The organism is Streptomyces sp. NPDC015139 (assembly GCF_043079785.1).
GTDB classification, from domain to species: Bacteria; Actinomycetota; Actinomycetes; order Streptomycetales; family Streptomycetaceae; genus Streptomyces; species Streptomyces albidocamelliae.
In genome coordinates, this window is the sequence record NZ_JBIBUW010000007.1 from 230177 (window position 1) to 341726 (window position 111550).

The 111550-nt window shown below is 72.1% G+C and carries 102 protein-coding genes, 5 tRNA genes, 1 pseudogene and 1 riboswitch (1 of these 109 only partly in view); of the genes and pseudogenes, 61 read left to right on the plus strand and 47 right to left on the minus strand.

What is annotated here, in order from left to right:
* The 9 genes from ACF08B_RS20955 to ACF08B_RS20995 form a co-directional block, all read left to right on the plus strand.
* Positions 1 to 201, plus strand: the 3' end of a protein-coding gene (locus ACF08B_RS20955; protein WP_392318726.1) for an acetyl/propionyl/methylcrotonyl-CoA carboxylase subunit alpha. It extends 1815 nt beyond the left edge of the window; only the last 201 of its 2016 coding nucleotides appear in the window; the start codon falls outside the window, past its left edge; the stop codon is at positions 199 to 201.
* A complete protein-coding gene (locus ACF08B_RS20960) occupies positions 198 to 1142 on the plus strand; it encodes a hydroxymethylglutaryl-CoA lyase (RefSeq protein ID WP_392318727.1) in 945 nt (314 codons plus the stop codon). The genes ACF08B_RS20955 and ACF08B_RS20960 overlap by 4 nt, the downstream gene beginning before the upstream one ends.
* Positions 1143 to 1147: 5 nt before the next feature.
* A complete protein-coding gene (locus ACF08B_RS20965) occupies positions 1148 to 2308 on the plus strand; it encodes an acyl-CoA dehydrogenase family protein (protein WP_392318728.1) in 1161 nt (386 codons plus the stop codon).
* 115 nt (positions 2309 to 2423) lie between these two features.
* The gene (locus tag ACF08B_RS20970) at positions 2424 to 3473 is read left to right on the plus strand and encodes an ABC transporter substrate-binding protein (RefSeq protein ID WP_392318729.1); all 1050 of its coding nucleotides are present in this window, start codon (positions 2424 to 2426) and stop codon (positions 3471 to 3473) included.
* Between the two features lie 55 nt (positions 3474 to 3528).
* Positions 3529 to 4383, plus strand: a complete 855-nt coding sequence (locus tag ACF08B_RS20975) for a siderophore-interacting protein (RefSeq protein ID WP_392318730.1) — start codon at positions 3529 to 3531, stop codon at positions 4381 to 4383.
* Positions 4384 to 4521: 138 nt separating this feature from the next.
* On the plus strand, positions 4522 to 5964 hold the full coding sequence (desA, locus tag ACF08B_RS20980; RefSeq protein WP_392318731.1) for a lysine decarboxylase DesA: 1443 nt from the start codon (positions 4522 to 4524) through the stop codon (positions 5962 to 5964).
* Positions 5948 to 7234: a lysine N(6)-hydroxylase/L-ornithine N(5)-oxygenase family protein gene (locus ACF08B_RS20985; protein ID WP_392318732.1), complete on the plus strand. Its 1287-nt coding sequence runs from the start codon at positions 5948 to 5950 to the stop codon at positions 7232 to 7234. The genes desA and ACF08B_RS20985 overlap by 17 nt, the downstream gene beginning before the upstream one ends.
* Entirely contained in the window at positions 7231 to 7770 is a 540-nt protein-coding gene (locus ACF08B_RS20990) for a GNAT family N-acetyltransferase (protein WP_392318733.1), read from the plus strand. Before ACF08B_RS20985 ends, ACF08B_RS20990 begins: the two co-directional genes overlap by 4 nt.
* Positions 7767 to 9536 carry an IucA/IucC family protein gene (locus ACF08B_RS20995; RefSeq protein ID WP_392318734.1) on the plus strand — a complete coding sequence of 590 codons (1770 nt, stop codon included), beginning with the start codon at positions 7767 to 7769 and terminating at the stop codon, positions 9534 to 9536. Before ACF08B_RS20990 ends, ACF08B_RS20995 begins: the two co-directional genes overlap by 4 nt.
* Before the next feature lie 67 nt (positions 9537 to 9603).
* Here the strand turns inward: ACF08B_RS20995 and ACF08B_RS21000 are convergent, their stop codons facing one another.
* The gene (locus ACF08B_RS21000; protein ID WP_392318735.1) at positions 9604 to 11205 is read right to left on the minus strand and encodes a beta-N-acetylhexosaminidase; all 1602 of its coding nucleotides are present in this window, start codon (positions 11203 to 11205) and stop codon (positions 9604 to 9606) included.
* 94 nt (positions 11206 to 11299) lie between these two features.
* Here ACF08B_RS21000 and ACF08B_RS21005 point away from each other — a divergent pair, with 94 nt between their 5' ends.
* On the plus strand, positions 11300 to 12181 hold the full coding sequence (locus ACF08B_RS21005) for a DUF4429 domain-containing protein (protein ID WP_392318736.1): 882 nt from the start codon (positions 11300 to 11302) through the stop codon (positions 12179 to 12181).
* Positions 12182 to 12205: 24 nt separating this feature from the next.
* On the opposite strand, the gene ACF08B_RS21010 is transcribed toward ACF08B_RS21005, so the two are convergent.
* Positions 12206 to 13771: a fibronectin type III domain-containing protein gene (locus tag ACF08B_RS21010; protein ID WP_392318916.1), complete on the minus strand. Its 1566-nt coding sequence runs from the start codon at positions 13769 to 13771 to the stop codon at positions 12206 to 12208.
* A 165-nt stretch (positions 13772 to 13936) separates the two neighbouring features.
* On the opposite strand from ACF08B_RS21010, the gene ACF08B_RS21015 reads away from it, so the two are divergent.
* Positions 13937 to 14194, plus strand: a complete 258-nt coding sequence (locus tag ACF08B_RS21015) for a hypothetical protein (protein WP_392318737.1) — start codon at positions 13937 to 13939, stop codon at positions 14192 to 14194.
* A gap of 46 nt (positions 14195 to 14240) precedes the next feature.
* On the plus strand, positions 14241 to 16058 hold the full coding sequence (gene glmS, locus ACF08B_RS21020; RefSeq protein ID WP_073900472.1) for a glutamine--fructose-6-phosphate transaminase (isomerizing): 1818 nt from the start codon (positions 14241 to 14243) through the stop codon (positions 16056 to 16058).
* Positions 16059 to 16127: 69 nt separating this feature from the next.
* Here the strand turns inward: glmS and ACF08B_RS21025 are convergent, their stop codons facing one another.
* Entirely contained in the window at positions 16128 to 16685 is a 558-nt protein-coding gene (locus ACF08B_RS21025; RefSeq protein WP_093696447.1) for a GPR1/FUN34/YaaH family transporter, read from the minus strand.
* 154 nt (positions 16686 to 16839) lie between these two features.
* Positions 16840 to 17367 (minus strand): universal stress protein, encoded by a 528-nt coding sequence (locus tag ACF08B_RS21030; protein WP_073900468.1) that lies wholly within the window; start codon positions 17365 to 17367, stop codon positions 16840 to 16842.
* A 323-nt stretch (positions 17368 to 17690) separates the two neighbouring features.
* Here ACF08B_RS21030 and ACF08B_RS21035 point away from each other — a divergent pair, with 323 nt between their 5' ends.
* The 4 genes from ACF08B_RS21035 to ACF08B_RS21050 all read left to right on the plus strand — a co-directional run bounded on the left by ACF08B_RS21035 (position 17691) and on the right by ACF08B_RS21050 (position 20477).
* Positions 17691 to 17981: a hypothetical protein gene (locus ACF08B_RS21035; protein ID WP_392318738.1), complete on the plus strand. Its 291-nt coding sequence runs from the start codon at positions 17691 to 17693 to the stop codon at positions 17979 to 17981.
* Positions 17982 to 18360: 379 nt separating this feature from the next.
* The gene (locus ACF08B_RS21040) at positions 18361 to 19572 is read left to right on the plus strand and encodes a helix-turn-helix domain-containing protein (RefSeq protein WP_392318739.1); all 1212 of its coding nucleotides are present in this window, start codon (positions 18361 to 18363) and stop codon (positions 19570 to 19572) included.
* Between the two features lie 112 nt (positions 19573 to 19684).
* The gene (gene orn / locus ACF08B_RS21045) at positions 19685 to 20287 is read left to right on the plus strand and encodes an oligoribonuclease (protein ID WP_392318740.1); all 603 of its coding nucleotides are present in this window, start codon (positions 19685 to 19687) and stop codon (positions 20285 to 20287) included.
* A gap of 117 nt (positions 20288 to 20404) precedes the next feature.
* Positions 20405 to 20477: transfer RNA gene (locus ACF08B_RS21050), tRNA-His, on the plus strand.
* Positions 20478 to 20597: 120 nt separating this feature from the next.
* Here ACF08B_RS21050 and ACF08B_RS21055 read toward each other — a convergent pair.
* Positions 20598 to 21653, minus strand: coding sequence for a LacI family DNA-binding transcriptional regulator (locus ACF08B_RS21055; RefSeq protein WP_392318741.1), 1056 nt, complete (start codon positions 21651 to 21653; stop codon positions 20598 to 20600).
* A gap of 334 nt (positions 21654 to 21987) precedes the next feature.
* Here ACF08B_RS21055 and ACF08B_RS21060 point away from each other — a divergent pair, with 334 nt between their 5' ends.
* The 4 genes from ACF08B_RS21060 to ACF08B_RS21075 all read left to right on the plus strand — a co-directional run bounded on the left by ACF08B_RS21060 (position 21988) and on the right by ACF08B_RS21075 (position 26775).
* Positions 21988 to 23319, plus strand: a complete 1332-nt coding sequence (locus tag ACF08B_RS21060) for an ABC transporter substrate-binding protein (RefSeq protein WP_392318742.1) — start codon at positions 21988 to 21990, stop codon at positions 23317 to 23319.
* Entirely contained in the window at positions 23316 to 24341 is a 1026-nt protein-coding gene (locus ACF08B_RS21065) for a carbohydrate ABC transporter permease (protein WP_073900459.1), read from the plus strand. The genes ACF08B_RS21060 and ACF08B_RS21065 overlap by 4 nt, the downstream gene beginning before the upstream one ends.
* Positions 24338 to 25228, plus strand: coding sequence for a carbohydrate ABC transporter permease (locus tag ACF08B_RS21070; RefSeq protein WP_392318743.1), 891 nt, complete (start codon positions 24338 to 24340; stop codon positions 25226 to 25228). The genes ACF08B_RS21065 and ACF08B_RS21070 overlap by 4 nt, the downstream gene beginning before the upstream one ends.
* Positions 25229 to 25344: 116 nt before the next feature.
* Positions 25345 to 26775: a GH1 family beta-glucosidase gene (locus ACF08B_RS21075; RefSeq protein WP_392318744.1), complete on the plus strand. Its 1431-nt coding sequence runs from the start codon at positions 25345 to 25347 to the stop codon at positions 26773 to 26775.
* Positions 26776 to 26837: 62 nt separating this feature from the next.
* Here the strand turns inward: ACF08B_RS21075 and ACF08B_RS21080 are convergent, their stop codons facing one another.
* The 3 genes from ACF08B_RS21080 to ACF08B_RS21090 form a co-directional block, all read right to left on the minus strand.
* Entirely contained in the window at positions 26838 to 28310 is a 1473-nt protein-coding gene (locus tag ACF08B_RS21080) for a cellulose binding domain-containing protein (protein WP_392318745.1), read from the minus strand.
* 111 nt (positions 28311 to 28421) lie between these two features.
* The gene (locus ACF08B_RS21085) at positions 28422 to 29822 is read right to left on the minus strand and encodes a sensor histidine kinase (RefSeq protein WP_392318746.1); all 1401 of its coding nucleotides are present in this window, start codon (positions 29820 to 29822) and stop codon (positions 28422 to 28424) included.
* On the minus strand, positions 29819 to 30538 hold the full coding sequence (locus ACF08B_RS21090; protein ID WP_392318747.1) for a response regulator transcription factor: 720 nt from the start codon (positions 30536 to 30538) through the stop codon (positions 29819 to 29821). The genes ACF08B_RS21085 and ACF08B_RS21090 overlap by 4 nt, the downstream gene beginning before the upstream one ends.
* A 98-nt stretch (positions 30539 to 30636) precedes the next feature.
* On the opposite strand from ACF08B_RS21090, the gene ACF08B_RS21095 reads away from it, so the two are divergent.
* Complete coding sequence (locus ACF08B_RS21095; RefSeq protein ID WP_392318748.1) at positions 30637 to 31158, plus strand: hypothetical protein; 522 nt, start codon at positions 30637 to 30639, stop codon at positions 31156 to 31158.
* A 13-nt stretch (positions 31159 to 31171) separates the two neighbouring features.
* Here the strand turns inward: ACF08B_RS21095 and ACF08B_RS21100 are convergent, their stop codons facing one another.
* Entirely contained in the window at positions 31172 to 32041 is an 870-nt protein-coding gene (locus ACF08B_RS21100) for a spermidine synthase (protein ID WP_392318749.1), read from the minus strand.
* A 34-nt stretch (positions 32042 to 32075) separates the two neighbouring features.
* Positions 32076 to 32489 (minus strand): hypothetical protein, encoded by a 414-nt coding sequence (locus ACF08B_RS21105; RefSeq protein ID WP_392318750.1) that lies wholly within the window; start codon positions 32487 to 32489, stop codon positions 32076 to 32078.
* 266 nt (positions 32490 to 32755) lie between these two features.
* Here ACF08B_RS21105 and ACF08B_RS21110 point away from each other — a divergent pair, with 266 nt between their 5' ends.
* Positions 32756 to 34288 carry a hypothetical protein gene (locus ACF08B_RS21110; RefSeq protein ID WP_392318751.1) on the plus strand — a complete coding sequence of 511 codons (1533 nt, stop codon included), beginning with the start codon at positions 32756 to 32758 and terminating at the stop codon, positions 34286 to 34288.
* Between the two features lie 38 nt (positions 34289 to 34326).
* Here the strand turns inward: ACF08B_RS21110 and ACF08B_RS21115 are convergent, their stop codons facing one another.
* The gene (locus ACF08B_RS21115) at positions 34327 to 34923 is read right to left on the minus strand and encodes a histidine phosphatase family protein (protein WP_392318752.1); all 597 of its coding nucleotides are present in this window, start codon (positions 34921 to 34923) and stop codon (positions 34327 to 34329) included.
* A gap of 239 nt (positions 34924 to 35162) precedes the next feature.
* Between ACF08B_RS21115 and ACF08B_RS21120 the strand changes: the two genes are divergently transcribed.
* The 7 genes from ACF08B_RS21120 to ACF08B_RS21150 all read left to right on the plus strand — a co-directional run bounded on the left by ACF08B_RS21120 (position 35163) and on the right by ACF08B_RS21150 (position 41516).
* Positions 35163 to 36107, plus strand: coding sequence for a phosphatase PAP2 family protein (locus tag ACF08B_RS21120; protein ID WP_392318753.1), 945 nt, complete (start codon positions 35163 to 35165; stop codon positions 36105 to 36107).
* A complete protein-coding gene (locus ACF08B_RS21125) occupies positions 36004 to 37227 on the plus strand; it encodes a hypothetical protein (RefSeq protein ID WP_392318754.1) in 1224 nt (407 codons plus the stop codon). The genes ACF08B_RS21120 and ACF08B_RS21125 overlap by 104 nt, the downstream gene beginning before the upstream one ends.
* Positions 37218 to 38807 (plus strand): hypothetical protein, encoded by a 1590-nt coding sequence (locus ACF08B_RS21130; RefSeq protein WP_392318755.1) that lies wholly within the window; start codon positions 37218 to 37220, stop codon positions 38805 to 38807. Before ACF08B_RS21125 ends, ACF08B_RS21130 begins: the two co-directional genes overlap by 10 nt.
* Positions 38804 to 40141 (plus strand): AAA domain-containing protein, encoded by a 1338-nt coding sequence (locus ACF08B_RS21135; RefSeq protein WP_392318756.1) that lies wholly within the window; start codon positions 38804 to 38806, stop codon positions 40139 to 40141. The genes ACF08B_RS21130 and ACF08B_RS21135 overlap by 4 nt, the downstream gene beginning before the upstream one ends.
* A gap of 238 nt (positions 40142 to 40379) precedes the next feature.
* A complete protein-coding gene (locus tag ACF08B_RS21140; RefSeq protein ID WP_392318757.1) occupies positions 40380 to 40748 on the plus strand; it encodes a hypothetical protein in 369 nt (122 codons plus the stop codon).
* Between the two features lie 134 nt (positions 40749 to 40882).
* Positions 40883 to 41452 (plus strand): bifunctional DNA primase/polymerase, encoded by a 570-nt coding sequence (locus tag ACF08B_RS21145; protein WP_392318758.1) that lies wholly within the window; start codon positions 40883 to 40885, stop codon positions 41450 to 41452.
* Positions 41443 to 41516, plus strand: a tRNA-Lys gene (locus ACF08B_RS21150). Before ACF08B_RS21145 ends, ACF08B_RS21150 begins: the two co-directional genes overlap by 10 nt.
* Positions 41517 to 41576: 60 nt before the next feature.
* On the opposite strand, the gene ACF08B_RS21155 is transcribed toward ACF08B_RS21150, so the two are convergent.
* Positions 41577 to 42836 (minus strand): M6 family metalloprotease domain-containing protein, encoded by a 1260-nt coding sequence (locus ACF08B_RS21155; RefSeq protein ID WP_392318759.1) that lies wholly within the window; start codon positions 42834 to 42836, stop codon positions 41577 to 41579.
* 322 nt (positions 42837 to 43158) lie between these two features.
* Here ACF08B_RS21155 and ACF08B_RS21160 point away from each other — a divergent pair, with 322 nt between their 5' ends.
* On the plus strand, positions 43159 to 44964 hold the full coding sequence (locus tag ACF08B_RS21160; protein ID WP_392318760.1) for a putative bifunctional diguanylate cyclase/phosphodiesterase: 1806 nt from the start codon (positions 43159 to 43161) through the stop codon (positions 44962 to 44964).
* Here the strand turns inward: ACF08B_RS21160 and ACF08B_RS21165 are convergent.
* The 3 genes from ACF08B_RS21165 to ACF08B_RS21175 form a co-directional block, all read right to left on the minus strand.
* Positions 44943 to 46031, minus strand: coding sequence for an LLM class flavin-dependent oxidoreductase (locus tag ACF08B_RS21165; RefSeq protein ID WP_392318761.1), 1089 nt, complete (start codon positions 46029 to 46031; stop codon positions 44943 to 44945). The two genes, ACF08B_RS21160 and ACF08B_RS21165, sit on opposite strands and share 22 nt — an antisense overlap.
* Positions 46032 to 46242: 211 nt before the next feature.
* Entirely contained in the window at positions 46243 to 46974 is a 732-nt protein-coding gene (locus ACF08B_RS21170) for a decarboxylase (RefSeq protein WP_392318762.1), read from the minus strand.
* Positions 46971 to 47756 (minus strand): decarboxylase, encoded by a 786-nt coding sequence (locus ACF08B_RS21175; RefSeq protein WP_392162621.1) that lies wholly within the window; start codon positions 47754 to 47756, stop codon positions 46971 to 46973. The genes ACF08B_RS21170 and ACF08B_RS21175 overlap by 4 nt, the downstream gene beginning before the upstream one ends.
* A 123-nt stretch (positions 47757 to 47879) precedes the next feature.
* On the opposite strand from ACF08B_RS21175, the gene ACF08B_RS21180 reads away from it, so the two are divergent.
* Complete coding sequence (locus ACF08B_RS21180) at positions 47880 to 48833, plus strand: D-2-hydroxyacid dehydrogenase (protein ID WP_392318763.1); 954 nt, start codon at positions 47880 to 47882, stop codon at positions 48831 to 48833.
* A 17-nt stretch (positions 48834 to 48850) separates the two neighbouring features.
* Positions 48851 to 50257, plus strand: coding sequence for an amidase (locus ACF08B_RS21185; RefSeq protein ID WP_392318764.1), 1407 nt, complete (start codon positions 48851 to 48853; stop codon positions 50255 to 50257).
* Here ACF08B_RS21185 and ACF08B_RS21190 read toward each other — a convergent pair.
* Positions 50238 to 50732, minus strand: a complete 495-nt coding sequence (locus ACF08B_RS21190) for a DUF3830 family protein (RefSeq protein WP_093477420.1) — start codon at positions 50730 to 50732, stop codon at positions 50238 to 50240. The genes ACF08B_RS21185 and ACF08B_RS21190 overlap by 20 nt on opposite strands.
* A gap of 47 nt (positions 50733 to 50779) precedes the next feature.
* On the opposite strand from ACF08B_RS21190, the gene ehuB reads away from it, so the two are divergent.
* From ehuB to ACF08B_RS21220, 6 genes are all read left to right on the plus strand, one after another.
* Positions 50780 to 51706: an ectoine/hydroxyectoine ABC transporter substrate-binding protein EhuB gene (ehuB, locus tag ACF08B_RS21195; protein WP_392318765.1), complete on the plus strand. Its 927-nt coding sequence runs from the start codon at positions 50780 to 50782 to the stop codon at positions 51704 to 51706.
* Entirely contained in the window at positions 51703 to 52422 is a 720-nt protein-coding gene (ehuC, locus tag ACF08B_RS21200) for an ectoine/hydroxyectoine ABC transporter permease subunit EhuC (protein ID WP_392318766.1), read from the plus strand. Before ehuB ends, ehuC begins: the two co-directional genes overlap by 4 nt.
* The gene (ehuD, locus tag ACF08B_RS21205) at positions 52419 to 53069 is read left to right on the plus strand and encodes an ectoine/hydroxyectoine ABC transporter permease subunit EhuD (RefSeq protein WP_392318767.1); all 651 of its coding nucleotides are present in this window, start codon (positions 52419 to 52421) and stop codon (positions 53067 to 53069) included. Before ehuC ends, ehuD begins: the two co-directional genes overlap by 4 nt.
* Positions 53059 to 53856, plus strand: coding sequence for an ectoine/hydroxyectoine ABC transporter ATP-binding protein EhuA (ehuA, locus tag ACF08B_RS21210; RefSeq protein ID WP_392318768.1), 798 nt, complete (start codon positions 53059 to 53061; stop codon positions 53854 to 53856). Before ehuD ends, ehuA begins: the two co-directional genes overlap by 11 nt.
* Positions 53857 to 54164: 308 nt before the next feature.
* The gene (locus ACF08B_RS21215; RefSeq protein ID WP_093477416.1) at positions 54165 to 54917 is read left to right on the plus strand and encodes an IclR family transcriptional regulator; all 753 of its coding nucleotides are present in this window, start codon (positions 54165 to 54167) and stop codon (positions 54915 to 54917) included.
* 96 nt (positions 54918 to 55013) lie between these two features.
* A tRNA-Lys gene (locus ACF08B_RS21220) sits at positions 55014 to 55087 on the plus strand.
* Here ACF08B_RS21220 and ACF08B_RS21225 read toward each other — a convergent pair.
* The 5 genes from ACF08B_RS21225 to ACF08B_RS21245 form a co-directional block, all read right to left on the minus strand.
* Entirely contained in the window at positions 55053 to 56708 is a 1656-nt protein-coding gene (locus ACF08B_RS21225) for an AMP-binding protein (RefSeq protein WP_392318769.1), read from the minus strand. The genes ACF08B_RS21220 and ACF08B_RS21225 overlap by 35 nt on opposite strands.
* A gap of 40 nt (positions 56709 to 56748) precedes the next feature.
* Positions 56749 to 57216, minus strand: coding sequence for a DUF3592 domain-containing protein (locus tag ACF08B_RS21230; RefSeq protein ID WP_392318770.1), 468 nt, complete (start codon positions 57214 to 57216; stop codon positions 56749 to 56751).
* Positions 57217 to 57334: 118 nt separating this feature from the next.
* Positions 57335 to 57940, minus strand: a complete 606-nt coding sequence (locus tag ACF08B_RS21235; protein WP_392318771.1) for a lytic polysaccharide monooxygenase — start codon at positions 57938 to 57940, stop codon at positions 57335 to 57337.
* Positions 57941 to 58054: 114 nt separating this feature from the next.
* Complete coding sequence (locus tag ACF08B_RS21240; protein ID WP_392318772.1) at positions 58055 to 59188, minus strand: SPFH domain-containing protein; 1134 nt, start codon at positions 59186 to 59188, stop codon at positions 58055 to 58057.
* A gap of 81 nt (positions 59189 to 59269) precedes the next feature.
* Complete coding sequence (locus ACF08B_RS21245) at positions 59270 to 60568, minus strand: peptidoglycan-binding protein (RefSeq protein ID WP_392318773.1); 1299 nt, start codon at positions 60566 to 60568, stop codon at positions 59270 to 59272.
* Positions 60569 to 60743: 175 nt separating this feature from the next.
* On the opposite strand from ACF08B_RS21245, the gene ACF08B_RS21250 reads away from it, so the two are divergent.
* From ACF08B_RS21250 to ACF08B_RS21265, 4 genes are all read left to right on the plus strand, one after another.
* Positions 60744 to 60817: transfer RNA gene (locus tag ACF08B_RS21250), tRNA-Lys, on the plus strand.
* Between the two features lie 104 nt (positions 60818 to 60921).
* Complete coding sequence (locus ACF08B_RS21255) at positions 60922 to 61644, plus strand: FadR/GntR family transcriptional regulator (RefSeq protein ID WP_392318774.1); 723 nt, start codon at positions 60922 to 60924, stop codon at positions 61642 to 61644.
* Between the two features lie 312 nt (positions 61645 to 61956).
* Positions 61957 to 63960 (plus strand): glycosyltransferase family 2 protein, encoded by a 2004-nt coding sequence (locus tag ACF08B_RS21260; protein ID WP_392318775.1) that lies wholly within the window; start codon positions 61957 to 61959, stop codon positions 63958 to 63960.
* A complete protein-coding gene (locus ACF08B_RS21265; protein ID WP_392318776.1) occupies positions 63957 to 65894 on the plus strand; it encodes a galactose oxidase-like domain-containing protein in 1938 nt (645 codons plus the stop codon). The genes ACF08B_RS21260 and ACF08B_RS21265 overlap by 4 nt, the downstream gene beginning before the upstream one ends.
* A 52-nt stretch (positions 65895 to 65946) precedes the next feature.
* On the opposite strand, the gene ACF08B_RS21270 is transcribed toward ACF08B_RS21265, so the two are convergent.
* The 14 genes from ACF08B_RS21270 to ACF08B_RS21335 all read right to left on the minus strand — a co-directional run bounded on the left by ACF08B_RS21270 (position 65947) and on the right by ACF08B_RS21335 (position 78978).
* On the minus strand, positions 65947 to 66978 hold the full coding sequence (locus tag ACF08B_RS21270; RefSeq protein WP_392318777.1) for a glycoside hydrolase family 6 protein: 1032 nt from the start codon (positions 66976 to 66978) through the stop codon (positions 65947 to 65949).
* 82 nt (positions 66979 to 67060) lie between these two features.
* Entirely contained in the window at positions 67061 to 67729 is a 669-nt protein-coding gene (locus ACF08B_RS21275) for a class F sortase (RefSeq protein WP_392318778.1), read from the minus strand.
* 7 nt (positions 67730 to 67736) lie between these two features.
* Positions 67737 to 68261, minus strand: coding sequence for a hypothetical protein (locus ACF08B_RS21280; protein WP_392318779.1), 525 nt, complete (start codon positions 68259 to 68261; stop codon positions 67737 to 67739).
* 160 nt (positions 68262 to 68421) lie between these two features.
* Positions 68422 to 69201, minus strand: coding sequence for an HAD-IIA family hydrolase (locus tag ACF08B_RS21285; RefSeq protein WP_392318780.1), 780 nt, complete (start codon positions 69199 to 69201; stop codon positions 68422 to 68424).
* Positions 69202 to 69396: 195 nt separating this feature from the next.
* Complete coding sequence (locus tag ACF08B_RS21290) at positions 69397 to 70452, minus strand: 2-aminoethylphosphonate ABC transporter substrate-binding protein (RefSeq protein ID WP_392318781.1); 1056 nt, start codon at positions 70450 to 70452, stop codon at positions 69397 to 69399.
* A gap of 43 nt (positions 70453 to 70495) precedes the next feature.
* Positions 70496 to 71293 (minus strand): ABC transporter permease, encoded by a 798-nt coding sequence (locus ACF08B_RS21295; RefSeq protein ID WP_392318782.1) that lies wholly within the window; start codon positions 71291 to 71293, stop codon positions 70496 to 70498.
* Positions 71280 to 72050 (minus strand): 2-aminoethylphosphonate ABC transporter permease subunit, encoded by a 771-nt coding sequence (locus ACF08B_RS21300; RefSeq protein WP_392318917.1) that lies wholly within the window; start codon positions 72048 to 72050, stop codon positions 71280 to 71282. Before ACF08B_RS21300 ends, ACF08B_RS21295 begins: the two co-directional genes overlap by 14 nt.
* A gap of 94 nt (positions 72051 to 72144) precedes the next feature.
* Positions 72145 to 73209: an ABC transporter ATP-binding protein gene (locus tag ACF08B_RS21305; RefSeq protein WP_392318783.1), complete on the minus strand. Its 1065-nt coding sequence runs from the start codon at positions 73207 to 73209 to the stop codon at positions 72145 to 72147.
* A gap of 1 nt (position 73210) precedes the next feature.
* Positions 73211 to 73909 (minus strand): phosphonatase-like hydrolase, encoded by a 699-nt coding sequence (locus ACF08B_RS21310; RefSeq protein ID WP_392318784.1) that lies wholly within the window; start codon positions 73907 to 73909, stop codon positions 73211 to 73213.
* Between the two features lie 5 nt (positions 73910 to 73914).
* Positions 73915 to 75039: a TIGR03364 family FAD-dependent oxidoreductase gene (locus ACF08B_RS21315; RefSeq protein WP_392318785.1), complete on the minus strand. Its 1125-nt coding sequence runs from the start codon at positions 75037 to 75039 to the stop codon at positions 73915 to 73917.
* 132 nt (positions 75040 to 75171) lie between these two features.
* Positions 75172 to 75927: a GntR family transcriptional regulator gene (locus tag ACF08B_RS21320; protein ID WP_392318786.1), complete on the minus strand. Its 756-nt coding sequence runs from the start codon at positions 75925 to 75927 to the stop codon at positions 75172 to 75174.
* 466 nt (positions 75928 to 76393) lie between these two features.
* Positions 76394 to 77266 (minus strand): hypothetical protein, encoded by an 873-nt coding sequence (locus ACF08B_RS21325; protein WP_392318787.1) that lies wholly within the window; start codon positions 77264 to 77266, stop codon positions 76394 to 76396.
* 141 nt (positions 77267 to 77407) lie between these two features.
* A complete protein-coding gene (locus tag ACF08B_RS21330) occupies positions 77408 to 77692 on the minus strand; it encodes a hypothetical protein (protein WP_073900379.1) in 285 nt (94 codons plus the stop codon).
* 86 nt (positions 77693 to 77778) lie between these two features.
* Entirely contained in the window at positions 77779 to 78978 is a 1200-nt protein-coding gene (locus tag ACF08B_RS21335; RefSeq protein ID WP_392318788.1) for an ROK family transcriptional regulator, read from the minus strand.
* A 48-nt stretch (positions 78979 to 79026) separates the two neighbouring features.
* On the opposite strand from ACF08B_RS21335, the gene ACF08B_RS21340 reads away from it, so the two are divergent.
* From ACF08B_RS21340 to ACF08B_RS21350, 3 genes are all read left to right on the plus strand, one after another.
* Positions 79027 to 80100 (plus strand): Gfo/Idh/MocA family oxidoreductase, encoded by a 1074-nt coding sequence (locus ACF08B_RS21340; protein ID WP_392318789.1) that lies wholly within the window; start codon positions 79027 to 79029, stop codon positions 80098 to 80100.
* Positions 80100 to 80594 carry a heme-degrading domain-containing protein gene (locus tag ACF08B_RS21345; protein ID WP_392318790.1) on the plus strand — a complete coding sequence of 165 codons (495 nt, stop codon included), beginning with the start codon at positions 80100 to 80102 and terminating at the stop codon, positions 80592 to 80594. The genes ACF08B_RS21340 and ACF08B_RS21345 overlap by 1 nt, the downstream gene beginning before the upstream one ends.
* Positions 80595 to 80702: 108 nt before the next feature.
* Positions 80703 to 81566, plus strand: a complete 864-nt coding sequence (locus ACF08B_RS21350; RefSeq protein WP_392318791.1) for an LLM class F420-dependent oxidoreductase — start codon at positions 80703 to 80705, stop codon at positions 81564 to 81566.
* A gap of 94 nt (positions 81567 to 81660) precedes the next feature.
* Here the strand turns inward: ACF08B_RS21350 and ACF08B_RS21355 are convergent, their stop codons facing one another.
* From ACF08B_RS21355 to ACF08B_RS21365, 3 genes are all read right to left on the minus strand, one after another.
* Positions 81661 to 82518: a fumarylacetoacetate hydrolase family protein gene (locus ACF08B_RS21355; protein WP_392318792.1), complete on the minus strand. Its 858-nt coding sequence runs from the start codon at positions 82516 to 82518 to the stop codon at positions 81661 to 81663.
* 129 nt (positions 82519 to 82647) lie between these two features.
* Entirely contained in the window at positions 82648 to 83355 is a 708-nt protein-coding gene (gene yidC / locus ACF08B_RS21360; protein ID WP_392318793.1) for a membrane protein insertase YidC, read from the minus strand.
* A 90-nt stretch (positions 83356 to 83445) separates the two neighbouring features.
* A complete protein-coding gene (locus tag ACF08B_RS21365; RefSeq protein ID WP_392318794.1) occupies positions 83446 to 83757 on the minus strand; it encodes a DUF6412 domain-containing protein in 312 nt (103 codons plus the stop codon).
* Positions 83758 to 83908: 151 nt separating this feature from the next.
* On the opposite strand from ACF08B_RS21365, the gene ACF08B_RS21370 reads away from it, so the two are divergent.
* Positions 83909 to 84742, plus strand: coding sequence for a serine hydrolase domain-containing protein (locus ACF08B_RS21370; RefSeq protein ID WP_392318795.1), 834 nt, complete (start codon positions 83909 to 83911; stop codon positions 84740 to 84742).
* Positions 84743 to 84811: 69 nt separating this feature from the next.
* Here ACF08B_RS21370 and ACF08B_RS21375 read toward each other — a convergent pair whose 3' ends face one another.
* Positions 84812 to 85339, minus strand: coding sequence for a winged helix-turn-helix transcriptional regulator (locus tag ACF08B_RS21375; protein WP_392318796.1), 528 nt, complete (start codon positions 85337 to 85339; stop codon positions 84812 to 84814).
* Between the two features lie 183 nt (positions 85340 to 85522).
* Here ACF08B_RS21375 and ACF08B_RS21380 point away from each other — a divergent pair, with 183 nt between their 5' ends.
* Positions 85523 to 86917, plus strand: coding sequence for an MFS transporter (locus tag ACF08B_RS21380; RefSeq protein ID WP_392318797.1), 1395 nt, complete (start codon positions 85523 to 85525; stop codon positions 86915 to 86917).
* Positions 86918 to 86963: 46 nt separating this feature from the next.
* Here the strand turns inward: ACF08B_RS21380 and ACF08B_RS21385 are convergent, their stop codons facing one another.
* Entirely contained in the window at positions 86964 to 87776 is an 813-nt protein-coding gene (locus tag ACF08B_RS21385; protein WP_392318798.1) for a class E sortase, read from the minus strand.
* Between the two features lie 184 nt (positions 87777 to 87960).
* Here ACF08B_RS21385 and ACF08B_RS21390 point away from each other — a divergent pair, with 184 nt between their 5' ends.
* The 3 genes and pseudogenes from ACF08B_RS21390 to ACF08B_RS21400 all read left to right on the plus strand — a co-directional run bounded on the left by ACF08B_RS21390 (position 87961) and on the right by ACF08B_RS21400 (position 93634).
* Positions 87961 to 88971, plus strand: a complete 1011-nt coding sequence (locus ACF08B_RS21390; RefSeq protein ID WP_392318799.1) for a hypothetical protein — start codon at positions 87961 to 87963, stop codon at positions 88969 to 88971.
* A gap of 236 nt (positions 88972 to 89207) precedes the next feature.
* A pseudogene (locus ACF08B_RS21395) lies at positions 89208 to 92357 on the plus strand (DUF3427 domain-containing protein).
* Positions 92358 to 92923: 566 nt separating this feature from the next.
* Entirely contained in the window at positions 92924 to 93634 is a 711-nt protein-coding gene (locus ACF08B_RS21400) for a lamin tail domain-containing protein (RefSeq protein WP_392318800.1), read from the plus strand.
* Between the two features lie 134 nt (positions 93635 to 93768).
* On the opposite strand, the gene ACF08B_RS21405 is transcribed toward ACF08B_RS21400, so the two are convergent.
* Positions 93769 to 94254, minus strand: a complete 486-nt coding sequence (locus ACF08B_RS21405; RefSeq protein WP_392318801.1) for a DUF2267 domain-containing protein — start codon at positions 94252 to 94254, stop codon at positions 93769 to 93771.
* Positions 94255 to 94481: 227 nt separating this feature from the next.
* Here ACF08B_RS21405 and ACF08B_RS21410 point away from each other — a divergent pair, with 227 nt between their 5' ends.
* Positions 94482 to 94784, plus strand: a complete 303-nt coding sequence (locus tag ACF08B_RS21410; RefSeq protein ID WP_093477380.1) for a hypothetical protein — start codon at positions 94482 to 94484, stop codon at positions 94782 to 94784.
* Positions 94785 to 94844: 60 nt separating this feature from the next.
* Here the strand turns inward: ACF08B_RS21410 and ACF08B_RS21415 are convergent, their stop codons facing one another.
* The gene (locus ACF08B_RS21415; RefSeq protein WP_392318802.1) at positions 94845 to 95801 is read right to left on the minus strand and encodes a GlxA family transcriptional regulator; all 957 of its coding nucleotides are present in this window, start codon (positions 95799 to 95801) and stop codon (positions 94845 to 94847) included.
* Positions 95802 to 95953: 152 nt separating this feature from the next.
* Between ACF08B_RS21415 and ACF08B_RS21420 the strand changes: the two genes are divergently transcribed.
* Positions 95954 to 96463 carry a hypothetical protein gene (locus ACF08B_RS21420; protein WP_392318803.1) on the plus strand — a complete coding sequence of 170 codons (510 nt, stop codon included), beginning with the start codon at positions 95954 to 95956 and terminating at the stop codon, positions 96461 to 96463.
* Between the two features lie 79 nt (positions 96464 to 96542).
* On the opposite strand, the gene ACF08B_RS21425 is transcribed toward ACF08B_RS21420, so the two are convergent.
* Positions 96543 to 98090 carry an MFS transporter gene (locus ACF08B_RS21425; protein ID WP_392318804.1) on the minus strand — a complete coding sequence of 516 codons (1548 nt, stop codon included), beginning with the start codon at positions 98088 to 98090 and terminating at the stop codon, positions 96543 to 96545.
* A 533-nt stretch (positions 98091 to 98623) separates the two neighbouring features.
* A complete protein-coding gene (locus ACF08B_RS21430; protein ID WP_392318805.1) occupies positions 98624 to 100003 on the minus strand; it encodes a DUF445 domain-containing protein in 1380 nt (459 codons plus the stop codon).
* Positions 100004 to 100169: 166 nt separating this feature from the next.
* Between ACF08B_RS21430 and ACF08B_RS21435 the strand changes: the two genes are divergently transcribed.
* Positions 100170 to 101558: an SGNH/GDSL hydrolase family protein gene (locus tag ACF08B_RS21435; RefSeq protein WP_392318806.1), complete on the plus strand. Its 1389-nt coding sequence runs from the start codon at positions 100170 to 100172 to the stop codon at positions 101556 to 101558.
* 55 nt (positions 101559 to 101613) lie between these two features.
* Positions 101614 to 102216 (plus strand): RdgB/HAM1 family non-canonical purine NTP pyrophosphatase, encoded by a 603-nt coding sequence (rdgB, locus tag ACF08B_RS21440; protein ID WP_392318807.1) that lies wholly within the window; start codon positions 101614 to 101616, stop codon positions 102214 to 102216.
* 56 nt (positions 102217 to 102272) lie between these two features.
* Here rdgB and ACF08B_RS21445 read toward each other — a convergent pair.
* Positions 102273 to 102347 (minus strand) — tRNA-Leu (locus ACF08B_RS21445).
* Positions 102348 to 102448: 101 nt separating this feature from the next.
* Positions 102449 to 102916 (minus strand): thioredoxin-dependent thiol peroxidase, encoded by a 468-nt coding sequence (gene bcp, locus ACF08B_RS21450; RefSeq protein ID WP_392318808.1) that lies wholly within the window; start codon positions 102914 to 102916, stop codon positions 102449 to 102451.
* Between the two features lie 93 nt (positions 102917 to 103009).
* On the opposite strand from bcp, the gene ACF08B_RS21455 reads away from it, so the two are divergent.
* The 3 genes from ACF08B_RS21455 to ACF08B_RS21465 all read left to right on the plus strand — a co-directional run bounded on the left by ACF08B_RS21455 (position 103010) and on the right by ACF08B_RS21465 (position 104258).
* Positions 103010 to 103339: a DUF3618 domain-containing protein gene (locus ACF08B_RS21455; RefSeq protein WP_392318809.1), complete on the plus strand. Its 330-nt coding sequence runs from the start codon at positions 103010 to 103012 to the stop codon at positions 103337 to 103339.
* A 100-nt stretch (positions 103340 to 103439) separates the two neighbouring features.
* A complete protein-coding gene (locus ACF08B_RS21460; RefSeq protein WP_143638545.1) occupies positions 103440 to 103742 on the plus strand; it encodes a co-chaperone GroES in 303 nt (100 codons plus the stop codon).
* Positions 103743 to 103831: 89 nt separating this feature from the next.
* Positions 103832 to 103900: riboswitch (guanidine-III (ykkC-III) riboswitch) on the plus strand.
* 37 nt (positions 103901 to 103937) lie between these two features.
* Positions 103938 to 104258, plus strand: coding sequence for a DMT family transporter (locus ACF08B_RS21465; RefSeq protein ID WP_392318810.1), 321 nt, complete (start codon positions 103938 to 103940; stop codon positions 104256 to 104258).
* Between the two features lie 25 nt (positions 104259 to 104283).
* Here the strand turns inward: ACF08B_RS21465 and ACF08B_RS21470 are convergent, their stop codons facing one another.
* Entirely contained in the window at positions 104284 to 107208 is a 2925-nt protein-coding gene (locus ACF08B_RS21470) for a transglycosylase domain-containing protein (RefSeq protein WP_392318918.1), read from the minus strand.
* Positions 107209 to 108078: 870 nt separating this feature from the next.
* Between ACF08B_RS21470 and ACF08B_RS21475 the strand changes: the two genes are divergently transcribed.
* The 4 genes from ACF08B_RS21475 to ACF08B_RS21490 are packed head-to-tail and all read left to right on the plus strand — an operon-like array spanning position 108079 to position 111469.
* The gene (locus ACF08B_RS21475) at positions 108079 to 108879 is read left to right on the plus strand and encodes an ABC transporter permease (RefSeq protein ID WP_392318811.1); all 801 of its coding nucleotides are present in this window, start codon (positions 108079 to 108081) and stop codon (positions 108877 to 108879) included.
* Positions 108880 to 108928: 49 nt separating this feature from the next.
* Positions 108929 to 109693 (plus strand): ABC transporter permease, encoded by a 765-nt coding sequence (locus tag ACF08B_RS21480; protein WP_392318919.1) that lies wholly within the window; start codon positions 108929 to 108931, stop codon positions 109691 to 109693.
* A gap of 3 nt (positions 109694 to 109696) precedes the next feature.
* A complete protein-coding gene (locus tag ACF08B_RS21485; RefSeq protein ID WP_392318812.1) occupies positions 109697 to 110707 on the plus strand; it encodes an ATP-binding cassette domain-containing protein in 1011 nt (336 codons plus the stop codon).
* Between the two features lie 9 nt (positions 110708 to 110716).
* A complete protein-coding gene (locus ACF08B_RS21490) occupies positions 110717 to 111469 on the plus strand; it encodes a DUF1707 domain-containing protein (RefSeq protein WP_392318813.1) in 753 nt (250 codons plus the stop codon).
* Positions 111470 to 111550 lie beyond the last annotated feature (81 nt).

The window sequence follows — 111550 nt, forward strand, 5'->3', positions numbered from 1 at the left end:
ACGGTGACCGTGGTGAAGGTGGCGGTCGGCGACGAGGTGACCGCGGGCCAGAGCCTGCTGGTGGTCGAGGCGATGAAGATGGAGCACGTCATCTCCGCCCCGCACGCCGGCACGGTCGCCGAACTGGACGTGACCCCGGGATCGACGGTCGCCATGGACCAGGTGCTGGCCGTCATCGCGCCCACGGAGGAGGCGGAATGAGCGCCGAGCCGCTGCCCATGGTCGTACCGGCCCAGGACCTGCCCGCGCGGGTGCGGATCCACGAGGTCGGCGCCCGCGACGGGCTGCAGAACGAGAAGACGGCCGTACCGACCGCGGTCAAGGCGGAGTTCGTCCGCCGGCTCGCCGACGCGGGCCTGACGACGATCGAGGCGACCAGCTTCGTGCACCCCAAGTGGGTGCCCCAGCTGGCCGACGCCGAGCAGCTGTTCCCGATGCTCGGCGGTCTGCCCGGGGTGGACCTGCCGGTGCTGGTCCCCAACCAGCGCGGCCTGGACCGGGCGCTGGCCCTCGGCGCCGAGCGCGTGGCCGTGTTCGCCAGCGCCACCGAGTCCTTCGCCAAGGCCAACCTCAACCGCACGCTGGACGAGTCGCTGGCCGTGTTCGAGCCGGTGGTGCGCCACGCGAAGGACGCGGGCCTGCATGTGCGCGGCTATGTGTCGATGTGCTTCGGCGACCCGTGGGAGGGGCCGGTCCCCCTGCACCAGGTGGCCCGCGTCTGCACGGCGCTGCGCGACATGGGCTGCGACGAGCTGAGCCTCGGCGACACGATCGGCGTCGCCACCCCGGGCCATGTGCTCGAACTCCTCAGTCTGCTCAACGAGCTGGGTGTGCCGACGAACGTCATCGGCGTGCACTTCCACGACACCTACGGCCAGGCGCTGTCGAACACGCTGGCCGCGTTGCAGCACGGCGTCACCACCGTGGACGCCTCCGCGGGCGGCCTCGGCGGCTGCCCCTACGCCAGGTCCGCCACCGGCAACCTCGCCACCGAGGACCTCGTGTGGATGCTGCACGGCCTCGGCATCGAGACCGGGGTCGATCTCGGCCGTCTGACCGCCACCAGCGTGTGGATGGCCGAACAGCTGGGACGGCCCAGCCCGTCCCGCACCGTCCGCGCTCTCTCCCACAAGGACCAGTGATCAGCATGGACCACCGCCTCAGCCCCGAGCTGGAGGAACTGCGCCGTACCGTCGAGGAGTTCGCGCACGACGTCGTGGCGCCGAAGATCGGCGACTTCTACGAGCGGCACGAGTTCCCGTACGAGATCGTCCGCGAGATGGGCCGCATGGGCCTGTTCGGGCTGCCGTTCCCGGAGGAGTACGGCGGGATGGGCGGCGACTACCTCGCCCTCGGCCTCGCCCTGGAGGAACTGGCCCGGGTGGACTCCTCCGTGGCCATCACCCTGGAGGCAGGTGTCTCGCTGGGCGCGATGCCGCTGCACCTGTTCGGCACGGAGGAGCAGAAGCGCGAGTGGCTGCCCCGCCTGTGCGCGGGCGAGATGCTCGGCGCGTTCGGCCTGACGGAACCGGACGGCGGCAGCGACGCGGGCGCCACCCGTACGACCGCCCGGCTGGACCCGGACACGGACGAATGGGTGATCAACGGCAGCAAGTGCTTCATCACCAACTCCGGTACGGACATCACCGGTCTGGTGACGGTCACGGCGGTCACCGGCCGCAAGCCGGACGGCAGGCCGCAGATCTCGGCGATCATCGTGCCCTCCGGCACTCCGGGCTTCACGGTGGCCGCGCCCTACTCGAAGGTCGGCTGGAACGCCTCGGACACCCGCGAGCTGTCGTTCCAGGACGTCCGGGTGCCCGCCGCCAACCTGCTCGGCGAGGAGGGCCGCGGCTACGCCCAGTTCCTGCGCATCCTGGACGAGGGCCGCATCGCCATCGCGGCGCTCGCCACCGGTCTGGCGCAGGGCTGTGTGGACGAGTCGGTGAAGTACGCGAAGGAGCGGCACGCCTTCGGCCGGCCGATCGGCTCCAACCAGGCCGTCCAGTTCAAGATCGCCGACATGGAGATGAAGGCCCACACGGCCCGCCTGGCGTGGCGGGACGCGGCCTCGCGGCTGGTGGCCGGCGAGCCGTTCAAGAAGGAGGCGGCGCTGGCCAAGCTGTACTCCTCGACGGTCGCCGTCGACAACGCCCGTGACGCCACCCAGATCCACGGCGGCTACGGCTTCATGAACGAGTATCCGGTGGCGCGCATGTGGCGTGACTCCAAGATCCTGGAGATCGGCGAGGGCACGAGCGAGGTGCAGCGCATGCTGATCGCGCGGGAGCTGGGCCTGACCGGCTGAACCCCGGGACGGCGGTGGGGCGCACCATCCCCCTGGACATCGAGTGAGGTTAGGCTAACCTGACCTTCGAACCAGTCCGGTGGGCGCCCCACCCTGTTCCGAAAGCAGCCGAGCCATGCCCAACGTCCGTACGACGTCCTCCCCTTCCCGCCGCGGCCTGCTCGCCGCCGGCGGCGCCCTCGCTCTCGGTGCCGCACTCGCCGCCTGCGGGGACGACAAGGGCAAGGACGCGGGCTCCGGCAAGGGGACGACGGCCGCCAAGTCCGGCCCCTGGTCCTTCACGGACGACCGCAGGAAGACCGTGAAGCTGGACAAGGTCCCCGCGAACATCGTCGCCTTCACCGGTGTCGGTGCCGCGCTGTACGACTACGGCGTGCAGGTCAAGGGCGTGTTCGGCCCGACGAGGACCACGGACGGCAAGCCCGACGTCCAGGCCGGCGACATGGACGTCAGCAAGGTGACGGTCCTCGGCAACACCTGGGGCCAGTTCAAGATCGAGAAGTACGCGGCCCTCGCGCCGGACGTGCTGATCTCCACGATGTTCGACTCCGCCGGCACGCTCTGGTACGTCCCGGACGAGTCGAAGGACAAGATCGCCCAGCTCGCCCCGAGCGTGGGCATCTCCGTCTACGACCGTCAGCTCCCGCAGTCGCTGCAGCGCATGTGGCAGCTGGCCGAGTCGCTCGGCGGCGACATGAAGGCCGCCAAGGCCACGGCCGCCAAGAAGCGCTTCGAGGAGGCGGCCGCCCGCCTGCGCGCCGCGGCCAAGGCCAAGCCCGGGATCAAGGTCATGGCCGGCTCCGCGAGCGACCAGCTCTTCTACGTCTCCGGCACCAACCTCTCCATCGACCTGGAGTACTTCAAGGCCCTCGGCGTGAACTTCGTCGAGCCCCCGGAGAGCGCCAAGGCCAAGGGCGGCGGCTGGTACGAGTCGCTGAGCTGGGAGAACGTCGACAAGTACCAGGCCGACATCATCATGATGGACGACCGCTCCTCGACCATCCAGCCCGCCGACATCACCAAGGCGACCTGGAAGAAGCTCCCCGCGGTCAAAGCCGGCCAGGTCATCTCCCGCTCCCCCGAGCCGATCCTGTCCTACGACAAGTGCGTCCCGCTCCTGACGACTCTGGCCGAGGCGCTGGAGAAGGCCGAGAAGGTCGCCTGACCCCCTCGGGTGCCACCCCTGACAAAGCCCTGAATCCCACGCTCAGGAGCCACACATGACGACGGCCGTAGCCGCCCCGTTCCGTTTCTTCTCCCTCCGGGTCGTACGGACGAGGCGGCTCGGCCCGTCTCTGGTCCGGGTCACCTTCGCCGGTGCCGACCTGCACGCCTTCCACTCCGACGGGCGGGACCAGTCCCTGTCCCTGTTCCTGCCGCACCCCGGCCAGAGTGACCCCGTGGTCCCGCTGGAGCTGGGCGACGGCTGGTGGCAGGGCTGGCGCGAACTGCCCGACGACGTAAGGGCGGTCATGCGCTCGTACACCCTGCGGGCGCTGCGCCGGGACGCCGGCGGCGGCACCCGCGAGATCGACATCGACTTCGCGCTGCACGGCGTCGAGCCCGGCGCGGCCGTCCCCGCGGGCCCCGCCTCCCGCTGGGCCTCCCGCGCCACGGCCGGGGACCGGGTCCTGCTGCTCGGACCGGCCGTCGCCGACAACCGCGCGATCCGCTTCCGCCCGCCCGGGGACACGGACCTCGTGGTGCTGTGGGGCGACGCGACCGCCGTACCCGCGGCCACCGCGATCCTCGAGTCCCTGCCGGCCGGCACCCGGGCACGCGCCTGGCTGGAGGTGCCGCACGCCGGTGACGTCCAGGACGTGGTGACGCGGGCGGACGCGGAGCTCACGTGGCTCGTACGGCACGACGGCTCCCCCATGGCCGTCGATGCCGTACGAGCCGCCCGGCTCCCCCTCGCCGAGCGGCCCTACGTCTGGATCGCCGGCGAGTCCGGGCAGGTGAAGGCGCTGCGCCGGCACTTCGTCGGTGAGCGCGGGATCGACCGGCGGCGGGTGACGTTCGTCGGCTACTGGCGCCGGGGCCTGACGGAGGAACAGCTCCGCGCCGCGGAGTAGCCCCGGCCCGACGTGACGCCGGTCACGGGAGGGGTGTGTTTCGAACCGAACAACTTAGGTTAGGCTTACCTAAGTTGGTGTCGCGATCACCGGCCTCTCCCGTTCCCCGCACGGACTGTCCCCTCGGAGGACCCCCACATGCGCTCGCACCTGCTCAATGGCCTCACCGCGGAGCACTACCGCCGCTCCGTGACCGAAGGAGTCGAGCGGGTGGCGGCCAAACTCGCCACCACCGACCGTCCGTTCACCGGCGTCTCCGTGGACGCCCTCGCCCCCGACATCGACGCGATCGACCTGGACCGGCCGCTGGGTGACACCACGGCCGTCCTGGACGAGCTGGAGAACGTCTACCTGCGGGACGCGGTCTACTTCCACCACCCCCGCTACCTGGCCCACCTCAACTGCCCGGTCGTCATCCCCGCGGTGCTCGGCGAGGCCGTGCTCTCCGCCGTCAACTCCTCCCTGGACACCTGGGACCAGTCGGCCGGCGGCACCCTGATCGAGCGCCGGCTCGTCGACTGGACGGCCGCCCGCATCGGCCTCGGCCCGGCCGCGGACGGCGTGTTCACCTCCGGCGGCACGCAGTCCAACCTCCAGGCGCTGCTGCTGGCACGGGAGGAGGCCAAGAGCCGGGACCTCGGCCGGCTGCGCGTCTTCGCCTCCGAGGTCAGCCACTTCAGCGTGAAGAAGTCCGCCAAACTCCTCGGCCTCGGCCCGGACGCCGTGGTCGTCGTCCCCGTCGACCACGACAAGCGCATGCAGACGGTCGCCCTCGCCCGCGAGCTGGAGCGCTGCGCCGAGGACGGCCTGGTCCCCATGGCCGTCGTCGCCACCGCCGGCACCACCGACTTCGGCTCCATCGACCCGCTGCCCGAGATCGCCGGGCTGTGCGCCCAGTACGGCGTCTGGATGCACGTGGACGCCGCCTACGGCTGCGGACTGCTCGCCTCGCTGAAGTACCGGGACCGCATCGACGGCATCGAGCGCGCCGACTCGGTCACCGTCGACTACCACAAGTCCTTCTTCCAGCCCGTGAGTTCGTCCGCCGTGCTGGTCCGGGACGCGGCCACCCTGAGGCACGCCACCTACCACGCGGAGTACCTCAACCCGCGCCGCATGGTGCAGGAACGTATTCCCAACCAGGTCGACAAGTCCCTGCAGACCACCCGCCGCTTCGACGCCCTCAAGCTGTGGCTGACGCTGCGCACCATGGGCGCCGACGGCATCGGGCAGCTCTTCGACGAGGTCTGCGACCTCGCGCGGGAGGGCTGGACGCTGCTGGCCGCCGACCCCCGCTACGACGTGGTCGTCGAGCCCTCGCTGTCCACCCTCGTCTTCCGCTACGTCCCGGCGGCCGTCACCGACCCCGCCGAGATCGACCGGGCCAACCTGTACGCCCGCAAGGCCCTGTTCGCCTCCGGTGACGCCGTCGTCGCGGGCACCAAGGTCGGCGGCCGCCACTACCTGAAGTTCACCCTGCTCAACCCCGAGACGACGACGGCCGACATCGCCGCCGTCCTTGACCTGATCGCCGGCCATGCCGAGCAGTACCTGGGAGAGTCCCTTGACCGCGCGTCCTGAAGCCCACCACAAGACCTACGACTTCGTGGGGATCGGGCTCGGCCCCTTCAACCTCGGCCTCGCCTGCCTGACCGAGCCGATCGCCGAGCTGAACGGCGTCTTCCTGGAGTCCAAGCCGGACTTCGAGTGGCACGCGGGCATGTTCCTCGACGGCGCCCACCTGCAGACGCCGTTCATGTCGGACCTGGTCACCCTCGCCGACCCGACCTCGCCGTACTCCTTCCTCAGCTACCTGAAGGAGAAGGGCAGACTGTACTCGTTCTACATCCGCGAGAACTTCTACCCGCTGCGGGTCGAGTACGACGACTACTGCCGCTGGGCGGCGAGCCAGCTGAGCAGCGTCCGCTTCGGCACGACGGTCACCGAGGTGACGTACGAGGACGACCGGTACGTCGTGCGGACCGCGGCCGGCGACACCTTCCGCGCCCGCCACCTGGTCCTCGGCACCGGGACGGCCCCCTACGTCCCCGAGGCGTGCCGGGACCTCGGCGGGGACTTCCTGCACAACGCGCAGTACATGCACCGCAAGGCGGAGCTCCAGGCGAAGAAGTCCATCACCGTCGTGGGCAGCGGCCAGAGCGCGGCGGAGATCTACTACGAGCTGCTCTCCGAGATCGACGCCCACGGCTACCAGCTCAACTGGGTGACCCGCTCCCCGCGGTTCTTCCCGCTGGAGTACACCAAGCTGACGCTGGAGATGACCTCCCCGGACTACATCGACTACTTCCGCGCGCTGCCCGAGGAGACCCGCTACCGGCTGGAGAAGCAGCAGAAGGGCCTGTTCAAGGGCATCAACTCGGACCTCATCGACGCGATCTACGACCTGCTCTACCAGAAGCACGTCGAGAGCGGCGACCGCCCGGTCCCCACCCGACTGCTCACCAACTCCTCGCTGGTCACCGCGTCCTACGCCGACGGCGCCTACTCCCTCGGCTTCCACCAGGACGAGCAGGGCAAGGACTTCGGGATCCGCACGGAGGGCCTGCTGCTGGCCACCGGCTACCACTACGAGCCGCCGGCCTTCCTCGCGCCCGTCCGCGACCGGCTGCGCCTCGACGGCCACGGCCGCTTCGACGTCGCCCGCAACTACTCCATCGACACCACCGGCCGCGGGGTCTTCCTCCAGAACGCCGGCGTCCACACGCACAGCATCACCAGCCCCGACCTGGGCATGGGCGCGTACCGGAACGCGTACATCATCCGCGAGCTGCTCGGCAGCGAGTACTACCCGGTCGAGAAGTCCATCGCCTTCCAGGAGTTCGCCGCATGACCACGAAGGACCTGACCTTCACCGTCCGTCCCCTCGACCCGCTGAAGGACGCCGAGCTGCTGCACGGCTGGGTGACCCACCCCAAGTCGGCGTTCTGGATGATGCAGGACGCGAGACTGGAGGACGTCGAGCGGGCCTACATGGAGATCGCCGCCGACGAGCACCACCACGCCTTCCTCGGCCTGCACGAGGGCAGGCCCGCCTTCCTGATGGAGAAGTACGACCCCGCCCACCGGGAGCTGGCCGGGCTGTACGAGCCCGAGCCCGGCGACGTCGGCATGCACTTCCTGGTCGCGCCGACCGACACCCCCGTGCACGGGTTCACCCGGGCCGTCATCACCGCCGTGATGGCGTTCCTCTTCGAGGACCCGGCGACCCGGCGGGTCGTGGTCGAGCCGGACGTGCGCAACACGGCCGTGCACGCCCTGAACGCCGCCGTCGGGTTCGTGCCCGAGCGGGAGATCCGCAAGCCGGAGAAGCAGGCGCTGCTGAGCTTCTGCACCCGGGAGCAGTTCACGAAGGCGGTGGCCGCGTGAGTCTCGCCGACACCGTGGCCCACCTCTCCCCCGAGCGCTGGGAGACCGCCGGCCGCCTGCTGATCCGCAAGGCCCTCGCCGAGTTCGCGCACGAGCGCCTGATCACGCCGGAACCCGAGGGCGGCGGTTACGTCGTCCGCAGCGACGACGGGCTCACCGCCTACCGGTTCACCGCCGTCCGCCGGGCCCTCGACCACTGGCAGATCGACGCCCCCTCCATCACCCGGCACCACGACGGCGTCGAGGTCCCGCTCGCGCCGCTGGACTTCTTCATCGAGCTGAAGGAGTCCCTGGGGCTGAGCGACGAGATCCTGCCGGTGTACCTGGAGGAGATCTCCTCCACCCTCTCCAGCACCTGCTACAAGCTCACCAAGCCGAGGACGACCTCCGCCGAGCTGGCCCGCGGCGGCTTCCAGGACGTCGAGACCGGGATGACCGAGGGCCACCCCTGCTTCGTCGCGAACAACGGACGGCTCGGCTTCGGCGTCCACGAGTACCTGTCCTACGCCCCGGAGACCGCGAGCCCCGTCCGGCTGGTGTGGCTGGCCGCGCACCGCTCCCGGGCCGCGTTCACGGCGGGCGTCGGGATCGAGTACGAGGACTTCGTCCGGCAGGAGCTGGGCGAGGCGACCGTCGAGAGGTTCCACCGGCAGCTGACCGATCTGGGTCTCGACCCCGCCGACTACCTCCTCATCCCCGTCCACCCCTGGCAGTGGTGGAACAAGCTCGGCGTCACCTTCGCCGCCGAGGTCGCACGCCGGTACCTGGTGTGCCTCGGCGAGGGCGACGACGAGTACCTGGCCCAGCAGTCCATCCGGACCTTCTTCAACACCGGCGACCCGCGCAAGCACTATGTGAAGACGGCCCTGTCGGTCCTCAACATGGGCTTCATGCGCGGCCTCTCGGCCGCCTACATGGAGGCCACGCCGGCGATCAACGACTGGCTGGCCCAGCTGATCGAGAACGACCCGGTGCTGAAGTCGACCGGCCTGTCGATCATCCGCGAGCGGGCGGCCGTCGGCTACCGACACCTGGAGTACGAGCGGGCGACGGACCGCTACTCGCCGTACCGCAAGATGCTCGCCGCGCTGTGGCGGGAGAGCCCCGTGCCGTCGCTCAGGGACGGCGAGTCCCTCGCGACCATGGCCTCCCTGCTGCACGTGGACCACGAGGGCGCCTCCTTCGCGGGCGCCCTGATCGAGCGGTCGGGCCTGGCCCCGGCGGAGTGGCTGCGGCAGTACCTGCGGGCCTACTACACCCCGCTGCTGCACAGCTTCTACGCCTACGACCTGGTGTACATGCCGCACGGCGAGAACGTCGTCCTGGTGCTGGCGGACGGGGTCGTGCGGCGAGCGGTCTACAAGGACATCGCCGAGGAGATCGCGGTGATGGACCCGGACGCCGTCCTGCCGCCCGAGGTCCGCAGGATCCGGGTCGAGGTCCCGGACGACACCAAGCTGCTGTCGATCTTCACGGACGTCTTCGACTGCTTCTTCCGGTTCCTCGCCGCCCACCTCGCCGCCGAGGGCGTCCTGGAGGAGGACGGCTTCTGGCGCACGGTCGCCGAGGTCACCCGCGAGTACCAGGAGTCGAACCCCGAACTCGCCGACAGGTTCCGGCAGTACGACATGTTCGCCCCGGAGTTCGCGCTGTCCTGCCTCAACCGGCTCCAACTGCGCAACAACCGGCAGATGGTGGACCTCGCCGATCCGTCCGGCGCGCTCCAGCTGGTGGGAACCCTCGAGAACCCGCTGGCAGGCCGGTGACGGCGCACCGACGGACGGGCACCCCGGAGTACGGTCCTTCGGGGTGCCCGTCGTTCGGCCGGGGCGGTCAGCGCTTCGGCCAGGGGACCTGCGGCGACCGGTAGTAGTGGATGCCGAGGGCGTCCCAGCGCGGTCCCTGGGCGGCCAGCCGCACCTTGTAGCCGTTCCAGCCGTGGGTGGCCGCCGGCGACCAGCCCAGCTCGGCCGCTCCCGCCAGCCGCGGGAACGCCAGGTACTCGATGTCGGCGGACGTCTTCACGGTCTCCGTCCACAGGGGTGCCTCGACGCCCCGGATCGCGGACGCCGGGGCTCCCGGCAGATAGGCGCCCGGGTTCCAGTCGTAGGACCGCTTCACCTCCACCATGCCCGCCCACTTCGTGCCCAGCCTGGTGTCCTTCGTGTACTTCATGTCGAGGTAGACCCGGTCGGCCGGGGACAGGACCAGCCCGGTGCCGTGCCGGGCGGCCTCGGCGACCTGGGCCTTCTCCGCCGCGGCGGTGCCGTCGAGGCCCCAGTACTGGGCGAGGGCGCCCGCGGCCGGGTGGGCGCCGGTGAGCTGGTGCCAGCCGACGGCCTTCTTGCCGTACTTGGCCACGACCGGCTGCACGCGGTCCATGAACCTCACGTAGTCGGCGTGGCCGGTGGAGTGCGCCTCGTCGCCGCCGATGTGGAGGTAGCGGCCCGGCGTGATCGCCGCCAGCTCCCTGATCACGTCGTCCACGAAGTCGTAGGTGACCGCCTTGGGCACGCACAGCGAGCTGAAGCCGACCTGGGTGCCCGTGTACAGCGGGGGTGCCACGCCGTCGCAGTTGAGCTGCGCGTACGAGGAGAGCGCCGCGTTGGTGTGGCCGGGCATGTCGATCTCGGGGACGACCTCCAGGTAGCGGGAGGCCGCGTACCGGACGATCTCCTGGTAGTCGGCCTTGCTGAAGTGGCCGCCCCTGCCGCCGCCGACCTGGGTGGAGCCGCCGTGGGTGGCCAGGCGGGGCCAGGAGTCGACGGCGATCCGCCAGCCCTGGTCGTCGCTGAGGTGCAGGTGCAGCTCGTTGATCTTGTAGAGCGCCAGCTGGTCGATGTAGCGCTTGACCTGCGTGACGGTGAAGAAGTGCCGGGAGACGTCCAGCATGGCGCCTCGGTAGGAGTACCGGGGGCGGTCCTCGATCGTGCCACCGGCGATCTGCCAGGTACCGGACTGGACGGTCTTCCTCTCGACGGCGGCCGGGAGGAGCTGGCGCAGGGTCTGGACGCCGTGGAAGAGGCCGGCGGGGGCGCTCGCGGTGATCGTGACACCCCCCGGGCCGCTCTGCAGCCGGTAGCCCTCCGCCCCGAAGCCGCCCTGGACCAGGTGGAGTCGGATGCCGCCGGTGCCCTGCTCGGTGAGCGGCAGCGGGTAGCCGGTGGAGGGCCGCAGGATGCCGGTGAGGTACGTACCGATCCGGCGGACCTCGGCGGAGCCGTCGACCCGGACGCCGGTGGTGCGGGTGATGCGGTACGGGGCGCCACCGGCTCTGACCGAGTCCGGTGCCGGGACCACCCGGTCCAGCGGGGCCGGGGCGGCCGCGGGCGCCGGGTGGGCCGCGCCGAGGGTGAGGACCCCGGCCGCCGCCACGAGCAGCAGCGATCCGAGGATGCGGGGTGTCCGGGGAGTCGTGCTGTGGTTCCGTCTCACATGCGCTCCCGTCAGATGAGGCGACTGTCCGCTGTGTTGACCGTCGGACGTGGTCGAGACCACTCTCCCGCAGATCCGGTGAAACAATCCCCGCATGGTGGAAATCATCCAGAAGGACGGCACCTGGGTCTTCGACGGCGATGTCCTGCGGCTCACTCCGGGCCGGGACCGGAACGTGAGCCCCCTCCGCCGCGAGCTGGGTGAACTCGTCGTGCCGCTGGGCGCGTCGGCCGGTGTCTCCTTCGAGCAGGGCCGGCGGTCGGGACGGCTGAGGCTGCGGCTGCGCGACGGCGCCGATCCGCTGCTGCACGCCACCGGCGGCCGGCTCACCGAGGCGAACGACCCCTATCAGCTGGCCGTCGAAGCGGACCGGTACGGCGTCGCCGAGTACCTCGCCGACGAGGTCCGCAACGCCCTGCTGCTGGACGGGGTTTCGCCCGACCCGGTCGGCTCCTACCTGCTGCCGGGGCCGTCGCTGCCGGTGTCCGCGTCCGCCGGGGACGGCACGGCCGGTTTCGACGGGGAGCGGGTGCGGCTGGAGTGGAACTGGAAGACGGAGGACGCCAAGGCCGCCACCGGCCCCCGGTCGATCCCGCTCGCGGAGATCACCGGCGTGGAGTGGCAGCCGGCGGCCGGGCTGGAGAACGGGTATCTGCGGTTCCGGGTGCGGGCAGCCCCCGTCACGGCACCGCCGAAGTACGACCCGAACGCGGTGGAGCTGTGGGGCTTCAAGAAGGACCCGCTGATGGCGCTGGTCGCGGCCGCGGTCCAGGCCCGGCTGCCGCACCCGTCGGCGCCCGCCGCCGGTGGGCACGCCGTCCTCCCGAAGCAGCTGCCGCCGGCCGGGGAACCGGCCGGTGACGGCCACGACGCACTGCTCCGGCGGCTGCGCGAGCTGGGTGAACTGCATCGCGACGGTGTGCTGACGGACGACGAGTTCACGCTGGCCAAGCAGGCGGTCCTCAAGCGCCTGTGAGGACCGCCCACTCGTACGAAGCGGCTACTTCGCCCGGCGGGACACCGTGAAGTGGTCGATGCGGTCGCCGGTCTCGGCGATGCCCGACACCTTCAGCGTGGCCTGCCGGCCCTTCGGCGCGGGCACGACGTCCACCCGCAGGAAGGAGTAGTTGAGGTAGCGCACCCGGGACCAGGCGACGGTCTCGTCGACCTTGCCGTCCTTGGTGTTGATGAACGAGGCGACCGAGTCGACCTCGTGCTCGTGGCCCTCGTAGGAGTCCGGGGCGGAGAAGGCGTAGAGGCTGCGCCCCGCCGCGCCCGCGGTGACGTAGACCACACCCTCGGTCTCGGGGTAGGCCGTGCCGCCGATCGGCAGCTTCTTGGTGACCTTGTCGCCCTTGATGACGTCGGTGCGCTCGTACTGGTGGTTGTGGCCGTTGATGACGAGGTCCACCGTGTACTTCTCGAACAGCGGCACCCACTCCTGGCGCACGCCCCCCTCCGAGGCGTGCGCGGTGGAGGTGCAGTAGGCGCAGTGATGGAAGAAGACCACGACGAAGTCGACGTCCTTCGACGCGCGGAACTTCTTCAGCTGCCCTTCCAGCCAGTTCGTCTGGGTTCCTCCGGAGATGCCGAGATTCGCCGGGATCTCGAAGGAGATGTCGTTGGCGTCCAGCGAGATGACCGCGGTGTTGCCGTAGACGAAGGAGTACACGCCCGGCAGGTTGCCGGCGTCCGGGCCGTTGTCCGGGAGGGTCCAGCGGGCCTCCTCGCCGCCGTAGCCGTTCGGCGAGTACCAGGCCTCCATGTCGTGGTTGCCGTACGCGGGCATCCACGGCACCTGCTTGGCGACGGACTCGGTCTGGTACAGGAACTGGTCCCAGGTGCGCGAGTCGAAGCCGGTGTCGGTGGTCCTGCCCTGGCCGGCCGGGTCGCCGTAGGCGATGTCACCGGCGTGCAGGTGGAAGGCCGGGTTCTGGCCGAGGATCAGGGCGTTGTTGGCCAGGCCGTGGTAGCCGACGCCTTCGTCGCCGAAGGCGGTGAAGGTGAACGGCTCCTTGTGCGCCGGGGCGGTGGTGAAGGTGCCCAGGGTGCCCGCCAGGTGCGGCTCGGCCGGGTCGAAGCCGTGGTGGCCGACGCCGTAGTAGTAGGTCCGGCCCGGGCGCAGGTGGGTGAGCTTGGCGTGCAGGTAGTACTGGGTGCGGTCGCCGCTCGCGCCGACACCGGCCGGGGTGTAGAGGGTGCGGACCTCGGCGTCGATCCTGCGCGAGAGGTCCCAGGGGTGGGCGCCGATGCGGATGAAGGGCTTCTTCACCGCGACCGGGACCTGCCAGGAGACGGTGACCTCGGTCCGCGGGTCGTTGCCGAAGGCCAGGTGGCGGCCGAAGGGGGCGACGAGGGAGCCGTCGACCGACTCGGCCGTGGCGGCGGTGCGCTGCGTGGGCACGGCCGCCCGGGCGGTGGCGCCCGGCACGAACGCGCCACCCGCGACGGCGCCCAGCGTGACGGCGCCGCCCCTGATCATGGTGCGCCGCGAGAATCTGGCGCGCAGGTACTCATGCCGCTCGGCCATGCTCATGCGCTCGGCCAGCGTCTCGGGTACGCCCATACGAGGAATGTCCATGACGTCCGAAACTCGTGGCCCGGGGCAACGAGACGCAAGACACAGGATGGACAGCTTGCGAACAGCGCCCCATAAGAGATTCAACATGCTCCTGCCCGAAATCGGGCACGATTCTTGCGAAACGGCGGCCGGTGCCCGAGGATCTACCGGGTGCACGACGAACTCGTTGATCATCTGTCGCGGTCCACGCCCCTGAGCCGGGGCGAGGCACTGCGGGTGATCCAGGACGTGCTCGCCTTCTTCGACGAGACGACCTCCGAGTTCGTCCGTCGCCGCCACCGTGAACTGCAGGCCCAGGGCCTGGTGAACACGGAGATCTTCGACCGGATCGAGGCGGACCTGAAATACCGGGCGGTGGCGCCGCCGGAGCTGACGCTCAGGCAGCTGCGCCGCATGGTCTACGGCTGAGAACAGCCGGACCGGACCGAGCGACAGTCAAGGGATACCTCTATATATGTGCGGAATCGTCGGATACATCGGGAAGCGTGACGTCGCGCCCCTCCTCCTGGAGGGCCTGCAGCGGCTGGAGTACCGCGGCTACGACTCCGCGGGCATCGTCGTCACCTCCCCGAAGGCGCCCGGCCTGAAGATGGTCAAGGCCAAGGGCCGGGTGCGCGATCTGGAGGCCAAGGTCCCGGCGCGCTTCAAGGGCACCACCGGTATCGCCCACACCCGCTGGGCCACCCACGGCGCCCCCTCCGACGTGAACGCCCACCCGCACATGTCGGCCGACAGCAAGGTCGCCGTCGTGCACAACGGCATCATCGACAACGCCACGGACCTGCGCCGCAAGCTGGAGGCGGACGGTGTCGAGTTCCTCTCCGAGACCGACACCGAGGTCCTCACCCACCTCATCGCCCGCTCGCAGGCCGAGAAGCTGGAGGACAAGGTCCGCCAGGCGGTCCGCCTGATCGAGGGCACGTACGGCATCGCCGTGCTGCACGCCGACTTCCCCGACCGGATCGTGGTGGCCCGCAACGGCTCCCCGGTCGTCCTCGGCATCGGCGAGAAGGAGATGTTCGTCGCCTCGGACATCGCCGCGCTGGTCATGCACACCCGGCAGATAGTGACCCTCGACGACGGCGAGATGGCCACCCTCAAGGCCGACGACTTCCGCACCTACACCACCGAGGGCACCCGTACGACGGCCGAGCCCACCACGGTGGAGTGGGAGGCCGAGTCGTACGACATGGGCGGCCACGACACCTACATGCACAAGGAGATCTTCGAGCAGGCCGACGCGGTCGACCGCGTGCTGCGCGGCCGCATCGACGACCGGTTCTCCACCGTGCACCTCGGCGGCCTCAACCTGGACGCCCGCGAGGCCCGGCAGATCCGCCGTGTGAAGATCCTCGGCTGCGGCACCTCGTACCACGCGGGCATGATCGGCGCCCAGATGATCGAGGAGCTGGCCCGCATCCCCGCCGACGCCGAGCCCGCCTCCGAGTTCCGCTACCGCAACGCGGTGGTCGACCCCGACACCCTCTACGTGGCCGTCTCCCAGTCCGGTGAGACGTACGACGTGCTCGCCGCCGTCCAGGAACTCAAGCGCAAGGGCGCCCGGGTCTTCGGTGTCGTCAACGTGGTCGGCTCGGCGATCGCCCGCGAGGCGGACGCCGGCATCTACGTGCACGCCGGCCCCGAGGTCTGCGTGGTGTCGACCAAGTGCTTCACCAACATGACGGTCGCCTTCGCGCTGCTCGCCCTGCACCTCGGCCGCACCCGTGACCTCTCGGTCCGCGACGGCAAGCGGATCATCGAGGGCCTGCGGAAGCTGCCCGGGCAGATCACCGAGATGCTCAAGCAGGAGGAGCAGATCAAGGAGCTGGCCGAGCTGTACGCCGACGCCCGCTCGATGCTCTTCATCGGCCGGGTCCGCGGCTACCCGGTGGCCCGCGAGGCCTCGTTGAAGCTCAAGGAGGTCTCCTACATCCACGCCGAGGCCTACCCCGCCTCCGAGCTGAAGCACGGTCCGCTGGCGCTCATCGAGCCGGCCCTCCCCACGGTCGCGATCGTCCCCGACGACGACCTGCTGGAGAAGAACCGCGCGGCCCTGGAGGAGATCAAGGCACGCGAGGGCAAGATCCTGGCGGTGGCCCACCAGCACCAGGAGAAGGCCGACCAGACGATCATCGTGCCCAAGAACGAGGACGAGCTCGACCCCATCCTCATGGGCATCCCGCTCCAGCTCCTCGCCTACCACACGGCGAAGGCCCTGGGCCGCGACATCGACAAGCCGCGGAACCTCGCCAAGTCGGTGACGGTCGAGTAGTACCCGCTCACGAACGGACCCCCGCGTGTGCCACCGAACACGCGGGGGTCCTTCCGGTGCCGCTGTGGATCAGCCGGTGGCCGTCACCCCCCGGCCGGCGGCACGCCGAGGAAGCACGGTGGGCCAGTGCGCGAGAGCCGCGGTCGCCGCGTACCAGGCGACCGCGCCCGAGAGGGCCGCGAGCCAGCCGCCGGCCTTGGTCAGCGCGGAGCTGTCGGCGAAGGCCGCGACGGCCAGCACGAGCATCGCCAGGAACAGCAGCCCGTGGGTGACCTGGCCGAGGGTGTCGCCGCCGGCGACGGTCAACGTGAGTGCCACGAGGGCGAACAGGAGCAGGAACAGCCCGGCCGCGTTCGCCGACCCGGGATCCGACACGGCCCAGGTGAACCAGAGGGCGCCGAGCGCCACGTACCCCACGCCGGAGGCGGTGGAGTCGCGGAGGGCCAGCAGGCCGACGAGGAAGAGGGCGACCCCGCCCACGTAATGGGCGACGGTCACGGCGTCGGAGGTCCCCACGCCGTCGATCACGCCGGTCGTACCGAGCCCGAACGCCAACAGGGTGACACCCAGGGCGAGTCGGCCGACCACAGTGGAACTCACGCTTCCCGCAGAGACGTCGTTGTCCACGGCGGGCTCCCTTCAGCTGTGCAGTTGCGCGGTGAGCGGTATATGCCCTTCACAAGGGCACAAACCACCTCTACGCGCGAGTAGTTTCGCGCTGCACAAAGGAAGTTGACGAGCAGTCGGGAGACCGCGCGACCGCGGTGACCGGGGCGGCGCGTCAGGGGATGACGATCACGGGCCGCTGCGCGCGCTTCGCGAGCCGGCCCGCGACGGAGCCGAAGATCCGGCCCACGAGACCGTGCGTGGAGCCGACGACGATCGCGTCCGCCTCGTACTCCCGCCCCACCTCTTCGAGTTCGTGGCAGATGTCGCCGCCCCGCTCGACCAGGATCCAGGGCACCTCGGCGAGGTAGTCCGCACAGGCCAGTTCGAGCCCCAGCACCTCGGTGCGGTGGTCGGGCACGTCGACGAAGACGGGCGGCTCGCAGCCGGCCCACACGGTGGTGGGCAGCCGGTTGGCCACATGGACGATGATCAGGCCGGACCCGGAGCGATGGGCCATGCCGATCGCGTAGGCGAGGGCGCGCTCACTGGAGGTCGAGCCGTCGAAGCCGACGACCACTCCGTGCCGGAAGGCTGGGTCGCAGGAGGGGCGTGCCTCTGACGCCGCCAGGGGATCGGCCGCCGTGGGATCGGCGACCGGCCGCTTGCGGTCCGCGGGTTCGAAGAATTCGTGACCGGCCATGGCTGTCTCGGCGTTGTGATCCTTTATGGGAGGGGACGCAGTGTGCGGCGAAGTGCTGCGGAGCTGTGTCCGGGAAACATCTTCCCAACCCCATACCCCCAAGGGTACGGCGGCACGCCTCCTGAGCACAGATCCCGCGCACGCTCCGTAAGCGGTCCCCCGACGTCCGTAGGGGTTCACCGGAGCATGCACGAGCGACGCCCGTAACGCAATGGTTGCTGCCCCGTACAGGCGGTTTGCACACGATCACGGGTGCACGGCCGGTGACCGTCCCGTCGAACGGGCGTTGTACCGGGGTGAGCCACCGCCACAGGGAGTACGAGATGCCCGGACCCCGCCCGACCTCCGAGCCGCGCCCGGCCCCGGACACCGCGAGCGACGTGATCCGCTGGGCCGCCTTCAGTTGCGTGCTCGTCCCCGTGGTCCTGCTCTGGTACGGCACCTCGCTGGCCGGCGCGACGGGCACCGCCCTGGGCCTGGCCGCCGTCACCGCCGTGTGCCGGCTGCTGCTGCGTCGCTCCGAGCGCTGCGCCGCGCACCGGTCGGAACGTTGCACCACGCAAAGAGGCGGACGTCACACGCGGGGGCAGACACGGCGGACACCGGTCGACTGACCGGTTTCCGTACCCCCGAGCGCATCTTTTCAGCCAACTTCCGGATACCGCCCCGGAGGGGGCCGAAAGGCCCCCCAACCCCCGTTCCACCTGCACGGAAAGGGTCCAGGGACGGCTGCGCACCCTACGCGGTTTGGCCACTGCGACAAGGCGTACTTCCCAGTGCGGCCCGCGAGTGCAACGCTTCGTGATCGAATGCTTCACGCCAAGTTGTCATGTCGACAATCCACGGCGTGTCGAACTGGCCACCGTCAGACCGCGGGAGCCAGTAGATTCGATCTTGACTGTCTTTACGGCGGGGGACTCGTGCAGGACCGAGGGGAAACGTGCAGGAGCGACACAACCGAGGAGCCGCGACCACCGAGGGGGGCTTAGCAGTATGAGCCACGACTCCACTGCCGCGCCGGAAGCCGCGGCCCGGAAACTCTCCGGGCGACGCCGCAAGGAGATCGTCGCGGTGCTGCTGTTCAGCGGCGGCCCCATCTTCGAGAGTTCCATTCCGCTTTCGGTGTTCGGGATCGACCGCCAGGACGCCGGAGTGCCGCGCTACCGACTACTGGTGTGCGCCGGCGAGGAAGGCCCGCTGCGGACCACAGGGGGCCTGGAACTCACCGCGCCGCATGGGCTGGAGGCGATCTCCCGTGCCGGGACGGTCGTCGTGCCGGCCTGGCGTTCGATCACCTCGCCGCCGCCGGAGGAAGCGCTCGACGCGCTGCGCAGAGCGCACGAGGAGGGTGCCCGCATCGTGGGCCTCTGCACGGGTGCCTTCGTGCTCGCGGCGGCCGGACTGCTGGACGGACGGCCGGCGACGACCCACTGGATGTACGCACCGACGCTGGCCAAGCGCTATCCGTCGGTGCACGTCGATCCACGGGAGCTGTTCGTCGACGACGGCGATGTGCTGACGTCGGCCGGTACGGCCGCGGGGATCGACCTGTGTCTGCACATCGTGCGGACCGACCACGGCAACGAGGCGGCCGGCGCGCTGGCCCGGCGTCTGGTGGTGCCACCGCGCCGCAGCGGCGGTCAGGAGCGCTATCTCGACAGGTCTTTACCCGAGGAGATCGGCGCCGACCCGCTCGCCGAGGTCGTCGCCTGGGCGCTGGAACACCTCCACGAGCAGTTCGACGTGGAGACGCTGGCGGCACGCGCCTACATGAGCCGCCGTACGTTCGACCGCCGGTTCCGCTCGCTGACCGGCAGCGCACCGCTGCAGTGGCTGATCACGCAGCGGGTGCTGCAGGCGCAGCGGCTGCTGGAGACGTCGGACTACTCCGTGGACGAGGTGGCGGGCCGGTGCGGCTTCCGCTCCCCCGTCGCGCTGCGCGGGCACTTCCGCCGCCAGCTCGGCTCGTCCCCGGCCGCCTACCGGGCCGCCTACCGGGCCCGCCGGCCGCAGGGCGACCGGCCGGGTGATCCGGACGCCCTGTCGGCTCCCGGCCACCAGGGACAGCCCGCGGGTCTGCCCGGCGGCCCGGGACCGCTGGGTCATGTGCCGGCCATGCTGCACCCGGACAACGGGGTGCCGATGCAGAGCCGCCGCACGGCCGGTGCGGTGAGCCTGCTGCCGGGTCCGCGCAGCGGCAGCTGAGCGAGGAACGCGAGGGGGCGGAGTCCGACTCCGCCCCCTTTGCCGTGGCCGCGGCCACCGGGTCACCGCATGCCCGGTCCGGCGCGGCGCGGCGCGCCGTAAGGTGAGACACATGAACGATCGCATGGTGTGGATCGACTGCGAGATGACCGGCCTCTCGCTGTCCGACGACGCTCTCATCGAGGTGGCCGCCCTCGTCACCGACTCCGAGCTGAACGTACTCGGCGAGGGAGTGGACATCGTCATCCGTCCGCCGGACCGGGCACTGGAGACGATGCCGGAGGTGGTGCGTCAGATGCACACCGCGTCCGGGCTGCTCGCCGAACTGGCGAACGGCACGACCCTGGCGGACGCCGAGGAGCAGGTCCTCGCCTATGTCCGCGAGCACGTCAAGGAGCCCGGCAAGGCTCCGCTGTGCGGCAACTCCGTCGGCACCGACCGCGGCTTCCTGCTGCGGGACATGCCGACCCTGGAGGACTACCTCCACTACCGGATCGTGGACGTCTCCTCGATCAAGGAGCTGGCCCGCCGCTGGTACCCGAGGGCGTACTTCAACAGCCCGGAGAAGAACGGCAACCACCGGGCGCTCGCCGACATCCGCGAGTCCATCGCCGAGCTGCGCTACTACCGCGAGGCCGTCTTCGTCCCGCAGCCCGGCCCGGACACCGACACCGCCAGGGCGATCGCCGCCAAGCACGTCGTGCCCGCGCGCTAGTCCCGCCGGGGTCCGTTCGGAAGGCCCGCGCGAAAACCTGTGCGCGAGCACCCCTTCGGACCCTGTAGACTTCTTCTCAGCCGGTCGGGGAGGGCACTCCTCGAAATGCCGGTCATGGTGGGTGTAGCTCAGCTGGTAGAGCACCTGGTTGTGGTCCAGGATGCCGCGGGTTCAAGTCCCGTCACTCACCCTGAGTGATCAGCCGGTGACTCCGTCGAAGGACGGGTCACCGGCTGATTCGTTTTCCCTCCCGTGAGCGCTTCCGGGAGCCGGGCAGGCCCGGCATCCGGGCGGATCTCCGGGACGCCCCCTAGGACGACGCCCGCGTCACCAGCTCCGTCGGCAGCACCGCGTGCCGTCGCTCCAGGTCCCGGGTGGCGGACGGTCGGCGGTCGGCGATCTCCGTCAGAAGCAGGTCGATCATGGCGCGGCCCATCCCCTCTATGGGCTGGCGGACGCTGGTGAGCGGCGGATCCATGTGGCGGGCGATGGCCGAGTCGTCGTAACCGACCAGGGCCACGTCGTCCGGGATGCGGCGGCCCGCCTCGCGCAGCACCTGGCGGGCGCCGGCCGCCATCACGTCCGAGCCGGCGAAGACCGCGTCCAGGTCGGGGTGGCGGCCGAGCAGCACCGACATCGCCCGGCGGCCGCCCTCCTCGGTGAAGTCCCCCGGCTCGACCAGGAGATCGTCCACCTCGTGGCCCGCGTCGCGCAGCGCCTCGCGGTAGCCGTCGACACGGCGCTGGGCGCCGTAGACGTCCAGGCGGCCGGTGATGTGCGCGATCCGCCGGCGGCCCCGGGACAGCAGGTGCTCCACCGCCGAGCGGGCACCTCCGTAGTTGTCGGAGTCCACCGAGGTGAGCGTCTCGCCGGCCGAGCGCGGGCCGCTGATCACGGCCGGGATCTCCAGTTGGGCGAGGAGATCGGGCAGGGGGTCGTCGGCGTGCACCGAGACCAGCAGGACGCCGTCGACGCGGTGGGCCGCGAGGTACTGGGCGAGCCGCTGCCGCTCGCGGTCGCTGCCCGCGAAGATCAGCAGCAACTGCATCTCGGTCTCGGAGAGTTCGGCACCGACACCGCGCAGCATGTCCGAGAAGTACGGCTCCGCGAAGAACCGGGTCTCCGGCTCGGGGACGACGAGCGCGATGGCGTCGGTGCGGTTGGCGGCGAGGGCGCGGGCCGCGGTGTTGGGCACATAGCCGAGTTCGGCGACCGCGGCCTCGACCGCGGCCCGGGTGGCGTCGCTGACCCGGGGCGAGCCGTTGATCACCCGCGACACCGTGCCCCGGCCGACCCCGGCCCGGGCGGCGACTTCCTCGAGCGTGGGCCGCCCACCGCTCCGGCCCCGCCCTCCCTGGCCTGCCATGGGCTCCGCCTCTCTCGCCGCGTCGATCGTGCTGGCCGAATGTAACAGCACCGTTCTCCGTGGTCGCCGCCCGTGTGCGCCCGCCGCCCCGCTGTTCCGGAGGCAGCCGGTCCAGTTAACGTCCCGATAACTGAACGGACTTGGCCCCGTCCCCTCCCTTGACACCCCGCCCCGGACCCGCGACTCTTCAACACATCACTTGTGGGAGCGCTCCCACAGTACCTGACACCTACACATCCCGCACGTTCCCCGCCCGAGCCGCAGCGAGTACGAACGGGCCTCATTCCAGTGCAGTTGGCCGGGGGGTCGGCACGTCAGGCAACAGGAGGACGCAATGCGCACGAGCATCCGCGGGTCACGCAGGCTGGGGGCCCTCGCGGTCGTCGCCGCGCTGGCCACAGGGCTGCTGGCCGGCTGCGCCAACGACTCGGACGACGGCTCGTCGAACTCGGACGGCGGTGGAAACGGCGACGGCAACGGCAGGATCACGCTGACCGTCGGAACCTTCGGCGTCTTCGGCTACAAGCAGGCCGGCCTCTACGACGAGTACATGAAGCTCCACAAGGACATCAACATCAAGGAGAACGTCACCACCCGTACCGACGTCTACTGGCCGAAGGTGCTCACCCGCCTCCAGGCCGGCTCCGGCACCGACGACCTCCAGGCCATCGAGGTCGGCAACATCACCGAGGCCGTGCAGACGCAGGGCGCGAAGTTCGCCGACCTCGGCAAGGACGTCGACAAGTCCCTGTGGCTGGACTGGAAGAACGCCCAGGCCACCACCAAGGACGGCAAGCTCATCGGGCTCGGCACCGACATCGGCCCGATGGCGATCTGCTACCGCAAGGACCTCTTCCAGAAGGCCGGCCTGCCGACCGACCGCACCAAGCTCGCCGACGCCTGGAAGGGCGACTGGGCCAAGTACGTCGACCTCGGCAAGCAGTACATGAAGAAGGCGCCCAAGGGCACCAAGTTCGTGGACTCCGCGTCCTCCGTCTACAACGCGGCCCTCGGCGGCGGGAGCGAGCGGTACTACGACAAGGGCGACAACGTCATCTGGGACAAGTCCGAGGGCGTGAAGACCGCCTGGGACGTCGCGATGAGCGTGGCCACCAGCGACATGTCCGCCAAGCTGAAGCAGTTCGACAAGCCGTGGGACCAGGGCTTCGCCAACGGCACCTTCGCGACCGTGGCCTGCCCGGCCTGGATGATGGGCTACATCGAGCAGAAGTCCGGCGACTCCGGCAAGGGCAACTGGGACGTGGCGGCGGCGCCCACCGCGGCCAACTGGGGCGGCTCCTTCCTCGGGGTGCCGACCGCGGGCAAGCACCAGAAGGAGGCCATCGCCCTCGCGAAGTGGCTGACCGCCCCGGAGCAGCAGGCGAAGGTCTTCGCCAAGCAGGCGAGCTTCCCCTCCACCCCGTCGGCGTACGGCAGCCTGAAGCCGGCCGCGGACACCACCGCGTACTTCTCCGACGCACCGATCACGCAGATCTTCTCCGACTCGGCGAAGACGATCCCGACGCAGTACTTCGGCATCAAGGACCAGCCGATCAACACCGCGCTCACGGACGTCGGCATCCTCCAGGTGGAGCAGAAGGGCAAAACGCCCGCCCAGGGCTGGGACGCCGCGAAGAATGAGATCAAGGACGTGCTCGGCCAGTGACCAGCTCCAAAGAGGCTCTCGCGCATCCCGCGTCGAGCGCCGAGGCCGCGCCCGGCACCCCGCCGGGCGCGGCCCGGGGCGCTCAGGGTCGCGGTACGCCGGCAGGCGCCGACTCCTGGCGCAGCCGGCTGTACCGCTGGGACATGAAGGCGTCGCCGTACGCCTTCGTCGCCCCCTTCTTCCTTCTCTTCGGGGCCTTCTCCCTCGTCCCGCTGCTCTACACGGCCTGGTACTCGCTGCACGACGTGCAGCTGTCGTCCCTGGACCACCAGACCTGGGCGGGCCTGGACAACTACGAGAACCTGCTGTCCTCGGACTTCTTCTGGAACGCCCTGAAGAACACCTTCACCATCGGCCTCATCTCGACCGTTCCGCAGCTGCTGGCCGCGCTCGGGCTGGCGCACCTGCTGAACTACAAGCTGCGCGGCTCCACCGCGTGGCGGGTCGTGATGCTGACCCCGTACGCCACCTCCGTGGCCGCGGCGACCCTGGTGTTCACGCTGCTGTACTCCTGGGACGGCGGCATGATCAACTGGATCCTGCACTTCTTCGGGGTCGACCCGGTCAACTGGCGTGAGTCCGACTGGGGTTCGCAGTTCGCGGTGTCGTCGATCGTGATCTGGCGGTGGACGGGCTACAACGCCCTGATCTACCTCGCGGCCATGCAGGCGATCCCGGCCGATCTGTACGAGTCGGCGGCGCTCGACGGCGCCAACCGCTGGCAGCAGTTCCGGCACGTCACCGTCCCGCAGCTGCGGCCGACGATCCTGTTCACGGTCGTCGTCTCCACCATCGGCGCGACCCAGCTCTTCGGCGAGGTCCTGCTGTTCGGCGGGGTGAGCGGGTCCAAGGGCGGCTCGGAGCACCAGTACCAGACGCTCGGTCTGTACATGTACGACCAGGGCTGGATCATCGGCAACCTCGGCAAGGCGTCCGCGATCGCGTGGTCGATGTTCCTGATCCTGCTGATCGTCGCCGCGGTCAACCTGCTGCTCACCCGACGGCTGAGGAAGTCCCAATGACCACCAGTGAACTGACGCTGCCCCAGGGGCCGGCCAAGGAGCGCCGCCGGCGGGCGACGGGCGCGGGCAAGCAGCTGCACGCGGGCCCGGTGACGTACGTGGTGCTGACGGTGTTCGCCCTCGTGTCGCTGGCTCCGCTGGTGTGGACGGCGATCGCGGCCTCACGCACCGACCGGCGGCTCGCCGAGACCCCGCCGCCGCTGTGGTTCGGCGGCAACCTGTTCAAGAACATGGAGGCCGCCTGGGACCAGGCCGGCCTCGGCACCGCGATGTTCAACTCGGTGCTGGTGGCGGGCACGATCACCGTCAGCACGGTGCTGTTCTCCACGCTCGCCGGTTTCGCCTTCGCCAAGCTGCGGTTCCGGTTCTCGGGCCTGCTGTTGCTGCTGACCATCGGCACGATGATGATCCCGCCGCAGCTGGCCGTCGTACCGCTGTACCTCTGGATGTCGGACCTGGGCTGGTCGAACCAGCTGCAGACGGTGATCCTGCCGAGCCTGGTGACCGCCTTCGGTACGTTCTTCATGCGGCAGTACCTGGTGCAGGCGCTGCCCTCGGAGCTGATCGAGGCGGCCCGGGTGGACGGCGCGAGCAGTCTGCGGATCGTGTGGCACGTCGTCTTCCCGGCGGCCCGGCCCGCGATGGCGGTGCTCGGCCTGCTGACGTTCGTGTTCGCCTGGAACGACTTCCTCTGGCCGATCATCGCCCTCACCCAGCAGAACCCGACCGTGCAGGTGGCCCTGAACTCGCTCGGCACCGGCTATGTCCCGGACCAGGCGGTGATCATGGCGGGCGCACTGCTCGGCACGCTGCCGCTGCTGATCGCCTTCCTGCTGTTCGGCAAGCAGATCGTGGGCGGGATCATGCAGGGCGCGATCAAGGGCTGACGCCCGTTCACCAGGGGCCGGGCCACCGCAGTCCCGGCCCCCCTTCCCGCCCGCGGGCACCGTCTCCTCCCCCCTTACCTCGTCGGTCACCTTCGACCCCCTCTGGGAGCGCTTCCATGCCTGACTCCGTTTCCCCCGTCTCCTTCCCTCCCTCCTTCCTGTGGGGTGCCGCGACCTCCGCGTACCAGATCGAGGGCGCGGTGCGCGAGGGTGGCCGCACCCCCTCGATCTGGGACACCTTCAGTCACACGCCGGGCAGGACGGCGGGCGGCGAGACCGGTGACATCGCTGTCGACCACTACCACCGCTACCGCGACGACGTGGCGCTGATGGCGGAGCTGGGCCTCGGCGCGTACCGCTTCTCCGTCTCCTGGTCCCGGGTGCAGCCGACCGGCCGGGGCCCGGCCGTGCAGGTGGGCCTGGACTTCTACCGCCGGCTGGTCGACGAGCTGCTGGAGCGCGGCATCAAGCCGGCCGTCACCCTCTACCACTGGGACCTGCCGCAGGAGCTGGAGGACGCGGGCGGCTGGCCGGAGCGGGACACCGCGCTCAGGTTCGCCGAGTACGCACAGCTCGTCGGTGAGGCGCTCGGCGACCGGGTGGAGCAGTGGATCACCCTGAACGAGCCCTGGTGCAGCGCCTTCCTGGGCTACGGCTCCGGGGTGCACGCGCCCGGCCGCACCGACCCGGTGGCGTCCCTGCGCGCGGCGCACCACCTCAACCTGGCGCACGGGCTGGGCGTCTCGGCGCTCCGCGCGGTGCTCCCGGCTCGCGACAAGATCGCTGTCAGCCTCAACTCCTCGGTCGTACGGCCCCTTTCCCAGGACCCCGCCGACCTCGCGGCGGCCCGCCGGATCGACGACCTGGCGAACGGCGTCTTCCACGGACCGATGCTGCACGGCGCCTACCCCGAGACCCTGTTCGCCTCGACGGCCTCCCTCACCGACTGGTCGTACGTCCTCGACGGCGACGTCCGCACCATCCACGCGCCCGTGGACGCGCTGGGCCTGAACTACTACACCCCGGCGCTGGTGTCGGCCGCCCCCGGCGAGGTCAGCGGTCCGCGGGCGGACGGCCACGGCGCCAGCGACCACTCCCCCTGGCCGGGCGCCGACGACGTGCTGTTCCACCAGTCGCCGGGCGACCGCACCGAGATGGGCTGGTCGATCGACCCGACGGGCCTGTACGACCTGCTGATGCGCTACTCGCGCGAGGCCCCGGGCCTGCCCCTGTACATCACGGAGAACGGCGCGGCCTACGACGACAAGCCGGAGCCCGACGGCAGCGTCCACGACCCCGAGCGCATCGCCTACCTGCGCGGTCATCTGGCGGAGGTGCGCCGCGCCCTCGCCGACGGCGCGGACGTCCGCGGCTACTACCTGTGGTCCCTGATGGACAACTTCGAGTGGGCGTACGGCTACGACAAGCGGTTCGGCGCGGTGTACGTGGACTACGCGACGCTGGAGCGGACGCCGAAGTCGAGCGCCCGCTGGTACGCCGAGGCGGCGCGGACGGGCGTGCTGCCGCCGGTGGAGCCGGTGGTCTGACACGGAAGAGGGGCGCGGCACTCCCCCCGGAGTGCCGCGCCCCCGCGCCCTGTCGGTGCGGGTCAGCCGATGGTGGCGAACGCCTTGGAGAAGGCGAACCTGTCCTGGGTGACGGAGCTGCAGGTGGCGTCGGCGGTGGGCTTGGTGCCGCCGGCGCACTGCTTGTCGCGGGTCGCGGACCACATGGAGAGCCCGCCGAGTCCCTTGGACTTGGCGAAGCCGGCCAGCTGGGTGGCGTCGTCGACCGTGAAGACCTCGGAGGAGACGTCGTTGACGCCGATCATCGGGGTGACGGCGACCGTCTTCCAGGCGGCGGAGTCGGACAGCCCCAGGACGCTCTTGACCTGTGCCTGGGTGGCCGTCGCCGCCTGCTCGGCGTAGGTGCCCATGTCGCCGCTGTAGGCGGGGCCGTAGTCCATCGCCATGATGTTGACGGTGCCGGTCTCCACGCCGTTGGACTTGGCGTCGGCGAGGAGGTTCACGCCGTCCTGGGTGAGACCCTCGGGCATCACGGGGAGGGTGAAGGAGACGTCCAGGCCCGGGTGCTGCTTCTGGAGCTTGGCGATGGCCTGGGCGCGGCGGGTGTTGGCGGCCGTGTTGGGCAGCGCGCCGCCCTCGACGTCGAAGTCGACCTTGGTCAGCTTGAAGGCGTCGACGGCCTTGCCGTACGCCGCCGCCAGCGCGTCCGCGGAGGAGCAGGTGGTGGCGAGCTCGGAGCCGGAGGCACCGCCGAAGGAGACCCGGACGTCACCGCCCTTGGCGCGCAGCGCGCCGATCTGCGCGGCCACGCCGTCGCCGGTGAGCTCCGTGACGCCGCCCCACTTGGGGGTGCAGCCGCCGCCGTCGGTGACGAAGGCGAGGTTGTAGTTCTTCACGCCGGTCGCGTCGGCGGCGGCCACGAGGTCGAACGCCGGGTAGAGGGAGGTGTCGACGTAGGGGGCGAAGCCGGCGGAGGCGGTGGTGCCGCTGCCGGTGCTCCCCGTGGGCGTGGGGGTCGCGCTCCGGGTGGGGGTGGCCGACGCCGTCGGGGTGGCGGACCCGGTGGGGGCAGGTGTGCCCGTCGGCGACTGGCTCTGCGTGGGCCGGCCGCTGGGTTCGGGGGTCGCACTGCCGTCCGCGGAGCACTGGGCGTCGTCGATACGGCAGCCGGTCGGGTCGCCGTTGCCGTTGACCACGAAGCCGACGGTGACCGACTTGCCGACGGCGAGGCCGTCGGTGTCCCACTTCGCGGGCTTCACGGTGACGTGCCGGCCGCTGACGCTCGACTCGCCGTTCCAGAGCGAGGAGAGCGTGGCGCCCGCCGGGAGGTCGAACTCCAGCGTCCAGGTCTTCTCTGTCGCACCGCTGTTGTTGGTGACGACGTACTGGCCGGTGTAGCCCGTCGACCAGTCGCTGGTCCTGGTGAACGCGGCGTTCACGCCGGCCGCGTTCGCCGTGCCGGTGAGCAGGACCGCGCCGCCACCGACCACCGCGGCGGCCACCAGGCCGCCTATCGCCTTGTTCCTGCCACTGATCCTGCGCCGGTGGGTGCTCATGCGCGTGCCTGCTTTCGCTGTTCACGGGGAGTGAGGTGCGGCAGCACGCTAGCGAGCCGGAATCGGACAAAGCGCCTGATCGGGGCGGCTGTTGACAACCTTAGGGTTCGCTTAAGGAAGCGATCGGGGCCGGTTAAAGGTCGAGACCAATCTGCGGGCGCGGCGTCTCCGCGCGGACCCCCGGTGTCCCCGCCCGGCCGGCCCCCGGCCGTCGAGCTGGAACCAGATGCGCACCTCGGTGCCGCCCAGGACCGAGGAGCCGATGCGGACGTCGCCGCCCGTGGACTCGGCGAGCCGGCGGACGATGTCGAGGCCGAGGCCGGTCGAGCCGGCGGCGCCGGAGCCGCTGCCGCGGGCCATGGCCGCGTCCGGGTCGGGTATGCCGGGGCCCGCGTCCGAGATCAGCACGATCACCGCGTCGTCGCCGTTGTGGACGTCGACGGCGAAGGCGGTGCCCTCGGCGGTGTGCCGGAAGACGTTGCCGAGCAGGGCGTCCAGCGCGGCGGCGAGGTCGGCGCGGGCCACGGGTATGCGCACCGGGCGGTCGACACCGGCCACCCGCCATTTGCGGCCCTCGTCCTCGGCGAGCGCGGACCAGAACTCCATGCGCCGGCGGACCACCTCGGCGGCGTCGCACCCGGCGCCGGGACCGGCCGCCGCCGTCTGCGGTTTGGCCTCGCGCGCGGTGCGGATGATGGTGTCCACCTCGCGCTCCAGCTGGGCGACGGCGGACCGGGTCTGGTCCGCGGCCGGACCGGCGCCGAGGGAGGCCGCGTTCAGCCGGAGCACGGTGAGCGGGGTGCGCAGCCGGTGGGAGAGGTCGGCCGCCAGCTCCCGTTCGTTGGCGAGGAGCTGCACCACCTGGTCGGCCATGGAGTTGAAGGCGACCGCGGCCAGGCGCAGTTCGGCAGGGCCGTCCTCCGGCACCCGGGCGCCCAGCCGGCCCTCGCCCAGTTCGTGGGCGCCCTCGGCCAGCCGCTGGGCGGGGCGCACCATGCGTACACCGAGCCGGTCGGCGACGGCGACCGAGCCGACGATCAGCGCGAGTCCGACGGCGGCGAGCACCGCCCAGGCGGTGGAGACACCGTTGGTCACCTCGGACTCGGGGACGTAGACCTCGACGACCGCGACGCCCGAGCTGAGCGCCACGGGCTGGAGCAGGGTGGAGCCGCCGGGGACGGTGCCGGTGGAGGCGCGGCCCATTCTGCGTACGGCCTGGATGTCGCGGTCGGCGGCGCGCTGCCGGCCGAGGTCGATCGCGGCCCGGCCGCCGCTCGGGGGCAGGTGCACGGCCATTCCCGAGTCGGCGCCGGCGGACACGACCACCCGCTCCAGCTTGTCCCGGTCGGTGGTGATGGACAGCGCGGGCGCGACCGCGGCGGCCTCCCGCTCGGCGCTGGAGAACGCGCGGTCGCGGGCCATCTCCCTGACGACCAGTCCGAGCGGGACGGCGAAGGCGACCACGACCATGGTGGTGACCGCCAGGCAGACCTTGACCAGGGCCCATCTCATCGCGGCGGCACCCCCTCGCCGGCGTGCGGCACCGGGGGCTCCAGCTTCACGCCGACCCCGCGCAGGGTGTGCAGATAGCGGGGCCGCGCGGCCGTCTCCCCCAGTTTCCGGCGCAGCCAGGACAGATGGACGTCGATGGTCTGGTCGTCTCCGTAGGACTGCTGCCAGACCTCCGCGAGGAGTTCCTTGCGCGGGACGACGACACCGGGGCGCCCGGCGAGGAAGGCGAGCAGGTCGAACTCGCGCCGGGTCAGGTCCAGGCGCACGCCGTCCAGTTCGGCCTGCCGGCGCAGCGGGTCGACGGTCAGTCCGCCGACGCGGAGGACGGAGGAGGGCGGGGCCTCCGTGCCGCCGGCGCGCGCCCGGCGCAGCACGGCCGCGATGCGGGCGGAGAGGTGCTCGACGGAGAAGGGCTTGGTGAGGTAGTCGTCCGCTCCGGCGTTCAACAGCCGGACGACCTCCGTCTCGTCGTCGCGGGCGGTGGCGACGATGACGGGGACGTCGGTGATGCCGCGCAGCATCTTCAGGGCCTCGGATCCGTCCAGGTCGGGCAGTCCGAGGTCCAGGATGACCACGTCGAAGCGGAAATGGGCGACCTCGCGCAGCGCTTCCAGTGCCGTACCGACGCTGCGCACCGTGTGCGTGGCGTCGGTGAGATGCCGGATGAGCGCCGAGCGTACGAACTGGTCGTCCTCGACCACGAGCACACTTGCCATGCGCCGCACCGTACGCCATGTGCGGGACGGGGGTCCGGCGCCTGTGGACAACTCGGGGCATGTGCGCACGGCGGTGTCCCTGGGGCAGTATGGCCGCGATGCGCAGAGGACTCGTACACGTACTGGCATGGCTGCTCGCGACGGGAGCGGCGGTCACGCTGTCGTGGTGGGGTGTGCACACGGTGATGGCGGGGACCGCCTACGACCCGCCGCGTGCCCTGCCGGTCCTGGCGGCCGACGCGAAGGGCCGGGACGTGAAGCCGGCGTCGAAGGGGCCGTCGGCCTCCGCGGCCCCGTCGCGCGGACGGCCGGCCTCACCGGCTCCCTCGCCGTCGCGGACACCCGTCGCCCACAGTCCCTCCCCCGGCGCCACCGCCGCGTCGTCCGGTCGTGCGTCCGGCCGGGTCAAGGCCTACGACACCGACGGCGGGAGGGCGGTGTTCGAGCTGGGTCCGTCCAGCGCCACGCTGGTCTCGGCGACCCCGGGGGCGGGCTGGTCGATGCAGCTGTGGAAGACGGAGACGTGGATCCGGGTGGAGTTCAGCCGGGGTGCGGACCGGGTGTCGGTGTTCTGCACCTGGCACGACGGCCCGCCGCGGGTGGAGGTCGGCACCTACTGACCGGGGCGGGCGTTCAGCGGAAGACCGAGGGCGGCGGGGCCGGGGAGGCCACCGCCGCCGCGTCCGTCACGGGGAGCGCGCCGCCGGTGAAGTCGGTGAGCTGCCTGCCGTGTTCGACCCGCCCGGGGTGGGGGTCGGAGGCGGCGCGGCGGGTGAGTTCGGCGACGGGCAGCGGCAGGCCGGAGGCCACGAGGACGGCGTTGCCGAAGCGCTTGCCGCGCAGTACGGCGGCGTCGGCGATCAGCGCGAGTTCGCCGAACCGGCCGGCGGCGGTGGCGATCTGGCCGCGCAGGTGGGCGAGCGGGGGGCCGTCGGCGAGGTTGGCGGCGTAGACGCCGGAGGGCTTCAGCGCGCGGAGGACCTCGTCGAGGAACTCGACGGAGGTGAGGTGGGCGGGGGTCCGGGCGCCGCTGAAGACGTCGGAGATGATCAGGTCCGCCCAGCCGTCCGGCACCTTGGCGAGGCCTTCCCGGGCGTCCACGGACCGCACCCGTATCCGCGCGTTCGGATCCAGCGGCAGTTCCCGGCGCACCAGTTGGACCAGCCCCGCGTCCCGCTCGACGACCTGCTGGGTGGAGCGCGGCCGGGTGGCGGCGACGTACCGGGCGAGGGTGAGGGCGCCGCCGCCGAGGTGCACGGCGTGCAGGGGCTTGCCCGGCGGCGCGGCGAGGTCGATGACGTGGCCGAGGCGGCGCTGGTACTCGAAGGAGAGGTACGCGGGGTCGTCCAGGTCGACGTGCGACTGGGGCGCGCCGTCGATCAGCAGGGTCCAGGCCCGGCCGCGGTCGGGGTCGGGCACGAGTTCCGCGAGTCCGCCGTCGACCGGTTCGACGACGGCTTCGACGGTGGCGGACCTGCGCCGCGGGTTCCTGGACCTGCCCATTCGTCCAGTCTCGCAGGTGGGCCGGGCGGGCGCTTCACCGGCAGCTGTCGGCCGCCTCGATCATCCGGGCCGCCTCGCCGAGGGCCCGGCGCAGCACGGCCGGGTCGGTGGCGAGATCGGCGTCACCGGGCGGCAGCAGCCAGTGGGAGCCCTCGACCGGCGGCGCGGGGTCCAGCCGCAGCCCGCGGCCGTCCGTCTCCGTGCAGGTGCTGCCCGGTACGTCCCAGCCGGCCGCGGTGCCGGCCGGCACCAGGAAGCCGAGGGTGTCGCAGCCGCCGTCGTGCAGGACGGGTCCCACCGCCTCAGCGGCCCCGCGCCGCAGGATGTCGACCGCCTCCAGACCCTGGCGGGACGGCACCGTCACGAGGTCGCATCCCGGGTCACCCGGGGGAGCGGCCCCTGCCGACGACGGCGGCGTACAAGGTTCGTTGCTCTGGCTGGTCTCCATGCCGGCCTCCACCACACAGCCCTGTTGCGGTCCGTGCGGTCCAACGCGCGAGCCCGTCAACGGCTACGGCACAAGTGCGCCGCAAAGGATGGCACTTCATGGCAGAACGTGGATGAGATATCCGGTTTGTAGCCAAACACTGCGTGGCGGGTCCTTCACAGCAGGTACGTTCATGCCCGCCGGAACCAGGGCGTCACTCGGACAACTCGTCCCGAATCCGCCCCGGCCCCGGCATGGTTCGACGGTTCGCACGAGAGGACCCGGCCATGGCGTCGTCAACGGAGACCTCGTCACAGCCCGACCGGCCGCTACGGCCCAACCTCGCCTTCCGGCAGTTACGCGGCAGGCGTTCACCGGCCGAGTTCGCGGCGCTCGTACGGCGCGCCGCGCGCGAGATCGGCGAGCGGGTGAGCTGTGACGCGCGCTACGTGGGCCGGGTCGAGGCGGGCGAGATCCGCTGCCCCAACTACGCGTACGAACGGGTGTTCCTGCACATGTTCCCCGGCCGCACGCTCACCGACCTCGGCTTCGCGCCCCGCTCGTCCGTCCGCGGACGCGCGGCCCGCACCGCGGCGGACGCCTCCGGGGCACCGGGGGCGTCCGCCACCGGTGGGACCCCGGGCTTCCCCCCGGCGGGCGGTGCCCTTGAGACACCGGGGGCGGTCGAGCCGTATGACACGCAGGACCCGTACGGCCCGCCCGGACCGTTCGACCCGCAGGACCCGTACGACCCGCACGAGCCGTACGCGAAAGACCACCTGAACCACGAGGAGAGCGACGTGCTGCGTCGCGCATTCATGACCGGCGGAGGCGCCACGGTGGCCGCCGCCACGCTGGGCCCGCTGCGGCTCACCACGGACGCGGTGGCCGCGGCCCGGCCGTCGCGCCGGCCCGGCAGCACCGAGGCGACCGCCCTGGAGGAGGCCGTCCGCCGCATCCGCCTGCTGGACGACCGGCACGGCGCCGACGGCCTGTACCGGCGCGCCGCGGCTCCGCTGCGCGCCGCCTTCGCGCTGCTCGACGCCGGTGCGACCCGGCAGACCACCGCCGACCGGCTGCACTCGGGCGCCGGCGAACTCGCCATCTCCGTGGGCTGGCTGGCCCACGACTCCGGCCGCTTCGACGACGCGCGCTCGCACTACGCGGAGGCCCTGGCCACCGCCCGGATGACCGGGGACGCGGCGCTGGAGGCGCACGCCTTCTGCAACACCGCGTTCCTGGCCCGGGACGCCGGCCGGCCCCGGGAGGCGGTCCGCGCCGCGCAGGCCGCCCAGCGTGCCGCCCGCCCCCTCGGCTCGCCCCGCCTGATGTCGCTGCTCTCCCTGCGCGAGGCGGGCGGCTGGGCGGGGCTCGCCGACCGCACCGGCTGCGAACAGGCGCTGGTCCGCGCGCAGACCCTGTTCGCGCGGGGCCGCTCGGACGCCGATCCCGAGTGGATGAGCTTCTACGGCGAGGCCGAGCTGGAGGGCCTCGAAGCGCAGTGCTGGTCCACGCTGGGCGACTGGCGCCGTGCGTCCCGGCACGCGCGCAGGGCGGCCCATCTGCAGGATCCGCACTTCACCCGCAACATCGCGCTCTACACCGCGGAACTGGCCGACGACCTCGCGCGCGAGGGCCGCCCCGACGAGGCGGCCCAGGCGGGGCTGCGCGTCCTGACACTGCTGGACCAGGTCCAGTCCTCCCGTATCCAGACGATGCTGGCCGGCACGGCGCGGGTCCTGCTGCCGCACCGGCGGGCCTCGGGGGTGTCGGAGTTCCTGGACCGGCACGCCTCCATGCCGAGGACCGGGAAGGCGTAGTCCCCCCCCGGGGCCGGGGGCGGACGGAAGCCGCCGGGTCAGGGCACCAGGTGACCCAGGTCGTTCCAGCTCTCGATCGCCGGTTCGCCGTAGGCCCAGCCGAGCACGGACAGCGAGGTCGGGTTCAGGCGGATGCGGGCCGCGAACTCCAGCGGCAGCCCCAGCCACCGCGCACCGATGGACCGCAGGATGTGCCCGTGGGCGAACACGAGCACGTCCCGGTCGGCGGACCTCGCCCACGCCACGACCTCGTCGGCCCGCGCGGTGACCTCCGCGATGCTCTCCCCCTCGGGGACACCGTCACGCCAGATCAGCCATCCGGGCCGCACGGCCTGGATCTCGGCCGGGGTCATGCCCTCGTAGGCGCCGTAGTCCCACTCCATGAGCGTGTCCCACGCGGTGGCACGGTCGCCGAAGCCGGCCAGTTCGCACGTCTCCCGCGCGCGGGACAGCGGGCTGGTGCGCACCTCCGCCTCCGCGAGCCCGTCCAGCGGAGCGCGGTGCAGCCGCTCGCCGAGCAGCTTGGCCCCGCGCCGGCCCTCCTCCAGGAGCGGCACGTCCGTCCTGCCGGTGTGCTTGCCGGACAGCGACCACGCCGTCTGTCCGTGCCGGGCCAGCAGGATGCGCGGTGCCATGGGAGACCTTTCCGGGAGGCGGACGCCGGACGGACGCCGCGGAAACACGAGGACGGGGTCCCTCCATCATCGCTCACCGGCGGGCCGGGCAACCCGGCGGGCGATCCCGGCGTCTTCATGGACCGAGCGCCCGCACGGGCGAGACCCGGTCGGCCTGAGGGGCGGCGACGGAACACCGTAAAGTGGCACGGTCGCCTCGCCGGGGGCGGTCCGTACAGCAGGAGGGGGAGGGCGATCGGATGGCGCGCACCAAGACACCGGGCACCGAGGTGGGCCAGCCTGCCCGGTCGCGCTGGTGGACCGAGCTGCCGCTGATCCTGCTCGTCTACGGCTGCTACTCGGCCGGCCGCCTCCTCGCGCGCGGTGACGTCTCGGGAGCCGTCGACCACGGCCTGTCGATCCTGCGCATCGAGAAGATGCTGCACCTGAACGCCGAGCACCCGCTGAACCGGCTGTTCACCCGGGAGCCGTGGCTCGGAATACCCGCCGACTTCTGGTACGCCTCGCTGCACTACCTGGTGACGCCCGCGATCCTCGTCTGGCTGTTCCGGTCCCGTGCCCGGTACTACCGGGCGGCCCGCACCTGGCTGATGACGTCCACGTTCATCGGTCTGATCGGCTTCACGCTGCTGCCGACCTGCCCGCCCCGCCTGCTCTCGGCCGGCCACGGCTTCGTCGACACCATGGCCCAGTACAGCTCGTACGGCTGGTGGGGCGGCGAGGCCAGCGCGCCGCGCGGCATGGGCGGCATGACCAACCAGTACGCGGCCATGCCCAGCCTGCACTGCGGCTGGGCGCTGTGGTGCGGCGTGATGCTGTGGCGTCACGGCGGCACCCGCCTCACGAAGGTCCTCGGCGTGGCCTACCCGCTGCTGACCGCGATCGTCGTCATGGGCACCGCCAACCACTACTTCCTGGACGCGGTCGCGGGCGTCGCCGTGATGGGTGCCGGCCTGCTGCTGGCACCGCACGTGACACGGGTCGCGGACGCACTCCGGGCCCGGCTGTCCCCGCGCACCGCACCGGTCACGGACGGCACGGGTTCCCCGATTGTCAGTGCCGGATGCCAGACTTCCGCGGGTGAGCGAATTCCACGGCAGCGCGAGTCGCAGCTCGACGCCGGAGGCGAACCGGACACCTCCCCCGCGGACGCGGGAGAAGGCGCTCCGGCACCGGCTCGCTGAGCTGCGCGGTCCCGACGTACCGGCCAAGGCCCTGGACGCGCGCGCCCTCGCGGCGCTCGCCGCCAACCCCGGGTGCCGCAGGCGGGCGATCCTGGACGGCGCCGGGGTGGACAAGGCGCGGCTGGCCGGCGCGCTGGGCGCGCCGTCCGGTTTCGGGCAGTCGCAGTTCGCGCTGACCCGGGGCAACGCGTTCGAGGCGAAGGTGAAGGCGGACGGCGGCGCGGAGCTGCTGCGGCTCGCGCACGCCCATCTGGCCCCGGGCGCCGACCGGCCCGAGGCGGCCGCCGTACCCGACCTGACCGCGCAGGGCCCCGAGGGGCGTACGGCCCGTACGGCCCTGGCGCTGCGCGAGGCCACGCGCGCGGGCGGCTGGACGCTGCTCGACCACCCGATGCTGGCGCTGGACGTGGCGGGTTCGCTCGCCTTCCTGGAGCCGGACGCCGTGGTGGTGCACCCGGACGGCAGCTGGTCCGTGGTGGAGATCAAGTCCTTCCCGATGGTGGACGGTTCGGCGGACCCGGCGAAGGTGGGCGCGGCCGCCCGGCAGTCGGCGGTGTACGTGCTCGCGCTGGAGGACGTCGCCGCCCGGCTCGATCCTCCCCCGCGCGTGCACCACCGGGTGCTGCTGGTGTGCCCCAAGGACTTCTCCAACCTGCCCGCGGGCCGCGCCGTGGACGTGCGCAAGCAGCGCGCGGTCACCGCACGCCAGCTCGCCCGGCTCACCCGGATCGAGGAGATCGCCGACTCCCTGCCCGACGGCACGTGCTTCGCGCCCGACCGGCCGGCCGAGGAACTGACCGCCGCCGTGGAGGCGGTACCGGCGACGTACGCGCCCGAGTGCCTGGCCGCCTGCGAACTGGCCTTCCACTGCCGGGAACGCTCCCGCGCGGCCGGCGCGGTCACCCGCCTCGGCAGACCCCTGCGCGCCGAACTGGGCGGGCTCAGCACGGTCGAGGACGTCCTGGCCGCCGCCCGCGGCGAGAGCGGCGACCCCGACGACCCCGCGGTGGCGGCCCTGCGCCGCGCGGCGGAACTGCGCGCCGAAGCCCTCCGGGCGGCCGGCCCGCCCGCCCGGAGCCCGCATGCGGACGTCCCCGTGGAGGTGCCCGCGTGTCGCTGATCACCACCCTCGCCCGGCTCGAGGCCGTCGGCTCCGGCCGCGCGCAGCCCGACGCGACCGTCCGCCACCGGCATCTGTCCGACCGCCCGCTGGTGTTCGTGCCGCTCACCACCGCCGGTGAGGCGGGCGCACCGCTCGGCGCGCTGGTGGGCACCGACCGGGACGCGCCCCGCCTGCTGGCCGTGCCCCAGCCCCGCGACCGCGACCTGCGCTTCGCGTTCCTCGCCGAACTGGCCGACGTCGTCCTGCCGTACGTCGACTCCTACGCCGGGTCGGTGGAGGCGGCCGAGCGCACCGAGACCGACCCGGAGACCGGCAAGCGGGTCAAGGTCGAGGTCGAGCTGTGCTCGGACGCGCCCCAGCTGATCGTGCCGAGCCGCGCCGGCCTGGACAACGTACGGCTGCTCGGCCGCTCCATGCGGTTCCGCCGCACGGCCGAGCAGGACCCGGAGGCGCCCCATCCGGCGCCGCCGCGGGTGCCGCTGCTCGGCCGGTGGCTGACCCACTACGGCGAGCGGGCCCGGGTGCCCGGCTCCTCGCTGCTGCTGGCCCTCACCGAGGTGCTGTCCCGGCACTGGGCCACCGGCCAGTCCGGGCTGGAGGACCAGCACCTGGGCGCGCTGCTCGCCTGGATCGCCCCGCCGGACGGCCTGACCGGCGCCGAGGCCGCCGGGCGGGCCGAGCTGGAGCGTGACCGGGACGGGCAGTTGCTGTGCCCGCCGGCCGGTCCGGCCACCGACCCGGCGTTCGACAACAAGCTGCTGGCCCCGGCGATCACGCGCTACGACCGCGCGCGCGGCGCCCTCGCCGCCGCCGAGGACCCCCTGGAGGCCGACGACCGGCTCGCCGCGCTCACCGCCGCCGAGCGGGACGTCCGCGACCTGGTCGAGAGCCGTACGCGGCCCACCTGGGACGCGGTGTGGCGGGGCCTGGACCTGCTGCGGGAGCTGCCGGCGGGCGCGCACGTCGAGGAGCGGTGGACCCGGGACCGCTGGTCGTTCACCGGCCACCGGGACCGGGTGGTGGCCGGCGAGCCGCCGCAGCCGCGCCGGGACGACGCCGTCACGGCGGCGAACAAGCTGGCCACGCGCGAGCGGGAGCAGGGCCGCCTGGAGGCGCAGGAGGCGCTGGACGATCCGCTGGTGATGGCCGGGCGGCGGCTGGCCGGTGAGGCCTTCGCGGGCGAGGTGACCGACGTCGTCATGACGTACAGCGAGGGCAGGCGGCCGAGCCCGCGCCCGCTGGTGACGGTCCGCACGGACGACCGGCCGCATCTCGCCGAGCGGGCGAAGGTGTACCGCTCGCTGGGCGGCAGGCCGCAGTCGGCGGAGTTCGCCGGCGCCGAGGCCGACGGGGTGCTGGTGCTGCGGATCGTGGACAAGATGGGCCGCGGCAAGGAGCCCGAGCCCGGCTCGGTGCCGGAGAAGGGCGACCTGGTCTGTTTCACCCTCTTCGAGCACGAGCAGCGCGGCGGGGCGAAGCTGCCGGACCCCGAGGAGACGCCGTGGACGCACGGCGGCCCGCCCGGCGAGCCCGCGGCGGAGGCCCCCGACACCGTGACCGAGGAGGACGTGCTGTGACGACCGTCGACTTCGATCCCGGAGCCGCGGCCGCCCGCGCCACCGACGCGATCCTGCACGACACGCTGCACGGCACGGAGCGGGGCGTGGTGGTCGACTCCCCGCCCGGGGCCGGCAAGTCCACCCTGGTGGTCCGCGCGGCCCTCGAACTGGCCGGGGCCGGCCGCTCGTTGATGGTGGTGGCCCAGACGAACGCCCAGGTGGACGATCTGGTCCTGCGGCTCGCCGAGAAGAGTCCGGACCTGCCCGTGGGCCGCCTGCACAGCAGTGACAGCGATCCGTACGACAAGGCGCTGGACGACCTGCCGAACGTCCGCCCGTCGGCGAAGGCGGCCGACCTCAACGGCCTGCCGGTGGTGCTCTCCACGGCCGCGAAGTGGGCGCACGTCAAGGTGGACGAGCCCTGGCGGCACGCGATCGTGGACGAGGCGTACCAGATGCGCTCCGACTCCCTGCTCGCCGTGGCGGGCCTGTTCGAACAGGCGCTGTTCGTGGGCGACCCGGGCCAGCTGGACCCGTTCGCGATCGTCGGCAGCGAGCAGTGGGCGGGCCTGTCGTACGACCCGTCGGCCTCGGCGGTCACCACCCTCCTGGCGCACAACCCGGAGCTTCCCCAGCACCGCCTCCCGGTGTCCTGGCGGCTCCCGGCGTCGGCGGCCCCCCTGGTCTCCGCCGCGTTCTACCCGTACACCCCGTTCCGCAGCGGCACCGGCCACGGCGACCGCCGGCTGGCCTTCGCGGTGCCCTCCGACGGCTCCGGCCCGGACCGGGTGATCGACGAGGCGGCGGAGTCCGGCTGGGGCCTGCTGGAGCTGCCCGCCCGGCACACCCCGCGCACGGACCCGGAGGCGGTGCGCGCGGTGGCGCTGGTCGTACGGCGGCTGCTGGACCGGGGCGGCGCGGCGGTCTCGGAGCGCTCACCGGACCCCGCTCCCCTCAGCGCCGACCGGATCGCCGTCGGCACGGCCCACCGCGACCAGGCGGCGGCGGTCCGCGCGGCGCTGGCCGACCTCGGCGTGCGGGACGTGACGGTGGACACCGCGAACCGTCTCCAGGGCCGTGAGTACGACGTCACCGTGGTCCTGCACCCGCTCTCCGGCCGCCCGGACGCGACCGCGTTCCATCTGGAGACCGGCCGCCTGTGCGTCCTGGCGTCCCGGCACCGGCACGCCTGCATCGTGGTCTGCCGGGCCGGCGTGGGAGACCTCCTGGACGACTACCCGTCCACGGAACCCGTCCAGCTGGGCACCCTGGTGAAGTTCCCGGACGGCTGGGAGGCGAACCACGCGGTCCTGGCCCACCTCGCGGAACACCGCGTCACCTGGCACCCGTGACGGACACCCCGAACGCCCGGGACGTCCCCGGAGCTGGCGGAACACCGCGTCACCTGGCACCCGTGACGGACGCCCCGAACGCCCCGGCTCACCCGTTCGGCCGAGCGTCGGGGGATCCGGCCGTGGTGACGCGTGGTGAGCGGGAGGGGCAGTAGGTGCCCTTGCGCGGGCGCGGGACAATGGACGGTGGCCCACCTGAAGGCGGCGCCCAGCGAACCGTACGAGGAGGAGACAAGACATGGCGGAGCCCACGCCGCGTCGCAACGAACCGCGGCTACGCCCCGCGCCCCTGCTCTTCGAGCCCGCGGAGGCGGCCGGAGACGCCGAGCACTTCTTCGACCTGGAGTCGATCGACGACCCGCGGGCGCTGCTGTCGCGGGCGACGGAGCTGACCCAGGCGTTCCGCGCGGCGGCCGACCGGGCCGTGGAGTTCCAGGCGATCGCGGCGGCCCAGCTGGCCGACCCGCGCCGGTTCGACCGGCTGACCGCGGCGGACATCGCCGAGCGGGCCGAGTGGACCGAGGACTACGCGAAGAGGATGGTCGAGTTCGGCCGGGACCTGATGCGGGGCGACAGCGAGGGACGGACGTCCCCGGACCCCGTGTAGCCCCCCGGTTGGTGCCCTTGGGGCTCCCGCTTGGCATATGCCGGGCGGGCAAGATACTCCCCCGCCGCTCCCTGTGTCCCGATTTTCGGCAACCCAGGGAATCCGCGCGGTCACGGCCGGTACACCTGTGTGCCATGAGCAGCACACCGAACGTCACGCGTGCCACCGGCGACGGCATCGCCTGGATGGCCTCGGCGAGCACGTACCCCCGCAGCACCCTGGCCCTGTGGGAGGAGCGCCCGGACGCCCCGGTCGTCCTGCCCTGCGGCACGGCCTTCGACGTGGTGAGCGCCCCCACGGTCTTCGGCCGCCGCATGCTGGACCGGCTGTGGGACGAGGGGCCGGGTTCGGGCCCCGTCGCCGTGTTCCGGGGCCGCGTGCTGCTGTTCACCGCCCCCGGCACCGCCCAGCGGCTGCCCTCCCTGCTGGCCTGGGAGGAGTGGGGCTCCACCCGGGCGGACGCGGTGCCGCCCCTGCTGTGCCACGGCCCCGGGGACGCGGTGACCGTACCGCCCCTGACCACGCACGACGCCTCCGGGAGCGCCCGCTGGCTGGTCGCCCCCGACACCCGGCATCCGTGGCTGCCCGGCCCCGAGATCGCCCTGTGGGCGGCCGTACGGGCCGCCCGTGCCGCCGTACGGATATCGATTTTTCCTCCCGCCGATCAGGATGCTAAGGTCTACGACGTCAGCAGGCGCCGCTAGCTCAGTTGGTTAGAGCAGCTGACTCTTAATCAGCGGGTCCGGGGTTCGAGTCCCTGGCGGCGCACGTTGGACGATGGCGAGTCTTGATCGCAGAAATGCGATGACGGCTCGCCATCGTTGTTTTTCAGTCCCGTACCGCCGGTGTGATCTTGACCGTCCAGGCGCCCGACGCCGTCCGGTCCTCCACCTCCACCTTCACGCCCTCCCCGGGCACGGTGAAGCTCTCCCCCAGCGCCACCGGGGCGTCGGCCAGTGGAGGGTAGACCGAGTTCTCCCAGCAGCCCTCGGTGCGCGGATGGGCGTCGACGACCTCGACCGGGCCGCCGCCGGACTCGGCACCGCTGTGGACCCGGTAGACGAGGACGCCCTGCCGGCAGGAGGCGTGGTCGTTCCCGGCCGCCCCGCGCGCCTCGAAGGCCAGGGCACTGTCCGGCCCGGTGCGCACGACGGCCAGCTTCACCCCGTTGCCGAGGCCGAAGGCGGGCGCGCCGCCCGTGCCCTGCACCGGGACGCCCGGCCCCGCGGCCAGGGGTTCCAGCGTGAGACGGGTCGGAGCGGCGCCGCGGACGCACGCCACCTGGCGGGGGTCGAGCCAGCCGAGCTTCCACTTGTGCCAGGCGAACAGATCCGGTGAGAGTCCGAACTGGCTGCCCATCAGGTCCCAGTCACCCACATAGGTGTCCCAGTCGCCCTTGCCGTCGACAGGGCGGTGGTAGAGGTCGGGCAGGTCGAAGACATGGCCGGTCTCATGGGCGAGAACCAGCCGGTCCGGCGGATGCTTCTCGAACACGGTGACGACCCGGCGGACGTCCGTGCCGTCCACCTGGATGGGTGTATCGAGGTTCACGACCTTGGTGGCGTCCGAGTCCACTCCGGGCGCGTCCGGATCGGCGACGAAGTACACCACCGGGTACCGCGAGAAGTCGACCTCCTTGTCCGCCGCGGCGAAGGCGTCCCGCAGGTAGGCGGCCCGGTCCTCGGCGCTCCAGTCCCGCCTTATGGCGTACGCCGTCGACGGGCGCGGCATGCGCAGCCAGTGCTTCAGCGGGTGCGGGTGCAGCGTGAACCTGCCGTAGGAGGCCTGCTCGTAGAAGCGGCTGGTGGCCGGGAAGTGGTCGGACGTCAGCTCGGCCGGGGTGGTGCGCGGAGTGGCGTCCGGGAAGGACAGGAAGACCATCACGGCGTCGAGCGCGCCGGTCGGGCGGGTGTAGACCGGGTTCCAGGTGTCCACGCCCTCCGAGTGGTGGGCCGCGCTGCGCTCCAGGGCGCAGGGTGCCGTCGAGAAGGGCTCGGCGACCGACGGGCCGGTGAGGATCGAGGTCGCGGCGAGCGCCGACAGCGTGGTGCACACGGCGGCGGTGCTGCGCAGCATGGGCACGGGCATGACCTCCGGATGCGACTCTCGGGACCCGCACCCAGATTGCTGGGATTCGCCACGCCATGCCCTGTTTGTCTGCACCAGAAGGGTGAGTGCGCCCTGCCTGCGCCCCGGCGCGCTCCGGCGCTCGACACCCCCGAAACACTCACGGAACGTCACAACTGGTCGGGGGCCTGAAGAACCCGTCCAGGTGCGGGCAGAAACGATCTGTCAGAACCTGTACTCCGTCCGGGAGACTGGAGAGTGGCTGGAAGGCCTCCGGGCCAGCCTCTATGATCGGCACACTTTCCGGCACGGACAGAGATCGAGTGCACTGCGGGAGCGAGCGGTGAGCGGAACGTCCGAAGGGCCGACGCCCGCGGCAGACCTCGACCGGTCAGCCGTCACAGACAGTGATCAGTCCACCTATCGCCGTGTCTTCGCGGCCGCCCCGCTCGCCATGGCGGTCGTGGACGCCGCGGGCATCGTCACCGGCGCCAACTCCGCCTTCGGCGAGCTGCTGGGCACCGATCCGGAGTCGTTCCCGGGGCAGGTCGCCGCCGATCTGGTGGACCTCGCCTCGGACGCCCGCACCTGGCACGCCTACCGCGAGGTCCTGCGCGGCCGGCAGGCACGGCTGCGCTGCACCCGCCGGCTGAAGCATCCCGACGGGCGCTCGCTGTGGGTGCAGGTCACCGTCGCCCCGCTGGCCGACGGCGGGCCCGGTGTCCTGCTGTCGGTGACGGACGTCGGTGCCCGCCGCGAACTCCAGGCGCGATTGCGGCACTTGCAGATGCACGACCCGGTGACCCGGCTGCCCAACCGCACGTTGTTCTTCGAGCGGCTGACGGCCGCGCTGGAGGCGGAGTCGTACGAGCAGAGCGGCACCGGCCGGATCGGCCTGTGCTACCTGGACCTGGACGGGTTCAAGGCCGTCAACGACACTCTCGGCCACCGCGTCGGCGACCGGCTGCTCGCGGCCGTGGCCGAGCGCCTGAACCGGGTCGCCGACGAGACCGGGTACGCCCGCGCCGCCACTCCCCTCGTCGCCCGGCTCGGCGGCGACGAGTTCGCCCTGCTCGTGGAGGACTCCACCGGCACCGAACAGCTCGCGGATCTCGCCGAGTCGGCGCTGAAGGCCCTGGAGGCGCCCTTCGACCTGGCCGGGCAGCGGCTGTCGCTGACGGCGTCCATCGGTGTGGTCGAGCGGCACGCGGCGGGCACCACCGCGACGGGTCTGATGCAGGCGGCCGATACGACCCTGTACTGGGCGAAGGCGGACGGCAAGGGCCGCTGGACACTGTTCGACCCCGAGCGCAACGCGCACCTGATGACCCGGCAGGCCCTCTCCTCCACCCTGCGCCCCGCCATCGAGCGCGGCGAATTCGCCCTGGAGTACCAGCCGTTGGTCGGCATGGAGGACGGGCGGCTCAGCGGGGTCGAGGCGTTGATCCGCTGGCATCATCCACAGTTCGGCACGCTGACGCCGAATCGGTTCATCGGACTGGCCGAGGAGGACGGTTCGATCGTGCAGCTCGGCCGCTGGGCGCTGAACACCGCCTGCCGGCAGGCCCGCCGCTGGCAGCTGGACCACCCGGACGAACCGCCGATCTTCGTCAGCGTCAACGTGGCCGTGCGCCAGGTGTGGGACTCCGATCTGGTGGCGGACGTGGCGGAGGTCCTCGCCGAGACCGGACTCGCCCCGCACCTGCTGCAGTTGGAGCTCACCGAGTCCGCGGTGATGGGCTCCGCGGGCCGTCCGCTCCAGGCCCTCCAGGCCCTCAGCGACATGGGCGTGCGCATCGCCATCGACGACTTCGGCACCGGCTACTCCAACCTCGCCTATCTGAGCAGGCTGCCGGTGTCGGTCCTGAAGCTGGACGGCTCCTTCGTGCGGGGCTTCCAGTACGAGGGCGAGAAGAAGACGATCGCTCCCAACCCGGCCGACGAGGTGATCGTGGAGGCGATGATCCAGCTGGCGCACCGCCTGGGGCTGACCGTCACCGCCGAGTGCGTGGAGACCTCCGCCCAGGCCACCCGGCTGCGCCGGATCGGCTGCGACACCGGACAGGGCTGGCTGTACTCCCGTCCGGTGCCGCCGGATCGTATCTCCGAGCTGCTCGGGGAGCAGACCTACGCGGTCGGCAATCCGTAGGCGTCCGCGATCAGTTCGTAGGAGCGCAGACGGAGTGCGCCGCGGTGGGCGTGCGAGGTGAGCATCAGCTCGTCGGCGCCGGTGCGCTTGTGCAGCGCGTCCAGTCCCGAGCGGACCTCGTCGGCGGTGCCGTGCACGATGTTGGCCGTCCAGGAGCCGATGAACTCCTCCTCCATCGGGCTGAACTCGTGCCGCTCGGCCTCCTCCGGGTCGGGGAACAGGCCGGGGCGGCCGGTGCGCAGCCGGAGCATGTTCAGGGCCATCGCGCGGGTCTGGCGGCGGGCCTCGCGCTCGTCGTCCGTGGCGAGGGTGGAGACGCCGATGAGGGCGTACGGCTCGGCCAGCACCTCGGAGGGGCGGAACGTCTCCCGGTACAGGTCGAGCGCCGGGACGGTGTTCTGCGCGGAGAAGTGGTGGGCGAAGGCGAAGGGCAGACCGAGCAGGCCGGCCAGGCGGGCGCTGAAGCCCGAGGAGCCGAGCAGCCAGACGGGCGGCCGGTGCGGGGACTGGACGCCGCCCGGCGCGGTGGCCTGCACGGGACCGGGGATCGCGTGGATGCGCCGGTAGGGGTGGCCGTCGGGGAAGTCGTCGTCCAGGAAACGGGTGAGCTCGGCGAGCTGCTGCGGGAAGTCGTCGGCGCCCTCATTGAGGGTGTCGGTGCGGCGCAGCGCGGCCGCCGTCGCGCCGTCGGTGCCGGGGGCCCGGCCGAGACCGAGGTCGACACGCCCCGGCGCGAGCGCCTCCAGCGTGCCGAACTGCTCCGCGATCACCAGCGGGGCGTGGTTGGGCAGCATGACGCCGCCCGAGCCGAGCCGGATGCGCTCGGTGTGGGCGGCGAGGTGGGCGAGGATCACGGCGGGCGAGGAGGAGGCGACGCCGGGCATGGAGTGGTGCTCGGCGACCCAGTACCGGTGGAAGCCGCGGGATTCCGTCAGCCGGGCCAGCTCGACGCTGGTGCGCAGGGCGTCGGTGGCGGTACTGCCCGCGCCGACGGTCACCAGGTCCAGTACGGAGAGGGGGACGGGGGCGGTCCCGTGCGTCGTGCCCCGGATCTCGTCTGCCGACACGGTGTGGGCCTCCTGTTTCTGAGCGTGCTTCCTTCGGAGAGCTAACAGGAGGGTGTCCCCGCTTATTCCGTCCGCCCGTGCTTCCCGGCCGCGCCTGGGTCGCCGGAGCTCCCTGGGTGTCCGGCCGGGCCTCGTGGGGCGCCCCAGTCCGGCCGGCGAGGCAGGGTGCCTCGCCGGCCGGGGGGCGTACCGCGATGACGGTCCGGCGGTGTCAGGCCTGTACCAGGGGTTCCCGGGTGAAGAGGGTGCCGAGGGTGGGGGCGTTCACGCGGCGGTCGGCCAGGCGCAGCCCCTCCCAGACGCTGACCTGGTTCGCCGTGAGGACCGGCTTGGACAGGGCCTTCTCCAGCAGCGACAGGTGGGCGGCGGTGTGCAGCGCGGTGTCCGGGAGCAGGACCGCCTCCGCGTCGGCCACGTCCGCCGCGCGGGCCAGCGTCAGCACGTCCTCCTCCCCCCAGGTGCCGACCTCCGCCGCCGTGACGATCCCCGACGACCGCATGCCGGTCACCTCCAGGCCGCCGGCCCCCAGGAAGTCCCCGAACAGGGCCGCCACGTCCTCCGGGTAGGTCGCGCCCACGGCGACCCGCCGCACCCCGAGCTCCCGGGCCGCGTGCACGAACGCGAACGACGTCGAGGAGGCCGGCATCCCGGCCAGCCGGGCCAGCGTCCGCACCTGGTCCTGGGCGCCGTCCCAGCCGTGCACGAAGCTGCCGCTGGTGCACGCCCACACCACCGTCTCGACGCCGGCGAGCCGCAACCCCTCCATGCCCGCCGCGAGCCGCTCGGCGGAGCCCATCTCGCGCAGGGCGTCCACCCGGTGCGCGTCCTCGCCGATGTCCGTGTGGACCAGGTCCACCCGGATGTCGCTCCCCAGGAGCTGCTCCATGCGTGGATAGTCGTCCTCGGCGGAGTGGCCCGGATAGAGGAAACCGAGTGCGGTCATGTCCAGCCTTCCTGCGTCTCTTCGGGCAGTACGGGCCGCTCCCGCGCGGCCGCGTCCAGCAGCGCCTGGTAGGGCCCCACGGCTCGGGTACCCAGTCGGCGCAGTGCAGCCCACATCGTGACCTGGTTGGCCGAGAGGACCGGCATGCGCAGTTCGGCCTCCAGTTGCGGGATGACGTCGTAGGTCGGCAGGTTGGTGCAGGAGATGAACAGCGCGTCGGCCGCGCCGGGGCGGATCGCCTGCCGTGCCATGCCGGCGACGTCCCGGTACGGCACCTGCCAGATGTGCCGGGTCAGCCCCATGTAGGCGCACCCGGTGATCCGTACGCCGGCCTCCGCGACGTACTCCCTCAGCGCCCGGGTCACGGAGACCGTGTACGGCGTGACCAGGGCGACCCGCCGCACGCCCAGCTCCGCCAGGGCCTCCAGCAGCGCCCCGGAGGTGGTCACGGCGGGCAGCGCGCCCGCCCGGGTCATCGCCTCGCACATCGCCCGCTCCCCGGCGATCCCGCCGACGAAACTGCCGGAGGTGCAGGCGTAGGCCACGACCTCCGGGGCGACGGCGGTCAGCGCGCGGACGGCCTCACCGAGGGTCTCGTGCTCGCTGACCAGCCGCGCCAGGTCCAGGCTCACCTCGACGGGCACGAACGGGGTCCGGGTCAGATGCAGCGACACCTCGTCGGGCACCCAGCGCCACAGCTCGCGGTCGAGGGCGAAGTCGAAGGGGGCCACCACGCCGACACCGCGCTGGGGGCGGGGACCGCCGAGAAAGGAGACGTCCATGGCACCGGCCTCACACTGGGAGACGAGGGAGCAACGGATCGCGATAACGCCCGTGTTGACGACGGTAGGTTCGGGTGCGAGCGTGGTCAATCCACGCATGTCAGACGCCGGGAGCCGCCCCGCATGACACCGACCCCGCCGACCCTTCTCGTTCTCGACGCCGACCCGCCGCCCCGGCTCGGCCGCCTCACCGGCCGCGCCCGGATCGTGCACACCGACGCCGGGCACCTGCCCGAGCGGCTGCCCGAAGCGGACGCCCTGCTGGTGTGGGACTTCACCTCGCACGCCGTGCGCGAGGCCTGGCCCGGGGACGGGCCCCGGCCGCGCTGGGTGCACACCGCGAGCGCCGGCGTGGACCATCTGATGTGTCCGGAACTCGCCGCGTCCGACACGGTGGTCACCAACGCGCGCGGGATCTTCGACCAGCCGATCGCCGAGTACGTGGCGGCTCTGGTGCTGGCGGTCGCGAAGGACCTCCCGAGCACCCTGGGGTACCAGCGGGAGCGGACCTGGCGGCACCGGGAGAGCCGGCGGGTGGCGGGCACGCGCGCGTGCGTGGTCGGCTCGGGCCCGATCGGCCGGGCGATCGCCCGCACGCTCAAGGCCCTGGGCGTGACGACGGCACTGGTCGGCCGGCTGCCGCGCACCGGCATCCACGGCCCGGACGACCTGGACCGGCTGGTCTCCCGCGCGGACTGGGTGATCGCCGCGGCACCGCTGACCGAGCGGACGTACCGCATGTTCGACGCCCGCCGGTTCGGCATGATGCAGCCCTCGGCGTTCTTCGTGAACGTCGGCCGCGGACAGCTGGTGGACGAGGACGCCCTCGCGGAGGCGCTGACCCGGCGCTGGATCGCGGGCGCCGCGCTGGACGTCTTCGCCACCGAACCCCTGCCGGCGGACAGCCCGTTGTGGGAGCTGCCGGAGCTGATCGTCTCCCCGCACATGAGCGGGGACACGGTGGGCTGGCGGGACGAACTGGGCGTGCAGTTCGTGGAGTTGTACGAGCGCTGGGCGGTGGGCAGATCACTGGTGAACGTGGTCGACAAGAAGCGTGGTTACGTGCCCGGTCACTGAGACCCGATGGAGGGTGCATGCAGCTCACCGACCTCACCGCGGCCCGGCTCCTGGACGGTTACCGCAAGGGCGAGTTCAGCCCCGTGGAGGCGACCGTCGAGGCCCTGGAGCGGGCGCGCCGGATCCAGCCGGAGGTGAACGCGTTCGTACGCCTCACCGAGGAGGACGCGCTCGCCCGGGCCCGGGAGTCGGAGGAGCGCTGGCGGCGCGGTGAGCCGGCCGGGCTGCTCGACGGGGTGCCGGTGACGGTGAAGGACATCCTGCTGCTGCGCGGCCACCCGACCCTGCGCGGTTCCCGGACCATCTCCGAGGAGGGGGCGTGGGACGAGGACGCGCCCCCGGTGGCCAGACTGCGCGAGCACGGCGCGGTGTTCCTCGGCAAGACGACGACCCCGGAGTACGGCTGGAAGGGCGTCACCGACTCCCCACTGACCGGGATCACCCGCAATCCGTACGACCCGGCGCGCACCGCGGGCGGCTCCAGCGGTGGCAGCGCGGCGGCCGTGGCCCTCGGCGCGGGCCCGCTGTCGCTGGGCACGGACGGCGGCGGCAGCATCCGCATCCCGGCCGCTTTCTGCGGGATCTTCGGCCTGAAGCCGACGTACGGCCGGGTGCCGCTGTATCCGGCGAGCGCCTTCGGCACGCTGTCGCACACGGGGCCGATGACCCGGGACGCCGCCGACGCTGCCCTGCTGCTCGACGTGATCGGCGCCCCGGACCCGCGCGACTGGTCGGCGCTGCCGCCCGCGCCGGGCTCCTTCTCGGAGGCGCTGAAGGGGGGCGTGCGGGGGTTGCGGGTGGCGTACTCGCCCACCCTGGGCGGGCAGGTGGCGGTGCGGCCGGGGGTCGCCGCGGCGGTGCGGCGGGCGGTCGCCCGGCTCGCGGACCTCGGTGCGTACGTGGAGGAGACCGACCCCGACCTCAGCGACCCGGTGGAGGCCTTCCACACGCTGTGGTTCAGCGGTGCCGCCCGGCTCACCCAGCGGTTCCCGCCCCGGCTGCGGCAGCTGCTCGACCCGGGACTGCGGGAGATCTGCGCGCAGGGGTCCCGGTACTCCGCGCTGGACTATCTGGCGGCGGTCGACGTCCGGATGGGTCTGGGGCGGCGCATGGGACGCTTCCACGAGACGTACGACCTGCTGGTCACGCCGACGCTGCCGGTGACGGCGTTCGAGGCGGGTGCGGAGGTGCCGCGGGGTTCGGGGCTGCGGCGCTGGACGGGGTGGACGCCGTTCACCTACCCCTTCAACCTGACCCAGCAGCCCGCCGCCACGGTCCCGGTCGGCACGGACGGGGACGGGCTGCCGGTGGGCATGCAGCTCGTGGCCGCCCGGCACCGGGACGATCTGGTGCTGCGGGCGGCGCACGCGCTGTACGAGGCGGGGCAGGCGCTGCCGGGGCTCGTCAGGCCCGCCGGAAGCTGAGCGTCTCCCCCGCCGCTCCCGTCCGCCACAGGTCGTTGCAGGCCTCGGCCATCGCGTCGAGGCCGTCGGTCACCTGACCCCAGACGATCCCCGGCACCCAGCCGACGTCCCCGTTCAGCAGCAGGTTGTTGCGCTCGTAGAACAGGGCGAGGTCGACGACGGTGGTGCCGGGGCGGACCTCACGGTCGTAGCCGTAGGCCTTCGTGCCGAGTTCGGCGCCGGTGAAGGAGAAGTAACAGAGGTCGCCGGGAATCGGGGTGACCGTCGGGTTCTCCAGTGGGGGTTCCGTGGAGGCGAAGGGTGGGAACAGGGCGTAGATCTCGTTGCGCGCGTACTTGGCGTGGTAGACGTCGCCGGTGAGCGGCAGTGCCTCCCACACTGCCGCGCAGGTCAGAGGCGCGCGGTCGTCCAACAGTCGTGCGGTGCAGTGAACGTCCCGCTTGTCGAGCGAGACGGTGACGAATCGATCGGCCATGAAATCCAGGGTGCATAGCCCGGAGGCCCTTGGGTAGCCGCGCCGCCATGGCTCCACCACTTGGGAACGACGTACACACATCCGGGCCGGATCACAGACGCAGCCGCCGCTCGGTGCTCGCGGGCGTCTCCGCCCTCGGCGCGCTCGGTGCGCTGGGTGCCGCGGGCTGCACACGAGTGGCGGTGGCGTCCGGCAAGAACGGCGGCGACCTGCTCGACCGGCTGCGCGCGCAGGGCGTCGTCCGGCTCGGGATCGCCGGTGAGATCCCCTTCGGGTACATCGACACGGACGGGCAGCTCACCGGTGAGGCGCCCGAGCTGGCGAAGGTGATCTTCAAACGGCTCGGGGTGGACCGGGTGCAGCCGGTGCCGACGGAGTTCGGCTCGCTCATCCCCGGACTCAACTCGCAGCAGTTCGACGTCGTGGCCGCGGGGATGTACGTGAACCCCGAGCGCTGCGAGCAGGTGATCTTCGCCGATCCGGACTACCAGATGCTGGATTCGTTCATCGTCCGCAAGGGGAACCCGAAGGGGTTGCACTCCTACAAGGACGTCGTGGCGAAGAAGGCGAAGTTCGCCACCGGCACCGGCTACGCCGAGATCCAGTACGCGGTGGAGGCCGGCTACGAGGAGAGCGACATCCTCATCGTCCCGGACCAGGTCGCGGGGCTGAACGCGGTCGAGGCGGGCCGCGTCGACGTCTTCGCGGGGACGGCGCTGACCACCCGCGAGGTGGTCAAGAAGTCCGCCAAGGCGGAGGCCACCAAGCCGTTCGAACCGCTGGTGAAGGGCAAACCGCACGTCGACGGCGGGGCGTTCGCGTTCCGGCCGACCGAGACCGGGCTGCGGGACGCCTTCAACACCGAGCTGCGCAAGCTGAAGAAGAGCGGGGAACTGCTCCGCATCCTGCGGCCGTTCGGGTTCACCGAGGCCGAGATGACGGACCTGACCGCGAAGGGGCTGTGCGGCGGATGACCTCGGGGCTCTGGGAACTCGTACTGACGGGCATATGGACGACCGTCCAGCTGCTCGTGTTCAGCGCGCTGCTGTCCGCGGCGGTGTCGTTCGCCGTCGGCATGGCGCGCACCCACCGGTTGTGGATCGTGCGCTTCGTCGCCGGTTTCTACACCGAGGTGTTCCGCGGCACCTCGGCGCTGGTGATGATCTTCTTCATCTTCTTCGTGCTGCCCGTCGCCTTCGGCTGGCAGCTGGTGCCGATGTGGGCGGCCACGCTGGCGCTCGGGCTGACGTACGGCGCGTACGGCTCGGAGATCGTGCGCGGCGCGCTGAACGCGGTCGAACCGGCGCAGAAGGAGGGCGGGATCGCGCTCAGCCTGACGCCCTGGCAGCGGATGCGGCTGGTCGTCCTGCCGCAGGCCGTGCCGGAGATGATCCCCTCCTTCAGCAACCTGCTCGTCGAACTGCTCAAGGGCACCGCGCTGGTGTCGGTCATGGGCATGGGCGATCTGACCTTCAGCGCCAACCTGGTGCGGCTCGCGCTCCAGCAGAGCGCGGAGATCTACACGTACGTGCTGCTGATCTACTTCGCGATCGCCTTCGTGCTGACCCGGCTGATGCGCTCCCTGGAGAAGCGGCTGAAGGCCGGGGTCGGCAAGGACACCGGGACGTTCTCGGCCGCCCGTGAGCTGAAGCGGGCACAGACGACCGGAGTGGGGGGTCGGGTCGCATGAAGTGGGACTGGAACGCCGTGAGCGACTTCATGCCGGACTTCTGGAAGGGACTGCTGGTCACCCTGCAGGCCGTGGCCCTGGGGTCGCTGCTGTCCTTCTCCCTCGGTCTGGTGTGGACGCTGCTGATGCGGACGCCGACCCGGTGGGTGCGCTGGCCGGTCGGGGTGGTCACCGAGTTCGTGCGCAACACCCCGCTGCTGGTCCAGCTGTTCTTCCTCTTCTACGTGCTGCCCGAGTGGGGCCTGACCTTCTCGGCGCTGGCCACCGGCGTGTTCGCGATCGGCCTGCACTACTCGACGTACACGATGCAGGTCTACCGGGCCGGCATCGAGGCGGTGCCGGCCGGCCAGTGGGAGGCGGCCACGGCGCTGAACCTGCCCCTGGCGCGGACCTGGACCGCGGTGATCCTGCCGCAGGCGATCCGCAGGGTGGTGCCCGCGCTGGGCAACTACGTGATCTCCATGCTGAAGGACACGCCCCTGCTGATGGTGATCACCGTGCTGGAGATGCTCGGGCACGCCCGGCTCTTCTCCCAGGAGCACTTCCAGTTCACCGAGCCCCTGACCGTGATCGGGGTGGCCTTCATCCTCATCTCCTATCTGGCCTCCCTTCTGATGCGAGCCCTGGAGCGACGCCTTGTCCGCTGACACGCCTTTGACGAAAGAATCCGCCGCGAGCGCCGGCACGGCCCTCGCCGGCGGTGAGCTGGTCCGGCTGGAGGGCGTCACCAAGCGCTTCGGGACCAACACCGTCCTCGACGACCTGAACTTCTCCGTCGATCCCGGCAAGCACGTGACCCTGATCGGTCCGTCCGGTTCCGGCAAGACCACGATCCTCCGGCTGCTGATGACCCTCACGAAGCCGGACGAGGGCACGATCACCGTCGACGGGGAGCGTCTGTTCCCCGCGCCGGAGAAGCAGATCCGGGAGGTGCGCAAGAAGATCGGGATGGTGTTCCAGCAGTTCAACCTGTTCCCGAACATGTCGGTGCTGCGGAACATCACCGAGGCACCGGTCCGGGTGCTCGGCATGTCCAAGGACGAGGCCGAGGCGCGGGCCCGGGAGCTGCTGGACCTGGTGGGGCTCGCCGACAAGTGCGACGCCCGGCCCACCCGGCTCTCCGGCGGCCAGCAGCAGCGGGTGGCGATCGCCCGGGCGCTGGCGATGCGGCCCCGGGTGCTGCTGCTGGACGAGGTGACCTCGGCGCTGGACCCGGAGCTGGTCGCGGGGGTCCTCGATCTGCTCAGGGACATCGCCCGCAGCACCGACATCACCATGCTGTGCGTGACCCACGAGATGGGTTTCGCCCGCGACATCTCCGACCAGGTGCTGATGTTCGACTCCGGTCGGGTGATCGAGGCCGGTCCGCCGGAGCAGATCTTCGGTGATCCGGAGCAGGAACGCACCCGGGAATTCCTCAGCGCGGTTCTCTGACTACGAGGTGTGAAGGGCGGAACCCCCGAGGTCCGGCCGCTGGGTCATGACTTTGGCATATGCCAGAGGGCCTGCGGCGCAGTTGAGCGGGAGGGCGCGCGGGACACGATCTCGCCAACCCCCTCTCCTCGACGGGCCTTTGGCGGCTATCGTGGAGACGATCCGCCGACCGGATCCGTGGCTTCAGGCCCGGAGTGCGAGCGCAGGGGGGGACCCGTCGTGGCGCCACCGTGCCTGGCCGGGGGCCGGCCCCCGGCCTCCCGGCCGCACCTGCTCGACCCCAGGACTTCGAGGCGAGGGGGACTGTCATGAGGATCGAGCCGACCGCCCCGTACCACTCCGCCCAGGACGCCCTGCGCGTGCTGGAGATCGTGGCGGGACACTCCGCCGGCGTCACCGAGACCGAGCTGGCCCACGGCACCGGCCTGGGCGCGGAGCGGCTCACCGCCCTGCTGCGCATGCTGCGCCGCGAGGGCTACGTGGAGCAGATCACCGACGGCGCGTACGTCACCGGCGACACCCTGCGCCGCCTCACCTCGGCGCACGACCGCGAGCGGGCGCTGCGGGAGAAGCTCCAGCGCACCCTGGACGAGCTGCGGGACTCGGTCGGCGCGGCCGTCTACATCAGCCGGTACGTCGACGGCGAGGTGAAGGTCACCCAGTACGCGGCCGGGCCGACCACCCCGGCGGTCAACGAGTGGGTCGACTTCCGCTACTCCGCCCACGCCACCGCGGTCGGCAAGAGCCTGCTGACCCAGCTGGACCACAACGCCCGCCGCGACCACCTCTCCCGGCACAAGATGGCCCGTCTCACCTCGCGGACCATCACCAGCGACAAGCTGCTGCTGTCCCGGCTGGAGTCCCAGCCGCCGACGGTGCCGGTCCTCGATCTCCAGGAGTACGCCGTCGGCACGGTCTGCGCGGCCGTCCCGATCACGGCGGGCGCCGCGGTGGGCTGCCTCGCGCTCTCGCTCCCGGTGGAGCACGCGCACCGCCTGAAGGAGGCCGCGGACGCGCTCAACCGCAGCGCGGCGCCGGTGCTGCTGTCCCTGACGATCTAGTCCGCTCCGGGGTGGTCATGAGCACCCCGGCGGACCAGGTAGTATTTTCTTCGTCGCCGGCCGCGGGAGCAGAAATCCGCGGAAGGCGGGAGTCATGCGCCGCTAGCTCAGTTGGTTAGAGCAGCTGACTCTTAATCAGCGGGTCCGGGGTTCGAGTCCCTGGCGGCGCACAGATGAAGGGCCCTTCGCGGAAGCGAGGGGCCCTTCGGCGTCCTCCGCGGTCAGCGGACGGTACGACTCCTCCCCCGGCGGCCGCCACCACACCGGGTCGGCGCACCGCAGGCCCTCCGCCCGCAGGCGTGCCCGCTGGATCTTGTTCGTCGCCGTCACCGGCATCCGCTCCACCACCCGCACGAACCGGGGCGCCATCTTCGTCCCGAGGTCCGGCTGGGCCCGCAGGAACTCCGCGAACGCCGCCGGGTCGAAGGTCCCGGCGACGGTCGCCATCACCTGGTCGCCGGTCACCGGGTCCGGCACCCCGTACACGGCGACGGCCTCGGCGCCCTCGTAGCGGGCGACGATGTTCTCGATCGTCGCGGCGGCGAGGTTCTCCCCGTCGACCCTGATCCGGTCGTCGGTGCGGCCGGCGAAGTAGAGGTAGCCTGCGACGTCCCGGTAGAAGAGGTCACCGGTCCAGTACGCCCCGCCCCGGCGGCGTTCGGCCTCCGCGGCCGGGTTGCGCCAGTAGCCCTCGAAGGGGTTCGGCGCCCGGTTGACCAGTTCACCCATCGCCTCCTCCCCGTTGAGGAGCAGCCCGGCGGAGTCGAAGACGGCCGGCGGGCACTCCTCGCCCGTGGCCCGGTCGAGCACCACCAGGCCCGGCCCGGCCGGTCCCACCGCACCGGCCGGGGTGCCCGGGGCCCACTGGATCGCCGCCCCGCCCTCGGAGGAGCCGTACCCCTCCACCAGCCGTACGCCGAACCGCCGCTCGAAGGCCGCCGCGTCCACCGCGCCGGCCTCGGTGCCGAAGCCCAGCCGCAGCGGGTTGTCCCGGTCGTCGGGCCGGGGCTCGGTGGCCAGGACGTACTGGATCGCCCGGCCGACGTAGGTGAAGTAGGTGGCGCCGTGGCGGCGCACGTCGGCCAGGAACCCGGAGGCCGAGAACCGGGGGCGCAGCGCCACCCCGGCGCCGGCGGCCAGCGCGGGCGCCCAGTCGGCGATCACCGCGTTGCCGTGGAACATCGGCATGCAGACGTAGTGCACGTCGTCGGCGCGGACCCCGAACTGCCGGACCAGGGCCCGCCCCGCCGCCGCGAGCCGCCCCTGGGAGCAGATCGCGGCCTTGGGGGCGCCGGTCGAACCGGAGGTGAAGTAGAGCAGCAGCCGGTCGGCGGGTGCGGCCCGGGACGGGTCCGGCACGGCTCCGGCGTAGGGGGCGAGGAGGGTGGCGTACTCCTCGTCGTCCGTCACGAGGATCCGTACGCCCGGCAGCTCCAGGTCCGCCAGCAGCGGCAGCCGGGCCCGCTCGGTGACCAGGACCGGGCACTCGGTGTGCAGGATGTCCCGGGCCAGCTCGGGGCCCCGGCGGGTGGGGTTGATCCCGGCGACGGCCGCCCCGGCGAGGGCCGCGGCGGCGAGCCACAGCGGGAACTCCTCACGGTTGTCGAGCAGCACCCCGAGATGCGGTACGGCGCCGGAGGGCAGCAGGTCGGCCAGCAGCGCGGCCCGGGCGGCCGCCCCCGCGGCCGTCTCGTGGTGCGTCAGCGCCCGGTCCTCGCACCACAGCCCCGGCCGGTGGTCCCCCCACCGCGCCGCCACCAGTTCGGCGACCGTACCCGTCGTGGACTCCATGGCCGCGCACGGTAGCTGACGCGACGTCAGAAGTGGAGGGTCACGGCATCAGGCTGCCGGCCTCCTCGAACATCGCGTGCGCCACGGCCATGAAGCCCAGGCAGAAGACGATGATCAGGCCGAGGAAGGTCAGCAGGCAGCCGGACTCGGCGACGAGCCTGCCGCGCGACGGCGGGAGCGCGGTGGCCAGATCGGGCCGCTCCGGGAGGTAGTGCACGGTGACGACGTCGCCCTCCAGGACGGTCGCGGGACCGCCCCGCTCCTCGAACCGGACCCGGCGGCCGTCCCGGGTGGCGTACTCGTAGACGTGGTGCAGGGTCGTGCTCACGGACGTGTCCCCGCCGCCCCCGCTGGTCGTGGTGTACATGCGCAGGCAGCGCGCCTCGGCCGTCAGCCCGTGCTCCCACGTCCTGCCGATCCGCCGGGCGCGGCGGATCAGCAGGTACGCGCCCCATCCGGCACCCGCGATCATGAGGGTGGGCACGAGGTAGAAGAACAGTTCGAACATGAGGTTCCCCCGAGGTCGGTTCGCCGCTCCGGAAGACCGGCGTGGCGGGAACCTATCCGGCAGGGCGGACGGGGGTGCTCAAGGGAACCTCAGTTTCCGTGCTGTGACGGTCCGTCGGTCAGAAGGCGACGTCCGAGCAGGCGTAGAACGCGTTGCCCGTGTCGGCGATCGTCCACACCGCGAGGATGACGTGGTGCCCGCTCAGCCCGCTCGGCAGGGTGCCGCTGTGGCTGAGCGTGGCCGGCGGACGCTGCCCGTTGTACGGCACCGTCAGGAACGGGGTGAGGTTGAGGTCCGAGCGGGCGAGGTTGTGGTTCTGGTTCCAGCCCGGCTTGGTGACGTAGTACTTGAAGTCCGTCGTGGCGTGCATGGCGGTGAACTGCCACCGGAACGTGTACGACTGACCTCCTGTCACCCTGGTGGTGGGCCAGGCCGCGCCGTTCGGCGTCCTCGGTGCGCTGAGCTGGGCGAACTGACTGAGTCCGCCGTTGCAGAGCTGGCCGTCGACGGGACCGGCGGCCGGGAAGCCCTTGGGGCCCTCGACGCTCTGCGGCTCCCACTGGATGGAGCCGCAGTTCGTCACGGTGCCGTTCTGGCAGAGCTTCTGCCTGCTGATGGGGAGGTCGGTGTAGCCGTGCCCGCTGGCACCGCCGGTGGAGAGCGCGAAGGCTCCGGCGGTCACCGCACCCAGCACGACTGCGGACAACTTGGTCTTGGTGCGCATGCTGCCGCTCCTGGAGAACGTGGGGAGTTCAGTGAGCTGTGCAGAGGGTAGGTCTAGACCAAGTCTCAGGCTATTACCGGTAGTTGAACATGTCCATACCAATCGCAGAGCGGACTACACCGGCTCCGAGCGTCCCGAGCAGAACGCCACCGTCAGGTCGCGGACCAGCACCTTGCGCTCGTAGTCGTCCAGTTCCACCAGTCCGCGCATGGTCAGCCGGGTCACCGTGTCCTCCACCGAGTCGACGACCGAGGTGAGCATGCTGGCCCGCTGGCGGGCGTCCAGCGCGGCGATCCGGCGCCGGTGCATCACCGGGGCGACCTCGGGTGCGTACTCCACCCGCACCGGCTGCACCGCGAACACCTCCACGCCGACCCCGGCGGTCTCCGTCGCCACCAGGCGCGTCAAAGCGTCCCCGGCCGCCGTCACCCCGCCCCGGGTGCCGCCCGCCGGTTCCACCGGAACCCGGGCCAGGGCCGCCTCCACGCACTCGCGCAGATACGTCTCGTGGTCCTCGATGCCGAGCACGGCCCGCGCGGTGTCCCGCACCCGCCACACCACCAGCACGACCACCCGCAGCGCCAGGCCGTCGGGGTCCGTCGCGGACATCGACTCGCTGCGCCAGTGCCGCAGCCGCACGTCCACCCGGCGGCGCAGCACCAGCGGGTTCACCCACAGCAGCCCGGTGCGCCGGACGGTGCCGCGGTAGCGGCCGAACAGGCCGAGCACCCAGGCCCGACCGGTCTTCCCCCGGGCCAGCCCGCCGAAGCCGAGCAGCCCGAGCGCACCGGCCCCGGCGTACGCCGCCCACTGCGCCGGTCCCGGACCCGCCCCGGCCTGCACGGGCAGCCGCAGGGCCTCCGCCACGGAGGACGGCAGCAGCCCCGCCCACCAGGAGGTGGCGAGGCATCCGGTGAGCCCGCAGGTCCCGGCGAGGACCCCGGCCGTCCCCGGCAGGACCCGCGCCGGGCGCTCCACCAGCTCCGGGTCGGCCTCCACCACGGGCCGTCTGAGCACCGCGGCCGGCCGCCGGAGCCGCGGCTGCTCGCCGGTGCCCTGCCGGCGGCCCACCACGGCCGGTTTGAGGGGCACCTTCACCGGGTCGGGATCGTCCCGGAACAGCAGGTGGACGGGGATCTCGGTGGTCGCCTCGTTGTGGATCAGCCGGACCGGACGGGTGCCCGCGCCCGCGGCCTTCTCCGGCTGCCCCTCGGACTCGGGTGGGGTGTGTGACGTGGTCGTACTCATGCGTGCCTCCAGCCTCCGCGCCAGATGCGTCATGAACAGGAGTGGGGAATGGACGAGGGCCGCCCGGGCGGCCGGCGCCGGCTAGGCGAACAGCCGGCGCCAGGTCTCCGGGCCCGGGTAGCCGTCCGCCGCGCCGCCCCGCCAGCCCTGGGCGCGCTGGAAGGCCTCCACGGCGCGCCGGTCCGCCTCGCCCCAGTGCGGACCCGGGCCGAGGGCGTAGAACCTGCCGAACCCCTTCTTCACCAGCTGGACGCCCAGCCGGGTGACGTAGTCGTTGTTCGCCCCCGGCCGGAAGAAGTTGCGGCCGGGATAGCCGGGCACCCCGTGCGAGCCGGGCCGCCCCGGACCGGCCGCGCCCGGCGCGATGTCCTTGCCCTTGCCGGTGACGAGCAGGTCCCAGGTGCGCGGGCCGGGCAGCCCGTCGGCGTCCGCGCCCGTCCAGCCCTGGGCCTGCTGGAACGCCTGGGTCGCCCGGCGGTCCGCCTCGCCCCACACCGGCCCCGCGCCCTGGGCGTAGAAGGAGCCGGCGCCCCGGGCGATGAGCATCTCGCCGAGCCGGGTGACGTACTTGTTGTCGGCCCCGGGACCGAAGTAGGCGGCCCCCGGGTAGGCCGTCACCGTCTTGTCGCCCGCCGCTTCCGAGCCCGCGGTGCCGGCGGTCACGCCCTTGTAGCGGTAGGGGACGTATTTGTCGGCGTGGCTCCAGTAGGGGTAAGGGGTGGTCTGCCGGCGGGCGTGCGGGGGCGTCTGCTCGTAGACCGTGTAGTAGGTGTGCGTGTGGTCGGTCCAGCCGCCGAAGAGCACCACGTGGGAGCCGCTCTCGGGGTTGTCCGGGTTGTGGTAGAGGAGCATGTCGCCGGGCTGCAGCTCCTCCTTCTTGATCTTCACCCCGAACGAGTCGAGGCTGCCCGTCCACTCGTTGTTCGGCAGCCCCCAGGCCATGGAGACGTAGCCCGAGCAGTCCTGCCGGTACCCGTCGGACCAGTAGGAGGTCATGCTGTACGGCACCTGCGCCGCCACCCAGATCTTGGCCCGGTTGATGATCTCGGTCCGGGTGGTGGTGGGCAGGGGGGCCGTGGTGGGGTCGACGGGCTTGCCCGCCGGGCCGTGCAGCGGGGCCTTGGCGCCCTGCGGGGTGGCGGGCTCGCCGTCGCCGGGGACGGCTTCGCGGTGCGGGGAGTGGCCGGGGGCGAGGGCCGCGGCCGGGTGGACCGCGCCGAGGACGGCGGACGCGGCGGCCAGGACGACGACCCCGCGGGCCGCCGGGTGGCCGCCGAGGCGGCCGGGGGACAGGCGGGGACTCAGCCGCCGCCAGTGGACACAGCCGGGGCAGTCGCAGTCGCTCGCGGGGTCGACTTCCTCGAACACCGGAACGGTCATGCGATCTGCCTCACATTCGGGGTGGATTTGTCCGCGAGTGTGCACGTTGATCAGTTTCACAACTGTCCTCGGGGCGCGCATGTTGACGGTCCGAATGATGTACGCGGCCCTCCGGGCCACCGCCGGGCGGTCAGGAGCACCCGTGGAGGTCATGTAGAGTTTTCCTCGTCAGCAGGCGCCGCTAGCTCAGTTGGTTAGAGCAGCTGACTCTTAATCAGCGGGTCCGGGGTTCGAGTCCCTGGCGGCGCACCGACCGGAAGGCCCCTCGCAGCAGCGGGGGGCCTTTCGCATGCCCGGGATCCACCGCGACCGGAAGAGGGCCCTCCCCCCGATTGGCCGGATACCCTCTGGCCATGGCAGCCCGGGACCTTCAGGAGCAGATCAAGAAGCTGATCGTCGACCGGCGGCTGCCCTCGGGCGCCCCGCTGCCGACCGAGCCCGAGCTGATGGAGTACCTCGGGGCCAGCCGGAACTCGGTGCGCGAGGCCCTGAAGGCGCTCCAGGCCATGGGGATCGTGGAGATCCGGCACGGCTTCGGCACCTACGTGGGCTCGATGTCGTTCGCACCGATGATCGAGGGCCTGGCCTTCCGCACCGTCGCCGGGCACTACCGGGGCGAGGACTCCCTGCTCCAGCTGCTGGAGCTGCGCGAGGCCGTGGAGACCGGACTGGTGTCCCGGCTGGCCGGACGGCTGCCGGAGGCGGACCTCGTTGAACTGAACGCGCTCGTGGACCGTATGGAACAAGAGGCCGCGGAAGGGACCGGCCTCGCCGAGACCGACCGTGCCTTTCACGCCACCCTCTACCGGGGGCTGGACAACGTGCTGCTGAGCGAGGTGCTGGAGGCGTTCTGGGACGCCTTCCACCGGGTGCAGCGGGACCTGGTGGACGTGCCGCAGGATCCGCGCGTCACCTGCCGCCAGCACCGGGAGATCCTGGACGCGGTCCGGTCCGGTGATTCGCTGCGGGCGGAGGAGGCCATAAGGGACCACTTCGGCAACATCCGTACCCGCCTGTCCACCACCGGCGCATCCGAGCCTCCCGAGCCCCACGCACGACGCAATGAACGGGTTTGAGGGGTAAACACGGCGTTTCGCGTCTTGCGATCTGCTGACCACCGTAGAACCCTGTTGCCACAAGGCCGCTCCGGCCGACGGCAGTTGACGGGGAGCGGCCGGTCGCGCACCGGCGGGGGAGGGGGCCCCGTTCACGAATCGGTGCCGAGGGGGGCATCATGCAACCGGAGGGTCGCCGTCCCATGTCTATAGGGTGGGCAGGACGTGGTGATACGACCCATCACTGACTCCGCACGCACGGACCGAGGGGACCCGGGCGGGCGGTAAGGACCGACGAAACACGCGGTGACCTGCGTGTGGGGGGAATGACTCATGACGTCGACGCCGACGGGCGCCGGACAGAGCCACGCTCACGACGACCCGTCACAGACCACACAGCTGAGGGCGGTCAGCCAGCGGACGGGGCAGCTCCGCCGAATAAAGAAGACCCTGCCCAGATACGACTACGAGCACTACAGCCGGCTCTCGGGGCCCCTCACCCAGCCCGATCCGACGAAGCCGTACACGGTGCAGTACCGCTCGCTGCTCTCGCAGGAGCCGCACCGGATACGCGCCGCGCTCATGCTGGGCGCCGCGCCGGTGCTCTCGCTGGTGCTGCTGTTCTGGCTGCTCCAGCCGGAGCACTGGACCGAACGCGACTATCCGGCCTACGACTTCCTGCCGGCCCTCGACATCGTCATGCTCGTCGCGATCGGCCTGATCGAGTTCTTCCGCTGCATGAACGTGCTGTCCAACGCGCACGCCACCCTCGTCGCCCGGGACCCGGTCCCGGTGGTGCCCGAGACCGGCACCCGCGTCGCCTTCCTCACCTCCTTCGTGCCCGGCAAGGAGCCGCTGGAGATGGTGACGAAGACCCTGGAGGCGGCCGTGAAGCTGCGGCACCGGGGCCTGATGCACGTGTGGCTGCTGGACGAGGGCGACGACCCTGCCGTGAAGGAGGTGTGCGCCCGGCTCGGCGTGCACCACTTCTCCCGCAAGGGCGTCGCACAGTGGAACCAGCCCACGGGCCCGCACCGCGCCAAGACCAAGCACGGCAACTACAACGCCTGGCTGGCGGCGCACGGCGACGACTACGACTTCTTCGCCTCGGTCGACACCGACCACGTCCCGCTGCCCAACTACCTGGAGCGGATGCTCGGTTTCTTCCGCGACCCCGATGTCGGCTTCGTCATCGGCCCGCAGGTGTACGGCAACTACGACAACTTCGTCACCAAGGCCGCCGAGTCGCAGCAGTTCCTCTTCCACGCCCTGATCCAGCGCGCCGGCAACCGCTACGGCGCCCCGATGTTCGTCGGCACGTCGAACGCGGTGCGGATCAGGACGCTCAAGCAGATCGGCGGTCTGTACGACTCGATCACCGAGGACATGGCGACCGGCTTCGAGATCCACCGGGCGAAGAACCCGGTCACCGGCCGCAAGTGGAAGTCGGTGTACACCCCCGACGTGCTCGCGGTCGGTGAGGGACCCGCCGCCTGGACGGACTTCTTCACCCAGCAGATGCGCTGGTCGCGGGGTACGTACGAGACGATCCTGAAGCAGTACTGGAAGGGCTGGTACTCGCTGCCGCCGGGCAAGCTCTTCAACTACACGATGATGATCATCTTCTACCCGATGTCCGCCCTGAACTGGATCCTCGCGGCCCTGAGCTGCGCCCTGTTCCTGGGTCTCGGCGCCTCGGGTGTGAACATCGACCCGACCGTGTGGCTGATGCTGTACGGCAACGCCTCCGCGCTCCAGATCGGCCTGTACATCTGGAACCGCCGGCACAACGTCTCCCCGCACGAGCCGGAGGGCTCCGGCGGTGTGGCCGGCATGGTGATGTCGGCCCTGTCCGCGCCGCTCTACGCGAAGGCGCTGATCGACTCCCTGCTGCGACGCAAGAGCAAGTTCGTGGTCACCCCGAAGGGCGACTCGGCGAGCCCGGACACCTGGTTCGGCACCTTCCGGTACCACTGGTACTTCATCGGGATCTTCGCCGCGTCCGTCGTCGCCGGTTTCGTCCTCGGGCACTCCCACCCGGCGATGGTGACCTGGGCCGCGTTCGCCATGCTCATCACGGGCTTCCCGGTCTTCGTCTGGCGCCACGAGCTGCGGCAGGCGAAGAAGCGGCCCCGGGCCGTCGCGGACGCACCCGCGGGGGCCGGCACGGGACCGCAGGACACGGTGCCCGCGCAGGGCTCGCCCCGCGCCCCGCACGCACCGCAGCGGCGCCCCGGCTGGGCCGCCCCGCACGGGACTCCGGGCGCCGGCCCGAACGGGGAGTACGACGAGAACATGCAGACCGCCCTTGGTGGACTTGGGGGACGTAAGGAATGAAGGACCAGGCCGGCCGCCGCCGCGCCCGTCGACTCGCGATAGGCACGGCGGTGGTCATCGCGCTGGCCGGGATGAACGGGCCGTGGCTCTACCGCTTCGGCACCGAGCGCTACCACCAGTACAAGATCAACAAGCCCGAGTACAAGGCCGAGAACGGCCACTGGGACATCGTCGAGTTCCCCGAGGAGTACCGCCAGGACACCATCCACGCGGCGCTCCTGCACACCGGCAAGGTGCTGCTGGTCGCGGGTTCCGGCAACAACCAGGACAACTTCGACCGGAAGAAGTTCGACACCCGGATCTGGGACCCGGTCAAGGGCACGATCAAGAAGATCCCCACGCCCGCCGACCTGTTCTGCACCGGGCACACCCAGCTGGCGAACGGCAACCTGCTCATCGCGGGCGGCACCAGGCGGTACGAGAAGCTCAAGGGTGACGTCACCAAGGCCGGCGGCCTGATGATCGTCCACAACGAGAACCCGGACAAGCCGATCACGCTGCCCGCGGGCACCAAGTTCAGCGGCAAGACCAACGGCAAGACGTTCGTCTCCAAGGACCCCGTGCTGGTGCCCCGCGCGAAGAAGGTGTTCGACCCGAACACCGGTGTCTTCCAGCGCAACGACCCGGGCCTCGGCCGGATCTACGTCGAGGCCCAGTCGAGCGGCTCCAAGTACGAGACCGGCACCCAGGACAACTACCGGATCCAGGGCCTGACCGGCGTCGACGCCCGCAACACCTACGGCATCGCGCAGAAGCTCGCCCTCGACAAGAAGGACTTCCAGGGCATCCGCGACGCCTATGAGTTCGATCCGGTCGCCGAGCGGTACATCAAGGTCGACCCGATGAACGAGGCCCGCTGGTACCCGACGCTGACGACCCTGTCGGACGGCAAGGTGCTCAGCGTCTCGGGGCTCGACGACATCGGGCAGCTGGTGCCGGGCAAGAACGAGATCTTCGACCCCAAGACCAAGAAGTGGTCGTACACCTCGAAGCTCCGGCAGTTCCCGACGTACCCGGCGCTGTTCCTGATGCAGAACGGGAAGGTCTTCTACTCGGGCTCCAACGCGGGCTACGGCCCCGACAATGTGGGCCGCAAGCCCGGTGTCTGGGACGTCGGCACCAACAAGTTCACCAAGCTGCCGGGGCTCTCCGACCCCGGTCTGCTGGAGACGTCCGGCACGGTGCTGCTGCCGCCGGCGCAGAACGAGAAGTTCATGGTGATCGGCGGCGGCGGGGTCGGCGAGTCGAAGCTGTCGAGCAGGAAGACGCGCCTGATCGACCTCAAGGCGAAGAACCCGCGCTTCACCGACGGGCCCGAACTGGAGAAGGGCACCCGGTACCCGCAGTCCTCGATCCTGCCCGACGACACCGTGCTGGTGTCCGGCGGTTCGGAGGACTACCGGGGACGCGGCGACTCCAACATCCACCAGGCGCGGCTGTACCACCCGGACAGCAACAGCTTCACGCAGGTCGCCGATCCGCTGGTGGGCCGCAACTACCACTCCGGGTCGCTGCTGCTGCCCGACGGGCGGGTGATGTTCTTCGGGTCCGACTCCCTGTACGCGGACGCGGCGAACACCAAGCCGGGGAAGTTCGAGCAGCGGATCGAGATGTACACCCCGCCCTATCTGTACCGGGACTCCCGGCCGACGCTCAGCGGCGGACCGCGGACGATAGCCCGCGGCGCCTCGGGGACGTTCACCTCACGCGACGCGGCGGCCATCAAGAAGGCGCGGCTCATCCGGCCGAGCGCGTCGACGCATGTGACGGACGTGGACCAGCGGTCCATCGCGCTGGACTTCAGGACGTCCGGGAACAAGGTCACCGTGACGGTGCCGAAGAGCCGGAACCTGGTGCAGTCGGGGTGGTACATGCTGTTCGTCGACGACGGCCGGGGCACCCCGAGCAAGGCGCAGTGGGTGAAGGTGCCGTAGCGCTCCCCCGGCGAAGGGCGCGGCGGCCCGGTGGCCGGCCGCGCCCGCGCGCCTAGGAGTCGGACGCCTTCGCCAGCTTCAGGGCGTAGGCCGGCCACCACTGGCCCGCCTTGGGGCCGTCCTTGCAGGTGCCGTCGGACTCCCCGGGACGCTTGACCCACAGGTAGGCGTCGACCAAGGGGTCCGCCGTCTTCGTCGTCGGGGTCTCGCCGAGCGCCCGGCCCGGCGGGTTGCACCACCGCTCGGCCGGATCGCCCTGTGCGTAGGGGCCGTTGCCGTTCCGGCTGGTGTCGAGGACGAAGTGCTTGCCGCCCACCTTCGCCGACAGCTGCCTGCCGTAGGCGATGGAGTCCTTGGTGGAGTAGAAGTTGGACACGTTGACGGAGAAGCCGTCCGCCTGCGCGACGCCCGCCCACTTCAGGGGCTCGAAGATCTGGTCGGGGTGGCCCCAGCCGGCGTTCCCGGCGTCCAGGTAGACCTTGGTGTTCTTCAGGGACTTGAGCTTGGCCATGGCGTTCTTGAGGAGGTCGTAGCGCTCCTCGTGGAACTCGTCCGGGGTGCAGCCGTCCACGAGGTGGAGCACGGCGTCGGGTTCGAGGACGACCGTGGCGGGGCGGTCGCCGATGCCCCGGGCCACCCCGTCGATCCAGCTGCGGTAGGCGTTGCCGTCGGCGGCGCCGCCCTGGGAGTACTGGCCGCAGTCGCGGTGCGGGATGTTGTAGAGGACGAGCAGGGCGGTGCGGTCGGACTTCTCGGCGGCCTCGGTGAAGCCGCGGGCCTCCTGCTCCGGGTTCTCCGGGCCGATCCACTCCCCCGTCGGCTGCTCGGCGATCTTCCGTATCTGCTCGGCCTCGGTCTTCCGGCCGTCCTTCACGTAGGCGGCGACCTGCCGGGCCGCGCTGCCGTCCGGGTTGACCCAGAACGGGTCGGCGGACTTGGGCTGCTGGGTGATCCGGGCCGCCGGGTCCTGCTCCCCGTCCCCGTCGCCGGACGAGCAGCCCGCGGCCAGCAGCGCCGCCCCCAGCAGCACCGCGGTCGCCGCCCGTGTCCGTGCCGGAGTCCGGGCGCTGCTGCTGTCGTACATGCGATTCCCCCCTGGGCGCGCATTGGTCCGGGTGCCAATCCTGGCATATCCCGTCGCGGCGTCACGAGGTCGCGCCGTGCGGTCAGGGGCCGCTGCCGGTGAGGTACGCGGAGACGACGACGTTGGCCGTGTACCTGCCGGTGGCGTGGTCGAAGGTGCCGCCGCAGGTGATCAGCCGGAGTTCGGCGCGGCCCGGTTCGTGGGGGCCGTAGGCCTGCCGGGCGTCGAAGTCGTCGCGGGGCAGGACCCGGACGTCGTCGATGGTGAACTCGGCCACCTTGCCGTCGGAACGGACCACCCGGACCGTCTCGCCGGGCTCCAGGGTGCTGAGCTTGTAGAACACGGCGGGCCGGGTCGCGGTGTCGACGTGGCCGACCATCAGGGCCGCCCCCCGCGCGCCGGGCGCGGTGCCGGAGCCGTACCAGCCGACCACGCCCGGCTGGTCGAAGGGTGGCGGGTCGATGGCTCCCTGGGAGTCCAGGCCGCGGGACACCACGGGCGCCTGGACGCCGAGTTGGGGGATGTCGACGCGCTGCGGCCGCGCGTCGCCCAGCGGTTTCGCCGGGCGGGGCAGCGACGCCGGGTCGGCGGGACTCCCGATGGCGAACACGTCGCCGCGGTCGGTGCCCGTGCCCTGCGGTACCCCGCTCACGCCGCGTCCCCAGAGCCACAGTCCGAGCAGCAGCACGGTCCAGGCGAGGGCGGTGATGAGCCGCCCGGTGCCGGCGGCGCGCTCGCGGTCGTCGGTCATGGAGGCGTCAGCGCGTGCCCCGGCTCCGGCGGGCGCGGAGCCCGAGGCCGGCCGCGGCGAGTCCCGCGAGCAGCAGGCCGGTCACCGCCTGGAGGCTGCCGGGACCGGACCCGCTGGTGGCCACGGTGGCGAAGTGCGCGGTGCCTCCGCCGCCCGCCTGGACCGGGGCGACGGGCGTGGCGGAGTCGGAGGGCGGCCGCAGGAGCTGCTCGAGGCCCCCGGCACCCAGGCCGCCGGCACCCTGCTGGGCGACCGTGACCCGGCCGGTGATCGAGGAGCCGCCACAGGCGACCCGCACCTCGTAGGCACCCGGCTGGACGGACGACCGGACGCGGGTCTCGCCCGTCAGGCCGCCCTCGCCGCCGGTCAGGGCGGCGTCGGCGACGAAGGCCGACGAGGAGGCGGTGCCCTGCGTGCCCGTGCAGCCGCTGACCCGCAGGGTGACGTCGGAGCCCGGCGTGGGGACGGCGGGGGTCAGGCTGACCCCGCCGGCGGCGTCCGCCGCGTGCGCCGCCGGGGTGAGCACGGCCATGGCCAGGACGGTTGTACAGAGAGTCAGGCGTAGTGAGCCCATCGTGAACCTCCAGTACGAGGAGGTTCTCCCGGCGGGGGCGCCCCCGCATCCTCGGGGGCGCCGCTGCTGCTCCGAACGGGTGACACGGGGTTTCGGGCCGGTGGGGCCGCCCGCCGGGTCAGACGAGGTCGACGAGGTCCGCGATGGAGTCGGCGACCTGGGAGGGGCGGAAGGGGTAGCGGTCGACGTCCTCGGGCTGGGTGACGCCGCTGAGCACGAGGAAGGTGCGCATACCGGCTTCCAGGCCCGCGAGGACGTCGGTGTCCATGCGGTCGCCGATCATCGCGGAGGTCTCGGAGTGGGCGCCGATCGCGTTGAGGCCGGCCCGCATCATCAGCGGGTTCGGCTTGCCGACGAAGTACGGCTTCTTGCCGGTCGCCGCGGTGATCAGGGCGGCGACGGAGCCGGTGGCGGGCAGGTCGCCCTCCGTCGACGGGCCGACGTTGTCGGGGTTGGTGGCGATGAACCGGGCGCCGTCGTTGATCAGCCGCACGGCCTTGGTCAGGGCCTCGAAGGAGTACGTGCGGGTCTCGCCGAGGATCACGAAGTCGGGCTCGTGGTCGGTGAGGATGTAGCCGATGTCGTGCAGCGCGGTGGTCAGGCCCGCCTCGCCGATGACGTAGGCGCTGCCGCCGGGCCGCTGGTCGTCCAGGAACTGGGCGGTGGCCAGTGCGGACGTCCAGATGTTGTCGACCGGCACGTCCAGACCCATCCGGCGCAGCCTGGCGTGCAGGTCGCGGGCGGTGTAGATGGAGTTGTTGGTGAGCACCAGGAAGGGCCGGCCGGAGTCGCGCAGCTTCTTCAGGAAGGCCTCGGCGCCGGGGATCGGCACCCCTTCGTGGATCAGCACGCCGTCCATGTCGGTGAGCCATGACTCGATGGGCTTGCGGTCTGCCATGTTGTGCGTCTCCTGGCGTACGTACGGGCGAGAAGCGGGGGCGCCGGAACCACGGCGTACCGACGCCCCCAGCCTAATCAGGCCTGCGTGATTCGTACCCCGTCGATCACCCAGTACCGGTTGTTGCCGCCGGTGCACCGCCGCAGCCTCGTACGGCGGGGCGGTACTTGTTGGGCGGCCGAACCCCCGGAGGGATCAGCTGCCGGTCGCCGACTTCCAGTCCTCCACGTACGTCGTGAGGTTCTTGTCGATGTCGGTCCAGTCCGGCTCGAAGACGTCCACGCCGTCCATCAGCTTCGCCAGGGCGGTGGCTTCGGCGTCGGTGGCCTTGACGTCCTGGCGGGCGGAGAAGCCGCCGCCGACAGAGCTGACCTGCTGCTGGGCCTGCCGGGAGAGCATGAAGTCGAGCAGCTTCCGGCCGTTCTCGCCGTGCGGGGCCCTGGTGACCAGGCCGGCCGCGTAGGGCAGGGCGAAGGTGGTGGCCTTGCCGTCCTTGCCGGCCGGGAACCAGATGCCGAGGTTCGGCATGTCCTTGGACTGGGCGTGGTTCATCTGCACATCACCGTTGGCGACGAGCAGTTCGCCCTTGTCGACCTTGGGCGCGAGCTTGCCGGTGGAGGCGGACGGGCCGACGTTGTTGGCCTGGAGCTTCTTCAGGTAGGCGAGCGCCCGGTCCTTGCCGCCGAAGTCGTGGATGGCCTTGATGAGCACGGCGGTGCCGTCGCCGGCGACGCCCGGGGTGGAGTACTGGAGCCTGTTCCGGTAGGCGCCGTCGAGCAGTTCGTCCCAGGTCCGGGGGGCCTGCTTCAGCTCCTTCTGGTTGTAGACGAAGCCGAAGTAGTTGTTGACGACCGCGGTCCACGTACCGTCGGCGGCCTTGTTCGCGCCGGCGACCCGGTCGGCTCCCTCGGGCGTGTACTTCTGCAGCAGGCCCTTGCCGTCGGCCTGCTGGATGAAGGGCGGCAGCGTGACGAGCACGTCGGCCTGCGGGTTGGACTTCTCGCGGGCGGCGCGCTGCACCATCTCGCCGGAGCCGCCCTCGACGTACTTGACCTTGATGCCGGTCCGCTTCTCGAAGTCCTTGAAGACCTGGTCGTACCAGCCGTCGCCGTTCTCGCCCTTCAGGCCGTCGGCGCTGTAGACGGTGACGACCTTGGCGTCGGCGGCGGCGGAGGAACCTCCGCAGGCGGACAGCAGCGGGGTGGCGAGCAGGGCGAGGGCTACGGCGAGCGTGACGCGGTTTCTGGGCATGACGGCATGAACTCCTTGCGTTGCGGCGGGGTGTGGGGAGGGCTCAGCGGTACGAGGCGCGGGTGCGGATCCGGGAGAAGGCGACCAGCACGAGCAGGGTGGCGGCCATGAGCACCACGGCGACGGCGGAGCCGGTGAAGAGCGCGCCGCGGTCGGTGGCCGCGTAGATCAGGACGGGCAGCGGGGTCCAGTCGGGCGGGTAGAGCATCATCGTGGCGCTGAGCTCGCCCATGGAGAGGGCGAAGCAGAGGCCGGCGGCCGCGGTGAGCGAGGGCAGCAGCAGGGGCAGCCGTACCCGCCACAGCACGTAGGAGGGCCGGGCGCCGAGGGAGGCGGCGGCCTGTTCGTAGGCCGGGTCGAGGCGGGTGATCGCGGCCGACACGGACTGGTGGGCGAAGGCGGTGACCAGGACGGTGTGGGCGAGGATCACGATCCACCGGGTGCCGTTGAGCAGCATCGGCGGCTGGGAGAACGCCACCAGGACGGCCAGTCCGACCACGACCGACGGCACGGCGACCGGCAGGACGAACAGGGCGTCCAGCACCCTGCGGTACCGCTTGCCCAGCGCCGCCCCGGCCAGCGCGGCCCAGGTGCCGGCGGCCAGGGCCAGCAGGCTGGCGGCGACGGCCGTGACCAGGCTGGTGGTGAGTGCCCGGAGGGCCTCGCCGCGGGTGGCGGCACGGTAGTGGGCCAGGGTCGGGTCCGAGGGCAGGGCGCCGGACCAGTGGGTGGCGAAGGACGCGCCGAGGACGACGAGGAGCGGCAGGGCGAACAGCGGCACGAAGAGGACGAGGAACACCGTCCACACGGCCCACCTGGCCTTGCGGCTATGCACCAGCACGACGGCTCACCACCCGGTAGAGGCCGTAGAGCCCCACGGAGATCAGGACGTTGACGACGGCGACCACGCACGCGCCCGGGTAGTCGGACTCCAGGATCGCCTTGCTGTAGACGAGCATCGGCAGGGTGGTGACCCCTTTCGCGCCGGTGAACAGCACGATCCCGAACTCGTTGAGGCAGAGCACGAGGACGAGGCTCCCGCCGGCCGCGAGCGCGGGCAGCGCCTCCGGCAGGATCACCCGCCGCACGATCCGCGGCGCGCGGGCCCCGAGGGAACTCGCCGCCTCCAGCTGCGCGGTGTCGAGCTGCGAGAACGCGGCGAGCAGGGGTCGCATCACGAACGGCGTGAAGTAGGTGACCTCCGCCAGCAGCACACCCCAGGGCGTGGTCAGGAACTGGAAGGAACCGACGACGCCGGTCGTGCCGTAGATGAACAGCAGTGCCAGCGTGATCAGGAAGGACGGGAAGGACAGGTACACGTCCACGAACCGGGCCACCGCCTTCGCGCCGGGAAACGGCACGAAGGCGATGACCAGCGCGAGCAGGAACCCGAGGACCAGGCACCCGGCGGTGGAGGCCAGCGCGATCCAGACGGTCGTCCACAGGGCGTGGCGGAAGGCGGCGGAGGCGAAGACGTCGGCGTACGGCTGGAGCGAGGTGCCGCCGCCGTCCGGCTGGAACGACTGCTGGACGACGAGGGCGAGGGGGTAGAGGAAGAAGAGGGCGAGCAGCGCGACCGGGGGGAGGGCCCACAGCAGCGCTCCGGCGGAGTGCGGGGCGGGGCGCGGTCCACAACTGCCGTCGCGCGGCGGGCGCGAGCGGTCCGGGGCGGGCCGCGCCTTCGTCACGGCCTCAGCCACGGCTCACTCCCGCGGGGAGCAGCACCGCGTCCTCGGGGGCGAAGTGCAGGTGCACGGAGTCCCCGTGCCGGGGCGGGTCCTTCAGTTCGCGCACGTCCGCCATGACGGTGTGCCCGCCGACCTCGACGTACAGCCGGTGCGTGGCGCCCCGCCACTGGATCTCGGTGACCGTGCCGGTGACCCGGTTGGGACCCTCGCCGAGTCCGACCAGGTGCGGCCGTACGCACAGCGTGGCCCGGGCACCCGGCACCGCGTCGGCGGTGTCGACCTTCAGCTCCACGCCGGCGAAGGCGACTCCCCCGGTGTGCGTGTCGACCGGCAGCAGGTTCGCGTTGCCGACGAACGAGGCCGTGAACTCGTCGGCCGGCACCCGGTACAGCTCTCTCGGCGTGCCGCAGGCCCGCAGTCGCGCGCTGTCCATCACGGCGATCCGGTCGGCCAGGGTCAGCGCCTCGACCTGGTCGTGGGTGACGTACAGCATCGACACGTCCGGCAGGTCGCGGTGCAGCCGGGCCAGTTCGGCCAGCATCCCGGAGCGCAGCCGGGCGTCCAGCGCGGACAGCGGCTCGTCGAGGAGGAGGACGCCGGGCCGGACGGCCAGGGCGCGGGCGATGGCGACGCGCTGCTGCTGGCCGCCGGACAGCTCGCGCGGGTGGCGGCGGGCGTAGGCGGCCATGCCGGTCATCTCCAGCGCCTCGGCGACCCGTCGGCGGATCTCGTCCCGGGCCGGCCTGGCGGTCCCGGGGTCCTTGCGGGCCTTCAGGCCGAAGGCCACGTTCTCGTCGACGCGCAGGTGCGGGAAGAGGGCGTAGCTCTGTACGACCATCCCGATGCCCCGGCGGTACGGCGGCAGGTCCGTCACGTCCCGGCCGCCGAGGAACACCCGCCCGGACACGGGCCGTACGAATCCGGCGACCGCCCGCAGCGCGGTGGTCTTGCCGGAGCCGGACGGCCCGAGCAGTGCCATGACCTCGCCCGGCTCGACGGTCAGGTCGAGCGAGTCGAGGACGACGTTCCCGTCGTAGGCAACGGTGACGGAGTCGAAGCGGATGCCCATCTCACCGGTCTCCGGCGAGCAGCGCGGGCAGGGCGGCGACGGAGTCCAGGACGTGGGTGGCGCCGGCGGCACGGAACGCGTCGTCGCCGTGCGCCCCGGTGCGTACGCCCGCCACCAGGCCGGCGCCGGCCCGGACGCCGCTGAGCACGTCGTAGGAGGTGTCCCCGACGACGGCGACCTGGGTGACGTCCTCGGCCGCCTTCGTCCGGAGGAAGGCCTCCAGCACCATGTCCGGGTAGGGCCGCCCGCGCCCGCCGGCGTCGGCCGGGCACAGGGTGAGCGGCACGAGGTCCTGCCAGCCCAGGGCGGCGAGGATGGCGTCCTGGGTGACGCGGGCGAACCCGGTGGTCAGGACGACCGTTCGGCCGCTGCCCGCCAGTTCCCCGATGGCCTCGCGGGCCCCGGGGACGGGGGCGATCAGGCCGTCGTCGACCAGTTCGCCGTACGCCTTCTCGAAGGCGGCGTTGGCCCGCTGGGCGCGGTCCTCGGCGCCGAACAGGTGCCGGAAGACGGAGATCTTGGACTCGCCCATGGTGGCGCGGACGTAGGAGAGGTGCTCGGCGTGCTCGGCCGAGCCGGGCTCGACGCCCAGTTCGGCGGCGGCCGCGGCGAAGGCGCGCTCGACGAGGCCGCCGTCGGCGACGGTCGTGCCGGCCATGTCGAGGACGACGAGCCGGATGTCTCGGGATTCCGTGGTCATGTTCGTCACCAGCCCAGTTCGTTCGCGGTGGTCTCGGCTATCGCGGGGGAGCAGGTCATGCCGCGCCCGCCGGGCCCGGTGACCAGCCACACCCCGTCGCGCACCTGCTGTCGGTGCACCACCCGGCCGGGTTCGGTGCACTGCGCGTACACCCCGGCCCAGCGGTGCCGGATGCGCGGCAGCGGCCGGCCGAGCAGGGACTCGACGACGCCGGTGAGGTGCTCGTACGGCTCCTCGACGGTGTCGAAGGCGAAGGGGTGCTCGTACTCGTGGGTGTCGCCGATGGTCAGTCCGCCGTCGGCGCGCTGCACCATGAGCAGCTGCATGCGGTGGGCGGCGGCGGTCTCGGCCTGCGGCTGGCGGGCGTTGAGCTCGTCCAGCGCGGGGGAGGCGTAGGCGGGGTAGTAGCGGAAGCTGTCGGCGTCGGCGACCGAGGTGGTCAGCGGCTCGCCGAGCGGGTCGGTCTGCATCATCTGGAGCCGGACGCGGCGCACGGGCAGGTCGGGGCCGGCGAGCTCGCGGACCAGGCCGCCCAGCCAGGCGCCGGTGCACAGGACGACCGCGTCGGCGTGGTGCACGTCTCCGTGGTCGTCCCGGACGGTTCCGGCGCCGACGACCTCCCGGACCTCGCGGCCGGGCAGGAAGGTGTAGGCCGGGTTCTTCAGCAGTTCCTCGCGCAGGGCGAGCTGGGCGGTGCGCGGCTCGACGGCCGCGTCCCGCTCGCAGTACAGCGCGGCGGTGAACTCGCCGCGCAGGGCGGGGTTGATCGCGCGGGCCTCGCCCGGCGTGAGCAGCTTGTAGCCGCGGGCGGGGGCGTCCGGTCGGGCCACGGCGGCCTCGGCGACGGCGAGTTCCAGGGGGCCGCGGACCGGGGTCAGGGACCCGATGGCCCGGAAGCCGAGCGCCGGTACGCGCGCGCCGATCTCCTCCCACAGTTCCCGCGCCCGCAGGGCGGCCTCCAGCTCTTCTCCACCGGCGCGGCCGCTGACCCAGATCTGCCCGAAGTTGCGCAGCGAGGCGCCGCGCGCCTCGGTCTCGCGCTCGATCTGGACGACCTGGTGGCCGCGCTCCACTGCCTGCCAGGCGTGCATGGTGCCCACCACGCCGGCTCCGACGACTGTCACTCTCACGGCGGCAACGCTCCTCTCGAACGGGTAACCGGAGACATCCGGCTCACAACGAGAGCGTGAACGACCCGTCACGTTTGGGCTAGACCCGTTATCCTTTCGTGATACTCCGCGAGGTTGCGGAGGGGGTCGCTCTCAGCCTCCGAGGTGGGCGGTGAAGGAGAACCGGTCGCCCCGGTACAGGGACCGGACCCGCTCCAGCGGCCGCCCCTCGGTGTCCCGGGACACGCGGTGGATCAGCAGCATCGGCAGGGCGGGCGGGGTGCCGATGAGCAGGGCCTCACGGGGGGTGGCGAGCACGGTCTCGATGCGCTCGTCCGCGTCGCCGAAGGTGATGCCCTGCGCCTCCAGATAGGCGTAGAAGGACGAGTCGGGATCGAAGTCGGCGGCCAGGCCCGGCACCCGCTCGACGGCGACGTAGGTGCTCTCCAGGCCGACGCGCTCGTCGTCGGCGAGCAGCACACGCTCCAGGTGCCAGACCGGTTCGCCCCGGGTGAGCCCGGTCTCGGCGGCCAGGGGCTCCGGGCACGGGAACCGGTCCAGGGTGACGAGCGCCCGCCCGGGCGTACGGCCCTGCCGGCGCACGCCCTCGGTGTAGCTGGCGAGGGACAGCGGCTGGGCCAGCTTGGGCCCGGCCACGACGGTCCCGCGGCCCTTGCGCCTGAGCCGCCCCTCCAGCACCAGCTCCCGCACGGCCTGCCGCACGGTCTCGCGGGCGACGTCGTAGCGCTCGGCGAGATCCCGCTCGGTGGGGATGACGCTGTCCTCCCCCAGCTCCTCCAGCAGGGCCGCGATCCGGGCCTTGACGGCGTAGTACTTGGGAATGCGCCCGTGCTCCGGAATGCCGGACCGGACGGGCGCACCGGGTGCCTGGTCGTTCGGGTAGTCCACGCAGGGATCGTCGCAGACGGGCGCCGGGACACGGCACGGGGTGCCTCCGGCGACCGGCCGGCGACCCGCGCCCGGGGGGCCACGGACCCGGAGCCGCGTCCTCGCAAGCGGACGGGAGCGGGTCGGTGCGGGGACGGGCGCGGGTCCGTGGAGAACGACGGACGGCGGCGGGGTGCCTCAGCTGGTGCCGGTGCGGGTGAGCAGGCCAGGGTGCCTCCGCTGGGACCGGGGCGAGCCCGGCGGAGCCCCGGACGGGGGCTCGGGTCAGCGGCGGCGGCGCGCCAGGAGGAAGGCGCCGCCGGTGACGGCGAGGGACTGCGGCCGGGGCCCGGAAGAGGCGGGGCGCGGCCGCTGGTGCCGGGGCCGGTGAGCATGCCTGGGTGCGGCCGCTGGTGCCGGTGCGGGTGAGCAGGCCAGGGTGCCTCCGCTGGGACCGGGGTGAGCCGGGTAGAGCCCGGGGCTCGGGTCAGCGGCGGCGGCGCGCCAGGAGGAAGGCGCCGCCGGTGACGGCGAGGAGCGCGGTGACGGCCGCGAGCAGTCCGTGGGCGAGCCCGGGGCCGGTGCGGGCGAGCTCGCGGGCCCGCTCGCCGGCCTCCTCGGCCTCGACGGCGACGGGCAGGGAGGTGCCCGGTACCGCCGTGCCGGACGGTGTCGCCCGCGCGGTGCCGGACGGCGCGGCGGGCGAGGGCTCGGCGCTCCCGTCGCGTCCGCCCTCGTCCCCGCCCCCTTCCTCACGGGTGCCGTCCTCGTCCTCCCCCTGTCCCGGCCCCTCGGTGTCCTCGTCGATGCCGAAGCGGTAGTCGTTGGACTGCCCGACCCAGTCGCCGTCCGCACCCCGGCGCTGGATCACGGCCGCGTTGGCGGTGACCTGGTCGGGTACGGCGTCGGAGGCGAGCGAGAGTCTCACCTTCACGGTCACGGTCCGGCCCGGCGCCACGGTGAACCCCTTGAACCCGGCCGCGTCCATCACCCCGACCAGCTCCTGCTCGTCGGTGCTCTCGAACGTGACGGGCAGGGCGCGGCCGCCGTCGTAGAACTCCAGCCGGGGCTGGGACGGCTTCAGACGGCGTTCCCGGTCGGTGAGGACGACCACGGGGTGGATGTCGGCGCAGGTCCGGCCGGTGGTGTTGGTGAGATCGAGGTACCAGGTGCCGAAGTCTCCGCCCGCCTCGTAGGAGCCCGGCCCGCCGTGGATGCGGGTGGTCAGCGGAAAGGCGCGGTCGCCGGGCGCCGCGCAGGAGGGGCTCGCGGCCGCGTGGGCGGCGGCCGGCGACACGGGCACGAGAGCGGCGGCTGCGGCGACGCAGAGGGACGTGGACAGGCACAGTCGCATGAACACATGACCATGCCGGTCCGGGGGCACGGACGGGGCACGCCACTCCCTTTACGGCGGGAAGTCCGCTCGATCAGCCGTACGCCCCCCCGGTCGACGGGCCGGTCCGCCGTACGAACCGCGCCCCCGGCCCCGTCCCCGGGGTCCCTACAGAGAAGCCACGACCTGGCCGGACATCACCTGCGGAGGCTTGGGCAGCAGCGACGCGAGATGGTCCCGTACGAACACCGCCGCCCGCCGCACCGACTCCCCCGCTCCCGCCTCGTCGTCGAAGACGCTCGTGGAGATCATCACCCCGTTGCCGGCATCGACCCAGTAGTAGGCCCGCAGCCCCGGAATCTCCCGGATGAGCGGCACGAACCCCTCGTTCACCCGCCGGCCCGCCTCGGCCGGGTCGGTCACTCCTTCGTACCGTCTGACGACTGCGTACACGGCTGCACTCCTCACGGATCGGCGGCACCTGGTGCGCAGACGCCGTACCCGTGCGCCGTCCGCCCCGCACGCGACCCGTGCGGCAATCACCCGTCCGCCCGCCCGAACAACGGCGCCAGCAGCAACTGGGCCGCGCCCTCCGCGACGACCCGCTCGCCCCGCTCGGCGACCCGCACCGGCACCGGCCCCCCGGCCGTCCCCTCCCGCCGGGCCCGCGCGTCCAGCACCTCGCCGACCCCGCGCGCGTACGCCTCGGGCGCGGCGGCCACCGTCCGGCCGCCGAGCAGCACCACGTCGATGTCCAGCAGCCCGACCAGGTTCCCGGCGGCCACCCCGAGGACCCGGGCGGCCTCCGCCGTCTCCCCGTCCGCCACGGCCGCCAGGCACAGCACCTCCACGCACCCCCGGTTCCCGCACTCGCACCGGGGTCCGTCCAGCTGGAGCACCTGGTGCCCGAACTCCCCCGCCCCGGTCCGTGCCCCCCGATGGACACCGCCGCCGAGCACCAGCCCGGCGCCGAGACCGGTGCCGAGGTGCAGATACGCGAAGGACCCGCCCGCCCCACCCTCGGCGCCGGCGACCGACAGCCCGAGAGCGGCGGCGTTCGTGTCCTTGTCCACCACGACCGGCACGCCCAGCCGCCCGGCGAGCGCGTCCCGCAGCGGGAACCCGTCCCACTCGGGAAAACCGGTGACCCGGTGCAGCACCCCCCGTGCATGGTCCAGCGGCCCCGGAAGCGCGACCCCCACGCCCAGCAGCGACGGAATCCGGGGCAGACCGCGCGCGCCCGCGTCACCCCCGGCAGCGGCGGACGGCTCGTCCCCGGCCCGCCCGAGTACCGCCGTCACCAGCCCTTCGACCACGTCCCCCACCGCCCCGAGCACGGCCTCCGCCCCCGCGCCCAGGTCCAGTTCCCCGCGCCGCTCCCCCACCACGGTGCCGTCCAGGTCGACCAGGACCACCCGCAGCTCGTCCCGGTCCAGGTGCACGCCCACCGCATGCCCCGCCTCCGGCACCAGCCGCAGCACGGTCCGCGGCTTCCCGCCGGTCGACGCCCGCCGCCCGGCCTCCGCCGCGAGCCCCGACTCCCGCAGCCGCGCGGTGATCTTGCTGACGGCCTGCGGGGTCAGCCCGGTGCGCTCGGCCAGTTCGAGACGGCTGATCCCTGCCGCGCCGGCGGCCCGGAGCAGCCCCAGCACGAGCGCGGTGTTGTGGCTGCGCACCACGCCCAGATTCGCCCCGGCCGGCCCGCCGCTGGTCGTCCTCGTCCTGTTCACGCCACCCATTGTCCCCGCCGCTTGCACTTTGGCAACAGCGTTGCGAAAGTAGGACACATGACTGCTACCCCCCTCCGCGTCGGCCTGATCGGCTACGGCCTCGCAGGATCCGTCTTCCACGCCCCGCTGATCGCGGCCACCGAGGGCCTCGCCCTGGACACGGTGGTGACCTCCAACCCCGACCGGCAGGGGCATGCTCGCGCCGAGTTCCCGGACGTGCGGGTCGCGGCCACCCCCGAGGAGCTGTTCGCGCGCGCGGACGAGCTGGACCTGGTGGTGATCGCCTCCCCGAACAGGACGCACGTCCCGCTGGCGACGGCCGCCCTCGAGTCGGGCCTGCCGGTGGTCGTGGACAAGCCGGTCGCCGGCACCGCGGCCGAGGCACGCGGCCTCGCCGCCCTCGCCGAGAAGCGCGGCCTGCTGCTGTCGGTCTTCCAGAACCGCCGCTGGGACAACGACTTCCTGACCCTGCGCGGACTCCTCGCGGACGGCCGCCTGGGCGACGTGTGGCGCTTCGAGTCCCGCTTCGAGCGCTGGCGCCCGCAGCCGAAGGGCGGCTGGCGCGAGTCCGGCGACCCGGCGGAGATCGGCGGTCTGCTCTACGACCTCGGCAGCCATGTCGTCGACCAGGCACTGGCCCTGTTCGGCCCGGTCACCGAGGTGTACGCGGAGACGGACGTCCGCCGGCCCGGCGCCGAGGCGGACGACGACACCTTCATCGCGCTCACCCACGCGAACGGCGTCCGCTCCCACCTCTACGTCTCCGCGACGACCGCCCAGCTCGGCCCGCGATTCCGGGTGCTGGGATCGCGCGCGGGGTATGTGAAGTACGGCCTGGACCCGCAGGAGGCGGCCCTGCGCGAGGGCAGCCGCCCCGGTACCGCCGCCGAATGGGGTGCGGAGGACCAGTCCCTGTGGGGCCGGATCGGCTCCGGCGAGTCCCCGCTCACCGGCGGCGGCACGCCCGTGCCGACCCTCCCGGGCGACTACCCCGCCTACTACACGGCCGTCGCCCGCGCCCTGACCGGCGCCGGCCCCAACCCGGTGACCGCCCTGGAGGCGGCCGCCGCCCTCGACGTACTGGAAGCGGCCCGCAGGTCCGCCCGAGACAAGGTGACGGTGACCCTCTGATGTCCCAGAGCAGCCCCACGCCCACGCCCGAGCCGGTCCCGTCGGTCGAGGAACTCCAGGAGCAGGAACGCCGTCTGGTCTTCCGGCGGTTCACGCACGACGACGCGTGGGCCCTCGGTTCCCTGCTGGTGGAGATGGCCCGGGAGCGCCGGGCACCGGTCGCCGTCGACATCCACCGCGCCGGCCAGCAGCTCTTCCACGCGGCGCTGCCGGGCTCCACCCCGGACAACGACGCGTGGATCGCCCGCAAGCGCCGGGTGGTGGAGCGCTACGGCGCCGCCTCCTACCTGGTCGGCGCCCGCTTCCGCGCCAAGGGCACGACCTTCGAGGACTCCTCCCGGCTCGACCCGGACACCTACGCGGCCCACGGCGGGTCGTTCCCCGTCCATGTCGAGAACGTGGGTGTCGTCGGAGCGGTGACGGTCTCGGGCCTGCCGCAACTGGAGGACCACAGGCTCGTCGTGGAGGCGCTGGAACGGTTCCTGACGGGGTGACACCCTCCGGTCCGATCGGGGGAGTTCACCGGGATTACACCGGGGACCTCGAACGTTGGGAAAGGCTGTGGACATGATGATCACGGCCCCACCCGAAGGGATCGCCCCATGAGCGGCTTGAAGGACAGGATCGGCCGCTACGGCGTCTGGAGCGTCGGGCTGCGCGCGGAGGACCCCTCCCGGCACGGTGAGCTGGCGGAGGCGGCGGCCGAGCTCCAGGAACTCGGTTACGGAGCCGCGTGGCTGGGCGGCAGCAGCGCGGCCCGGCACGCCGTTCCGCTGCTCGAGGCGACCAGCTCGCTCGTCGTGGGCACCAGCATCCAGAGCATCTGGCAGTACGAGGCCGGGGAGAGCGCGGCGGCCTTCGCGGAGGTCGAGGCGGCGCACCCCGGCCGCTTCCTGCTGGGTCTCGGCGTGAGCCACGCCAAGCTCGTCGACAGGTACCGCCGCCCGTACTCGGCGCTGGTCGCCTACCTGGACGCGCTGGACGAGGCCGGGGTGCCCGCCGAGCGCCGGGTCCTGGCCGCGCTCGGCCCGAAGACCCTGGAGCTGTCCCGGGACCGGGCGGCGGGTGCGGTGCCGTACCTGGTCACCGCCGAGCACACCGTCCGGGCCCGCGGGATTCTGGGCGACGACGCGCTGCTCGCCCCGGAGTTGATGGTCGTCCTGGAGACCGACCCGGCACGCGCCCGCGCCCTCGCCCGCGAGGCCCTGGCGATGTACCTCACCATGCCGAACTACACCGACAACTTCCTGCGCCTCGGCTTCACCGAGGAGGACATCGCCGGCGGCGGCAGCGACCGGCTGGTCGACGCGGTCTTCGCCTGGGGTGACGAGAACCGCGTCCGCGACCGCATCGACACCTTCCGGTCGGCGGGCGCCGACCACCTGGCCCTCCAGATCATCTCCGACAGCCCCCGGGACTCCCTGCCGCGAGCGGAATGGCGCCGCCTGGCCGATCTCCTGGAGTGACCGGGGCCACCCGCGGGACGCGGGAGGGAGTGGGCGGCGGACCACGGCGGACCGGCGCCCGCCCTCTCCCGGCGGGCGCCCCCCCGTACTCCTGTCAGGCGTCCTTCAGTTCCTGGCGCTGGCGGCCGAGGCCCTCGATCTCCAGCTCGACCACGTCGCCGGAGCGCAGGTACGGCTTCGGCTCGGGCTGCCCCATGGCCACGCCGGCCGGCGTCCCCGTGTTGATGACGTCGCCGGGGTACAGGGTCATGAACCGGCTGACGTACCGCACGACTTCGCCCACCGGGAAGATCTGCTCGGCGGTCGTCCCGTCCTGCTTGAGTTCGCCGTTGACCCACAGCCTCAGCGGCAGCCGCTGCGGGTCCGGCACCTCGTCCGCGGTCACCAGCCACGGGCCGAGCGGGTTGAACGTCTCGCAGTTCTTGCCCTTGTCCCAGGTGCCGCCCCGCTCGATCTGGAACTCCCGCTCGGAGACGTCGTGCGCGACGGTGTACCCGGCGACATGCGCGAGCCCCTCCTCGGCCGACGCCAGGTAGCGGGCCGTACGCCCGATGACGACGGCGAGTTCGACCTCCCAGTCGGTCTTCACCGAGCCGCGCGGCACCAGCACGGTGTCGTTCGGCCCGACGACCGTGTCCGGCGCCTTGAGGAAGACGACCGGCTCGGAGGGGGGCTCGGCGCCCGTCTCCCGGGCGTGGTCGTGGTAGTTGAGCCCGATGCACACGATCTTGCCGATACGGCCGACCGGCGGACCGATCCGCAGCCCCGCCGCGTCCAGCGCGGGCAGGGCACCGGCTTCGGCCGCCGCGCGTACCCGGCCGAGCGTCACGTCGTCGGCGAGGAGCGCGCCGTCGACGTCGTCCACGAGGCCCGACAGGTCGCGCAGGGTTCCCTCGGCGTCGAGCAGCGCGGGCCGCTCCGCCCCTGCCGTGCCGACTCGCAGCAGCTTCATGGTCACCATCTCCCTCGATCGCGGGGCGCCCGGCCGATGGGTGCAGCCATCGGAGGACTTGGCTGATCCTCCAATCCCACCGTCCACTCGGCAAGACCCTGTTCACGTACTGGACCGTAACCGTGGCCCTTACCGGTAGAGGGCGGCCCGTTCCAGCGCGCTCCACGTCGTGCTGGTGACGACGTACAGCGCCGCCGCGAGGGGGACGACCGCGACGGTGACGAGGGTGAGGAACGACAGGAAGGGCATGACGCGGTTGACGGCGCCCAGCCCCGGCAGCTGCTCGTCCCCGGTGGCCGCCGGGCCGGTGGCCGACATCCGCTTCGTCCGCCGGAAGTTCACGGCGGCGACGGCCGCGACGAGGGCGAAGAGCCCCAGGTAGACGAGCCCGGCCGGCCCGAACACCCCGCCGTCGCCGAGCGCGTCGGCCCACCGGCCGCCGAGCGGTGCCGCGAGCAGCCGGTGCGAGAGCAGTCCGTCGCTCGCGCCGCCGCCGGAGAAGAGGCGGTAGAGCAGGAAGAAGGCGGGCAGCTGGAGCAGTCCGGGCAGGAGGCCGGACAGCGGCGACACCTGTTCCTCGGTGTGCAGTTCGAGCACCGCCTGCCGCAGCCGCTGCGGGTCCTTGCCGTGCTTCTCGCGCAGCGCGGCGATCTTGGGCTGGAGTGCGGCACGGGCCCGTTGGCCGCGCGCCGCCGCCCGGGACAGGGGGTGGAACAGGAGTCGTACGAGCGCGGTGAACACCACGATGGCGGCGGCGGTCGCGGAGCCGTGGAAGAGCGGGGCGAGCAGGTCGGCGAGCCGCTCGACCAGGTGCGCGAAGAGGGAGAAGACGGACATGGGTGAGCCCTCCGGGGGTCTCGTCGTGCCGGAGACGGGAAAGTTCGGCATGACGACCCGCGCGGGGTCGCGCGTGTGGTGGTACGTGCCCTACGCGGCGGTCGCCGGGAGGGCGTGCCCGGGTGCCCTGGGCCGCCGGCGGCCGGACGCGTCGGGATCGCGCTGGGGCAGGAAGGCCGTACGCCGGGCCCGGTCGCGCAGGGCCGTACGCACCCGGGTGGGCGGCACGGCGGGCGCGGAGCGTGCGGCGAGCAGGGCGCAGACGACGAGCGCGGACCCGGCCGCGGCGGTCGCGGCGAGCGCCACGGTCGTGACGAGGCTGCCGGTGTCGAGCAGGAAGAGCGGCAGCAGCAGGAGCAGCAGCGGAGCGAGGCGACGGGAGCTCGCGAGTTCGCGGATCACCGGCCCTCTCCTCTCAACTACCCATGTGTGCTTACCCATTTATACCTGACCTGCGAGAATGTACACCCGGCAGGCGCCCGCCGGTCCACCGGCCCCTCGCCCGCCCCCTCGCCCCGCCGCCATCCGTCCCGTTCCGCCGAAGGACCTCCCCATGCACCGCGTACCGACCTGTGTGCTGAGCGACGCGGCCGCGCCCCGGCTCGTGGACGGGCACGCGGTGGACCGCTTCGTCGAGATCGGCTCGTTCACCAAGGTGCTCACCGGCACCGCGCTCATGCGCCTGGCCGCCGCGGGAGTCCTCGACGCCGACGACCCCGTCGAGCGCTGGCTGCCCGCGGCTCCCGGCACCGGCATCACCCTGCGGCACCTGGCCGAGCACACGTCCGGGCTGCCGCGCCTGCCGCCCGGCATCACCGGCCGGGATCCGTACGCGGCGTTCGACCGCGCGGCCCTGCACCGGCTGCTCGGCGGCCTGGACGGGGTACGGGTACGCCCGCCGGGGGGCGAGGAGGAGTACTCGAACCTCGGCTACGCCGTGCTCGGCGAGGCACTGTCCCGGGCGGCGGGCACCTCGTACGAGGAGCTGCTCGCCACGCACGTCCTGCGCCCGCTGGACGTCCGTGAGGTGAGCGCGCGCCCGGCGGCGGCGGACCGGCTGCTGGCGCCCGGGCTCTTCGGCCGCCCCCGCAGGCCCTGGACCATGACCGGGGCGATCCTTCCGGCGGGCGGCCTGTGGGCGACCCCGCGCGCGGTCGCCGACCTGGTCGTCCGGCTCGTCGTCGAGCGCCGGCTGGGGCCGCCCGCCCCGTCCTGGCAGCGGTCCGGGCCGCTGTACTGGCACAACGGCGCGACCCGGCACGCCTCCGTGTTCGCCGGGGCCACGGCGGACGGCGGATGGGCGGTCGTCCACCGGCTGGGCGGCGACCCGGAGCGGACGGACCGGGCCGGCATCGACGCACTCAGGGGCGGCGGCTCACCCGGATGAGGCTCTCGGTGCCGGCCCGGCCGGGCGCGGCGGCGGACACGGAGGCGCGCACGGCTGCCGCCGGGACGATCACGCCGATTCCACGTCCAGCGGCTCCAGCAGCCGCTTCGGCCTGAGCAACGCCCGGCTGACCGGGTCCGCCGGGTCGGGGTCGAGCCCGGGCCCAGGCTCCATGAGGACGTCCGCGACGGGTACGACGACCCCGCAGGCGGGGCATTCGCCGTACGGCCCGAGCTCCGTGCCGCAGTCCGCGTGCCGGAACCAGCGCAGCCGGGGCTCGTCGAAGTGCTCGCGCCCCCACAGACCGAGGGCGCGCAGGGTGGGCCACAGGGCGAGGCCGCGCCCGGTGGGGACGTACTCGTCACGCGGCGGAGACTGCTGGTAGCGGCGCTTCTCCAGGATGCCCTCCGCGGTGAGGGCCTGGAGCCTGGCGGCCAGGACGGCGCGCGGAATGCCGAGGTGGACCAGGAAGTCGTTGTACCGCCGCACGCCGTACAGCGCGTCCCGGACGACGAGCAGTGTCCAGCGCTCGCCGACGATCTCGAGCGCGCGGGCGATCGAGCACTCCTGTGTCGCGTAGTCCTTGCCCAGTGCCATGCCGTCCACTGTAACCACTTTCCCCCAGTGGGTTCAGTGACCGAACCGACGGTGCTACGGTGGTCGGAACAGGTGGGTTCAATGAACGAACCTACGAGTCGAACCAAGACATCACGGCGGCCGGACAGGCCGGTCCCACGACCGGACCGCGTGCCCGCCGGCCCCCGAAGGACAGGACAGGCCATGACCGGGCTCCGCTCCCTCACCGCATCCGCCGTCACGACGACCGGCGCGGCCCGGGACGCTCCGCCGCGCCCCCGCGCCACCCTCGCCCTGACCAGCGCCGCGACCGCCGTGACCCTGATGACCTACACGGCCCCGATGGTCACGCTGCCGGACACCGCGGCCGCCCTGCACACCCCGCTGTCCGCGCAGGCCTGGCTGCTGAACGGCACCCCGCTGGGCCTCGCCGCCCTGCTCCTGGTGGCCGGCAGCCTCGCCGACGACTACGGCCGCCGCCGGATCTTCCTCGCCGGCACCCTGGCGCTCGGCCTCACCACCGCACTCGGCGCGTTCACCACGACGACCTGGCAGTTCACCCTCGCCCGTATCGCGCAGGGCGCGGCGAGCGCGGCGATCCTCGCGAGCAGCCTCGGCCTGATCGTCCACGCCTTCCCGAGCCCCCGCGGCCGGCTGCACGCGACCGGGGTCTGGGGCGCCTTCGTCAGCGGCGGCATCGCGGTCGGCCCCCTGGTCGCCGGCGCACTGCCGAACTGGCGGGTGGCGTACGCCGTCCTGGGCGCTGCCGCCCTCGCGGTGGCCGCGCTCGGCACCCGTGCGCTCGCGGAGTCCCGCGCCGCCCGCGGCGGCCGCCCCGACATACTCGGCGCACTGACCTTCGGGCTGGCGCTGGTGTCCCTCATCGCGGCCCTGACCCTGGGCCGGGACGGCTGGCTGCGCGCGCCGGTGGGCCTGCTGCTCGCGGCGGCCGTGGCGCTGGTGGCCGCGTTCGTCGCCATCGAGCGCCGGGCCGGCACCCCGATGATCGACCTCGGCCTGCTGCGCCGGCCCCGCTTCCTGGCCTCCTCGGCGGGCGGCCTGTTCACGGGCCTCGCGGTGATCGGCATGTTCAGCTTCCTGCCGGCCCTGCTCCAGCAGACGCTGCGACTGTCACCGCTCGCCACGGCCTGGCTGTTCCTGCTGTGGTCCGGGCTGAGCTTCGCGGTGGCACTCCAGGTCAAGCACCTGGCCGGCCGGGTCTCCCCGCGCACCCAACTGGCCCTCGGCTTCGCCCTGCACACGATCGCCGTGATCACGATGCTCGGCGCGATCGGCTCCGGCTCCTGGACCCGTCTGCTCCCCGGCCTGATCCTCGGCGGAGTGGGCAGCGGCCTGCTCAACGGCGCGCTGCCGCTGCTCGCCGTCGAATCGGTGCCGCGCGAGCGGGCCGCGATGGGCTCGGGCGCCCAGCAGACCTTCCGCTACATCGGCTCCTGCGCGGGCGTGGCCCTGACCATCGCCCTCGCCACGTCGTCCGGCAGCCTGGCCCACGGCACGAACACCGCCCTGCTGGTGTCGGCGGTCCTCGCGGCGGTGGGTGCGGGGGCGGTGCTGGTGCTGCGGGAGCGGGCGGAGTAGATGCCGCGGGAGCGGGCCGGTGCCCGTCTCGGCCGCGGTCCGGTGCTCAACTCGGCCGTATGGACACGAGCTTCCCCCACACCACCATCCGGTACCGCGAGGTGAACTCGGGGGTGCAGGTGGTCAGGGTGATGTAGTGGCCGGGCTCGTGGTACCCGCGGCCGGGCCGCACGAGGGAGCGCGGCACGGGCCGGACGACCCCCGAATCCCGCGCCGTGGTCCGCGGCAGCACCTGGTCGACGTCGTACGTGTACATCGCCGACCGCGTCTCCACCTCCACGACGTCCCCGCGCCGCAGCCGGGGCAGGTACCGGAACGGCTCGCCATGGGTGTTCCGGTGCCCCGCGACCGCGAAGTTCCCGGCCTGCCCCGGCTGCTGGGTGCCGGGGTAGTGGCCGACGTACCCCTTGTTCAGGACGTCCGCCTTGCCGACGCCCTCGGCGACGGGGACGCGCAGGCCCAGCCGCGGGACCGTGAGGACGGCGTAGGCCTGGGACCGCCGGGGCAGGACGACGGGGGTGTACGGCCGCTGCCGCGCGGGCGCCCGTGAGGCGGACGCGGACGGGGAGGCCGTAGCGGAGCCGGGGCCCGGGCCGGAAACGGTGCCGCCGTCCGCTCCCGCGCCGGCGCTCGCGTCACCGGGGCCCTTCCGCCACTCCCGCTCCAGCGCCTCCACCTTCCGCTCGGCACCGCGCCGCGCCTCCCGGTTGGTCCACCACAGCTGGTGGACGACCAGCAACAGGAGCAGCACCCCGACGGTGACCAGCACCTCGCCCGCGCTCCACAGGGCCCGCCTGCGCCGGGCACGCCTGCGCCGGTCGCCGTGCCCCACGACCCGTACGCGCGGCGAACCCCGCATCAGCGCCACCTCCACCGGAGCCGCCCGCACGATAGGCGCACCGCGCCGAACTGGCCAGAGGGACGAGGGGACGCGGACGGGCGGACGCGAGAGGGGCCCGGGAGGCAGGCCCCGGCGGGCGGCCGGAGCGAGCCGACGAGGGGTGTACTCCCTCCTGTCACCGCTCGGCAGTACGGTGTCCCCCATGCGCCCCGACACGCCTGCCGAGAACGTCGACCACACCGCCGAGGCGGCACGCCTGGAGCGGACCGCCGGACTGTACCCCGAGGACGCGGAGGCCCTGCTCCTGCGGGCAGCGGCCCATCTGGAGCTGTCCGGCGACCGCCCCGCGGCCACCGCGCTCTACGACCGCCTGCTGTCGTCCGCCGACGCTCTGGCCGACCCCGCCCTGGTCCGCGCCCTGAAGGCCGCCAACCTGTGGGAGTACGGCCACGAGGCGGAGGCACGGGCGATCATCGACGGCATCCGGCTGACCGCCCCGCGCGACCCGGCCCCCTGGGTGATCGTCGCCGAGGCCCTGGAGTCGCACGACGAGTTGGAGGCGGCGGCGCAGACGTTCACGGAGGGAGCGCGGCTGCTGCTGGCGGACGTGGCGGAACCCCCGGTCGCGACCCACCCCCTCCTCTACGGCCGCCACCGCGTCCGCCGCATGCAGGGCCTGGAGCACGACGACTGGGACACGCTGGCGGACACCCTCCACTCGGCCCCGGTATCCCTGGACGAACTCCACGACCCGAAGCGCGTCTGGTCGCTGGGCTCGGAGAACCCAGTGGAACTGGCGGCGGAGATCACCCGCCTCCGCGCCGAACTGGGCGCCTACCGGCAGGCCCTGTCCCGCCCGTTCCCGGTGGCGATGCTGCACTGGCCGGCGGCGGAACTGGCGGAACTCCTGTCGGCGTACCCGACCCTCGCCACGGAGTACCCCTCCCACGAGGAGCACCTGTCGACCATAGAGTCGTCGCTGCGCGAGCTGTCCTCCTCGGGCACGGGGAACCTGGGCATCGTGACGGGCACGGTCCCGTCGTACGAGGCGTTCGCGGCATCGGAAAGCGCCTCCCCTACGGACCCCACGCTCCTCCCGCAGTACGCCACCACCCTCGCAGCCCGAGGCCGAGCGGTCTCCTGGCCCCCACAGAGGGGCACGGAGTGCTGGTGCGGGTCGGCTGAGGGGTATGAGGGGTGCCACGGGGGGTAGTGCCCTGGTGGGGCCGCCCGCTCGCGTCTCTTGCCTGGAGCACCTTCGAACGGGCTCCTAAGGCACCACCAGGCGGAGAGCCAGGCGGCCCCGAATCCCGCTGCAGACCCCGAGGGCTCTGGACCGGCCGCGGATTTCCCCACTGGCCCTTCGCTTGTCAGTAGCTGCTGTTAGAACTGATCCACATCGGCGCGCAAGGCGGTGGCGAGCGTCATGAGGGATCAGGGGGAGCAGTTGTGGCAGAACCGGTGGGGTTGCCGGAGCCGATCGCGGGTGTCTACGAGAAGCTGATCACCCGAGACGTACGCGACGAGCTGGAACGGTTCGAGGCAGCCGGCTGGAAAGCCGTTGACGCCGAGGTCAGTCCGGAATCATCCCCCCATGTCCTGGGCCGCTACATCGGTGACGCAGTCGGTCAGAAGCTGGCCGAGTTGCCGGCTGGGGAACGAGTCGAGTTCGCGAATCGGATCCTCGGAGCGCTGGCCTCCACCCACCCTTCAGAGTCGAACGACGCCGAAGCGTCCGGTTTCCTTCTCGAAGGCCCACGGCAACTGCTGGCTCTTGCGAGGCAGGAAGCTCCGGGCGTCTACGCTCTGCGCCCTCTGACGCCCCTCTCCGAGACGTCACTCCTCACCAACTCCCCCGAAGATCTGAGCCTGGGAGCCGAACTCCGGGCTGAGCTCGCCACGGCGGACCGTATCGATCTCCTCTGCGCCTTCGTGAAGTGGTACGGCATTCGCGTGCTGGAGGACTCACTGCGCGCCGCCAGGGAGAGAGGCGTGCCGATCCGTGTCATCACGACCACCTACATAGGCGCCACCGACCGTCATGCGCTCGACCGTCTGGTTCGTGATTTCGGTGCCACGGTCAAGGTCAACTACGAGACCCGTTCCACCCGGCTACACGCCAAGGCTTGGCTGTTCAGGCGCAGGACCGGTTTCGACACCGCTTACGTCGGTAGCTCCAATCTGTCGAAGGCGGCACTTCTCGACGGCCTGGAGTGGAACGTACGCCTCTCGTCCGTGGCGACGCCTGCGGTGCTGAGCAAGTTCGAGGCAACCTTCGAGGCGTACTGGAACGACACTGCCTTCGAGACATACGACCCTGACACCGACGGAGCACGGCTCGACGAAGCGCTCACCCAGGCGAGCGGAGCCAGCGCCGGCAGCGACCTGAGGATCAGTCTCTCCGGCCTCGAGGTGCGCCCGTTCCCTCATCAGCGCGACATGCTGGAGCGCCTTGCCGTCGAGCGGGAGCTTCGCGGGCGACGCCGGAATCTCCTGGTCGCGGCAACCGGAACGGGAAAGACCGTGATGGCTGCTCTGGACTATCGCAGTCTGTGCAACCAGTCGAGCGGTGATCGGCCGAGACTGCTGTTCGTGGCCCACCGCAAGGAGATCCTGAAGCAGTCTCTGCGTATGTACCGTGAGGTGCTGGACGATGCGTCGTTCGGTGAACTCCTGCATGCCGGCCAGGATCCACTCGAGTGGAACCACGTCTTCGCCAACGTTCAGTCGCTCAACGTTCAGCGCCTTGAGCAGTTGGCCCGCGACCACTTCGACATCATCGTCATCGACGAGTTCCACCACGCCACCGCGGCCACCTATCGACGGGTCATCGACCACTTCACGCCGACGGAGCTGCTCGGCCTGACGGCCACCCCCGAAAGGATGGACGGGCTCAACGTCCAGGACGAGTTCTTCGAGGGCCGGATCGCCGCGGAGATGCGACTCTGGGAAGCCCTGGACAACGACCTGCTGTGCCCCTTCCACTATTTCGGCATCCCCGACGGCACGGACCTGACGAACCTTGCTTGGCAGTAGGGCTCGTACGCGGATCAGGACCTGGGGAACCTTTACACGGGAAACCACGCCCGCGCCCGGATCGTGGTCAAGCAGGTCCGTGACAAGGTCTCCCGTCCGGGGACCATGCGCGCCCTGGGCTTCTGCGTAACCAAGGCGCACGCCCACTTCATGGCGGACTTCTTCCGGCAGGTCGGCTTCAACGCGGTGGCCCTCGACAGCGACTCGCCCGCCGGTGTTCGCGCGCAAGCCCTGTCAGACCTTCGGGATGGAAGACTCCAAGTGATCTTCTCCGTTGACTTGTTCAACGAAGGCCTTGACATCCCCGACGTCGACACCCTGCTCCTTCTTCGCCCCACGAACAGCGCCACCGTTTTCCTGCAGCAGTTGGGCAGAGGGCTGCGCCGGACCGAAACGAAGCCCGTTCTCACGGTGCTCGACTTCATCGGGCAGCACAGAGCCGAGTTCCGCTTCGAGGAACAGTTCCGCGCCCTGACCAATCTGTCGCGAAACCGCCTCCTCGATCACATCGAGCACGACTTCCCCCAACTGCCCTCTGGCTGCCAGATCATCCTGGAGGGCAAGTCGAAGAAGCTCGTCATCGAGAACATTCGCACCCAGGTGGGCGCCACCGTGAAGACGCTGGTGAAGGAGGTCACGGCCTACGGCACGCCACGCCTCGCCGATTACCTCCGGGAGAGCCGGCGGGAAATCAAGGAGCTGTACAAGAGCGAGAACAGCTGGACGACGGTTCTGCGCCGAGCCCACCTGATCGATGAACACGCCTCCGCGGGCGAGGCTGAGCTCCTGAAAAGAGTGCACGCGTTTCTCCACGTGGACGACCCGGAGCGCGCGGAGGCCTACCTCCGCCTCCTCCAAGACGACGCTCCGCCCTACGAACTGCTGCGGCCCGCCGACCAGTCGTACGCTCGCATGCTGTTCTTCAACCTGTGGGACAACGCGGGTGGCTTCAACAGTTTCCAGGAGGGCCTGGAGTCGCTGCGTTCCCAGCGTGTTCTCAGAGACGAACTACGTCAGGTGATTGCGCATGTCATCGAGCAGGCCGACCACATCCCCGTCCCTCTCTCCGGCCGTCTCAGCCAGGTGCCGTTGAAGGTCCACAGCTCCTACAACCGCTCAGAGATCCTGGCGGCCCTCGGCGTGGCTCGCTTCGGTGGGCAGATGCCCCGCTCCTTTGCGCAGGGCGTGCAGTGGGTCGAGGAACTGGAAACGGATGCCCTCCTCATCACGTTGGACAAGAACGAAAAGGACTTCTCCCCCACGATCCGGTACAAGGACTACGCGCTGAGCCCGAACCTCTTCCACTGGGAGTCCCAGAACGCGACAGCCGCCGACTCCCCCACCGGCCTGCGCTACCAGCGACACAAGGGTCGTGACAGCCGAGCCCTGCTGTTCATGCGGCACTACAAGAACACCGACATAGGCAAGTCCCAGCCATGGATGCTTCTCGGTCCGGCCACATACGAGGACCACACCGGCAGCAAACCGATGGCGATCACATGGCGCCTGAAGCACGAGCTGCCCGCCGACGTGTGGACGTACGCAGCCATCGCCGCGGGCTAGCACGGCTGGATCGATCTGCTCGGGCTGCCCACAGGGCCGCTGCTGCGGATCGGGGACGAGGCCGTCGTAGAGGTGGCCGGGCCGCGGAACCCCTGTGCGCAGATCGACGCCTCCCGGCGCGGGCTGATGAAGCAGGTCGTGGGGCGCGGGGTCGACGGGCGCGTGAGGTACGAGGCCGGCGTCATGGGGGTCCTTGCGGGGCCGGTTCGGCGGGGCTCGCCGCCCTGTCCGACGGCCGCGGCTGTTACTCACTTTCGGGTGAGGGGCGTCGCAGCGGCGGCCAGGACATGGTGTGCCGGCCTCCTTCGTTCCCCTTGTTCACGCGCTCTTCGCGATTGACGACGCGTCACCATTCGTCCGTTTAAGGGATGAATGTGCCGTACAGGCGAGAGTTGTGAATTTGTCCAAGGAATGTAACAGGCGCCGCGTGGCGCCCGGCGCCCGGCGCGTCCCGGACCCAGGGTGTGGCTGTGCGGCCGACCGGTCGCCACCCGTACACCGCACCCCTGGTCACGGTTCTGGGCCGTGGCCGGCGGGGTGTGCACGACCCTGCAAAGGGGGACCTCGTGTCCGTTTCTGTTTCTGTGATCGCGCGCCGTGTGGCCGCCGGCGCTGCCGCGGCGGCCGCCCTCGTGGGCGCGGCGGCGCTGCCGACGTCGGCCGCCGACCACGACCACGGCCGCTCGTTCGGCGAGCACGTGGTCATCAGTGACGTGCAGTACCGCTCCCCGGGTCGCGACGACCGCTCCAACCTCGTCCTGAACCGCGAGTGGGTGCAGCTCACCAACCAGGACCGCCGCGCCGTGAACCTCGACGGCTGGACCCTGTCGACCGACAACGGCCGGATCTACACCTTCCGTCACTACCGCCTGGACGGCCGCTCGACCGTCCGCGTCCACACCGGCATCGGCCGGGACAGCGGCAACGACCTGTACCAGGACCGCCGCCGGGACGTCCTGGACGACCGCAGCGGCACCGCCACCCTGCGCAACGACCGTGGGCGGTACGTCGACTCCGTCTCCTGGGGCCACGACGACCGCGGCCACCGGGGCGACGACCGCTGGGGCCACGACAACCGCGACCACGACCGCTGGGGCAACGACAACCGCGACCACGACCGCTGGGGCAACGACCGCCGCGACCACGACGGCCGGGGCCACGACAACCGTGACCACCGCGGGGACAACCGCGACCACCGCGGCGACAACCGTGACCACCGCGACGGCGACCGCCGGGGTCCGGGCCACGACGGCCGTCGGCACGGCGGCCACCGCTGAGCCTCACCGCCCGACGCGCCGGTGATCACTGACCCGGCACATCTCTTCCCCTGGCCCGACGGCGTGCCGGTCATCCTCCCGACCGGTACGCCGTCGGCCTGTGCGCCCCGGGGAGAAGGCCTGAGCCGCGAGTGCTACGCCGTCGCCGCGAGGTCCGCGCGGCCGAACAGGAGGGCGAAGCCCGGCGGGAGTTGGGCCAGGACGCGAGTCGTCAGGGGCTCGCCGATCCGGTCCGCCAGCACGCTCAGGACCGAACCGGCGTCCCAGCGGGCCGTCGCCGGGGTCGAGCCCTCGAGCCGCGTCGCCACCGACTCGACGAACTCGCGGGCCGACACGGCGTGCGCGGCCGGGATCTGGGACACCATCACCTGGGCCGCCTCACGCGGCAGGGCCTGCGCCAGCGCCACCCGCTCGTCACCGGTGACGTGGGCGCCCAGGGCGCGGAGGACGACGCGGGTGACGCGTTCGGCCTCCGCTCTCGTCGCGTACTGGCCCGCCTCGCGCACCGCATCCGCCAGCTTCACCCAGCCGGCGCCCTCGGGCGTCTCGTGGGCCGCGGGGCGCAGGGACGCGGACGGGGCGGGAATGGTCGCTCTCGGCTGCGGGGTCGTCACGGTCATCGTGGTGGCTCCTCCTCGGGGCACGTCGGGACACCGCAAGCCCGGTACCCCGTAAGGCGGTGGTCATGGGCGGGAGTTCGGCCAATGCGCGGCATGTGGCGCGATGCGGCCTGTGTGGCGAAAAACGGCACACTGGAGGGACCTGGACCCGGGTCCGGCCGGTCCGGTGTCCGCGCGTTAGCCTCGGGGCAGACCTCGGGGATGATTCAGGGACACAGGAGGCAGTCATGGCCAGGGTTCCCAGTGCGGTCGTCGCCGCGACCGGGCTCGTCGGCGGTTACGGCGTCGCCCGCTGGACGAAGAAGCGGCAGCTGGGCGGGGTCGTCCTGGCCGTCGCCGGCGCCACCGCCGCCCAGCAGTGGCGCGCGCGGGCCGGCGGGAAGGCGGCGGGCGCGCTGACCGCCGCGTACGTCGCCGGGTTCGCCGGTTCCCATCCGCTGGCGAAGAAGGTCGGGGCCTGGCCGTCCGTCCTCGGTGTCGCCGGCGCCGTGGCCCTGGCCTCCTGGGCCGTCGCCGACCGCAAGGCCTGAGCGCCGGGCGACCGCCCCCGGCTACGGCTATGGCTCCGGCTATGGCTCCGGCTCCGGCGCCTACGGCACCCTCTCCCCCGCCCGGAACGCCCTCCGGTACGCCTGCGGGCTCGTCCCCACCACCCTCCGGAACCGTTCCCGGAAGGCCGTCGGGGAGCCGAAACCCGCCTGCCCTGCGATGCGTTCCACCGAGTACGGGGTCGTCTCCAGCAGGTACTGGGCCCGTCGTACCCGCGCCCGGTGCAGCCACTGCAGCGGTGTCGTGCCGGTCTGCTCCCGGAAGCGGCGGTTGAGGGTACGGCTGCTCATGCCCGCCTGCGCCGCGATCTCGTCCAGCGTCAGATCGCGGTCGCAGTGGTCCTCCAGCCAGTGCAGCAGGGGCTCCAGGGTCGCGCCGGCCGGCGCCGGGGGCAGGTCGTGCACGATGAACTGGGCCTGCCCGCCCTCCCGTTCCAGCGGCATCACCGACATGCGGGCCGCGTGCGCGGCGACCGCGGAGCCGAAGTCCCGGCGGATCATGTGCAGGCACATGTCCATCGCCGCCGCGGCGCCCGCCGAGGTCAGGAACTGGCCGTTGTCGACGTAGAGGACGTTCGGGTCGACGGTCACCGCCGGGTGGCGCTCGGCCAGGTCCGGGGCGGCGATCCAGTGGGTCGTGGCGCGCAGGCCGTCCAGCAGACCCGTCGCCGCGAAGAGGAACGCGCCCACGCAGATCGAGGCGATACGGGTGCCGCGGGCCGCCGCCGCGCGGAGCGCCTCCGCGACGCCGGGCGGCAGCGTCCCGGGCGGTTCGGCGACCCCGGGCAGGATGATCGTGTCGGCGTCGGCAAGCGCGTCGAGGCCGTACGGCGCCCGGACCGTGAAGGCGCCCGCGCTCACCTCCTCCCGCACCGAGCAGACCCGCACCCGGTACGGCGCCCTGCCGTCGGGCAGCCGCGCCCAGCCGAAGGTGTCGATGGGAGCGGAGAGGTCGAACGGGATGACCCCGTCCAGCGCCAGTACGGCCACGGTGTGCATGGCGGGATCGTAGGCCTACGACGGATTGTCGCCAACAGCGCCCTCCGGGGGGCGACTGCGCGCGGTCCTGGAAGGGTGACTGGCGGGAATCCGGCGGAGCCTGGCACTTTCGCCACTTCTCGAAGATCGTCCCGCGCCCTAGCGTCACCGCCGTGACCAAGTTCCTCCTCGCCGTGCACGTCCTCGCCGCGATCGTCGCCGTCGGCCCCGTGACCGTCGCCGCGAGCATGTTCCCGCCCGCCGCGCGCCGGGTCCTCGCCACGCCGCCACCCGGCCACTCCGGTACCGCCCTCACGGACGACACCGCCCTCGCCGACGGCACCGATGCCGGCGACGATCCCGCCGGGACGCTGCGGCTGCTGTACCGGATCTGCCGGGTGTACGCCGTCGTCGGGGTCGTCGTACCCGTCTTCGGGTTCGCCACCGCGAGCCGGATGGGTGTGCTCGGCGACGCCTGGCTGATCACCTCGATCGCGCTGACCGCCCTCGCGGCCGTCGTCCTCGCCGCGCTCGTGCTTCCCGCCCAGACCGCGCTCGTCGAGGGCGGCGGTACGGTCCGGCACACCGCGCGACTCGCCATGTACACCGGGGTGTTCAACCTGCTGTGGGCCACCGTGACGATCCTGATGATCGTCCGGCCGGGCTCCACGACCGGCGCGTGACGGCCTGGGAACGGAGCGGGCCCCGACCCCCGGGTGTCGCTGCCCGGGGATCGGGGCCGTCCGGCACCCGCACCGGCCGTTACGGCCGGCTCGCCGCCGGTGGGGCCGTCGGGCCCTGCGTGCCCGGTGAACGCCGGGACGGCCGGGCGTTCTTCGTCGCCTCCTTGGCCCGGCCCGCCACGGCCGTCAGCGGGCGGGCGATGTCCTCGAGGGAGCGGCGCTCGGCCTTCACCGCGAGGAACGCCGCGACCAGACCGGCCAGGCACATCAGGGTCGCGCCGATCGAGAAGGCGAGGACGGTGTCACCGACCTTGCCCGTGCTCGTGAGGTCGGCGAACAGCAGCGGGCCGCTGATACCGCCGGCCGCCGTACCGAGGGCGTAGAAGAAGGCGATCGACATCGCCCGCGTCTCCATCGGGAAGATCTCCGACACCGTCAGGTACGCGCTGGACGCACCCGCCGACGCGAAGAACAGCACCGCGCACCAGCAGGCCGTCAGCGTGCCCGCGCTCAGCGAGCCGCGGTCGAACAGCCAGGCCGTGCCGAACAGCAGCAGACCGGAGAGCAGGTACGTGCCGGAGATCATCACCCGGCGGCCGACCGTGTCGAACAGCTTGCCCAGCAGCAGCGGACCGCAGAAGTTGCCGACCGCGATCACCGCGAAGTAGTAGCCGGTGTGGTCGGACGGCACGTCGAAGAACTTGGTCAGGATCGCGCCGAAGCCGAAGGTGATCGCGTTGTACAGGAACGCCTGGCCGATGAAGAGGGAGAAGCCGAGCACCGCGCGCTTGCGGTACTGGCCGAACACCGTGCGGGCGATCTCCAGGAAGGTGACGTTCTTGCGCTGGTGGATCTCCAGCTCACCCTGCGGCTCGGGCAGCGCCGCGCCCTTCTCCTCCCGCACCTGCCGTTCGATGCCGGAGACGATCTCCTCCGCCTCCCGGTCCCGGCCGTGGATGAGCAGCCAGCGCGGACTCTCGGGGACGTGCCGTCGTACGAGCAGGATGACCAGGGCCAGGACCGCGCCGAGGGCGAAGGTCAGGCGCCAGCCGACGTTCGCCGCCAGCAGGCCGGTGTTGAGCGCGACGATCGAGAGCAGGGAGCCGCCGACCGCGCCCAGCCAGAAGCTGCCGTTGATGATCAGGTCGACCCGGCCGCGGTAGTTCGCGGGGATCAGCTCGTCGATCGCGGAGTTGATCGCCGCGTACTCGCCGCCGATGCCGAAACCGGTCAGGAAGCGGAACAGGAAGAACCACCAGGCTTCCCAGGACACGGCCGTCAGGGCGGTGGCCGCCAGATACACCGCCAGGGTGATCATGAAGAGCTTCTTGCGGCCGAAGCGGTCGGTCAGACGGCCCCAGAACAGGGCGCCCACGCAGGCACCCGCCACGTAGAGCGCCGCGGCGACACCGGTGATCTGCCCGGAGGAGATCGCCAGACCGCTGCCCGGCTCGGCCAGCCGGCTCGCGATGTTGCCGACGACCGTGACTTCCAGGCCGTCCAGGATCCATACGGTGCCCAGGCCGATCACGATCGTCCAGTGCCAGCGGGACCAGGGCAGGCGGTCGAGCCGGGCGGGAATGTTCGTGGTGATGCTCCGGCCGGACGCGGCCTCAGCTGTGCTCATGGGCTCCCTTCCTCCTCGAAGGACGGATACCGGGTGCCCGGCCCCTGCCGATATAGGCCGCCCGGGCCTCCGGCGGCGGCACGGGCGGTACGGCGACGCGAGCGGTACGGCGGCATGAGCGATACGACAGCACTGGCGGTACGGCGACGGGCGGTACGGCGGCACGAGCGGTACCGCGGCCCAGGGACCCGCCAGCCGCAGCCTTCGGGGCCGGAGCCCGCCGCGGCCCCCGTCGGCCAAGTCGACGACTCACTCCGGCCGAGAAACCCGCGCGGTCGGCGGGCCACCCGGGCGGACGGGTCCAGCAAGCCAGTGGGTCGGGCGGGCCGGCGAGGCGGGCAGACCGGCGAGGCGGGCAGGTCAGTGGCCCAGGAGCCGGCCGGCCGGGGCGAGCCGACAAGCGGAGCGAGCCATTGGCGGGGCAAGCCACCAGACCGGGCAAGCCACCAGGCCAGGCAAGCCACCAGACCGTACCCCCCTCCAAGTGCGCACCCGGAGCCGAGCTCACCACCCCGCCGCGCCCCCGGCAGGGCTCACGCTCCCAGCGCCCGTGACACCACGTAGATCAGCAAGCCCGCCAGCGATCCCACCACCGTGCCGTTGATGCGGATGAACTGGAGGTCGCGGCCGATGTGGGCCTCGATCTTGCGGGTGGTGTGCTCCGCGTCCCAGCCCGCCACCGTGTCCGTGATCAGCGAGGTGATCTCCTTGCGGTACGTCGTCACGACGTGCACCGCCGCACCCTCCACCCAGCTGTCGACCTTCCCCTGCACCTTCGGCTCGGTCGCCATCCGCCGGCCCAGCGACAGCAGCGCGGCTCGCACCCGCAGCCGCAGCTCGCTGCGCTCGTCGTCGGCCGCCGCCACGATCATCGACCGCACGGCCGTCCACGCCGACGCGATCAGGTCCTGCACCTCGCCGCGGCCCAGCACCTCCCCCTTCAGCCGCTCCACCCGCGCCCGGGTGTCCGTGTCGGACTGCAGGTCGGAGGCGAAGTCGGTGAGGAACCGGTCCAGCGCGCCCCGCGCAGGATGCGACGGCATGTCCCGCATCTCGGTCACGAACCGCAGCAGCTCCTTGTAGACCCGCTCGCCGACCTTCTTGTCGACGAACCGCGGGGTCCAGCCGGGCGCGCCGCCCTCCACCGCGACCATCACGTCACCGCGGTGCAGCACCAGCCAGTCGTGGGCGCGGGCCACCACCAGGTCCACCACCCGCTTGTGACCACCGTCGGCGACGACCTTCTCCAGCATCTTCCCGATGCCCGGCGCGATCTCCTGCGCGTTCGCCCGCCGGGTGATCGCCTCCCCGACGACCGCCTGCACATCGGAGTCCCGCAGCACCGTCAGCGCGCCCCGCAGGGCCGTCGCCAGCTCGGCCGTCACCCGGTCCGCGTGCTCCGGCTCCGCCAGCCACGCGCCCAGCCGGCTGCCGATGCCGACCGCGCGCAGCCGCTGCCGCACGACGGCCTCCGACAGGAAGTTCTCCCCCACGAACTCACCCAGCGAGACGCCCAGCTGGTCCTTCTTCGTGGGGATGATCGCGGTGTGCGGGATGGGCAGGCCCAGCGGATGCCGGAACAGCGCCGTGACCGCGAACCAGTCCGCCAGCGCACCCACCATGCCCGCCTCGGCGGCGGCGGCCACATAGCCCGCCCACGCCCCGGCGCCCTCGTGCTCGGCCAGCTTCGCGAGGACGTAGACCAGCGCCACGAACAGCAGCATCCCGGTCGCCGTGAGTTTCATGCGCCGCACACCGGCCCGGCGCTCCTCGTCCGCGGGGGTGAACGCCGTCATGGTCCGGTACGACGCCGCCGCCCCCGGCGCGGCAGGCGCACCCTCCGGTGCCCGCGCTCCCCGTGTTCCCGTCTCCGTAGGTTCCATCAGCTCCACCCGCTCGGTGATCCCGCACACAATTGTCCCTTCCTGACCGACTCCCGGAACGAAACAGGAGTTCCCGGCGTCTCTCGGGAAGGGGATTTTGGGCAGGGCCCTGTCAGACCGGCCCGGCCCATGACGCATCATGGATTCATCGGATCGGAGCCTCGGGCTCCCATCTATCAAGGAGAACAACGCAAGCGTGACCAAGCGTCATGAGGGGGGCGCGGGGCCCGCCGCGGAGCAGCCGGAAGCCGCCGTCCCCGCCCGACACGGTGTGATCCTGGGCGCGCTCGTCGCCCTCGTCGTCGCACTGTCCACCGTCATCTACCTCACCGTCGCCGCCGACGACGGCACCCCCGGCAGCGCCCTCGCCGGCAACCGCACCCACCGCGACTCCGCCGCCGCCCCCGCCTCCACCGGCACCTGGGTCGGCTCCTGGGCCGCCGCACCCGTGGGCGGCGAACCCGGCACCGAGGGCACCGGCCTGGCGGGCCGTTCCGTCCGCAACGTCGTGCACGCCGACGCCGGAGGTACGGGAGCCCGGATCACCCTGTCCAATCTCTACGGACAGTCCCCGCTGACCATCAGCCACGCCTCGCTCGCCCTCGCGGCCGGCGACGGAACCGCCGCGGCCGCCGCGGAAACGATGCGCCGCCTGACCTTCAACGGCAGCGCCGGTGTCGTCATACCCGCCGGCGGACAGATCGTCAGCGACGCCGTGCGCATCGCCGTTCCGCACGGCGGCGACCTCCTGGTCACCACCTACTCCCCCACCGCGTCCGGCCCGGTCACCTACCACCCGCACGCCCGGCAGATCTCCTACGTGGCCGACGGTGACCGCACCGAGGACCCCACCGCCGCCCCGTACACCCAACAGACCCCGTACTGGCGCTATCTGACGGCCGTGGACGTCCTCAGCAACGAGGCCGAGGGCACCGTCGTCGTCTTCGGCGACTCCATCACCGACGGCGTCACCTCGACCATCGGCGCCAACCGCCGCTGGCCCGACGTCCTCGCCGGACGGCTGCGCACCGCGCTCGGCGGCGGACGCCAACTCCCGCGCTACAGCGTCGTCAACGAGGGCATCAGCGGCAACCAGGTCCTCGCCGACGGCTTCGGCCGGCCCGCGGAGAACCAGAGCGGACTGGGCCGCTTCGGCCGCGACGCGCTCTCCCGCACCAACGTCAAGGTCGTCGTCGTCGACCTCGGGATCAACGACATCCTGCGCAACCCCCGGCTCGCCGACCCCGACCGCATCACCGCCGGCCTGCGCACCCTCGTCCGCCAGGCACACGCACGCGGCCTCAAGGTCGTCGGCGCCACCCTGATGCCCTTCGAGGGCCACCGCGGCTTCACCACGGCCCGGGAGGCGGTACGGCAGCAGGTCAACGCGCAGATCCGGGCAGGCGGGGTGTACGACGCCGTCGTCGACTTCGACAAGGCCCTGCGCGACCCCTACGCCCCCCACCGTCTGCTCCCCGTGTACGACTCCGGCGACCATCTGCACCCCAGCGACCTGGGCTTCGCCAAGATGGCCGAGACGTTCGACCTGTACGCGCTCAGGGGCGCGGGCCAGGCGGAGCTGTAGCCGACGGGGGCGGGGCGGGCGGCGCCGGGCACGGGCGGCCAGGAATACTGGCCGCATGACCCGCCTGATCCTCGCCACCCGAAACGCCGGAAAGATCACCGAGCTGAGGGCGATCCTCGCCGACGCCGGGCTCCCCCACGAACTGGTCGGCGCCGACGCCTTCCCCGAGATCCCCGACGTCAAGGAGACCGGTGTCACCTTCGCCGAGAACGCCCTGCTGAAGGCTCACGCCCTGGCGCGGGCGACCGGTCTTCCCGCCGTCGCCGACGACTCCGGTCTCTGCGTGGACGTCCTGGGCGGCGCCCCCGGCATCTTCTCCGCCCGCTGGGCCGGCCGGCACGGCGACGACAAGGCCAACCTCGACCTGCTCCTCGCCCAGCTCTCCGACATCGCGGAGGAACACCGGGCCGCGCACTTCGCCTGCGCCGCCGCGCTCGCCCTGCCGGACGGCACGGAACGGGTGGTCGAGGGCCGGCTGCGGGGCTCCCTGCGGCACGCTCCGGCCGGCACGAACGGCTTCGGCTACGACCCGGTCCTCCAGCCGGAGGGCGAGACCCGCACCTGCGCCGAGCTGAGCCCCGCCGAGAAGAACGCGATCAGCCACCGCGGCAAGGCGTTCCGCGCCCTGGTACCGGCGGTCCGGGAACTGCTGGTCTGAGACCACAGAGAGGGCCCCGCACCTTTGATTCAAAGGTGCGGGGCCCCATTCTCCTGTGGGCCCGGTGGGACTCGAACCCACGACACACCGGACCTAAACCGGCGCCCTCTTGCCAGCTGGGGTACGGGCCCTCAGCCGTGCCTACTCTACTTGTCGCGGCGAACCGCCCGACGCCCTCCTCGGCACCAGGCGGCGCTGATCGCACGGCAGTTGGGACAGGGGGCTGCGGGCCTCAGATGCCGAGGTCCTTGATGATCTTGGCTACGTGGCCTGTCGCGCGGACGTTGTAGAGGGCGCGTTCCACCCTGCCCTGCTCGTCGACGACGATCGTGGAGCGGATCACGCCCATGTACGTCTTGCCGTAGTTCTTCTTCTCGCCGTAGGCGCCGTAGGCCTCGGTGGCCTTCTTGTCCGGGTCGGCGAGGAGGGTGACCTTGAGGGACTCCTTCTCGCGGAATTTCGCCAGCTTCTCCGGGGCATCCGGGGAGATACCGATGACGTCGTAGCCGGCGCCCGCGAGGACGTCGAGGTTGTCGGTGAAGTCGCAGGCCTGCTTGGTGCAGCCGGGAGTGAGGGCGGCGGGGTAGAAGTAGACGATGACCTTGCGGCCCTGGTGGTCCGACAGGGAGACCTCGTTGCCGTCGGCGTCGGGGAGGGTGAAGGCGGGGGCCACGTCCCCCGGCTGGAGTCGCTCGCTCATCGGGCCAGCGTAACCGGGGGGCCTTGCGATGCGGCGCGGGGATGAGCTGACAGACTGTTCGGAACAGCATCAGAAGACTTCGGAGGCCGTACGGTGGCGGACACGTCGGACACGAGAACACCGGCGCAGATCGAGGCGGACATCAGGCGCCGCCGCGAAGTGCTGGCCGAGACGCTCGACGAGATCGGGATGCGGGTGCATCCGAAGACGATCGTCGGGGATGCCAGGGCCAAGGTCGCCGCCAACATCGATCACACGGTCGGGCGGGCCTATGTGCAGGTCAATCGGGTGGTGAGCGAGGTCAGGGCGCAGTTCGTCGACGAGGACGGGGCAGCCAGACTGGAGCGGGTCGTGCCGGTGGCGCTGCTCGCCGTCGGGGTCGTGGGGCTGCTCGCTCTGGGCGCCCGGCGGCGCAAGGGCTGACCCGGCCCGATACGGACGTGTCGAAGGCAGGTAGGTTCGAGGCGTGAGCGCCAACAGAAACCAGCAGAGCACCCCCCACCACGACAAGCTGCCGATCCGGATGCTGCACGACCGGGTCCTGGTCAAGCAGGAGACCGGTGAGGGCGAGCGGCGGTCGGGCGGGGGCATTCTGATTCCCGCGACCGCTGCGGTCGGGCGGCGGCTGGCGTGGGCCGAGGTCGTCGCGGTCGGCCAGAACGTGCGCACCGTGGAGCCGGGCGACCGGGTCCTGTTCGACCCGGAGGACCGGGCCGAGGTGGAGGTGCGGGGCGTGGCGTACGTGCTCATGCGGGAGCGTGATCTGCACGCCGTGGCCGCGGACCGTTTCGAGGGGTCGGAGGACTCCACGGGGCTGTATCTCTGAGCCACCTCGATCCTCGATCCTCCCTGTCCCACCTCTGATTCGACGGCGGAGGGGGCCGGTGACCGCGGTCACCGGCCCCCTCCGCCGTTCTTTTGCTATGTTCGAAAGCGAGCCCGACGAGACGCGCCGTACCGGGTCGAAGGCAAAGACGACGCACCGGAGGAAGAGTCGTCGCCCGTCTCGGAGGTGCCTGTCATGGCCTGGGTTCTGCTTGTCGTCGCCGGTCTGCTGGAAGTCGGCTGGTCGATCGGGATGAAGTACACCGACGGATTCACCCGGCCGCTGCCCAGTGTGCTCACCGGTGCGGGGATCGTCGCGAGCATGGTGCTGCTGTCGTACGCCGCGAGGTCGCTGCCCATCGGTACCGCCTACGGCGTGTGGGTGGGCATCGGGGCGGCCGGGGCGGCGGTGCTCGGCATGGTGTTGCTGGGTGAGCCGGTCACCGCCGCCCGGGTGTTCTTCGTGTGTCTGCTGCTGGTCGCCGTGGTGGGGCTGAAGGCGACCGGCGGTCACTGACGTCTCAGCCTCGGCCCAGGGGGGCTCACGGCCGCCGGGCGGTCAGTGGCTGGCCGCCCGTGCCGGTCGTGGTGCCGCCGCCGGTGGTCCCGCCCCCGTCGGTTCCGCCGCCGGGGGTGCCGCCACCGGTCGTGGTGCCCCCGCCGGTGGTGTCGCCGCCCGTGGTGGTGCCGCCGGTCGCCGTGTCCCCGCCGGTGGTGTCGCCGCCCGTGGTCGTTCCTCCGTCGGTGGTCGTGCCGCCGTCGGTGGTGGTTCCTCCGTCGGTGGTCGGGCCGCCGTCGGTGGGGGTGCCGGTGGTGCCGCCGTCGGTCGGGGTGGCGGTCGCGCCGCCGTCGTCCTGGCCGCCGTCGGTGGTGCCGCCGTCGTCCTGGCCGCCCGTGCCGGGCGTGGCGGAGCCGGTGGCGCTGGGCTCCTCGGTCCTGTCGGCTCCCGGTTCCAGCCGGAGGTCGAACTCGGCGGCCGGCTTGCCCTTCAGCGCCTCGCCCGTGTACTGGGCCCAGATCTGGGTGGGCGGGCCACCGCCGTTCATACGGGCCTGGCCGAGGGCGCCGTACAGCGGCCGGTGCTTGGCGGTCACCGGGTCCTGACCCATGACGGAGACGACCGTGGCCAGGTCCGGGGTGTAGCCGGCGAACCAGGCGGCGGTGTCCTCCTCCGCGGTACCGGTCTTGCCGGCCGCCGGGCGGCCCGCGGCCTGGGCGGCGGTGGCGGTGCCGCTGTCGACCACGCTCTGCAGGATGGAGGTGGTGGTGTCGGCGGCCTCGCGGCTCACGGCCTGCTCGACGGGCTCCTCGGGCAGCTTGACGACGTCGCTGCCGTCCTTGGTGATCTTCTCGATCATGGTGTACGTGCCGTGCTTGCCGTGGTTGGCGAGCGTCGCGTACGCCTCCGTCATGTCCAGGACGCTGGCGTTGGCGGTGCCGAGGGCGATGGACGGGTACGGCTGGAGGTCCGGGGTGCCGGCGGGGATGCCGAGGTCGACCGCGGTCTGCTTGACCTTGGCGGGGCCGACGTCGACGGCCATCTGCGCGTACACGGAGTTCACCGACAGGTCGGTGGCCTTGCGGACGGTGATGTCGCCGTACGACTTCTCGTCCTCGTTGGAGGGGGCGTAGCCGCCGCCGGTCCAGCCCTCGACGGGGCGCCGGCTGGTGCCGTCGTAGACGGTGTTGGGGGTGATCGTGCGGCCGTCCTGGGTGGTGGAGCCGTTCTCCACCGCGGAGGTGAACACGAACGGCTTGAAGGTGGAGCCGACCTGGAAGTCACCGCGGGTCGCGCCGTTGGTGTACTGCTTCACGTAGTCGATGCCGCCGTACATCGCGACGACCTTGCCGGTCCTGGGGTCGATGGAGGCGCCGCCGGCCCGGACGTAGCTGTCGACCTTGCGGTTCTTCTTGTCCAGCTTGGACATCAGCTGGTCGTCGACCGCCTTGACGAAGGCGTTCTGCTTTTTCCGCTGGATGGTCGTGGTGATGCGGTAGCCGCCGGCCTCGAGCTGGTCGGCGTCGATGATGTCGTTCTTGACCAGGTAGTGCTTGATCGCGTCGACGAGGTAGCCGCGCTGGCCGGACAGGCCGGTGGAGACGGTCTGCTCCTTGGGCATGGGGAACTTCAGGCCGGTGCGCTCGGACTCCTTGAGCCAGCCCTTCTTGACCATGCCGTCGAGGACGTAGTTCCAGCGGGCGACGGCCGCCCTCTTGTTCTCGGGGTGGGCGACGACGTCGTACTCGCTGGGCGCGTTGACGAGCGCGGCGAGGTAGGCGGCGCGGGCCGGGTCGAGGTCCTGGGCGTCCATGCCGTAGTAGGCCTGGGCGGCGGCCTGGATGCCGTAGGCGTTGCGGCCGAAGAAGCTGGTGTTCAGGTAGCCCTCGAGGATCTCGTCCTTGGACTTCTGGCGGTCCAGCTTGATCGAGATGAAGAACTCCTTGGCCTTGCGGGTGACCGTCTGTTCCTGGGCCAGGTAGTAGTTCTTCACGTACTGCTGGGTGATCGTGGAGCCGGACTGCTTGCCCTTGCCGGTCGCGGTGTTCCAGCCGGCGCGGAGCATCGCCTTGAGGTCGACGGCGGACTCGGTGTAGAAGTCGCGGTCCTCGGCGGCCAGGACGGCGTGCTGGGCGGGCTTGGAGATCTGGGCGAGGTTGACGTTCTCGCGGTTGACGTCGCCGTCGCGGGCGAGCTGGGAGCCGTCCGAGTAGAGGAAGACGTTGCTCTGCTTGGTCGCGATGGCGTTGGCCGGCGGGATCTTGACGAGGGAGTAGCCGAGGAAGAACAGGCCGATGATCAGGAGGACGCCGATCACGAAGGTGCCGAGCACCATGCGCCAGGTGGGCAGGATCCGCCGCCAGCCGGTGCGCTTGGGGCGCTTGCCCTTCTTGCCCTTGCCCGCGGGGGCGGGGCCGTCCGGCGTGGCGGCGCCGGTGGCGGTCTGCCGCGGGTCGTCGGCCTGCGTGGCCGGGTGGGCCGCCGTGGTCTCCGGGCCGCCGCGTCCGGCCGCGCCGACGGCGCCGGCCGGGGAGCCCTGGGCCGTACCGGCGGCGCGGGCGGCACGAGCGGCGCGGGCGGCGCCCACGCCGCCGGCGGCCGCGGTTCCGGCGGCCGCGGCCTCGCCTGCGGCACCGGCGGCCTTGCTGAGACCGGCCGCGCCCAGGGCGCCGGCGCCGGCGGCGCCCGCGGCCTGGGCGGCACGGTTCGCGCCGCCCTGACGGGGCGCGGGCGGCCGGGGCGTGCGGCCGGTGCTGTTCTGCGCGTCGGCGGCCCCCTTGGCGGGAGCGTCCGGCTCGCCGGTGCGCGGTGCGTTGACGCGTCGGAGGATCTGGGTGCTCTCGGGCGCCCGGTCCTCGCCGCCGCCCGAGGCTGCCGCGCCCGCCGTGCCGCTCGGCGCCGACTGCGTGGAGCCGGACGGCGAGGACGACGTCTCGGGCCGGCGGGGCGGCGTGACACGGCGGAGCACCTGCGTGCTGTCGGCCGGCTGGGACGCCTCCGCGTCGACCGGCCCCTGCTGCTTGCCGACGGCGGGCCGCTTCGGGGCGGCGCCGGCGCCCTGTCCAATGGTGGCTCCGCCGGTCGCGGACCCGCCCCGGGCAGCCGAAGCCGCACCGGACGCCGAGCCCTTGCCCGTCGCCGAGCCGCCACGGGACGCCGAGGCACCACCGGAAGCGGCAGTCCCGCCGGACGCCGGTGCGTCACCGGGTGTCGTGGAGCCGCCGGACGCCGAGCCCTTGCCCGAGCCCGAGCCGCCACGGGACGCCGAAGCACCCCCGGATGCGGCACTCCCGCCGGACGCCCCCGCACCCGGAGCCGCCTGGCCGCCGGACGTCGGTGCGTCACCGGGTGCCGTGGAGCCGCCGGAGGCCGCCGCGCCGTTCGAACCCTCCCGGGAGGCCTCGCGGGCTCGGGCGATGGAGTTCGTCCGGTCCTGGGCCGTGCCGGAGCGCGGGCCGTCACCCGGACGGGTGCGCTCGGTGTCACCCCCGCGGGCAGCGGCCCGGCTCGTCCCCTTCTCCCCCTCGGCGGCCTTCTCCTCGCGGCCCCCCGGGCTTCCGGGCCCTTCAGCCGGCAGCGGCTTTTCCGGCGCCCCGCCTTCGTTCGGCTGCTGCGGCTGCGGCTCGTCGCTCATCTCGTGCACGGACTCCTGTTTCGCGTCGTACGTTTCCCGTACGCCTCGTACGCCTTCTGCGCCCCCTGTTTGAAGACTCTCGCACCTGGCGTTCCGTTCCCGAATTCCGGCACGCTTCGGCCACGGAAATGCGTGGCCGGGTGTCGGGCCTCCGGACTAGGCTCCTGCGCTTCGGTGTCGAGCTGTCCAGGGAGGTCGACTGACGTGGGCGCGGGACGGTTGTACGGGGCCGTCGCGGCGGGGGGATTCAGACGGTACGCGACCTATCGGGCGGCCACCGCGGCAGGGGTGTTCACGAACACGGTCTTCGGGCTGATCCTCGTCTACACCTATCGCGCGCTGTGGGACGAGCGTCCGCACCTCGGCGGGTACGACCAGGCGCAGGCCGTGACCTACGTGTGGCTGGGGCAGGCGTTGCTGTCGACCCTCGCGATCGGTGGCGGCGGTGTGGAGAGCGAGCTGATGGACCGCATCCGTACGGGGGACGTGGCGATCGACCTGTACCGGCCCGCCGATCTGCAGCTGTGGTGGCTGGCCGCCGATCTCGGGCGGTCGTTCTTCCAGCTGCTGGGGCGGGGGGCGGTGCCGTTCGTGTTCGGGGCGCTGTGCTTCCCGGTGTATCTGCCGTCGGACGCCGGTACCTGGCTGGCCTTCCTCGTGGCGGTGCTGCTGGCGATGCTGGTCGGCTTCGGCATCCGGTACTTGGTGGCGCTGAGCGCGTTCTGGCTGCTGGACGGCACGGGGGTGGGGCAGATGGCGTGGCTCGCGGGGTATTTCTGCTCGGGGATGCTGCTGCCGCTCAACGTGTTCCCGGGCGCGCTCGGGGATGTCGTGCGGGTGCTGCCCTGGTCGTCGCTGCTGCAGGCGCCGGCGGACGTGCTGCTGGGGCACGCGGATCCGCTGGCGACCTATCTGTTCCAGGGGGCGTGGGCGGTGGTGCTGCTGGGTGCCGGGCGGCTGGTGCAGTCGGCGGCGACGCGGCGGGTGGTGGTGCAGGGTGGGTGAGCGCGGCCGGGTGCTGGAGGGGGCGCGGGCGTACCGGCTGATCGCGACGATGTGGGTGCGGTCCACGATGGCCTACCGCCTCTCCTTCGCGATGACCACGTTCGGGAACTTCGCGGCGACGTTCTTCGACTTCGTCGCGATCATGCTGATGTTCTCGCGGGTGGACGCGCTGGGCGGCTGGTCGCTGCCGGAGGTGGCGTTCCTGTACGGGCTGTCGGCGACCTCGTTCGGGCTGGCGGACCTGCTGATCGGGTCGATGGAGCGGCTGGGGCGGCGGGTGCGCGACGGAACGCTGGACGCGCTGCTGGTGCGGCCGGTGCCGGTGCTGGCGCAGGTGGCGGCGGACCAGTTCGCGCTGCGGCGCCTCGGCCGGGTGACGCAGGGGCTGCTGGTGCTGGGCTGGTCGGTGTCCGGGCTGGACGTGGTGTGGACCCTGCCGAAGCTGCTGCTGATGCCGGTGATCGTGGCGAGCGGCTGCGGGATCTTCTGCGCGGTGTTCGTGGCGGGGGCGGCCTTCCAGTTCCTCGCGCAGGACGCCTCGGAGGTGCAGAACGCCTTCACGTACGGCGGTACGACGCTGTTGCAGTATCCGCCGTCGGTGTTCGCGAAGGAGCTGGTGCGCGGGGTGACGTTCCTGCTGCCGCTGGCCTTCGTCAACTGGCTGCCCGCGGCCTATGTGCTGGGGCGGCCGTATCCGCTGGGGCTGCCGCGGTGGGTGGCGTTCGTCTCGCCGCTGGTGGCGGTGGGGGCCTGCGCGCTGGCGGGGCTGGCCTGGCGGGCGGGACTTCGTTCGTATCGGAGCGCGGGGAGTTAACGGATGACGGACGGCGACTTCACGGGAGCGGGGCGGGGCCTCGCCGGGTCCGGGGACGGTTTCATCGCGCTGGAGGGCGTGGAGAAGGTCTTCGAGGTGCGCAGGAAGGCCGGGTTCCTCCGGCGGGAGCGGCGCGAGGTGCGGGCGGTGGACTCGCTCTCGTTCACGGTGGGGCGTGGGGAGATGGTCGGCTACATCGGGCCGAACGGTGCCGGGAAGTCGACGACGATCAAGATGCTGACCGGGATCCTGACGCCGAGCGGGGGGCGGCTGCGGGTGGCGGGGGTCGATCCGTCGCGGGACCGCAGGCGGCTGGCGCACCGGATCGGGGTGGTGTTCGGGCAGCGGACGACCCTGTGGTGGGACCTGCCGCTGATCGACTCGTACCGGCTGGCGCATCGCATGTACCGCATCCCGGACGCCCGTTACCGGGAGAACCTGGACCGGCTGGTGGAACTGCTGCAGCTGGGGGCGCTGTTGGACGTTCCGGTGCGGCAGCTGTCGCTGGGGCAGCGGATGCGCGGGGACATCGCGGCGGCGCTGCTGCATGATCCGGAGGTGCTGTACCTGGACGAGCCGACGATCGGCCTGGACGTGGTGTCGAAGGCGAAGGTGCGGGGGTTTCTGCGGGAGTTGAACACCGAGCGCGGTACGACGGTGCTGCTGACCACGCACGATCTGCAGGACATCGAGCAGTTGTGCTCACGGGTGATGGTGATCGACCACGGGCGGCTGATGTACGACGGTCCGCTGGCGGGGCTGCACGAGGCCGGGGAGAGCGAGCGGACGCTGGTGGTGGACCTGGAGCGGGAACTGCCGCCGGTGGAGGTGGCGTCGGCGCGGGTGGTGCGGGTGGAGGGACCGCGGCAGTGGCTGGCGTTCCCGGCGGGGCGGTCGGCGGCGCCGCTCGTGGCGGAGCTGGCGGCCCGGTATCCGCTGGTGGACCTCTCGGTGCGGGAGCCGGACATCGAGGCCGTCATCGCGAAGATGTACGCGGAGAAGGCGGTCTCGTAGGCTGCTGCCATGACCGACGACGCAGTCCCGGATCTCCGGGCGTCCGACGCCGACCGTGAGCGGGTCACCGAGGTCCTGCGGGACGCTCTGGCCGAGGGCCGGCTCGACATGGAGGAGTTCGAGGAGCGGCTGGAGGCGGCGTACAAGGCGCGTACGTACGGCGAGCTGACGCCGCTGACCCGTGATCTGCCCGCCGCCGGTGCGGCGGTGCCCGCTCCCGTCTCGTTCACCAAGGCACCGGCGGAGCAGGGCGGTTGGGCGGGGCGGATCGTCGGGGGCGGGGGCACCTCGACGGGCGGGTTCGCGGTCATGTCGGGGTTCGAGCGCAAGGGCCGCTGGACGATGCCCAAGCGGTTCAACGCCTTCGTCCTCATGGGCGGCGGCGAGATCGACCTCCGGGAGGCGGACTTCGCGGACCGCGAGGTCGAGATCAACGTCGTGGCCGTCATGGGCGGGGTGCAGGTCGTCGTGCCGCCGGGCGTCGAGGTCGTGGTGCGCGGCGTCGGGGTGATGGGGGCGTTCGAGCATCCCCGTGACGACGGGCCGCCCGAGCCGGGCGCGCCTCGGGTCGTCATCGGCGGTCTGGCGTTCTGGGGCGGGGTCGGGGTGGAGCGGAAGGTCACCCGGGCCGAGCGGCAGCGGCTGAAGGAGCAGCGCCGCCAGGAGCGGCTGGAGCGCAGGGAGTCCCGGCACGAGCTGCACCGGGCGCGCCGCGAGGAGCGGTACGAGGAGCGGGAGCGGCGCCGGGACGACCGGTACTGACGGTTCGCCGAGCGGCCGCGGGCCGGTTCGCGGCCGGTCGCGTGGTTCTCCGCGCCCCGTCGGGGCGCGGAGACGGGCCCG

Coding starts and splice junctions, on each gene's coding strand:
- ACF08B_RS20960 (WP_392318727.1), top strand. CDS start 198: ATGAGCGCCGAGCCGCTGCCCATGGTCGTACCGGCCCAGGACCTGCCC.
- ACF08B_RS20965 (WP_392318728.1), top strand. CDS start 1,148: ATGGACCACCGCCTCAGCCCCGAGCTGGAGGAACTGCGCCGTACCGTC.
- ACF08B_RS20970 (WP_392318729.1), top strand. CDS start 2,424: ATGCCCAACGTCCGTACGACGTCCTCCCCTTCCCGCCGCGGCCTGCTC.
- ACF08B_RS20975 (WP_392318730.1), top strand. CDS start 3,529: ATGACGACGGCCGTAGCCGCCCCGTTCCGTTTCTTCTCCCTCCGGGTC.
- desA (WP_392318731.1), top strand. CDS start 4,522: ATGCGCTCGCACCTGCTCAATGGCCTCACCGCGGAGCACTACCGCCGC.
- ACF08B_RS20990 (WP_392318733.1), top strand. CDS start 7,231: ATGACCACGAAGGACCTGACCTTCACCGTCCGTCCCCTCGACCCGCTG.
- ACF08B_RS21005 (WP_392318736.1), top strand. CDS start 11,300: ATGGTGGAAATCATCCAGAAGGACGGCACCTGGGTCTTCGACGGCGAT.
- ACF08B_RS21010 (WP_392318916.1), bottom strand. CDS start 13,771: ATGGGCGTACCCGAGACGCTGGCCGAGCGCATGAGCATGGCCGAGCGG.
- glmS (WP_073900472.1), top strand. CDS start 14,241: ATGTGCGGAATCGTCGGATACATCGGGAAGCGTGACGTCGCGCCCCTC.
- ACF08B_RS21030 (WP_073900468.1), bottom strand. CDS start 17,367: ATGGCCGGTCACGAATTCTTCGAACCCGCGGACCGCAAGCGGCCGGTC.
- ACF08B_RS21035 (WP_392318738.1), top strand. CDS start 17,691: ATGCCCGGACCCCGCCCGACCTCCGAGCCGCGCCCGGCCCCGGACACC.
- ACF08B_RS21040 (WP_392318739.1), top strand. CDS start 18,361: ATGAGCCACGACTCCACTGCCGCGCCGGAAGCCGCGGCCCGGAAACTC.
- orn (WP_392318740.1), top strand. CDS start 19,685: ATGAACGATCGCATGGTGTGGATCGACTGCGAGATGACCGGCCTCTCG.
- ACF08B_RS21055 (WP_392318741.1), bottom strand. CDS start 21,653: ATGGCAGGCCAGGGAGGGCGGGGCCGGAGCGGTGGGCGGCCCACGCTC.
- ACF08B_RS21060 (WP_392318742.1), top strand. CDS start 21,988: ATGCGCACGAGCATCCGCGGGTCACGCAGGCTGGGGGCCCTCGCGGTC.
- ACF08B_RS21070 (WP_392318743.1), top strand. CDS start 24,338: ATGACCACCAGTGAACTGACGCTGCCCCAGGGGCCGGCCAAGGAGCGC.
- ACF08B_RS21075 (WP_392318744.1), top strand. CDS start 25,345: ATGCCTGACTCCGTTTCCCCCGTCTCCTTCCCTCCCTCCTTCCTGTGG.
- ACF08B_RS21080 (WP_392318745.1), bottom strand. CDS start 28,310: ATGAGCACCCACCGGCGCAGGATCAGTGGCAGGAACAAGGCGATAGGC.
- ACF08B_RS21085 (WP_392318746.1), bottom strand. CDS start 29,822: ATGAGATGGGCCCTGGTCAAGGTCTGCCTGGCGGTCACCACCATGGTC.
- ACF08B_RS21090 (WP_392318747.1), bottom strand. CDS start 30,538: ATGGCAAGTGTGCTCGTGGTCGAGGACGACCAGTTCGTACGCTCGGCG.
- ACF08B_RS21095 (WP_392318748.1), top strand. CDS start 30,637: ATGCGCAGAGGACTCGTACACGTACTGGCATGGCTGCTCGCGACGGGA.
- ACF08B_RS21100 (WP_392318749.1), bottom strand. CDS start 32,041: ATGGGCAGGTCCAGGAACCCGCGGCGCAGGTCCGCCACCGTCGAAGCC.
- ACF08B_RS21105 (WP_392318750.1), bottom strand. CDS start 32,489: ATGGAGACCAGCCAGAGCAACGAACCTTGTACGCCGCCGTCGTCGGCA.
- ACF08B_RS21110 (WP_392318751.1), top strand. CDS start 32,756: ATGGCGTCGTCAACGGAGACCTCGTCACAGCCCGACCGGCCGCTACGG.
- ACF08B_RS21115 (WP_392318752.1), bottom strand. CDS start 34,923: ATGGCACCGCGCATCCTGCTGGCCCGGCACGGACAGACGGCGTGGTCG.
- ACF08B_RS21120 (WP_392318753.1), top strand. CDS start 35,163: ATGGCGCGCACCAAGACACCGGGCACCGAGGTGGGCCAGCCTGCCCGG.
- ACF08B_RS21140 (WP_392318757.1), top strand. CDS start 40,380: ATGGCGGAGCCCACGCCGCGTCGCAACGAACCGCGGCTACGCCCCGCG.
- ACF08B_RS21145 (WP_392318758.1), top strand. CDS start 40,883: ATGAGCAGCACACCGAACGTCACGCGTGCCACCGGCGACGGCATCGCC.
- ACF08B_RS21155 (WP_392318759.1), bottom strand. CDS start 42,836: ATGCCCGTGCCCATGCTGCGCAGCACCGCCGCCGTGTGCACCACGCTG.
- ACF08B_RS21170 (WP_392318762.1), bottom strand. CDS start 46,974: ATGACCGCACTCGGTTTCCTCTATCCGGGCCACTCCGCCGAGGACGAC.
- ACF08B_RS21175 (WP_392162621.1), bottom strand. CDS start 47,756: ATGGACGTCTCCTTTCTCGGCGGTCCCCGCCCCCAGCGCGGTGTCGGC.
- ACF08B_RS21180 (WP_392318763.1), top strand. CDS start 47,880: ATGACACCGACCCCGCCGACCCTTCTCGTTCTCGACGCCGACCCGCCG.
- ACF08B_RS21185 (WP_392318764.1), top strand. CDS start 48,851: ATGCAGCTCACCGACCTCACCGCGGCCCGGCTCCTGGACGGTTACCGC.
- ACF08B_RS21190 (WP_093477420.1), bottom strand. CDS start 50,732: ATGGCCGATCGATTCGTCACCGTCTCGCTCGACAAGCGGGACGTTCAC.
- ehuB (WP_392318765.1), top strand. CDS start 50,780: ATGGCTCCACCACTTGGGAACGACGTACACACATCCGGGCCGGATCAC.
- ehuC (WP_392318766.1), top strand. CDS start 51,703: ATGACCTCGGGGCTCTGGGAACTCGTACTGACGGGCATATGGACGACC.
- ehuD (WP_392318767.1), top strand. CDS start 52,419: ATGAAGTGGGACTGGAACGCCGTGAGCGACTTCATGCCGGACTTCTGG.
- ACF08B_RS21215 (WP_093477416.1), top strand. CDS start 54,165: ATGAGGATCGAGCCGACCGCCCCGTACCACTCCGCCCAGGACGCCCTG.
- ACF08B_RS21225 (WP_392318769.1), bottom strand. CDS start 56,708: ATGGAGTCCACGACGGGTACGGTCGCCGAACTGGTGGCGGCGCGGTGG.
- ACF08B_RS21230 (WP_392318770.1), bottom strand. CDS start 57,216: ATGTTCGAACTGTTCTTCTACCTCGTGCCCACCCTCATGATCGCGGGT.
- ACF08B_RS21235 (WP_392318771.1), bottom strand. CDS start 57,940: ATGCGCACCAAGACCAAGTTGTCCGCAGTCGTGCTGGGTGCGGTGACC.
- ACF08B_RS21240 (WP_392318772.1), bottom strand. CDS start 59,188: ATGAGTACGACCACGTCACACACCCCACCCGAGTCCGAGGGGCAGCCG.
- ACF08B_RS21245 (WP_392318773.1), bottom strand. CDS start 60,568: ATGACCGTTCCGGTGTTCGAGGAAGTCGACCCCGCGAGCGACTGCGAC.
- ACF08B_RS21255 (WP_392318774.1), top strand. CDS start 60,922: ATGGCAGCCCGGGACCTTCAGGAGCAGATCAAGAAGCTGATCGTCGAC.
- ACF08B_RS21260 (WP_392318775.1), top strand. CDS start 61,957: ATGACGTCGACGCCGACGGGCGCCGGACAGAGCCACGCTCACGACGAC.
- ACF08B_RS21265 (WP_392318776.1), top strand. CDS start 63,957: ATGAAGGACCAGGCCGGCCGCCGCCGCGCCCGTCGACTCGCGATAGGC.
- ACF08B_RS21270 (WP_392318777.1), bottom strand. CDS start 66,978: ATGTACGACAGCAGCAGCGCCCGGACTCCGGCACGGACACGGGCGGCG.
- ACF08B_RS21275 (WP_392318778.1), bottom strand. CDS start 67,729: ATGACCGACGACCGCGAGCGCGCCGCCGGCACCGGGCGGCTCATCACC.
- ACF08B_RS21280 (WP_392318779.1), bottom strand. CDS start 68,261: ATGGCCGTGCTCACCCCGGCGGCGCACGCGGCGGACGCCGCCGGCGGG.
- ACF08B_RS21285 (WP_392318780.1), bottom strand. CDS start 69,201: ATGGCAGACCGCAAGCCCATCGAGTCATGGCTCACCGACATGGACGGC.
- ACF08B_RS21290 (WP_392318781.1), bottom strand. CDS start 70,452: ATGCCCAGAAACCGCGTCACGCTCGCCGTAGCCCTCGCCCTGCTCGCC.
- ACF08B_RS21305 (WP_392318783.1), bottom strand. CDS start 73,209: ATGGGCATCCGCTTCGACTCCGTCACCGTTGCCTACGACGGGAACGTC.
- ACF08B_RS21310 (WP_392318784.1), bottom strand. CDS start 73,909: ATGACCACGGAATCCCGAGACATCCGGCTCGTCGTCCTCGACATGGCC.
- ACF08B_RS21335 (WP_392318788.1), bottom strand. CDS start 78,978: ATGGGTGGCGTGAACAGGACGAGGACGACCAGCGGCGGGCCGGCCGGG.
- ACF08B_RS21340 (WP_392318789.1), top strand. CDS start 79,027: ATGACTGCTACCCCCCTCCGCGTCGGCCTGATCGGCTACGGCCTCGCA.
- ACF08B_RS21345 (WP_392318790.1), top strand. CDS start 80,100: ATGTCCCAGAGCAGCCCCACGCCCACGCCCGAGCCGGTCCCGTCGGTC.
- ACF08B_RS21350 (WP_392318791.1), top strand. CDS start 80,703: ATGAGCGGCTTGAAGGACAGGATCGGCCGCTACGGCGTCTGGAGCGTC.
- ACF08B_RS21355 (WP_392318792.1), bottom strand. CDS start 82,518: ATGAAGCTGCTGCGAGTCGGCACGGCAGGGGCGGAGCGGCCCGCGCTG.
- yidC (WP_392318793.1), bottom strand. CDS start 83,355: ATGTCCGTCTTCTCCCTCTTCGCGCACCTGGTCGAGCGGCTCGCCGAC.
- ACF08B_RS21370 (WP_392318795.1), top strand. CDS start 83,909: ATGCACCGCGTACCGACCTGTGTGCTGAGCGACGCGGCCGCGCCCCGG.
- ACF08B_RS21375 (WP_392318796.1), bottom strand. CDS start 85,339: ATGGCACTGGGCAAGGACTACGCGACACAGGAGTGCTCGATCGCCCGC.
- ACF08B_RS21380 (WP_392318797.1), top strand. CDS start 85,523: ATGACCGGGCTCCGCTCCCTCACCGCATCCGCCGTCACGACGACCGGC.
- ACF08B_RS21385 (WP_392318798.1), bottom strand. CDS start 87,776: ATGCGGGGTTCGCCGCGCGTACGGGTCGTGGGGCACGGCGACCGGCGC.
- ACF08B_RS21390 (WP_392318799.1), top strand. CDS start 87,961: ATGCGCCCCGACACGCCTGCCGAGAACGTCGACCACACCGCCGAGGCG.
- ACF08B_RS21405 (WP_392318801.1), bottom strand. CDS start 94,254: ATGACCGTGACGACCCCGCAGCCGAGAGCGACCATTCCCGCCCCGTCC.
- ACF08B_RS21410 (WP_093477380.1), top strand. CDS start 94,482: ATGGCCAGGGTTCCCAGTGCGGTCGTCGCCGCGACCGGGCTCGTCGGC.
- ACF08B_RS21415 (WP_392318802.1), bottom strand. CDS start 95,801: ATGCACACCGTGGCCGTACTGGCGCTGGACGGGGTCATCCCGTTCGAC.
- ACF08B_RS21425 (WP_392318804.1), bottom strand. CDS start 98,090: ATGAGCACAGCTGAGGCCGCGTCCGGCCGGAGCATCACCACGAACATT.
- rdgB (WP_392318807.1), top strand. CDS start 101,614: ATGACCCGCCTGATCCTCGCCACCCGAAACGCCGGAAAGATCACCGAG.
- bcp (WP_392318808.1), bottom strand. CDS start 102,916: ATGAGCGAGCGACTCCAGCCGGGGGACGTGGCCCCCGCCTTCACCCTC.
- ACF08B_RS21460 (WP_143638545.1), top strand. CDS start 103,440: ATGCTGCACGACCGGGTCCTGGTCAAGCAGGAGACCGGTGAGGGCGAG.
- ACF08B_RS21465 (WP_392318810.1), top strand. CDS start 103,938: ATGGCCTGGGTTCTGCTTGTCGTCGCCGGTCTGCTGGAAGTCGGCTGG.
- ACF08B_RS21480 (WP_392318919.1), top strand. CDS start 108,929: ATGTGGGTGCGGTCCACGATGGCCTACCGCCTCTCCTTCGCGATGACC.
- ACF08B_RS21485 (WP_392318812.1), top strand. CDS start 109,697: ATGACGGACGGCGACTTCACGGGAGCGGGGCGGGGCCTCGCCGGGTCC.
- ACF08B_RS21490 (WP_392318813.1), top strand. CDS start 110,717: ATGACCGACGACGCAGTCCCGGATCTCCGGGCGTCCGACGCCGACCGT.